A 99,845-nucleotide genomic window follows, 5' to 3' on the forward strand; every position below is an offset into this window, starting at 1 on the left:
TTTCATGACAAGGTGCGCTCAGCCAGGTCAGCGGCAGGCGGATGCCTTCGTGCATCAGGCCCATTTCAACCAAAGCCCACTTCACCGGAATCGGGTTGGCTTCGATGAACAGGTCTTTGTGCAGCGGCATCAGTTTTTCGTTAATAGCCCGTGCGGTATCAGCGTCGCCATTGAGCGCGGCCTCGCACAGATCAGCCATTTCGCGCGGAGCGACGTTGGCAGTCACAGAGATGTTACCTTTGCCGCCCAGCAGGATCAGCTCGACCGCGGTCGGATCATCGCCGGACAGCACGATGAAGTCCTTGCTCACGCCGTCGATAATCGCTTTGGCACGCTTCAGGTCGCCAGTGGCTTCCTTGATGCCGATGATGTTCGGCACGGTGGACAGCCGAATCACGGTCTCGGCCTGCATGTCGCAAGAGGTGCGGCCAGGAACGTTATAGAGAATCTGTGGGATATCGACCGCTTCGGCGATGTGTTTGAAGTGCTGGTACAGACCTTCCTGAGTCGGCTTGTTGTAGTACGGAACCACCAGCAGGCAGGCATCGGCACCGGCTTCTTTGGCATTGCGGGTCAGTTCGACGGCTTCGCGGGTCGAGTTGGCGCCAGTGCCGGCGATGACCGGAATGCGCCCGGCAACCTGTTTGACAACGGCTTTGATGACGGCGATGTGTTCTTCTACATCAAGGGTTGCCGACTCGCCGGTGGTGCCGACCGCGACAATGGCATGGGTGCCGTTCTGGAGATGGAAGTCCTCGAGTTTGCTGAGGCTGTCCCAGTCAAGACGCCCTTGTGCATCCATGGGAGTGACCAGTGCCACCATACTGCCCGCAATCATGAAACCGCTCCTGCCGGAAAAAGAGAGCGGTAATGGTACTGGCGCCAAGATGCTTGCACAAGCAAAGTACTGCGTAGCCGCCATTCCCCTTGGCGTCGCTTTTCGCTACCCTTCAGACTTTGATCGGTACTGATCAGCTTGTATGCCGGGTTCCAGCCTCCCTTTTCGGCCTCCCAGACCCCGTTCCTGCGTCGCATCGACGCGCTCCCGCTTTTGTGGAGCGAGCCACGAGCGCTTGTCGGGGTTCTTTGAACGGACAGCCTGAATGGGCAGAGGCCCTCCCTCGGCGTCAAACGCCCATCAACCTACCGACCGCTCATCGCTTTAGGAATGCTGCATGTCCACCCCCACAGTTCGCGAACAATTCCTTGTCATCAGTGCCCTCGGCGCCAACCCCATGGAGCTGACTAACGTCCTGTGCCGCGCCAGCCATGAAAATCGCTGCGCCGTGGTCACTTCTCGCCTGACCCGCCACGGCGAGTGCAGTGCGCTGATCCTCGAGATCTCTGGCAGCTGGGACGCCCTCGCGCGTCTGGAAGGCAGCCTGTCAGGCCTCGCCAAGAAACACGCATTCACCGTCAACGTGGTGCGTAGCGCAGCGCTGGAGAATCGTCCGCAGGCGTTGCCGTACGTGGCGTATGTCAGTTCGGCGTATCGCCCGGACATCATCAATGAACTCTGCCAGTTCTTCATGGATCACAACGTCGAGCTGGAAAACCTGACCTGCGATACTTATCAGGCACCACAGACCGGCGGCACCATGCTTAACGCCACGTTTACCGTGACGTTGCCGGCCGGCACCCAGATCAGTTGGCTGCGCGACCAGTTCCTGGATTTCGCGGACGCGATGAATCTGGACGCACTGATCGAGCCTTGGCGCCCACAAAACCCAATGTAAGGAAGCTTTCATGGCCGTTATCATCGACCAACCGGTTGCGGATTTCGAAGCACCTGCCACCAGCGGGCAAACCGTCAGCCTGTCAGCCCTGAAGGGCAAGCAAGTGGTGATTTACTTCTATCCGAAGGACAGCACCCCCGGCTGCACCACCGAAGGCCAGGGCTTTCGTGATCAGTACGCGGCGTTCAAGGCTGCCAACACTGAAATCTTCGGCATCTCGCGCGACAGCCTGAAGTCCCACGAGAACTTCAAGTGCAAGCAGGAGTTTCCGTTCGAGCTGATCAGCGACAAGGACGAAGCGGTCTGCCAACTGTTCGACGTGATCAAGCTGAAGAAGCTGTACGGCAAGGAATACCTGGGTGTTGATCGCAGCACTTTCCTGATCGACAAGGACGGTGTGCTGCGTCAGGAATGGCGTGGTGTGAAGGTGCCGGGGCATGTGGATGCAGTTTTGGCCGCTGCCGAAGCGCTAAACAAAGCCTAAGATCAAAAGATCGCAGCCTTCGGCAACTCCTGCGTTTGGAATACGTTTCCTGTAGGAGCTGCCGAAGGCTGCGATCTTTTTGCGTTAAAGAAGTGGCGCTACCGCCGGTTCCTTGCGCGGCCATGCGTCCAGCACAGCCTTGAACAGCGTCGCCAGGGGAATCGCAAAGAACACTCCCCAGAACCCCCACAACCCGCCAAACAACAGCACAGCGCAGATGATTGCCACCGGGTGCAGGTTGACCGCCTCGGAAAACAGCAGCGGCACCAGCACGTTGCCATCCAGCGTCTGGATAATCCCGTAGACCGCCATCAGATAGATGAACTGATCGCTCCAGCCCCATTGAAATAGCGCAATCAGCAGCACCGGCACGGTCACCACCACCGCGCCGACATAGGGCACAACCACCGAAACACCGACCAGCAACGCCAGCAGCGCTGCATAGTTGAGGCCAAGTGCGACGAAGGCGATGTAGGTCACGCCGCCGCAAATCACGATCTCGATGACTTTGCCGCGAATGTAGTTGGCGATCTGCCGGTTCATTTCCTGCGCCACCCGCGTGATCAGCGCCCGTTCACGCGGCAGATAGCCACGCACCCACTCGCCGATCATCGCCCGATCCTTGAGGAAGAAGAACACCAGGATCGGCACCAGCACCAGATAGATCATGATGTTCACCAGCAGTGGCAGACTCGACAGCGAAAAGGTCAGCGCCCATTGACCGAACTTGCCGATCTCGCCGCGCGCGGCCTCAATCGCCTGCAACACTTGCTCGTCGGAGACCAGATGCGGATAGCGTTCGGGCAACAGCAAGAGCAGCGACTGCCATTTTGCGAGCATGCCCGGCAGTTCATTGAACAGCGTGATCAATTGATGCCAGAGCAGCGGCACCACCACGACGATGAACACCAGTAATACGCCCATGAACAACGCAAACACCAGCCCCACCGCCGCACCGCCCGGCATGCGCAGACGCTCCAGCGTGACCACCAGCCCCTGCATCAGATACGCCAGCACCATCCCGGCCAACACTGGCGCAAGCATGCCACCGAGGGTCAACACCGCAGTAAAGGCCAGCACCAGCAGAACGGCCAGCACCACGGCTTCTTCGTCGGAGAAGTAGCGCTGAATCCAGTCGCGTAACACTTTGAACATCAATAATCCTTAGGTCTTGTACGCTGTCGGTTTCAGGCTTTTTTCAACCAGTAACGGTAGACGCCCGCTTCGTCTTCTTCGCGCAGCAGCGTATGACCGGCCAACTTGGCAAAGGTGCGGAAGTCGCGCTGCGAGCCGGCATCCGTGGCGATCACCTTGAGCACGTCGCCGCTTTGAAGCTTGTTGAGCTCCATTTTTGCCTTGAGTAACGGCAACGGACAGTTAAGACCACTGGCGTCCAGTTCTACCTCATGGGCTACAGCGTCAGTCATTGCGTCACTCCGGTTCAAGTCGTCGAGCTGCCTAGAATATCTGGTCGCAGGCTTGGTGTCCGGCTACAGTAAGGTCTTTGTCTTCTAAGGCTTTGTGCATGACTTTTCTGCGCCCTTCCCTGCTGACGCTCGCTTGCCTGCTCGCCTCACCAGGCTTTGCCGACGATCTGCCGTCACTCGGCGACGCCAGTTCTGCCATTGTCTCGCCGCAACAGGAATACCAGCTCGGCCGGGCGTGGCTGGCCATGTTGCGCAGCCAGGTTTCACAGCTCAACGATCCGCAACTCAAGGACTACGTCGAATCCAGCGTTTACAAGCTGGTGGAAACCAGCCAGGTCACAGACCGACGCCTCGAATTCATTCTGATCAACAGCCCGCAGCTCAACGCCTTCGCGGCACCGGGCGGCGTGGTCGGGGTCAACGGTGGTCTTTTTCTCAATGCGCAGACCGAGGGCGAATACGCGTCGGTACTGGCACACGAACTAGCGCACTTGTCGCAACGCCACTTTGCTCGCGGCGTCGAAGCTTCGCAGCGCATGCAAGTCCCGATGATGGCTGCCCTGCTGGCAGGGATCGTGATTGCTGCAGCCGGTGGCGGTGACGCCGGCATCGCGACCATCGCTGGCACTCAGGCCGCAGCGATTCAGGCGCAGCGGACTTTCTCCCGCCAGAATGAACAGGAAGCCGACCGCATCGGCATCCTCAATCTTGAAAAAGCCGGGTACGACCCGCGCTCTATGCCAACCATGTTCGAACGCTTGATGCGCCAGTATCGCTTCGACGCCAAGCCACCGGAATTCCTCCTGACTCACCCGGTCACGGAATCGCGGATCGCCGACACCCGCAACCGCGCCGAACAGGCCAAAGCGGGCGGCATCGAAGACACCAAGCGCTATCAACTGATTCGCGCACGCGTACAACTGATCTACGAAGAAACCCCGGGACTTGGCGCCAAGCGCTTTCGTGCACAGTTGGACGAGAATCCGAAAAACGATGTCGCGCGCTATGGTCTGGCCATCGCGCAGATCAAGGGCGGTCAGTTGAATGAAGCGCGAGAGAACCTCAAACAACTGTTGGTCACCGCGCCGAACGAGATCATCTACAACCTCGCCCAGGTTGATCTGGACATCACCAACAATCGCCTGCCCGATGCGCAGTCGCGGGTTGACCGGATGCTCACCCAGTATCCCGGCAACTATCCGCTGAATCAGGTTCGTGTCGATCTTCTGCTCAAGCAGAACCGCGCCGCCGACGCCGAGAAGGCACTGGAAAGCCTGCTCAAATCACGCCCGGATGATCCGGACGTCTGGTATCAGGTTGCCGAAACCCGTGGTTTGTCTGGCAACATCATTGGCTTGCACCAGGCTCGCGCGGAATACTTCGCCCTGGTTGGCGATTATCGTCAGGCGATCCAGCAGCTCGACTTTGCCAAGCGCAAGGCCGGCAGCAACTTCCCGCTGTCCTCGCGGATCGACGCCCGCCAGCGCGAGTTGATGGAGCAGGAGCGCATGGTCAAGGACATGATGGGCTGAGCCTTCTTTACGAAAAAAGCTTCAGGCATAAAAAACCGCCTCATTCGAGGCGGTTTCTTTTTATTTACTAGCGGTTATTCAGCCAGTTTGAAGGTGATGAAGCTCGCACGACCTTGACGCAGAACCCGCATCGACACCGAACGGTTCTTCGGCAGTGCCTTGGCGATCTCGGCGAACTCCTTGGAGGAACCGATGGCCTGGTTGTTCAGGTGCGTGATGACATCACCCGGCTGCAGACCGATCAGGGCCGCAGGACCGTCCTGCACTTCCTTGATGACCACGCCACCTTTGAGGTCGTAGGTTTTCTTCTGCTCGGCGGTCAACTCGCCCACCGAAACACCGAGACGGTTGCTGTTGGTTTCAGCACCGGACTTCGGCAATGCACCCAGCTCTTTGTCTTCGTCCGGAATCGCGCCAACCGTTAACTCGACGTTTTTGCGTTTGCCTTCACGAATCACTTCCAGATTGGCTTTCGCACCGGCCTTCAGTGCGCCGACCAGATGTGGCAGATCAGCAGACATAATGATCGGCTGGCCGTTCATGCTCAGGATCACGTCGCCGACTTGCAGGCCGCCCTTGGCCGCCGGACCGTCGTCCTGGATCTGCGCAACCAGCGCACCGGCCGGCTTCTCAAGACCGAACGACTCGGCCAGATCCTTGTTCACTTCCTGAATAACCACGCCCAGCCAGCCACGGCTGACTTTGCCGCCACTCTTCAGTTGGTTGGAAACATCCATCGCCACATCGATAGGAATAGCGAACGACACGCCCATGAAGCCGCCGGAACGGGTGTAGATCTGCGAGTTGATCCCGACCACCTCCCCATTCAGGTTGAACAGCGGGCCACCGGAGTTGCCCGGGTTGATCGGCACGTCGGTCTGGATGAACGGCACATAGTTTTCGTTGGGCAGGCTACGGCCAACGGCGCTGACGATGCCTTGGGTCACGGTGTGGTCAAAGCCGAAAGGCGAACCGATTGCCACGACCCATTGGCCGGCCTTCAGATCCTGGGATTTGCCGAGCTTGAGCACCGGCAAGTCCTTGCCCTCGATTTTCAGCAGGGCCACGTCGGAACGCGGGTCGGTGCCTACCAGCTTGGCTTTCATTTCGCTGCGATCAGCCAGGCGAACGAGGATTTCGTCAGCATCGGCAATCACGTGGTTGTTGGTCAGAATGTAGCCATCGGGAGAGATGATGAAGCCCGAACCCAGCGATTGCGCTTCACGCTGGCGACCACCGCCCGGCGAACGCTGTTGAGGCGGCATGCCGCGCTCGAAAAACTCCCGCAGCATTGGCGGCAGGCCTTCGAGATCAGGCATCTGCTGGTTCACTTTGCGATCAGGCAGTTTCTGCGTGGTACTGATGTTCACCACGGCAGGCGAAGCTTGTTCGACCAGTTGGGTGAAGTCAGGCAGGTCGGCCGCTTGCGCAGCAGGAACCGCCTGACCGAGCAGCAGCACAGTAGCAAAGATGGAGAGATAAGATTTCAAGCTAGGTATCGACATACAGCTCCCGTTACGACGAGCAGGTTTAAGCGATATGGAACAAGGACCACCGGACACTACAGGCCGGGACTTTTATTCCAGGAACAACAAACAAGGCCAGAGCCGTTAGGCTCTGACCTATAAAAAATTTTCAGGTGATTTGCAAATGAAAATGCTCAGCAAACATTTCTACGTCTCGACGACGAAGTGGGTATGACTGAAATCAGCTCACTGCTTGCTGGTCGCAGCGCCATCGGTATTGCGCATCGATAGAGCAATTCGTTCGGCGGTACCAATCGGGATCTCACCGACCACCGTGACCATCATTTCACCTTGCGCTGTGGTCAGGCGACGGGAGACGGCAACGGTTGGGCCGAGCTGAGTGCGCGTATCGGTGACAGTGGCACCGTTAAGCGGCTCGAGAAACACCGAGAACCGCGCCAGACCGTCGTCATAAAGCAGGCTGCTGACCTGAATTTTGGTTTCCGGATCTTTGTGCGAGGTGCTGCTGGTCAGCTCGAAACCTGGCGGTAGCCAGTCAGAGTGCCAAGCCTGAGCTGTCTTCACCGCAGAAGCCTTGTCACTATCGATAGTAATCGGCTTGCAGTCGGCGTCAGCCAATAAGTCTTTGTCCGTCGGAACATCATCAGTATCAAGACTGGTGAACTGGAATCGCTCGAGCAACTGCCCTTTGTCGTTCAACAGCAGCGACTTCAGAGGCAGACCGGTCTTCTTGTCCAGATGCAACTCAAAACCGTAACGATGCTGGTCCCGAGGCGTCAGCGATACGATCACTGCGTCTCTTCCAGCTACGCGCGACTTGCCGATGACAGCAAGGTCATACCAGTTTTTCAGCTTTTGCGGATCGAGAGGACGAGCGGCAGAGTTGGGAGAATCTCCCAACCCGGCAATCAGGGTGCCGCTTACGCATTGAGTATGTCCATCAATGCGCACGACTTCCTGTGCCGAACCGTCGAGCTGGAGTAAACGCTCGCGGACCTGGCCATTCTGGACGCGATGCCAGATGTTGTGGGTAGAAAAACTACCATTACGCTCGTAAACGAAAGTACCGTGGAAGCTTTGCTGCTGCTCGGCCTGGCCCAGACGGGTCAACCAGTCCTGGGCCTCGTCAGCGTGGGCTGGAACAATGAACCAGCCACTCAGCAGAAGCGAAAGTAGAGGTATGGCGCGCATGATCCTCCTTAACGGTTTTCCAGGCTTGCTGCACGTGCATACGGCAGCGCGCTTTCAGTACCTTTCAGCGCAGCCTGTTGAGCGTGCTGACGCAGATAGCTTGGCAGGCGCTGATCATGCCAGCCTGGTTGACCTTGCAGTACGCCGTTGGCCATAGGGCCAGTGGCTTCCGAACTTTCACTATAGCCTGCCAGAACAGCCGGACCTTTGACCTGTGGAGTGGCCAGGGTTGGCTGATTGGATTGCTGTGCCAGTTCGACGCCAGCGATCTCGTCCTGGTTGTACAGGCGCACACCGGCCAGAACGGCAACCGTAACCGAGGCTGCAACAGCCAGACGGCCAAGGTTTCGCCATGGGCTACGGGATACTTTGGCCGGAGCCGTTTCGTCTTCCAGCGCAGCAGACACTGCCGCAGCGATATCCAGACGTGGCAGCAGCAAATCCTTGTGCATGGCTGCCCGAGCGATCTGGTAACGAGCCCAGGTCTCACGGGTTTCTACGTCGTCCAGTGCATTGATCACTCGACGCAATTCCAGTTCGTCCGCTTCGTTATCCATCACTGCGGACAGCGATTCCTGCAGGGCTTCACGACTCATGGCGTTCCTCTCTTGGCTGTCGCCGCTGTCTCAGTTTTCCTGCAACAACGGTTGCAGGGCTTTATCGATGGCCTCCCGAGCGCGGAAAATCCGGGAGCGCACGGTACCCACCGGACATTGCATGACGCTCGCAATGTCCTCGTAACTCAGACCATCGAATTCACGTAAAGTTAAAGCCGTACGCAAATCCTCTGGCAGTTGCTGAATGGTTCGATGGACGGTGCCTTCGATCTCATCCCGCAGCAATGCCCGTTCTGGTGACTCGAGGTCCTTGAGGCCGTGATCGCCATCGTAGAACTCTGCATCTTCGGAACTTACATCGCTATCCGGCGGCCGACGGCCGCGTGAAACCAGATAATTCTTTGCCGTGTTAATGGCAATACGGTAAAGCCACGTATAAAACGCACTGTCACCGCGAAAATTTCCAAGTGCTCGATACGCCTTGATAAAGGCTTCCTGAGCTACGTCCTGGGCTTCATGGGTGTCGTGCACAAAACGCACGATCAACCCGAGAATTTTGTGCTGATATTTCAGCACCAGCAGATCGAAAGCTCGCTTGTCGCCACGCTGAACGCGCTCGACCAGCTGCTGATCCTCTTCCTGGGTTAGCATGAACACTCCTCGATAAGCCCGGAGGAGACTTGCACAACTAAACGACCAGACTTGCAAACATAGACTCGGGCTTTTCGCAAAAGTTCTCCCCCTCCAAGCAAGTTTCCTGCGGGCTCTGATTTGGCACGCACGAAAAACGCAGCGCGGGATAAACCGGCTGCGCGAATAATCTTGTCATCGGTTTCGCCGGCAGGAACCCAATCGCAGGTTCCGCACTGAAGCCGACACTGTCCCTTGTTTCTGGCACCGACTATTGATCTTGGGCCTCTGGCAAAAGTTCCAATTATTTATAGCCGGCCCCACCCGACATTGGGCAACACTGGGAGGAAAAAACCTGTTTCAGCGCCGATACAGTCGCCTTTTCCCAAAACCTGCGGAAAATTCTTCCGACGAAGCGCCCGGTTTCCCCATCCCGGTAGTTTCACAATGCCATATAGGCCCGGCTATTGTGCCGCCCCACCCCTCTATATACTAGTGGGCTGTGTGGCTGTCTTGACTCGCCGATCCAGCTGTCTTGCGCCAACCCCGACCCGGGTCGCTTTGAGCGGAATCCTGAAATGAGCCAACAGTTCCAACACGATGTTCTGGTCATTGGCAGCGGTGCTGCCGGTTTGAGTCTCGCGCTGACCCTGCCAGGTCACTTGCGCATTGCCGTTTTGAGTAAGGGCGATCTCGCCAATGGTTCGACGTTCTGGGCTCAGGGCGGCGTCGCTGCCGTGCTGGATGATACCGACACTGTCGAATCCCACGTCGATGACACCCTGAACGCCGGCGGCGGTCTGTGCCATGAAGATGCCGTTCGCTTCACCGTCGAGCACAGCCGTGAAGCCATCCAGTGGTTGATCGACCAAGGCGTTCCGTTCACCCGTGATGAGCAATCCGGTACTGAAGACGGCGGTTTCGAATTTCACCTGACCCGCGAAGGCGGCCACAGTCATCGCCGAATCATCCATGCCGCCGATGCTACCGGCGCCGCGATCTTCAAAACCCTGCTGGCCCAAGCGAAAGAGCGTTCAAACATCGAATTGTTGGAACAGCGAGTAGCCGTCGATCTGATTACCGAGCGACGTCTGGGCCTGGACGGCGAGCGCTGCCTCGGCGCCTACGTGCTGAACCGCGCCACCGGTGAAGTCGACACCTACGGCGCACGCTTCGTGATTCTGGCCTCGGGTGGCGCGGCCAAGGTCTACCTCTATACCAGTAACCCCGACGGCGCCTGTGGTGATGGCATCGCCATGGCCTGGCGCTCTGGCTGCCGGGTGGCGAATCTGGAGTTCAACCAGTTCCATCCCACCTGCCTCTATCACCCACAGGCCAAAAGCTTCCTCATCACCGAAGCCCTGCGTGGCGAAGGCGCGCATTTGAAGCTGCCGAATGGCGAACGCTTCATGTATCGCTTCGACAAGCGCGCCGAACTGGCACCACGCGACATCGTTGCCCGAGCCATCGACCATGAAATGAAGCGTTTGGGCGTCGATTGCGTCTATCTCGACATCAGCCACAAACCCGAAGCCTTCATTAAAAGTCACTTCCCGACTGTTTATGAGCGCTGCCTCGGCTTCGGCATCGATATCACCAAACAACCGATTCCGGTTGTACCGGCGGCGCATTACACCTGTGGTGGCGTGATGGTCGACCAAAACGGCCGCACCGATGTGCCAGGCTTGTACGCCATCGGCGAAACCAGCTTCACCGGTCTGCACGGCGCCAACCGCATGGCCAGCAACTCGTTGCTGGAATGTTTCGTCTACGCCCGCTCGGCGGCGGCGGACATTCTGGCGCAACTTGATGATGTGACAGCGCCGAACGCCCTGCCCGTCTGGGACGCCAGCCAGGTGACCGACTCCGACGAAGACGTGATCATTGCGCACAACTGGGATGAACTGCGCCGGTTCATGTGGGACTACGTCGGCATCGTGCGCACCAACAAGCGCCTGCAACGGGCCCAGCACCGCGTGCGCCTGTTGCTGGACGAGATCGACGAGTTCTACAGCAACTATAAAGTCAGTCGCGACCTGATCGAGCTGCGCAATCTCGCCCAGGTCGCCGAGCTAATGATTTGCTCAGCCATGGAGCGCAAGGAAAGTCGCGGCCTGCATTACACCCTCGACTATCCGGACCTGCTGCCCGAGGCACTCGACACTATTCTGGTGCCGCCCACCTACGCCGGCTGAACTTGAGCCGCACACGCAGGCGTCGGTGCAAATCCGCCGCCTGCGCGTCGCGTGGCACGCAGATCGATCTGACCCGCCATTCCCCGCGCAAACGAAAGCGCAGCACCACGATCAATGGCAGCGCCAGGCTGTCCGGTCGTAGTTGCACCGCCTGCCAGCCATCCGCCCGACTCCACAACTGCCAACCATCGGCATCTCGACGCAAGCCACAAAATGCTTTGGGATGACTCAATAGAATTTGCAGTGGGATCACGTAAAAACCGTGAAGCAGGCAAGCTAAAGCCGCTGCCAGACTGGCCCAGAGTGGAATTGAAAGCAGAAACAGAGAGCCCAGCGCGAACGCCTGGGCCAACAGATACGCCGCCAGCAATTGCCGTGAGGCATGCCAGCGGCATTCGAACGTATTACTTGGGCTGGACACGATCCAGGATCATGCGAACCATGCGCTGCAGCTCCGGATCTTCGGACTCGCTGCGCTCCATGAACCAGCCGAACATGTCCTGATCCTCACACGTCAGCAGGCGCACGTACAAATCGCGATCTTTGTTGTTGAGAGTTGCGTAAACGTCTCTCGAAAACGGCACCAGCAGCACGTCAAGTTCAAGCATGCCGCGACGGCTGTGCCAAAAGAGGCGATTGAGTTCAACTTGTTCGACCATGGAGCCCTCCTCAAATTTGGCGGCAAGTATACAGCCCCGAGACGGGTCGCACAGTCGGCTTTGGTCGGGCACCACCGATCCTTTATCAACTACCCATTTCAACAGCGCACCCTTATGATGTGCCCCAGTCTATTTACCCTGCGATGACCCATGGCCGATTCTGCTTTTTTCTGCACCCTGTCTCATGAAGGCGTTCTCGCGATTCGCGGCGCGGATGCCGGAAAATTCCTGCAAGGCCAGTTGACCTGCAATATCAATTACCTGAGCGACACCGCTGCCAGCCTTGGCGCGCGCTGCACGCAGAAAGGCCGGATGCAGTCGAGTTTCCGCATTCTGCTGGAAGGTGACGGTGTGCTGCTGGCGATGGCCAGCGAACTGCTCGAGCCACAACTTGCGGATCTGAAAAAGTACGCAGTGTTCTCCAAATCCAAACTCACCGACGAAAGCGCCGCCTGGGTGCGCTTTGGTCTGAGGTCGGGCGATGCAGCACTGAGCAGCCTCGGCCTGGATCTGCCGGCCGAAACCGACAGTGTTGTACGCAACGAAGGTCTGATCGCGATTCGCGTCTCGCCGGATCGCGCCGAACTCTGGGTGCCGGCCGAACAAGCCGAAACCATCAAAGCCAAGCTGTCCGCCGCCCTGCCTGAAGGTGATCTGAATCAATGGCTGCTGGGCCAGATCCGCGCCGGTATCGGCCAGGTCATGCCAAGCACCCGCGAGCTGTTCATCCCGCAGATGCTCAATCTGCAGGCCGTTGGCGGCGTGAGCTTCAAGAAAGGCTGCTACACCGGCCAGGAAATCGTCGCGCGCATGCAGTACTTGGGCAAACTCAAGCGCCGTCTGTATCGTTTGAGCCTGGATGCCACGCAATTACCAGAGCCGGGCACCCCGTTGTTCGCGCCGAGCCACAACAGTTCCATCGGCGAAGTCGTACTGGCCGCCAACGCCGGACAAAATATTGAACTGCTGGCGGTGTTGCAGGCCGAAGCTGCTGAAGCGGGCGATCTGCATCTGGGTACCCTTGAAGGGCCTGCACTGCATTTGCTCGATTTGCCCTACGAACTGGATCGCGACCGCGAAATCCAGCGCTGATCGCAGCCTTTGTTGCAACACCCTAGAGAGTCTAAATGAGCGAACTGGCGGATAAGGTCCAACAGGATTTGGTTGAGGCCATCGATAACGATGACCTGGTTCTGCCGACGTTGCCGGAAGTGGCCCTGCAAATTCGCAAGGCCGCTGAAGATCCGGAAATCAGCGTCAGCGACCTGAGCAAAGTGATCGGCCGCGACACGGCGCTTTCGGCGCGCCTTATCAAAGTGGTCAACAGCCCCCTGCTGCGTGCAGCCCAGGAAGTCACTGACCTGCACACCGCCATCACCCGCCTGGGCATCAATTACAGCAGCAATCTGGCGATCGGCCTGGTGATGGAACAGATTTTCCACGCGCGTTCCGAAGTGGTGGAACAGAAAATGCGCGAAGTCTGGCGCAAGAGCCTGGAAATCGCCGGGGTCAGTTATGCGTTGTGCCGCCGCTACACACAGCTCAAACCTGACCAGGCGGCATTGGGCGGGCTGGTGCATCAGATCGGCGTGCTGCCGATTCTGACCTACGCCGAAGACCACTACGAATTGCTGTCGGACCCGGTCAGCCTCAACCATGTGATCGACCATATTCATCCGCTGCTGGGCGACAAACTGTTGCGGGTCTGGGAGTTTCCGGAGCGGTTGGTGGAGTTGCCGGGGCGCTATCAGGACTTCAAACGCGACTCGAAAGAGATCGATTACGTCGATCTGGTGCAGGTAGCGAGTCTGTATTGCCACAAGGGCACCGATCATCCATTTGGGCGCATTGATCCGCTCAGTGTGCCCGCGTTCAGAAAGCTTGGGATCGATCCGGAAAACAAGGCGCTCTGCGAAGATCTGGAAGAATCGCGGTCGATGTTTTACTGATCCGAGACCGAGGCGCGCCCTTCGCGAGCAGGCTCGCTCCCACATTGGAATGCATTCCCCCTGTGGGAGCGAGCCTGCTCGCGAAGAGGCCGGCAAGAACACCGCAGAATCACCCGGCGATAAAACTCACACGCACCTTCAAACCCGCCTGCTCACCATCATGCAAGCTGATCTGCGCCAGATGCGCCCGGCAAATCTCGCCAACAATCGCCAAACCCAACCCCGAACCCGCCACCTGCTGATTACGCCGGTAGAACCGCTCAAACACCCGCTCACGCTCCTCCAGCGGAATCCCCGGCCCGTCGTCCTCAACTTCAAGCACCGCTGGCGCCGTCACACGCAAAATCACATTGCCGCCTGGCGGCGTATGCGCCAGCGCGTTATCCACCAGATTGCTCAGTAACTCATTGAGCAGCGTCGGCTCACCCCGCAGCCACACCGGCTCGTCCGCCTCAAGCGCCAGCGCCACGCCGCGTTTGCGCGCCAGCGGCGCCATGGCCATGCCCAGTTCCCGCGCCAATTGGCTCAGATCGAGCAGCTGTGCGCCGCCCTCCGCAATAGCCCGGGCGCCGTTTTCAACCCGCGCCAGCGACAGCAGCTGATTGGCCAAATGGGTCAGGCGATCCGTGCTTTGCGCTGACGATTCCAGGGTCGTGCGCCAGGTTTCGGGTTCATTCGAGCGCAGGCCCAATTCCAGCCGCGCCTTCAACGCTGCCAATGGCGTACGCAACTCATGCGCCGCATCGGCGATGAACTGCGCCTGTCGCTCGAACTGCCCACGCAGGCGCTCGGTGAAATGGTTAAGCCCACGCACCAGCGGCCAAAGTTCATGCTGCACTTCCACCAACGGCAAGGGCCGCAAGTCGTCGGGCTGACGTTCCTCCACCGCCGTGCGCAAACGCTCCAGCGGTCGCAACGCCGCACTGACGGCGAACCAGACCAACAGCAACGCGCCAATCGCCAGCATGCCCAAACGCAATAAGGTGTCGGCGGCCAGACTGCGGGCCATGCTGACCCGGGCTTCGTCAGTTTCGGCGACACGGATTTCCGCCATGCCGTTCATGTTCGGCTCGGTTACCGCTTTAAGCAGACTGACCACCCGAACATTCTGGCCCTTGTAGGTGGCGTTGTAGAAACGCGCCAGCGCCGGATAGTCGTCAGTTCTTGGCGTGCCTGACGGCGGACCGGGGAGGTTTTCGTAGCCGGAAATCAGCTTCTGATGGATGTCGTTGACCTGATAATAAATCCGCCCGGCACTGTCGTAGGCGAACGTATCGAGGGCCACGTAAGGCACGTCGGCACTGAGGGTGCCGTCTCGTTGCGACAGGCCGGCAGCGATGGTTCGCGCCGAGGCCAGCAACGTGCGGTCATAAGCGGTATCGGCCGCTTCGCGACCATTCCAGTAAGCACTCAAGCCACTGGCGAGCATCAGCACTACCAACAGCAGCGCAAGGTTCCACAGCAACCGCCAGCGCAGGCTGCTGGGCTTATGCATCGCGGCTTTCCAGGAGATAGCCAAGGCCACGGAAGGTCACGATCGCCACCGGGTGACCGTCGAGTTTCTTGCGCAAGCGGTGCACGTAGATTTCGATGGCATCGGGGCTGGCTTCTTCGTCGAGGCCGAACACTTGCGATGCCAATTGCTCCTTGCTCATCACCCGCCCCGGCCGGGCGATCAGCGCTTCGAGCACCGCTTGCTCACGAGAGGTCAAGGTCAGCAATTCCTCACCGAGGGTGAAGCGCCGGGTGTCGAGGTCATAGGCCAGCACGCCGCAGCGCTGTTGGCGTTCGCCGCCGAGCACACTGCGGCGCAACAGGGCTTTGACCCGCGCTTCCAGTTCAGTCAGCTCGAAAGGCTTGGCCAGATAATCGTCAGCGCCAAGATTGAGGCCGTGCACCCGATCTTTCACGTCACTGCGCGCGGTCAGCATCAGCACCGGCAAATTTTTTCCGCGCGCACGCAACCGCGCCAGCACTTCAAAACCATCCATGCGCGGCAGGCCGACATCAAGGATCGCTACCGCGTATTCCTCGCTGCCGAGCGCCAGGTCGGCGGCCACGCCATCGTGCAACACATCCACGGTCAGACCGGTGCTCTTGAGCGCCTGGGCGACACTTTCGGCCAGTTGCAGATGGTCTTCGACGAGCAGGACACGCATGGATTTTTACCTCGTTCAGGGATGGCCGACGCCACTCTTTGTCGCGGAGTTTACAGCCGCAACCGCCGCTGTGAAGCCCGAAAACCGTGAAAGCCAGTTGAAAGGTTAGCGAAAGGTTAGCTGGTTAGAGTCGAGCCACGGACAGTTCCGACTGCCGTCGCTGCTGCCACACAGCGTTACGAAAAACGCCACGAAGCGTTTTCGACCAATAAGAACAATAAACGGAGCACCCCGCGCATGCCGTCCTTGCAGACCAAGGCTCTAACGCCTCTTCGCCCCTCCCGCTTCAGCCACGCCACCTTCGCCAGTGCCGCCGCCCTCGCCGGTTTTTCGCCGCAGCGTTTTGCCAGGCAAAGCGTGGGAGCGCGACACCGAGATCAAATATGTCGTACAAAGCGGCGCGTTGAAGGATGTCGCCGTGCGCCTGCGTAATGCCACTTACCGTTCCAGCTACTCCGCTCGCGATGCAGACGAAGTGCGTTTGCTGATGAGCTATAGCGTTGTCCTTTGGTAAATGTCCGTTGCTGAAAAACACGTCGAATAACAACAATGCCCGTGGAGACTTGAATGAACCTATCACTGCGTAAAGTGGCACTCGCCGCCAGTTGTGTCCTGTTCGCCGGCCAACTCATGGCCGAACCGAAACGTCCCGAATGCATCGCCCCGGCCTCGCCGGGCGGCGGTTTCGACCTGACCTGCAAACTGGCGCAGAGCGCGCTGGTCAACGAAAAACTGCTGAGCAAACCGATGCGCGTCACCTACATGCCCGGCGGCGTGGGCGCGGTGGCGTACAACGCAGTGGTCGCACAACGCCCGGCGGATGCCGGCACGTTGGTGGCATGGTCCAGCGGTTCGTTACTGAACCTGGCCCAGGGCAAGTTCGGGCGTTTCGATGAAACCAATGTGCGCTGGCTCGCAGCGGTCGGCACCAGCTACGGCGCCATCGCGGTGAAAAGCGATTCGCCCTACAAGACCCTCGACGATCTCGTTCAGGCACTGAAGAAAGATCCAGGCTCCGTGGTGATCGGTTCCGGCGGCACCGTCGGCAGCCAGGACTGGATGCAAACCGCGCTGATCGCCAAGGCTGCCGGGATCAACCCGCGTGACCTGCGTTACGTCGCCCTCGAAGGTGGCGGCGAGATCGCCACCGCCCTGCTCGGCGGTCACATCCAGGTCGGCAGCACCGACATCTCCGACTCCATGCCGCACATTCAGAGCGGTGATATGCGCTTGTTGGCGGTGTTCTCCGAGAAGCGTCTCGACGAGCCGGAAATGAAAGGCATTCCGACCGCCAAGGAGCAAGGCTACGACATCGTCTGGCCGGTGGTGCGCGGCTTCTACCTCGGGCCAAAAGTCAGCGATGAAGACTACGCCTGGTGGAAAGACGCGTTCGACAAACTGTTGGCCTCCGAGGAGTTCGCCAAGCTGCGCGATCAGCGTGAACTCTTCCCGTTCGCCATGACCGGGCCGGAATTGGACACCTACGTGAAGAAGCAGGTCGCGGACTACAAAGTGCTGGCCAAAGAGTTCGGCCTGATCCAGTGATCGTCTCTGTCTAGCGGCTGCGCTCCCGATGACGGGGACGCAGCACAGGAGCTCCCATGCTTATTCAACGCATTTTCGCCTCGGTGCTGTTGCTGGCCTGTGCCGGCCTGGCCCTGATGGCGTGGCCGTATCAAGCGGCTTTTTCCTACGAACCCGTCGGCCCGCGCGCCTTTCCCCTGCTGATGCTCGGCCTTATGGGCGCGGCGCTGCTGTACATGGTGTTCCGCCCGGCCCCTATCAAACACAGTGAAGACGAGCCGCCACTGGATCGCGAAACCCTGACCAAGATCGCTATTTGCGTCGTCCTGCTGCTGGTGTTCGCTGGCACGTTCGAACCGCTGGGCTTCATCCTCAGCAGCATCCTGATCGGCATTCCGATGGCGCGACTGTATGGCGGTCGCTGGGTGCCAAGCATCGTGGTCACCACGCTGATGGCGATCGGTCTGTACCTGCTGTTCGACCGTCTGATGGACGTTCCGCTGCCCCTCGGCCTGCTCGACGTTCTGGAGAACTGATATGGATACTCTTGGCTATTTGGGTCAGGGTTTCGGCGTCGCGCTGAGTCCCTACAACCTCGTGACCGCGCTGTGCGGCACCCTGATCGGCACCGTCGTCGGCCTGTTGCCGGGCCTCGGCCCGATCAACGGCGTGGCGTTGCTGATTCCGATCGCATTCGCCCTCGGCCTGCCGCCGGAGTCGGCGTTGATCCTGTTGGCAGCGGTGTATCTGGGCTGCGAATACGGCGGTCGGATCAGTTCGATCCTGCTGAACATTCCGGGCGAAGCGTCCACCGTGATGACCACCCTCGACGGCTACCCGATGGCCCGCAAAGGCCTGGCCGGCGTAGCGTTGTCGCTGTCGGCGTGGAGTTCGTTCATTGGTGCGTTTATCGCCACTTGCGGCATGGTGCTGTTCGCCCCGCTACTGGCGAAATGGGCGATTGCCTTTGGTCCGGCGGAATACTTCGTGTTGATGGTGTTCGCGATTGTCTGTCTCGGCGGCATGGCCGGTGATCGCCCGCTGAAAACCTTTATCGCCGCGCTGATCGGTCTGTTCCTGTCGACCGTCGGCATTGACGCCAACAGTGGCGTGTACCGCTTCACCGGCGACAACATCCATCTGACCGACGGCATCCAATTCGTCGTGCTGGTACTCGGCCTGTTTTCCATCAGCGAGATCCTTCTGCTGCTGGAGAAAACCCACCACGGCCAGGAAGCCGTGAAGGCCACCGGCCGCATGATGTTCAACTTCAAGGAAGCGGCCTCGGTATTCACGGTGAACCTGCGGTGCGGTGTGCTGGGCTTCATCATGGGCGTGCTACCGGGTGCTGGCGCAACTCTCGCCAGCGCCGTGGCGTACATGACCGAGAAGCGCATTGCCGGTAACAGCGGCACATTCGGTCAGGGCGACAAGCGTGGTCTTGCGGCTCCAGAAACCGCCATTGGCGGTGCGGCGTGCGGTGCTCTGGTACCGATGCTGACGCTCGGTGTTCCAGGTTCAGGCACCACCGCAGTGATGATCGGCGCACTGTCGCTGTACAACATCACCCCGGGCCCGCTGCTGTTCCAGCAACAACCGGACATCGTCTGGGGCCTGATCGCGTCGCTGTTTATCGCCAACGTGATGCTGGTGATCCTCAACATCCCGATGATCCGCATCTTCACCCGCATCCTCGCCGTGCCGAACTGGGCACTGGTGCCGGTGATTGCGATCATTACAGGGATCGGCGTCTACGCGGTGCACGCAACCACGTTTGACCTGTTCCTGATGATCGGTATCGGTATCTTCGGCTACATCCTGCGCAAGCTGGACTTCCCGTTGTCGCCGCTGCTGCTGGGCTTCATCCTCGGTGGTCTGATGGAGCAAAACTTGCGTCGTGCGCTGTCGATCTCTAACGGCGCGCTGGAAATTCTCTGGTCAAGTCCGATCACAGTCGGTTGCTGGGTATTGACGGTGATCATGCTGATGATGCCGATCATCCGTATCTGGCGTAAACGCTCCGCTGCCCGGCACGCCATTGCCGATGTCTGATTGGTCATCCGTCAAAACCTGGTGGGGAACCCCGCTGGTCGGTCTGCTTGGCGGCTTTGTCGCTAGCCAGATCGGCTGGCCGTTGCCGTGGATGGTCGGCTCGTTGCTGGCGATCATCCTCGTGCGCTGCCTGACCCCGTGGCAACTCACGGAAATCCCTGGCGGGCGCAAGTGCGGCCAGTGGATTGTCGGGATCGGCATCGGCCTGCACTTCACCCCGGTGGTGATGGAGCAGGTGCTGAGTCACTTCGGTCTGATCTTCTTCGGCGCGCTGGTCACCAGCCTGTCGGCGGTGGTCGGCGTGTGGTTGATGCGCCGCACCGGTGAAGATCGCGCCACGGCGTTTTTCTCCAGCATGCCCGGTGGCTCCGGGGAGATGGTCAACCTCGGCGCGCGCAATGGCGCGCTGCTCAGCCATGTAGCGGCTGGGCAAAGTTTGCGGGTGTTGGTGGTGGTGCTATGTGTGCCGGCGGCGTTCAAGTATCTGCTCGGCGACGGCACACCAATTTCTCATGCCGGTAGCGTCGATTGGCGTTGGCTGGCGATTTTGTTTCCGGCGGGCGCCCTGGCCGCCTGGACCTGGGAGCGACTGCGCCAGCCCAATCCGTGGCTGTTCGGGCCGTTGCTGGTGAGTGCGGCGGTGAGCATCGGCTGGGATCTGCACATCGGTTTGCCCAATGGCGGCAGTCAGATTGGCCAGTGGCTGATCGGCAGCGGTCTGGGCTGTCACTTCAATCGACAGTTTTTCCGGCGTGCGCCGTCGTTCATGGGCCGCACACTGATCGGCACGGCATTGACCATGTTGATCGCGACACTGGCGGCATTGGGGTTGAGTACGTTGACCCATCTGGATCTGCGTTCACTGACGTTAGGCATGATGCCCGGCGGGATTGCCGAGATGAGCCTGACGGCGGAAACCCTGCAACTGTCGGTGCCGCTGGTGACGGCGATGCAGGTGATGCGGCTGCTGTTTGTGCTGTTTCTGGCGGAGCCTTTGTTCAAGTATTGGAATCGCAATCCCGAGTAACACTGACAGACCGAGTTGCCTTCTTCGCGAGCAGGCTCGCTCCCACATCGGCTCTGTGGTTGCCACACATTATGTGAACACCACAAATCCTCTGTGGGAGCGAGCTTGCTCGCGAAAGGGCCAACCCGGTCAACCCATCAAACCGGCGGTAGACGCCACTCGATCGGCGACTCGCCATTCTGCTCAAGAAACTTGTTGGTCCGGCTGAAATGCCCGCATCCCAAGAACCCGCGATAAGCCGACAACGGCGACGGATGCACCGAGGTCAGCACCAGGTGTTTGGTCGCATCGATCAGCTTCTGTTTACTCTGCGCATGAGCGCCCCACAGCATGAACACCAGATGCGGCTGCTGTTCGCTGACCAGTTCAATGATCCGGTCAGTGAAGAACTGCCAGCCCTTGTCCTTGTGCGCATTAGCGTTGGCGCGCTCGACGGTCATGGTGGTGTTGAGCATCAACACGCCCTGATCGGCCCAGCTCTGCAAATAACCGTGGCTGGGAATATCGATGTTCAGGTCGCGTTTCAACTCTTTATAGATGTTGACCAGCGACGGCGGCGCCGGCACGCCCGGTTGCACCGAGAAGCACAAGCCATGGGCCTGGCCCGGGCCGTGATACGGGTCCTGGCCGAGGATCACCACTTTGACTTTATCCAGCGGCGTCGAATTCAGCGCATTGAAAATCAGCGGCCCCGGCGGATAGATCTCCTTGCCGGCCGCCCGCTCCTGCTGCAGAAAATTGCGCAACTCTGCCATGTAAGGCTGGTCGAATTCAGCACGCAGTGCCTCCTTCCAGCTCGGTTCGAGTTTGATACGGTCGTCAGCAGTCATGGTCATACCCGGCAAAAACAATGGGGCGAACCCTAGGAAAGCCGAACACGCTTGTCAATTGATCTGACGCAGATCCGGCACTTTCCCACACAACGATCATACTGATCGTTCAAATTCCCGATCGAGGTCACGATGAATCTGCACTTCGAAGAACTCACCGGCACCGACGGCGCCCGCCTCGGTATCGCCAGCCTGGACGCTGAAAAATCGCTCAACGCGTTGTCCTTGCCGATGATCAATGCGCTGAGCGACAAACTGAATGCCTGGGCAAAAGACCCACAAATCGTCTGCGTCTTACTGCGCGGCAACGGCGCCAAGGCATTTTGCGCTGGCGGCGAAGTGCGCAGCCTGGTGGAAGCCTGTCGCGCCCACCCCGGCGAAGTACCGCCACTGGCCGCGCAGTTTTTCGCCGCGGAATATCGCCTGGACTACAGCCTGCACACCTACCCGAAACCGTTGATCTGCTGGGGCCACGGTTATGTGCTGGGCGGCGGCATGGGTCTGTTGCAAGGCGCGAGCACACGCATCGTTACGCCGAGCAGCCGTTTGGCCATGCCGGAAATCACCATTGGCCTGTATCCGGATGTGGGCGCCAGTTGGTTCCTGTCACGACTGCCCGGCAAGCTCGGTTTGTTTCTGGGCCTGACCGGCGCGCACATGAACGGGCGTGATGCGATCGATCTGGGACTGGCCGACCGCTTCCTGCTCGACGAACAACAACCGGATCTGATCGAAGGCCTGCTGCAACTGAACTGGCAGGAACAGACCGCGATGCAACTCAACAGCCTGCTCAAGGCCTTGCAGCAGGAAGCCGTGGCGCAGTTGCCCGAGGCGCAGTGGTTGCCGCGTCGTCAGCAAATCGACGAACTGCTCGACGTCAGCGATGTAGCGTGCGCCTGGAAAGCCATCAGTCTGCAACGCGACAGCAGCGACCCGTTGCTCGCCCGCGCCGCCAAGACCCTGAGCGAAGGCTCACCGGTGACCGCTCATCTGGTCTGGGAACAGATCATCCGCGCGCGCTATATGTCACTGGCTGAAGTCTTTCAGATGGAATACACCCTGAGCCTCAATTGCTGCCGGCATCCGGAGTTCAGCGAAGGGGTGCGCGCGCGATTGATCGACAAGGACCAGAAGCCGCACTGGCACTGGCCGGACGTCAGCAGTGTGCCGGATGCGGTGGTCGAGGCGCATTTTCATAAGGTTTGGGAGGGGCGGCATCCTTTGGCGGATCTGACGCAGTACTAGCCTTCTTGTGCAGAAATCGCGGGCACAAAAAAAGCGGCGCTTCATGCGCCGCTTTTTTGTGGGTGGTTACCAGCGGTTGCCACGTCCATTGTGGTCGCCGCGTCCGCTGTGGCGGTCGTAGTTGCCGCGACCGCGGTGATCGTTGTCCCAACCGCCGCGACGGTGGCCATCCCAGCGTCCGCGGTCATTGCCGTGCCAGCGACGGCTCTCGTAATAACGCGGGGCCGGCTGATAGTAGCGTGGCGCTGCCTGGTAATAGCGCGGCTGCTGATAGTAACGCGGTGCGGGTTGGTAGTAGCGCGGCTGCGTGTAGTACGTGCCGCCGCTGTAGTACGCCGGCGCGGGTGATGAGTAGACCTCTGACCTGTAATAGCTGTCTCCGTATGAATAAGGGACACATCCGCCAATGGAAAAAAACATCACGGCAAGCAGTAGGATTCGGCGATACATGGCGGCCTCCTGGACCGCGGGTAGCCACACCAGCGACGCTGGCAGGCGTCAGTCGTTTATTCGGTGACTGACGAATTATCTGACAGCGTTTTCGGAATCTGGTGCGTTCCTGCAACAAGTTGAAACAAGTGATTTATGAAACCTTGTTCATCCGCCAACGCGGTCATTCAGCGGCTGATTAATGGGGCCCGCCGGGATATACGCGGCCGTGATCACCCTACTCACCGGGCCAACAATGCTCCCGTGGCCCGTACGCTGCATCACGGTGCAGCCGCGCACCAACACAAAGCGCCGCCTCGCTCGCAAACACAACCGGATTGAACCGGCAGGCCCGTGCCAGAGGGCTCGACGCGACTTGGCACGCCTCTCGCTTTAGCAAACCCGTGCAGGAGTCATCACAGGTTCGCGGCACCACAATTTGCAATGGCTGACTAGGGTTCCGGCTCGCAATCGCGAGTGGCTGGTCCGAGAGTTGGCGACCTCCTGTTGAGGTTACACGGCGGGACAAAAGCCCGGGAGACAAGCCACCGTTCGCGGTGCCGCGTTGCCTTCCTGTCCGCCCTTGATCAACTGGAGAACCCACCATGTCCCGACTACGTTTGCCCGCCCTGCTCGCCGCCGCCTTCGCCGCACTGGTCAGCACCCAATCCCCCGCCGCGCAGAAAGACCACTTCAGTGTCTGCTGGACGATTTACGCCGGCTGGATGCCATGGGAATACGCCGGCAGCCAAGGCATCGTCGACAAATGGGCGAAGAAGTACGGCATCAAGATCGACGTCGTACAGCTCAATGACTACGTCGAATCGATCAACCAGTACACCGCCGGCCAGTTCGACGGCTGCACCATGACCAACATGGATGCGCTGACCATCCCTGCCGCCGGCGGCGTCGACAGCACCGCGCTGATCGTCAGCGACTTCTCCAATGGCAACGACGGCGTCGTCCTCAAGGGTGAAGGCAAGAAAGTCGCCGATCTCAAGGGCATGGACGTCAATCTGGTCGAACTGTCGGTGTCCCACTACCTGCTGGCCCGCGCGCTGGATTCGGTCGACCTGACCGAGAAAGACCTCAAAGTGGTCAACACCTCCGACGCCGATATCTCCGCCGCCTTCAACACCGACCAGGTCAACGCCGTGACCACCTGGAACCCGATGCTTTCGGACATCAAGGCCAAGCCCGGCGTGACTGAGGTGTTCAACTCCAGCCAGATCCCCGGCGAGATCATGGACATGATGGTGGTCAACAGCGCCACCCTCAAAGACAACCCGGCGCTGGGCAAAGCGCTGACCGGCGCCTGGTTCGAAGTGGTCGAACTGATGAATGCAAAAAACGCCGCGAGCAAAGCCGCGCTGGAACACATGGCCAAAGCCTCGGGCACTGATCTGGCCGGATTCCAGGCGCAACTGGACACCACCAAACTGTTCGCCACGCCGAAGGAAGCCCTGACCTTTGCCACCAGCAAACAACTGCCGGAAACCATGCGCAAAGTCGCCGAGTTCTCGTTCCAGCACGGCTTGCTCGGTGAAGGCGCCAAAGACACCAGTGCGGTCGGCATGGCTTTCGCCAACGGCGTGACCAGCGGCGACTCCAGCAACCTCAAGCTGCGTTTCGATCCGACCTACGTGCAGATGGCCGCCGACGCCAAGCTGTAAGCCACGGAGGATTTGGCCATGCGCCTGATCAATCGCCACCCGGATCGCCCGAGTCGCCTGCTGTTGGTGATCCTGCCGTTCGCTCTGCTGCTGTTCGCCTATTTCATGGGCTCGGCCGAACGCCTGGCGGACAACCCCAACGACAAACTGCTGCCCAGCGCCGTGCAGATGACCGACGCGGTAAAACGCCTGGCCTTCCATGCCGACAGTCGCACCGGCGAATACCTGCTGTGGCAAGACACCGCGGCGAGTCTGGGGCGTCTGGCCATCGGCCTTGGCATCGCCGCGCTGGCCGGGCTGTGTCTGGGCATCGCCGCCGGCACCCTGCCGTTGTTCGGCGCACCGTTGTCGCCGCTGCTGACGGTGCTGTCGATGGTGCCGCCGCTGGCGATTCTGCCGATTCTGTTCATCGTCTTCGGCCTCGGTGAATTGTCGAAAGTGATGCTGATCGTGATCGGCATCACCCCGGCACTGGCCCGGGATCTGGAACAGCGTGCGCGGGACATTCCCGTCGAACTGCTGATCAAGGCGCAGACCCTCGGTGCCTCGACCTGGACCCTGATGTTGCGCGTGGTGTTGCCACAACTGTTGCCGCGCCTGCTGATTTCGCTGCGCCTGATGCTCGGCTCGGCGTGGTTGTTCCTGATTGCCGCCGAAGCCATCGCCGCCACCGACGGCCTCGGCTACCGGATTTTTCTGGTACGTCGCTATCTGGCGATGGACGTGATCCTGCCCTACGTGGCGTGGATCACCCTCCTCGCCTGGCTGATGGATTGGGGGTTGAAATCCCTCACCCGCCGGGCATTCCCCTGGTATGAGGGGGCCGCCAAATGAGCTTCATCACAGTAAAAAACGTCTGGCAGCAATACGCCGATCAAGTGGTGCTCGAAGGCTTGAATCTGCAGGTCAACGAGGGCGAGTTCTGCACGCTGGTCGGCGCGTCCGGTTGCGGCAAATCGACCTTTCTGCGCCTGTTGCTCGGCCAGGAAACCGCCAGCCGTGGCGAGATCCTGCTCGATGGTCAGCCACTGGCCTGCGAGCCGGACGCCAGCCGTGGCGTGGTGTTCCAGCGCTACTCGGTGTTCCCGCACTTGAGCGTTCTGGACAACGTCGCGATCGGGCTCGAATTGCCACGCGCACCGTTGCTCGGGCGGTTGTTCGGCACGGCCAAAAAAGACGCCCGTGAGCAGGCTTCGGCGCTGCTGCACAAAGTCGGCCTCGGCCATGCACTGGACAAGTACCCGGCGCAGCTCTCCGGTGGCATGCAACAGCGACTGGCGATTGCCCAGGCGCTGATCATGAAACCGCGCGTGTTGCTGCTCGACGAGCCGTTCGGCGCACTTGATCCCGGCATCCGCAAAGACATGCATGCCCTGCTGCTGGAGCTGTGGCGCGAGACGCAACTGACGGTGTTCATGGTCACTCATGACCTGTCCGAAGGCTTCAGCCTCGGCACGCGATTGCTGGTGTTCGACAAGGTTCGTCTCGACCCTCACGCCCCCGGCGCCTATGGCGCGCGCATCACCTACGACATCCCTTTGAACACCGACCGCCGCGCCCAGCGCGCCGCCGTCGAAGCCTTGCCGGTGAACCTGGCGGGCTCACTTCGAACCGCTTGAGAGGATTGCTGCAATGACTGATTCAACCCAATTGTTTCCGCCCTTCGCCGAAGAAATGCTGCCCGGCGGCGGCCACCGTTCCTTCGTTCTCAAGCGCGGCCAATTGCTGCGCCTGACCGATCTGCGCGGCGGTGCCAACGTCAGCCTGACCCTGCTCAACGCCAATGAAAAAACCGAACGGCTGAACCTGCCTGACAGCCTCAAATGCCAACACACCGCCAAGCTCACCACCGGCCATTGCCTGTACTCGGACATGGGCCGCGTGCTGGCCGCCATCACTGCCGACACCTGCGGCTGGAGCGACAGCCTCGGCGGCGTGCTCTGCGCCGAGGAAGTCGCGCAGAAGTACGGCCAGGGCCGCTATCAGGAACTGCGCAACGGTTTTTTCCGCAACGGCACCGACAACCTGCTGGTGGAACTGGGCAAGTGGGGCCTGGGCCTGTCCGACCTGTTGATGACCCTCAATCTGTTCAGCCGGGTCAACGTCGATGAAGCCGGACATTTTCATTTCGTCGAAGGTAATTCCAAGGCTGGCGACTACATCGAGTTGTACGCGCCGATGGACACCCTCGTCGTCCTCACCGCCCTGCAACACCCGATGGACCCGTCCACCGAATACGCCCCCAAACCCCTGAAGCTGAGCTGGATGAACGCCGACCCAAGTGTCGCCGAACACTGCCGCACCTCGCGCCCGGAAAACGAGCGCGGCTTCATCAACACCGACCGTCTGTTCGCCTGAGGATCGCTGCCATGTCACTCGCCATCGCTACCGCTGCTAACCCCGACAGACTGCCCGAGCATGCGGTCTACCGCGCGACCATCCCCGCCGGCGAACCCTGGCTGATGGAGGTCAAGGCCGGCCAGACCCTGCGCATTCTCGATCTGGAAGGCAATCAAGCCGTCGATACCCTGTTCTACAGCGTTGCCAACCCCAAGGAACGCTACGACGTGCAGCGCACGTTGCGCCGACAGAACAGCGTCTACCTGAGCACCGGCAGCGTGCTCTATTCCAACCTCGGCAAACCGATGCTGACCATCGTTGCCGACACCTGCGGCCGCCACGACACCCTCGGCGGCGCGTGTGCGCAAGAGAGCAACACCGTGCGTTATGCCCTGGAAAAACGCTACATGCACAGCTGCCGCGACAACTACCTGCGCGCCTGCGTCCACGACGGACGACTGGGCAAAAGCGACATCGGCCCGAACATCAATTTCTTCATGAACGTGCCAGTCACCGCTGACGGTGGGTTGACGTTCGAAGACGGAATTTCCGCACCGGGCAAGTACGTCGACCTGCGTGCCGAGATGGACGTGATCGTGTTGATCTCCAACTGCCCGCAACTGAACAACCCGTGCAACGCCTACAACCCGACCCCTGCGGAGCTGCTGGTATGGAACTGAAATTCAGCCGTTTGCGCCGCTGGTTGTTTGCCTTGTGCCAGGCCCGGTCCGGGCAGTGCCTGAAATCACGGGAACACCACTAATCCAACTGTGGTGTTCTGAACTGTGTTTTTTTCATCCGGGACGGCCCGGATGCCTTTCGAAAAACTGCGGGACGGCCCGCATCCCCTTCAGGGGTTATGCCATGTTCGAAAAAATCCTCATCGCCAACCGTGGCGCCATTGCCTGTCGGATTCTGCGCACGCTGCGCGAGTTGCAGGTCAAAGGCGTGGCCGTGTACTCCGAAGCCGACGTCGCCAGCCTGCACTTGATGCAGGCCGATGAAGCCCACAGCCTCGGCGAGGGTGCCGCCGCCGGCACTTATCTGGCGGTGGAAAAAATCCTCTCGATTGCCAAAGCCAGTGGCGCTACGGCGATTCATCCCGGCTACGGCTTCCTCTCGGAAAACGCCGCGTTCGCCGAAGCCTGCGAAGCTCAGGGCATCGCCTTCATCGGCCCGACACCCGAGCAACTGCGGGTATTCGGTCTCAAACACACCGCCCGCGCGCTGGCCAAACAACACGGCGTGTCGATGCTTGAAGGCACCGAACTGCTCGACAGCCTCGACGCCGCACTGATCGCCGGCGAACAGGTCGGGTACCCGGTGATGCTCAAGAGCACCGCCGGCGGGGGCGGCATCGGCATGCGCGTGTGCCGCAGCGCCAGCGAACTGAGCGAATCGTTCGAAGCGGTGAAACGCCTCGGCCAGAACAACTTCAGTGACGCCGGAGTGTTCATCGAGAAGTACATTCAGCGCGCCCGGCATCTGGAAGTGCAGGTGTTCGGCGACGGCCAGGGTGAAGTCATCGCCCTCGGCGTGCGCGACTGCTCGGTGCAGCGGCGCAACCAGAAAGTCCTCGAAGAAACCCCGGCGCCGAACCTGCCGGACGGCATGGCCGACGCGTTGTGCGCGGCGGCGATCAAACTGGCCAAAGCGGTGAATTACCGCAGCGCCGGCACCGTTGAGTTCGTATTCGACAGCGATGCGCAGCGCTTCTACTTTCTCGAAGTGAATACCCGTTTGCAGGTCGAACACGGCGTCACCGAACAGGTGTGGGGCGTGGATCTGGTGCGCTGGATGGTTGAACTGGCGGCGGGTGATTTGCCTGCGCTGAGCGTGTTGTATCAGGAGCTGAAACCAGAAGGCCATGCGATCCAGGCGCGCCTGTATGCGGAAGATCCGGGGCGTGATTTTCAGCCGAGCCCGGGCCTGCTGACCGCCGTGGAATTTCCACCGGCCAACAGCATTCAGTTGCGCATCGACACCTGGGTCGAGGCGGGCTGCGAGATCCCGCCGTACTTCGATCCGATGATCGCCAAAGTCATCACATGGGCCCCCAACCGTGAGCAGGCCCGTGCCGAATTGCATCAGGCACTCGGTGACAGCGTGTTGTACGGCGTCGAAACCAACCGCGATTATCTGCGCCAGATTCTGCTCGACGCACCGTTCGCCAGCGGTCAGCCGTGGACCCGTTGCCTGGAAGCGCTGGTGTACCGCGCCAACACGTTCGAAGTGCTCAGCGCCGGCACGCAAACCAGCGTGCAGGACTATCCCGGCCGACTCGGTTACTGGGCCGTCGGCGTGCCACCCTCGGGGCCGATGGACAGCCGCGCGCTGCGTCTGGGCAATCGCTTGCTCGGCAATGCCGACGGTGCAGCGGCACTGGAGATCACCATGAGTGGCCCGCTGCTGCGTTTCAATTGCGCGGCGGTAGTGGCGGTGACGGGCGCGCCAATTGCCCTGACCCTCGACGGTGAAGCCGTTTCGATGAACACCGCGCTGCTGATCCCGGCCGGTGCGACGCTAAACCTTGGCAGCATCAGCAGCGCCGGAGCGCGCAGTTATCTGTGTCTGCGCGGCGGCTTGCAGGTGCCAGATTATCTGGGCAGCAAAAGCACCTTCACCCTCGGCCAGTTTGGCGGGCATGGCGGTCGCGCGTTGCGCGCTGGTGACGTGTTGCATGTGCCTGCGTTGATCGATCACAGCGCCGGGCAACAATTGGCCGAACAACATGTCACTGCGTTGCCAGCATTGCGGCAGATTCGTGTGATCTACGGCCCGCACGGGGCGCCTGAATACTTCACCGAAAACTACATCGGCACCTTCTTCGCCACTCAGTGGGAGGTGCATTTCAACTCCAGCCGAACCGGCGTGCGCCTGATCGGGCCCAAACCCGAGTGGGTTCGTGCCGACGGCGGCGAGGCCGGCCTGCACCCTTCGAATATCCACGACAATCCCTACGCCATCGGCGCGGTGGATTTCACCGGCGACATGCCCGTGATCCTCGGCCCGGATGGCCCCAGCCTGGGTGGTTTCGTCTGCCCGGTCACAGTGATCGAAGCGGATCTGTGGCAGCTCGGCCAGCTCAAGGCCGGGGACAAGATCCAGTTCATCCCGGTCGACCTCACAACCGCCCGCGATCTCGCCAGCTATTGGGATCAATGTAGGAGTGAGCCTGCTCGCGATGAGGCCAGATCAGACACCGCATCAACTTCATCGCGAGCAGGCTCACTCCTACAGGGGCTTTTGTCGCCTGTGGTTCTGGAGTTGGGTCAGGGTGATATGCGCCTCGTTGGGCGCGTATCCGGCGATACCCATCTGCTGCTGGAAATCGGCGCCCCCGAGCTCGATCTGGTTCTGCGCTTCCGCGCCCACGCCCTTATGCAGGCTCTGGAAAGCAAAGCCCTGCACGGCGTGATCGACCTCACCCCGGGCATCCGCTCGCTGCAAGTGCACTACCAGCCCGAACAACTGCCGCTGGCGGATCTGCTCGGCATTGTCGCCGGAGAATGGGATGCGGTGTGCGCCGCCAAAGACTTGCAGGTGCCGTCACGGATCGTCCATTTGCCGCTGTCCTGGGATGATCCGGCCTGCCAGTTGGCCATCGAAAAATACATGACCACCGTGCGCAAGGACGCGCCTTGGTGCCCGAGCAATCTGGAGTTCATCCGCCGTATCAACGACCTGCCCAACCTCGACGAAGTCCAGCGCACGGTGTTCGACGCCAGCTATCTGGTGATGGGCCTTGGCGACGTTTATCTCGGCGCGCCAGTGGCCACGCCGCTTGATCCGCGGCACCGATTGGTCACCACCAAATACAACCCGGCGCGCACCTGGACCGCCGAGAACTCCGTGGGCATCGGCGGCGCTTATATGTGCGTGTACGGCATGGAAGGCCCCGGCGGCTACCAGTTCGTCGGGCGCACGTTGCAGATGTGGAATCGCTACCGCGACGTCGCGGCATTCGACGGCAAACCATGGCTGCTGCGCTTTTTCGATCAGATCCGTTTTTACCCGGTCAGCGCCGAAGAACTGCTGCGCATCCGCCGGGATTTCCCCCTCGGCCGATTCGATCTGAACATCGAACACAGCCAGCTCAACCTCGCCGATTACCAGGCCTTTCTCAATCGTGAAGCCGAAGGCATCAGCGCGTTTCGTAGCCAACAACAGAGCGCATTCAGCGCCGAGCGCGAACGCTGGATCGCCAGCGGCCAGGCACATTTCGACAGTGAAGAAGCCGTGCCCGAATCAACCGAAGACGCACCTTTGGCCGACGGTCAGCAGAGCGTCGACAGCCACATCGCCGGCAACCTCTGGCAGGTGCAGGTCGAGGCCGGCAGCCGTGTCGCGGCCGGCGATGTGCTGGTGATTCTGGAGTCGATGAAGATGGAAATTCCGCTGCTCGCACCGATGGCCGGCGTGGTGCGCGAGATTCGCGTGCAGCCGGGTTCGGCGGTACGCGCCGGACAACGGGTCGTGGTGCTGGGACTCGACTGAACCCATTTGGAAAAGGATCAACTGATGAATCTGCAACTCGATACGCTGCGCCAGGCCTACCGCAACGGCGACACCACACCGCGACAACTGCTGGCGATGCTGCGCGACAAAGCCGCCGCGCTGAACCCTGACTATCACCTGTTCATCCACCTGCTCAGCGTAGAAGAACTGGAACCCTACCTCGCCGCCCTCGACGGTCGCGAACCGGACAGCCTGCCGCTGTACGGCGTGCCGTTTGCGATCAAGGACAACATCGATCTGGCCGGCATTAACACCACCGCCGCATGCCCGGCGTTCGCCTATGTAGCGGAGCGCTCGGCGACCATCGTCGAGCAGTTGTTGGCGCTGGGGGCGATTCCGCTGGGCAAGACCAACCTCGACCAGTTCGCCACCGGCCTCAACGGCAGTCGCTCGCCGTATGGCGCTTGCCCCAACAGCGTGTTGCCGGAGTATCCGTCCGGCGGCTCCAGCGCCGGTTCATCACTGGCAGTGGCGTTGGGCGTCGCGAGTTTCGCCTTGGGCACCGACACCGCCGGTTCCGGCCGGGTGCCGGCGGCGCTGAATAATCTGGTCGGATTGAAGGCCAGCAAAGGCCTGATTTCCAAGGCGGGTGTGCTGCCGGCGTGCCGCACGCTGGATTGCGTCACTACGTTTACCGCGACTGCGCGCGAGGCCAGTCAGTTGCTGGCGTTGACGGCGACACTCGATCCGCGCGACGAATACAGCCGCCGCAATCCGGCATGGAACGACGGCTCGGCGTTCGGCGCGCCAAGGCCTTTTCGCTTTGGCGTACCGCGCGCGCAGGACATTGAATTTTTCGGCTGCGTCGAAGGCCCGCTGCTGTTCGGCGATGCCATCGAACGGCTGAAAGCGTTGGGGGGTGAAGCGGTCGAACTGGACTTGTCACCGTTCCTTGAAGCCGCGCGTTTGCTGTATGACGGGCCGTGGGTCGCCGAGCGTTACAGCGTGGCAGGGGAACTAATGGAGGAAAATCCCGAAGCGGTGTTGCCGGTGATCCGTGCGGTACTGGCCAAGGCCCCGGCGGTGAGCGGCGTGCAGACATTCCGTGCGCAGTATCGACTGCAAGCCCTCAAAGCCCAGTGCGATGAGGCACTCGAAGGCCTCGATTGCGTGCTGACCCCAACCATCGGCCGCCCCGTGACACGGGCCGAACTGGACGCCGAACCGGTGCTGCGCAATTCCGAACTGGGTTACTACACCAACTTCATGAACCTGCTCGATTACGCCGCCGTCGCCGTGCCGAGCGCGTTCATGGCCAACGGCTTGCCGTGGGGCGTGACGTTGTTTGGCCGAGCCTTCACCGATCAGTATCTGTTGAGCGTCGCGGACGCATTGCAGCGCCAGCAAGACGCCAGCCTGCCGACGCCTGCAACCGTGGCGCGCCACGACCGGGCACGACTGGTGGTGTGCGGCGCGCATCTGCAAGGGCTGGCGTTGAACTGGCAACTGACGCAGCGCGGCGGACAGCTGATCGAAGCAACCCACAGCTCACCGGATTACCAGTTGCATGCCCTGGCGGGCGGTCCGCCGTTGCGTCCGGGCATGGTTCGCGTCAAGGACGGCGGCGTGGCGATTGCCGTGGAGGTCTGGGAGTTGCCGAGCAGCGAGTTGGGATCGTTCCTCACCGGTATTCCGGCCCCGCTCGGGCTGGGCAAGGTGCAACTGGCGGATGGCCGTTGGGAGAGCGGGTTTATCTGCGAGCCCTATGGTTTGGAAGGCGCCGTGGATATCAGTCATCTGGGCGGGTGGCGGGCGTATCTGAAAACCCTGAACTGATCCTGTAGGAGTGAGCCTGCAAGGATGCCATTTAGCCGGTGATCCGGCGATGACACCTTGCACAGCCTGCTGTCGCGGGCCGATCATGCAATGTACCGGGCCAAACAAACCGGCCGTAACCGCACCTGCGTGGAAATGCCTCACTCGACTTATGCCTGAATCCGACGTTAAACCCGACCTCTGCCCGGCCTGCGGCGCCCGCAACGACTGCACACTGGCCGACCCGCGCACTGCCGACCGCGCCTGCTGGTGCTACGGCGTGAGCATCGACCCGGCGGTGCTCGAGGCCTTGCCGCCAGCACTGCGCGACAAATCCTGCCTGTGCCCGCGTTGCGCGCAGGTTGAGGCGCAACTGCAAGCGGCCAAACCGGCGATCCCGTAAGATGCGCGCCCCTTCATTCCTCGAATTCTGAACATGCGTGTCGACCGTTTCCTCAGCAACCTGCCCCGCTACAACCGTCAGCAGGTTCGCCTGTTGCTGGTGGAAAAGCGCGTGCGCGTTGACGGAAAAGTCGTCAGCGACCCGCACAGCGAAGTGCTGGAATTCAGCCGCGTCGAAGTCGATGACGACGTGCTGCAACTCGGCAAACCAGCGCGCTACTTCATGCTGCACAAACCGCCGGGCTGCGTCAGCGCCACTCGTGACCCGCAACACCCAACCGTGCTTGACCTGATGGATGAGCCGGACAAGGACGACTTGCACATCGCCGGACGCCTGGATTTCAACACCACCGGATTGATGCTGATCACCAACGACGGCACCTGGTCGCGGCGTCTGACCCAGCCACAAACCAAACTGCCGAAGGTCTATTACGTCGAAACCGAGCAGGACATCAGCGCGGAATATGCGCTCAAGTTTGCCGAGGGGATCTACTTCGCTTTCGAGGATCTGACCACGCAACCTGCGCAACTGGAGCTGCTCGGCCCGAGGTCGGCGCGCCTGAGCATCGTCGAGGGTCGTTACCATCAGGTGAAGCGCATGTTTGGTTACTTCAACAACAAAGTCCTGCGTCTGCACCGCGAATCCATGGGCCCGTTGCTGCTCGATAACGCGCTAAAACCGGGCGAGTACCGTGCTTTGCGCACCGAAGAGATTCATTTGTTCTAAGCAGGCGACCGCTCAGCAGAAGTTGTCGAACAATCTACCGACGGCACTTGCGCGATCCCCCCGCCCCTGCTTGAATCAGGACGTCGGCCAGATTGTGACCGATGAGTCACAACATACATCCAAGAAACTTTTTGCCGGTAGAGAACCCTCAGGTTCCGCCTTCCCCCGGCAAACTGCCCGCCAATAACAATACCCGTCGACCGTTGTCATGGATCGACATGGGCCAGCAAATTCCAGGCGTATGCCTACCTGTCACAAAGCTCGTGCAATCTCTATTTGCGCGCATACCCGCTTGCTTGCCAGGAGTCTTATGACATGAGGCCAGAAATCGCTGTGCTGGATATACAGGGTCAGTATCGGGTTTACACGGAGTTCTATCGCGCAGACGCCGCAGAAAAGACCATCATCCTGGTCAACGGCTCGATGGCCACGACTGCGTCGTTTGCACAAACCGTGAAAAATCTGCACCCGCAATTCAACGTAGTCTGCTACGACCAGCCCTACGCGGGCCGGTCAAAAGCCCACAACCGCCACGAGAAACATCTGACGAAGGACGTCGAAGGCCAGATTCTGCTGGAGCTGATCGACCACTTCGCCGCCGAGCACGTCCTGTCGTTCTCATGGGGCGGCGCTGCAACCCTGGTTGCCCTCTCGCACCAGCCACGGCGCATCGAAAAAGCCGTGATCAGCTCGTTCTCACCAGTGATCAACGCGCACATGCTCGATTACCTGGAGCGCGGCGTCGATTACCTCGGCCAACGCGACGGCGACCGGGTCGGCGAACTGGTCAACAGCACCATCGGCAAACACCTGCCGTCGCTGTTCAAACGCTTCAACTACCGCCACGTCAGCAGCCTGGCCGAGCACGAATACGGGCAGATGCACTTCCACATCAGCGACGTACTGCACAGCGATCGTCAGTGCTACCTGAACGCGGCGCAAAAGATCAACGTACCTGTGCTGTTTCTCAACGGCGAATGGGACGAATACACCGCCGCCGAAGACGCGCGCCTGTTCGGCAACCACGTGGCGCAAAGTACCTTCACCACCCTGCAAGCCACCGGGCACTTTCTCGACATGGAGCACAAGGCTGCGTGCCGCGATAGCCAGAACGCCCTGCTCGGCTTTCTGAAACCGGCGCAGCAGGCCAGCCGAACGCGTTACTCGTTTGTTCAGGATCACCATGCACTGGCCATTTGAAAAAGCGTCGTCGCGAGCAAGTCTGCCGGTATGAGATGTGTGCATCTGTGCACGCGTCGGGCTTGCCCGCGATTGACCGTTTTCAACGTTGCAACGCCATGCGAGCAAAAGAAAACTTCAAATCCGTGGCCGAGTCTGGTACAAAGTCAGCCGCTCTGAGCGGGTGTCGTATAATGGCATTACTCCAGCTTCCCAAGCTGATAACGAGGGTTCGATTCCCTTCACCCGCTCCAATCGAATTTTTGTCTCACGTTGTTTTTTGACGGGGGATGCAGGAATAGAAAAAAACCGGCCTTGATGGCCGGTTTTTTTGTGTCTGAAAATTGGCTTCATTCCAGACTGTCGAAACAACGAAAAAGCCTGCAACACACCCTCCATTCCTTCGCTGCTTCCCTACCTAGACTGCTTCAAACCACTGAGCCGAGTAATGGACGATGACCGCTCGGTGGTTATAGTGTTGATCAGAGAAAATCGGTAGGTATAGTAGCCACCAAGCACACCACAAGGAGGTGCTGTGAACAGCCGTTTTTTAATCGGCCAGCTCGTCGCAGACGGTTGGTATTTAGTGAGAGTCAGAGGCAGTCACCATCACCTCAAGCATCCCACCAAGCCCTGGCTGGTCACGGTGCCGCATCCAAAGAAGGATCTGCTGAAGAAAACGGCCATCAGTATTTTGCAACAGGCGCTGCTTTGACTTGCTCAGTCAGTAGCACCATGGAGGTCAACGAATATGCTCTACCCGATTGCGATTTCAATAGGTGATGAGGAACACGCCTGGGGCGTGGAAGTACCGGACATTCCCGGTTGTTTTTCAGCGGGCGATGATCTGGATGATGCCGTTGCCATGGCTCGGGAGGCCATTGAGGGGCATTTCGAGATTTTGGCTGAGGACGGTGCGCCGATCCCGGCTGCCAGCAAACTTGGCGTGAACGTGGCCAATCCCAAGTACGCGGGATGCGCGTGGGCAGTGGTGGATATTGATGTCGTGAAGTATTTGGGCAAAGCCCAGAAGCTCAACATCACCCTACCGGGGCATTTGCTTAATCGCATTGATGAATACGTGTTGCACCACCCGGAAGAGAAGAGTCGTTCTGGGTTTCTGGCTTCGGCGGCTTTGAAGGTTTTGCAGCAGGGTTGAGTTTTGTCGCTTCAATCTGCGCTGACCCTACCCTATCCAAGCATGCCTAATTCCATTTTTACGTGAGTTAAATAAGATTTTGTCGTTTAAGCCACAGTATATTGTGCACTGACAACCAAGCCTGAATGTCAGTCAACTCAGAACTCCTGGTGTCATAGCACTTACGCCTACGGTACATACGACATGTTGGATTTAAGCCTCAGCACCGCAAGCGAGATCGTGAAACGGATTTGCCAACGCTTGCGCACAGAACGATTGGCTCTGGAGATGACACAGGCGGACGTAGCCGCACGAGCCGGTATCGGGACGAACACGGTGTCAAACCTTGAAGCCGGGCGTAATGTGGGTTTCGACAATCTGGTGCGAGTCGCCATGGTTCTTGGACGCGGCAAGGAACTCGAAGATCTGTTTTTGCCTAAACTTGAAACCCTGGACGACCTCATTCGCTACGAAAACACTGCCAAGCGTCATCGCATCAAAAGGAAAGCCGACAATGCTTGAGCAAGTTGACGTTTATTACGAGGGCTGGGGTGAACGTTGGCGGTGGGGCACTCTTGCTTCCACGAAAGCCCTGACCGGTCGCCCGCTGATTGTGTTTGAGTTCAGCAACGAGGCGAAAAAAAGAGGGCTGGAACTCTCCTCTTTGAGGCTTCCTTTACAGGGGCCCAAATTGAGCAGGGATTTCCCGTCACATCAGATGGGACTGCCCGGACCCGTTTATGACTCCCTGCCCGACGGCTGGGGCCTGTTACTGATGGACCGATTGTTTAAACGTCGCGGCCTCAACCCCGCGCGCGTTGGTCCTTTGGAGCGCTTGGCCTACATTGGCAACAATGCCATGGGCGCCATGTCGTTCGAACCTGTTGCACCCGAGGCACTGGAACCGCAAATGCATGTTCCCATCGAACTGCTCGCGGCCGAAGTGCAGGAAGTGCTCAAAGGTGAAGGTGGAGAGCTTCTTCAGAAGCTGCTACTGGTGGGAGGCTCTCCCCAAGGGGCACGACCAAAAGCGCTGGTCTATCGCGATCCAGAAAACGATACCTTTACCACGGCAGCCACGCCTGATTTCGAAGCCTGGCTGGTGAAGTTTCCAGCGCAGCAAGAACATCCCGAGGTATGTGCCATCGAAATGGTCTATGCCGAATGCTTACGCTTGTGCGGTATCCAGACTCCTGACACTCGTTATTTCAGCCTGTCTGAGGGAATGGCCGCTTTCGCCACTAAACGCTTTGATCGAAAAAACAATCTGCGGGTGCCGATGCAAAGTCTCGCAGCCTTTACCGGTGCAGATTTCAGATCCCCAGGCTCTTTGGATTACGTCAACTTCTTGCGCGCGACTCAAAAGTGCACCAACGACGTCCGAGAGAAAGCGAGCGCGTTTGAGCGAATCGTCTTCAATGTCGCGTTCAACAACCGAGACGACCATCCGAAGAACTTTGCTTACATCATGTCGCCTGGCGGAGATTGGAAATTAGCGCCCGCCTACGACGTGACCTTCTGCGAGGGGCCCGGTGGTTATCATCAGATGGACGTGATGGGTGAAGCTTTAGAAATTGGACGAGAAAACCTGCTCAACCTTGCAGTGGAAGCTGAGGTGGCAGCGGCAACTGCCGCAGACATCATTGACCGATTCTGCGAGGTGGCAAGCCGATTTTCAGCCATCGCCGAAAGCTCGTATCCGGGGGTGATCACCCGAGAAACCCTTCGCACCATTCAACATCGAATCGATCAAAACATCGCGCTACTTGTGTGAAGTTGCTGCCAGTCAGCAGCCTCGAGAAACCGGCTCTAATTGGCCGGTTTCTTTGGCTTTCAACGTTGTGGTTAAGCCGCCGGCACCACGTTATCCAGCGCCTTATTCACCGCCAACTCACTCAACATCACAATCTGCGCAATGCCAAGCGCGGTCTTGCGGTGTGAGGTGTCGAGCATCGCGGCAAAGTTGTTGAGCAGGGTGGTGGCCGAGCCGAGGGTTTCGCTGGCGTTGGCCAGCAGGGACTCGGTGTCGTACTTCGGGTTGGCGAGGAACATCGGTTCGGGTTCGTTGGTTGAGCCCATGATTTGGGCGGCGGGGCTGAGGTAGTGGTCGAGGGCGCGTTCAGCGGCTTCGTGGAATTTCTTCGAACCGGGCGATTCGTAGGGGGATGCCGGATCGGTGTCTGGCGGGTTTGGCGTAATTTTGAACATGGAATCTTCCTCTATCGGTAACCGCAACCATCCCGCTGCTATACGAAAGGGTGGCAGCTGTACGCAAGTTAGCAGACCGGTAGGAAGACCAAAAACCCGGCGCATCCGAAGATGCCATGCGCACAGCCACCATCAAGCGCAGGCGAATACCTGACTGGAAGATGCACGTGCAACCGTTGGTCAAACCTAGCCGGGCTGCTAAACCCGTTCACTGGAAATCAGTGACGCGAACCAAGTTACCGACCGCCTCCAAGGCGCACAAGCCGGCGGATTCTGGCGTAGCGGTAGGCAACGGCGCAAGGATTTGTAGGCTTCAGGACGTAACATCGAACGCCTTTAAACGCAGCCAGCAGAAAGCGTTTACACATCCAGAAAACCCGGGGAATCGTCCGACATTACAGATCAACAACACTCCCCCGGTTCTCACTTTCCAACCGACCCGATAGCATCTCCCCATCAACCACCACCCTCCCCCTGCGCGGCCATCGACGAATACGCGTCATCACTTTCGAGGGAATCCCAATCGCGGCCGCTGTGCCGCTGACGAACGAACTCAAAAGAGCACTTCCCCATGACTCAAAACATCTACGACGATCCCGAATTTTTCCAGGGCTACAGCCAGATGAACCGCTCCATCGGCGGCCTCGATGCCGCGCCGGAATGGCCGGCGCTCAAGGCGCTATTGCCATCAATGCACGGCCTGAACGTGGTGGACCTGGGTTGCGGATATGGCTGGTTCAGCCGCTGGGCCAGTGAACACGGCGCCGCGAGCGTCCTGGCCCTGGACGTTTCGGAGAAGATGCTGGAACGGGCACGCGAAACCACTACGGCGGCGAACATCCGTTATGAACGGGCCGACCTGGAACAACTCGACTTGCCCGCCTGCAGTTTCGACCTGGCTTACAGCTCGCTGGCGCTGCACTACATCAAGGATCTGCCGGGGCTGTTTACTCACCTCTATGCGGCGCTGAAACCGGGGTCACACTTTGTGTTTTCCATCGAGCATCCGATCTTCATGGCGCCGCGTAATCCCGGTTGGCTGGTCGACAGCGAAGGCCGCAAACGCTGGCCGCTGGACAGTTATCAGAGGGAGGGCGAGAGGGTGACCAATTGGCTGGCGGACGGTGTGATCAAGCAGCACCGTACTGTCGGCACGTTACTGAATTCACTGATTGGCGCTGGATTTACCATTCGCCACGTCAACGAGTGGGGGCCGAGCGATGCGGAAGTGGCGGCGCAACCGGCGCTGGCTGAAGAGCGGGAGCGGCCGATGATGATGTTGGTGGCGGTGCAGCGCTAGGAACGATCAATCACAACTGTGGCGAGGGGATTTATCCCCGATGGGGTGCGCAGCGCCCCCCAAAAAAAGGCCTGCTGCGCAGTCCATCGGGGATAAATCCCCTCGCCACAGATTCAGTACGCCTGAGGATTACCCTCAGCGCGTCGCGACGATAAACAACCGCGGAAACGGCAACAGCACCGAACCATCGGCCAACGCCGGATAAGCCTTCTCAACTTCCGCCAGATACAGCTCCAGATATTGCCCCCGCTCGCTTTCAGTCAGCGGACTCAAAAACGGAATCAACCCACTGCCCTTGAACCACTCCACCACCCCCGCCGCCCCGCCGGGCAACTGGTGGTGATAGGTGGTGCGCCACACATCGACCCGGGCGCAGCACGGTCGCAGCATCGAGAAGTATTCGCTGGCACTGGCCACCTCGGTACGCTGCCCCGCCGCACCGGCGAGTTTGCCGGCCCACGGGCCGTTCGCGGCGACTTCGCGCATCAGCCGGTGGGATGGCTCGTTGAGATTGTCCGGCATCTGGATCGCCAGACTGCCCCCCGCCGACAACTTGCCCGCCAGCGCCGGCAGCAAAGACGCGTGATCGGGCACCCACTGCAACACCGCATTGGCAAAGATCACATCGAACGGCCCTTCATCAGCCCATTGATCAATCTCGGCCACATCAAACTGCAACTGCGGCAGGCGCTTGCGCGCGGCGTCGATCATGTCGGGCGAACTGTCCAACCCACTGACTTTTGCCCCTGCAAAACGCTGCACCAGCAACTCCGTCGAGTTACCGGGGCCGCAACCGATATCGACCACCGACCGCGCGTCAGCCGTGGGAATCGCCGCGAGCAGATCGCGGGCCGGGCGGGTGCGTTCATCTTCGAAAGCGACGTATTGTTTGGCGGACCAACTCATTGCGTTCTCCTGTCGGGGGCGAAAAGCGAGTGCCGCCACGATACAGCTAACGGACAAACCTGGCCTCCCTACCAACGTCGAGCAACGTTCGCGGAGTTGTAATTAGAATTTTCACACCTCAGCAGAGGTCTGTATTTCAAGCGCTTACCAATAAGGAATACAGCCATGAAATTCGCCAAGATCTCGCAGAAACTCGCTCTCTGGGCCGGTAGCCCCTCGACCTTCATGGGCGCGTTGATCCTGATTGCGATATGGGGGATGAGCGGGCCAGTTTTTCAGTTCAACGACACCTGGCAACTGGTCATCAATACCTCGACGACGATCATCACGTTCCTGATGGTGTTCCTGATCCAGAACACGCAGAACCGTGACACCGACATCCTGCATCTGAAGATTGATGAGTTGCTACGGGTGACCAAAGAGGCGCAGAACGCGATGCTGGGGCTGGAGGCACTGGATCTGAAGCAGCTGGAAGCGTTGCGCAAGCACTACCGGACGATGGGTGAGGGAGAGGTTTTCAATCTTGAGGGGTTGGGTGAGAAGAGCAAGCCGAAGCAGGATTTGAATGAGTGTTGAACAACAAAAACGGCGCCTTGGCGCCGTTTTTATTTGAAGTTTGAGATTAACGGCTGGCTTGCAGCGCCCGGGCCATTTGCAGATGGTTTTGCAGCTTGGGCAAGATCTCATCGGCGAAGGCTTTGATCTCCGGCACGTCGGTGGTCTGCGCTTGCTGCTGAATCTGCTGAATGGCTTCTTCCGTGGCTTTGACCTGACTGGCGGCATAGGCCTGATCGAAGGTCGCGCCGTCTTTGACTTCTGAAATCATTTCCTTGGCCTTGTCGGCCATTTCGTCACGCGGCGCGACGGGCAGGTCGAGCTTCTTGGCGATTTTCGCCAGGTGCTGATTGGCCGTGGTGCGGTCGTTGATGACGACGATGGTGTAGTCCTTGACCTCTTTGGATTCGGACTTCTGGTGCGCCAAACGGCTGGCTTCGATGTCGGCCATGCCTTTGGCTGAAGCATCATTGATGAATTCGGCAGGCGACTGGGCAAAGGCGCTGCTGGCGAATAACCCTAAAACGGTGACAAAACTTAAACGACGTACGTGGGTGGCCATCCGGCTCATGGTCGCGCCCTCCTTCTTGCTGAATTCAAGCGGGAGCTTGCGCCCCCGCCTCTCAATCAAAACTACCTTCACCGACTACTTCGATTTCTGAGCAGGCTTGCGGCCCGTTTCTGTTTTCGCAGGCTCTTTATCGACCGTCGTTGTCGTGGTTTTCCCACCTTTGCGACCGGCTTCAGACGCCTTCGTTCGATCGTTGGCGAAGTTTCCCGAGTTCGAGTTTCTTGAATTAGGCATGATTCTCTACCTCTTGGTATTGATCGCGGCGAGCAGGTGCCCGCCTAGATTGAGAATTTTCTGCCAGGCAAAGGTTTAGAAAAATTGCCGCCTGCGCGACGAACGGTGAAACCCGAGTCGCGAAAATCAAGCCTTGTTCGGCAGCAATCCTGGCAGCGCATGCATCAGCGCATTGATGGCGAACCCGATGAACATCACGCCACACAACCGCGTGATGAGCAGTTCGTGCCGCTGATAGATCGTGCGTACCCGCTGCGCGCCGACCACGCCGATGAGAATCGCGTAGGCAATTAATCCGCCGAGGAAACTCAGGGCGATCAGCGCCGGCAGCATCGACCAGTTGAGCAGTTCGGCGCGGCTCGACAACAGCGCGGTAAAGGTCGCCACCGCGACCGGGTAGGCCTTCGGATTGGTCAGCCCGAACAGGATGCCGTGCCAGAACGGATTGCGCGCTGCGCCCTGCGGTTCATCGTCGCTGCGACGTTGCGCACGCACCGCACGCCAGCCGAGCCAGAACAGGTACAAGCCGCTGAGCACGCCGAGTACATCAAACGCGGTGCTGCCGATTTCCCGTGCGCCAACAATCGCGATCAACGCGGTGCTGCACCAGACCACATCGCCAAGCAGATGCCCGCAAAGAAACCCCGCACCGGCCCGTCGCCCATGCGCTGCGCCAATGCCGAACACCACCAGCACGCCCGGCCCGGGAGTGATGCCGTAAATGAAACCCGAGGCCAGCACGGCCATTAGCAACGATGGAGTCATGGAAAACCTGCAAGCGCCAGAATACGTGGCGGCCAGTCTATATCAGCCGATTGAGCGAGTTCACGGCTCGTCGTAAAAACGCATGCCGGCATACGGTTTCAGCCGACACGCCGCCAGCCGCGAGGCGAGATCGCCGACGTGGGCTTCGAGCTTGTGGCCGTCGGGGTCGAGAAAGTAGAACGACGCACCTTCGCTGCGGTTGTCCCGCCATTCCCGCACGCTGGCCGCTTTTAGCTGTTCTACGAACAGCGGGAAATCCGCCTCACCGAGGCTGAAGGCGTAATGGGTGTAGTCGGCGCACGGCTCGGCCGTGAGCTGCGAATCGAACGACAGGCACAACCACAGCCCCGGCAACGACAGATAGGCGCCAGCGTCCCACGTGGCTTCGACGCGCAGACCCAACACATCGCGATAGAACCCGAGGCTGCGGTTGAGATCGCTGACGGCGAGGGTCAGGTGGTTGAGGCCGGTGAGCATCGGATCAGTAGCCTCGCAGGTCTTCGGGGACGGTGTATTGCTGGCCGTCGTAGGTCAGGGTGATTTGGGTCTTTTTCAGCACGGTATCTTTCGAAACGCACTGTTTTCCCGACTGAGTGTTTTTCATCTTGCTGCCGCTGGTGGTGATGATCAAATCGGCGAGACCGTTGTGACTCGTGGTGCCGATGTCGACTGTCCGGCGAATTTTCTTCATGTAGCCTTCGCAGTCATTCATGAACTCACCGTTGTTCTTGTAGATCACCAACCCTTCCAGCACCGGGCGCAGCTTATCGCCTTCGCGAACATACAGCGCCAGATCGGTTTTCTCGTAGGGAATGGCGTGGGAACTGTGGGTGAACTTCGAACGCAGGCCAAAAGCCCGCACGTCCGACGCCAGTCGGTAGCGGCCCGTGTCGACGCGAAGATCGTCAAACCGCACGGCATCGGAGTTGTAGGCGCCCGGTTTACGGTAACTGGCGATGGGGTTGGCGTTGCTGGCATTGACGAGCGCCAGATCCAGATCGAACACCCCGGCCTCGTCGTCGCCGGGGTCGGCCAGGTACGTGGATTTGACCGCAATCGCCTGCGCCGGGAAGGCTGGCCAGACGATGCAGCGTGACAGTGATTGGCCGTCGAAGGTCTTGGTGGTGCAGGCGGCCTGGGCCTGGGCAGCGATGGCCAGAAAACCGAGGGCGATAAGGAGTCTGGTTGGGCTGAGCATGGTTCTTCCTTGATATAAGTCGTGTTTGGCAGATCAGTCAGAGACCTTTGAAACCGGGTGGCAAAACGTAAGTTTTTCCGTCGTAGTGCAAGGTTGTCAAAACCGGTTGGTAGACGTTGGATTTATCATCACAAGCGTCCGCATCCCCCACACTTGTCGTGTCTGTTTGCTGGGTTTTAACGATCAAGTCTGCGTAACCGTGGGAGCTTGTTTTAGCAATTTCGACGGTTCTTGAAATCTCGAAACGCTCGCCAGCGCAGTTGTCATCCCACTCGCCGCCATACTCATAAACCAACAACTGACGCAGGACCGGACGCAACTTTTCGCCCTCCATCACGTAGAGCGTCAGTTGGCTTTCATCTCTGGGATTGAGGCGCGAACCATTAGTGAGTCGTGCGCGTACTCCAAAGGCTCGAAGGTCGGGGGTGAGTTTGTAGCGCGCAGTGTCGAGTGTCATTTCTTGCAAGTGGACGCCATCCATTACGAAGGCAGCGGCCTGCTGATAAGCGGCAACCGGATTCGGTTGACCATCCTTCAGAACAGACAAGTCCAGATCATGAGCACCGAGCGCGTCAGCGGTGCCACGCACAAACCGCGTCTTGGCGCTGAGGGTCAGCCCTGGGTAAGCCGGCCAGTCCTTGCAGACAGACACATCCTCCGCAGTTACCGTCGCCGGCGTGCACTCGGCAAACACCTGCCCCGCCATCAACCCTGCGCACAGCGCCACACACCCGATCAATCCAGACTTCACTGTCACGTCCCGCTCCTTGATGACTTTTCAGCCGCGCACTATCCCCTTCTCAACAAACTGTTTCAACCGAGCAAATGCTAAATGGCCATCACTCTCAGCGGTTCAGATAGACAAATGGAGCTAGCCGTTGCTACGCACGACACTGTAGTGTTGTGTAATACAAACCACTACATCGAGTTCGCCATGTCCGTCATGTCTCTACGTATCCCCGATGAAATTGCAGACACCCTCGCCAACCTCGCCAAAGCCACTGGCCGTAGCAAGTCTTACCTGGCAGTGGATGCATTGCGCGAATACCTGACGCGCGAGGCTTGGCAGATAGAAGAAATTCAACAAGCGCTGAAGGAAGCCGACGCCGGTGATTTCGCTTCTGCTGATGAAGTCAGGGCCATCGCCGAAAAATGGGATGCCAATGCGCGTTGAGTGGCTGAAAACTGCATTAAAGAATCTCGATGACGAAGCTTCCTACATTGCGATTGAAAATCCGAAGGCTGCCTCAGAGTTTGTTCAGGCCATTCTTGCCAGCGTTGATCACCTCGCCCGGTTTCCTGCCTCTGGACGAAAGGGGCGCTTAGCCGGAACACGAGAATGGGCTCTTCCTGATCGCCCCTATTTGATTCCGTACAGGGTGCGTCAGGGCTGTTTACAGGTTTTGCGTGTCTTCCATACCCGTCGACTCCCACCCAGCAAGTGGTAGAACGCGTTCATGCGCCGCTGATCAATGTCCCGCAGGCCCTGCCGACGACACCGTCAGAATCAGGTCCGTGCCGCTGGTGAAGGTGGTGTTGATTGAGTGGGGTGTTTGGGAGAAATGTGGCGGTTGTCGGGTGATGTGAGAACTCGGGGGATTTGTAGTGCCTGGAAGCCAGTTTTCGCGGGCAAGCCCGCTCCCACAGGGAGCGGCATTAGACACAGCATTTGTATGTCACCGCGGACACTGTGGGAGCGGGCTTGCCCGCGAAAGGGCCGGCCCGGTCATCGAAATCTTTCCCGCAAACGCTGCTCTCAAAACGCGTTGCGGAAAATCTCTTCGATCTGCCGCTGATCCGCCACACGCGGGTTGGTCAGACCGCAGGCGTCTTTGAGGGCATTGGCGGCGAGCATCGGGATATCGGTGAGTTTGGCGCCGAGCTCACGCAAACCGCCGGGAATCTCGACATCTTTGGCCAGGCTACGGATCGCATTGATCGCCGCTTGGGCGCCCTCTTCCGGACTGAAACCATGAACATCTGCGCCCATCGCGTGGGCCACATCGGTCAGGCGATCGGCACACACCAACGCATTGAACGTCTGCACATGTGGCAGCAATACGGCGTTGCACACGCCGTGGGGCAAGTCGTAGAACCCGCCCAACTGATGCGCCATCGCGTGCACGTAGCCAAGGGACGCATTGTTGAACGCCATGCCGGCAAGGAACTGCGCGTAGGCCATGTTCTCCCGCGCCGCGAGGTCGCTGCCGTCGCGCACAGCCAGGCGAAGGTTGTTGCTGATCAGGATCATCGCCTTCAGCGCACAGGCGTCGGTGATCGGGTTGGCGGCAGTCGATACATAGGCTTCGATGGCGTGGGTCAGTGCGTCCATGCCGGTGGCGGCGGTCAGGCTTTTCGGCATGGCGACCATCAGTGCCGGGTCGTTGACCGACAACAGCGGCGTAACGTTACGGTCGACGATGGCCATTTTTACGTGGCGCGATTCATCGGTGATGATGCAGAACCGGGTCATCTCGCTGGCGGTGCCGGCGGTGGTGTTGATCGCGATCAGCGGCAGTTGCGGCTTGGTTGATTGATCGACGCCTTCGTAATCCCGAATCTGCCCGCCGTTGGTCGCGCACAGCGCAATACCCTTGGCGCAGTCATGGGGCGAACCGCCGCCCAGCGACACCACGAAATCACAGCGACTTTCCTTGAGCAGCCCCAGGCCGGACTCGACGTTGGCGATGCTCGGGTTCGGTTTGGCGCCATCGAAGATCACCGAGTCGATGTCCTGCATGGCCAGTTTCTCGGCGACCATGGTCGCCACGCCGGCCTTGGCCAGCCCCGCATCGGTGACGATCAGTGCCTTGCGAAAGCCGTAGTTGCGGATCGCGACCATGGCTTCGTCGAGGCAGCCGCTGCCCATGATGTTGACCGCCGGAATGAAAAAGGTGCTGCTCATTGTGTCTCTCCTGACTGGGGCCAAATCGACAGCTGCGATCCGACGGGTACACACAGCATCGACCGATCGGTCACGGCGTATGTTGATCTGGCTCAATGCCCGCTCGTGATAAAGTCGCCGCCCATCAGCCCCTATGTTTTGAGATGTGCCAAGCAATGAGCGATTTTCTGGATGTCGACGCCACCCTCGAAGACTGGAGCAGCCTGCGCGCCGCGACCGATTTCAAGGGCTTGCTGGTGGGGAACGGCGCCAGCCGCGCGGTGTGGGACGACTTCGGTTATGACTCGCTGTTCGAAAACGCCCGTACCGTGGAAGACAAACCCCTGAGCCCATCGGAACTGGCGGTGTTCGACGCGATGCAGACGCGCAGCTTCGAACAAGTGCTCGGCGCACTGAAAACCACCAGCCGGGTCAACAAGGCACTGGCCGTCAGCTCGGCAGCGCCGCGCAATCGCTACTACGCAATCAAGGAAGCGCTGATCAACAGCGTGCACGCCATCCATATTCCGTGGCGACTGGTGCAGGCATCGACGCTGGCGACGCTCAATGAAGAACTGGCGCGCTATCGCACGGTGTTCACCACCAATTACGACTTGCTCAACTACTGGGCGCTCCAGCACCGCAGCGAAGCCATCGACGATCTGTTCAACGGCCCGAATGCGAGTTTCGACCTGAGCGAAAGCGCCACGAAAAAACCGCGTTTACTGTACCTGCACGGCGGTCTGCATCTGGTGCGCAACCAGGATGGCACCGCGCGCAAACTGACCTCGACCGAAGGCACGCTGCTCGGCAGCTTCGCGATCAACAACACGCTGAAGACGCTGGACGACGTGCCGCTGTTCATCAACGAAGGGCCGAGTGCCGAGAAACTCAGAACCATTCGCAGCTCGGATTATCTGTCGTTCTGTTACGAGCAGTTATTGGGTCATGGCGACAGTCTGTGCATCTTCGGCCATGCCTTGGCCGAGCAGGACAGCCACATCGTGCGGGCCTTGCGCCTGGCGAAACCGAAGGTGGTGGCGATCTCGATTTATCCGCGCAGTGCAGCGTTCATTCAGCATCAGAAGCGGCATTACGCGAAGGTGTTTGAAGGGACTGGGGTGGCGTTGCGGTTTTTTGATGCGAAGACGCATGCGTTGGGAAATCCGAAGTTGTCGGTGCCGGTCGAGGTTTAGCGGCGAGGCTTCTGACGTCATCGCCAGCCGGCTAGCCCACACAGGGGAATGTATTCCGATGTGGGAGCTAGCCGGCTCGCACAGTTTGGTTTTCAGTGTTTTCTAGAGAACCGGCAGGGTCTTGTCCTTGATGGTTTTGGTCGAACCGTTGGCCTTCACGCTGGCAATGCCTTTGTCGCACGCTGCATCCGAGGAATACGCTTCGCTGCTGCCGATGATCTGGTGATTGGCGGCTTTGAGATTGAAATAGGGATGACCGTCCTTGGTGGTTTTCTTCTCGTAACGCTCATCCAGCGGGCTGTTGGTCTGCACCGAGGCGATGCCGCCGTCGGCTGCCGCGCGAGTGGTGTAGAGCTCACTGGTGAGAATGGTTTCGGCGTTGGCTGCCTTGAGTACAAACCTGAACTGGCCGTTGCTGCTTTTACTGACTTCGTACCATCCGGACATGCTCGTTTCTCCTTGGCGATTAAGAAGTTTCGCGCCTCAGAGTAAAGACCAGTCCAGAACATCTGTCGCCTGAACCGCCCCCTTCGCGAGCAAGCTCGCTCCCACATTGGAATGCATTTCCCTGTGGGAGCCAGCCTGCTGGCGATGGCGTCTGTCCGGTCTCGGCTATTTCACCACCGCCCGCACCACCGACAACTCAGGCGCAGCACTACGCCGCTGCGAAAGATACCGCGTACAACTTACCCGCAGGAACGACGCAAAGTTCACCACTTCCCCGCGATAATCCATCACCTCTTCATACAGCTTGGCGATCAGTTGATTGGTGGTCATGCCATCGACTTCGGCGATTTCGCTGAGGATGTCCCAAAACTGGTTTTCCAGGCGCAACGTCGTCACCACCCCGCAGATGCGCAGCGAACGCGAGCGCGATTCGTAGAGAATCGGGTCAGCCTTGACGTAGAGCTCGCACATGGGCGAATCCTCGTTACAGGGTGATTTTAGTGCCGAGCAAACCGAGGAAACCGGCCAGCCAGTTCGGATGCGCCGGCCATGCCGGGGCGGTGACCAGATTGCCTTGAACGTGGCCGTCGGTCACGGGAATGTCGATGTACGTGCCGCCCGCCAGTCGGACTTCCGGCGCGCAGGCCGGGTAGGCGCTGCATTCGCGCCCTTCGAGAACCCCCGCCGCCGCCAGCAACTGCGCGCCGTGACACACCGCTGCGATCGGCTTGCCAGCCTTGTCGAAGGCGCGTACCAGTTCGAGGACTTTTTCATTCAGTCGCAGGTATTCCGGCGCACGACCACCCGGAATTACCAGTGCGTCGTAATCCGCCTCGCGGACCTTGGCGAAATCAAAATTGAGGGCAAACAGGTGACCCGGTTTTTCGCTGTAGGTCTGGTCGCCTTCAAAGTCGTGGATGGCGGTGCGCACGGTTTTGCCGGCGGCCTTGTCCGGGCATACCGCGTGGACGGTGTGGCCGACCATTTGCAGGCCCTGGAACGGCACCATCACTTCGTAGTCTTCGACGTAATCGCCGACCAGCATCAGGATCTTTTTCGCGGCCATGGGGCGGACTCCTCTGGAAATTGCCTGGGAGTGTTCAAGGTAGACCCATTCCGGGCCGTCAGGTAATAACCGGGTACTACCGAGTTATCGTTCATCGCGAGCAGGCTCACTCCTACAGGGGAACGCATTTCAACTGTAGGAGTGAGCCTGCTCGCGATGGCGCCCGCAAACTGTACGCCTAACTCTGCGCCTGGCTGTACCAGCCCGAATGGCCCGGTTTATGGCTTGATGAAGGCAATCCCCTGCCACCTTCGATTCTGGTTCTCATCATGTCTTCGCGCGAAAACACCGGCATGGCCCTCGGCCTGCTCGGGGTTGTGATTTTCAGCCTTACCCTGCCCTTCACCCGCATCGTCGTGCAGGAACTGCATCCCTTGCTCAATGGCTTAGGCCGCGCCTTGTTCGCGGCGATTCCGGCAGCGTTACTGTTGTTATGGCGACGGGAGAAGTGGCCGACGTGGGCACAGGTCAAAGGCCTTAGCATGGTGATCGCCGGGGTGATTCTCGGTTTCCCGGTGTTGTCGGCCTGGGCCATGCAGACGTTGCCGGCGTCCCACGGTGCGCTGGTCAACGGATTGCAGCCGTTGTGCGTGGCGCTTTATGCCGCTTGGTTGTCCCACGAACGGCCGTCAAAAGCCTTCTGGGCCTGCGCCGCGCTGGGCAGTGCGCTGGTGCTTGGTTATGCGTTGTTTACCGGGGCCGGCAGCATTCAGGCCGGGGATTTATTGATGCTCGGCGCGATTGCCGTGGGAGGTCTGGGCTACGCCGAGGGCGGCCGGTTGGCCAAGGAGATGGGCGGCTGGCAGGTGATCTGTTGGGCGCTGGTGCTGTCGACGCCGCTGTTGATCGGCCCGGTGCTGTATTTGGCGCTGCAACATCAGGGCGCGGTGTCAGCCAAGGCATGGTGGGCGTTTGGGTATGTGGCGCTGTTTTCGCAGTTTCTCGGCTTCTTCGCCTGGTACGCCGGGCTGGCCATGGGTGGCATTGCCCGGGTCAGTCAGATCCAGTTGCTGCAGATCTTCTTCACCATCGCGTTTTCGGCGCTGTTCTTTGGTGAACATGTGGAGCCGATCACCTGGGTGTTTGCTTGCGGGGTGATTGCGACCGTCATGCTCGGTCGCAAGACCGCTGTGCAGCCAGCAAAGGCTGCCACTGCGTGAGATTCAGCTCAGATAACCATCCGCGCGCAGCAAGGTTTCCAGACAGTGCTCGCTGATGTTGTAGAACGCCTTCAATTCCTCAATCTTCACCAACAGCTGAGCCGGGTCTACCGGCTCGGCGCGTTTCACCGCCAGAATCATCTTGTTCTTGTTGGTGTGGTCCAGTGAAATGAACTCGAACACCTTGGTCTCGTAACCACAGGCCTCAAGGAACAGCGCACGCAAGCTGTCGGTGACCATTTCCGCCTGCTGGCCGAGGTGCAGACCGTATTGCAGCATCGGCTTGAGCAGCGCCGGGCTCTGGATTTGCAGGCGGATCTGTTTGTGGCAGCACGGCGAGCACATGATGATCGACGCGCCCGAACGAATGCCGGTGTGGATCGCGTAATCGGTGGCGATGTCGCAGGCATGCAGGGCGATCATCACGTCCAGCTCGCTCGGCGCCACGCTGCGCACGTCACCGCACTTGAACACCAGCCCCGGATGATCCAGCTTCGCCGCCGCAGCGTTGCACAGGTTGACCATCTCTTCGCGCAATTCGACGCCGGTGACTTCACCCTCGGCCTTCAAGGTGTTGCGCAGGTAATCGTGAATCGCGAAGGTCAGATAACCCTTGCCCGAACCGAAATCTGCGACCCGCACCGGCTTGTCCAGCGCCAGCGGGGACGAGGTCAGGGCATGGCTGAAGACTTCGATGAACTTGTTGATCTGCTTCCACTTGCGCGACATCGCCGGGATCAGCTCTTGTTGCGCATTGGTCACGCCCAGATCCTTGAGGAACGGTCGGCTCAACTCCAGAAAGCGGTTTTTTTCGCGGTTGTGTTCGGCGGACGGCGCTTCGCGCAGTTGCTGGGGTTTGCTCTTGAACAGCGAACTCTTGCCTTTTTTGCTGTATTCGAGCTGTGCTTCATCAGTCACGGCCAGCAAATGCGCATTTTTGAACGAGGCCGGCAACACCTCGGCAATCATCGCCACGCCTTCGGCCAGTGGCAGATTCTTGGTGATGTCGCGGGTCTTGTAGCGATAGACGAAGGACAGGTTTGGCTGCGCCTTGACCGTCACCGGTTTGATGATGACCCGCTGCAGATCCGTTTCTTCACCGACGTATTTGGCCAGCACCAGTTTGATGAAACCGTTCTGCTCGAGGCTGGTTTGCAGCAGCTCGATGAACTGGGCGTGGTGATCTGGCGCCGATTTGGCGGATGGGGCGGTAACGGACATGAACAAGCGGCCTCGGGGGGCGAATCGGGAATGGCGGGTATTTTAGGGGGCATAGGGGTTGGGGACACGCTCTTATTTACCGAACGGTTTTAAATGAGGCCCTCACCCTAGCCCTCTCCCAGAGGTAGAGGGGACCGATTGGGGGATATTTGAGAAATTTACCGACTTGAAAGACTGGCGCTGAATCCATGATCGACCCGATTCTTGCTTGGCAGTGAATCCATCATAGACCCGGTTTTTCCTCGGATCTGAATCCATAATCGACGCGATCTTTCAGGTCGATGGATAGCGACGGACACCTCGGTCAGCCCCCTCTCCCTCTGGGAGAGGGCTGGGGTGAGGGTTTTCCTCATGCCAACACCACCAACCGGTTCGGCAACTCATTGCGCACCTGCGTCACCGGTACATGCACCTTCAACAGCTCCCCACACGCCTCGACGCACTGCACAAACCCCTCAAGTGTGTGCCCCTGCCGCACTTGTTCGGTAAACGCCGCGACAATCGCATCCCAGTTTTTATTGTCCAGCCGACTGGAGATCCCCTCGTCCACCAGAATCTCCACGTAGCGTTCGGCCTCGCAGACAAAAATCAGCATGCCGGTGCTGCCCACCGTGTGATGCAGGTTTTGCTCAAGAAACTGCCGCCGCGCCAGATTCGAGGCGCGCCAGTGCCGCACGCGGCGCGGCACCAGGTGGGTGGTGATTTTCGGCAGACGAAACAGCAGGCACAGCACAATGAACAAGCCCCATTGCACCAACAGCAAACTGCGCAAGGTCAGCCAGCCGGTCAGGTAATGCACGACGCCCGGCACCACCAGCGCCAGCAAACTGGCCCAAAGCAACGGGATGTACGCGTAATCGTCGGCGCGGGCGGCCAGCACTGTCACCAGTTCGGCGTCGGTGTCGCGCTCGACCCGGGCGATTGCCTCGGCGACTTTGCGTTGTTCGTGTTCAGTCAGTAATGCCATGTCAAAGAGTGCCTGCTCATTATTGTTGTGTGCTCACCAGCCGCCGGACGAACCACCGCCGCCGAAACTGCCCCCGCCACCGCTGAAGCCCCCGCCTCCACCGCCGCCGCCAAATCCACCACCACCGCCGAAGCCGCCGCCCGATCCACCGGAGCCGCCACGGCCGGCGGGAAGGATACCGAGCATCTGGCAGACAAACACCGTCAGGATGAACAACATCACCAGAAACACGAACAAGGCCGGGTGCCGGGAAACGAAATCGCTCTGCGGATCACCGCTCGATTCATACACCGTCGACGGCTCGTCCAGCGGATTGCCGCCCAACACCACCAGCATCGCCGCCACGCCGTCGCTGATGCCCTTACTGAAGTTGCCCGCCTTGAACGAGGGGGTGATGACTTGATGAATGATCACCGAAGTTTGCGCATCGGTCAGCCGATCCTCCAGGCCATAACCGACTTCGATGCGCAGTTTGCGCTCGTCCCGGGCGACGATCAGCAGCGCGCCATTGTTTTTGTCCTTTTGACCGATGCCCCAGTGTCGGCCCAGTTGTACGCCAAAATCCTCGATGGTGGTGCCCTGCAGATCCGGCAGTGTGACCACGACCAATTGCTCGCCCGTGGCCTGCTCGTGGGCCTGCAACTGTTGGCTCAGTTGCGCACGCACCGAGGGCTCGAGCATCTGCGCCTCGTCCACCACCCGCCCGCTCAGCGCCGGGAATGTCAACTCGGCCCGGGCGCTGACGGCGAACAGCCACAGCATCAGCACCAGGCCCATCTTCAACACACGCATGGATAACCTCGGATCAGAACTTCACTTCCGGGGCCTTTTCCGCGCCGGGCGTAGTGGCTTCGAAGGTCTCGCGGATCGACAAGTCGCTGTACATCACGCTGTGCCAGAGGCGACCGGGGAAGGTGCGGATCTCGGTGTTGTATTTCTGCACCGCCAGAATGAAATCGCGCCGCGCCACGGCGATACGGTTTTCCGTACCTTCAAGCTGCGATTGCAGGGCGAGAAAGTTCTGGTTGGCCTTCAGGTCCGGATAACGCTCGGACACCACCATCAAGCGACTCAACGCGCCGCTCAACTGATCCTGCGCCTGCTGGTACTGCTTGAGCTTCTCGGGATTGTCGAGGGTGCTGGCATCGACCTGGATCGACGTGGCCTTGGCCCGGGCCTCAATCACCGCGGTCAGGGTTTCCTTTTCGTGGGCGGCATAGCCCTTCACCGTTTCCACCAGATTGGGAATCAGGTCGGCGCGGCGCTGGTACTGGTTCTGCACCTGGCCCCACGCAGCCTTGGCCTGCTCGTCGAGGGTCGGGATGTTGTTGATGCCGCACGCGGTCAGCAACATCGCCAGCACCAGTAACGAGGCGACCTGCAAGCGTGAGCGAGTGGTAGGACTTACATTCATGGCAGTGATGCTCCCTGGCACATTTCATTTTAAAAACCGCCCGCGAAACACTCGGGGCCGGCTCTTGGGGCATAATCGGCCGCGCTACTGGATTGCTACGGGCCGATGGGCTAAAAAGAGGCCCTGCGCAGACGCGGCCAACTGTCCGCTGTCGTTTTTTGGCTCTGCGTTTTTGCGCCTGCACCCGAACAACAATAGTCGCTCCCTAAATTTTGGCTGGCCGGCATTGCATTGCCGTTTGCGCCCTTGAGAAAAACATTCATGAAGAAGCTGTGTTTGCTGGGCCTGTTCGTCAGCCTGGCCAGTCATCAAGTATTGGCCGCTGAGACCCCGGTACCCCTGGAAAACAAGGACGCCTTCATCAGCAACCTGATGAAGCAAATGACCCTCGACGAGAAGATCGGCCAGTTGCGCCTGATCAGCATCGGCCCGGAAATGCCGCGCGAGTTGATCCGCAAGGAAATCGCCGCCGGCAACATCGGTGGCACGTTCAACTCGATCACCCGCCCGGAAAACCGTCCGATGCAGGACGCCGCCATGCGCAGCCGCCTGAAGATTCCGATGTTTTTCGCGTACGACGTGATCCACGGTCACCGTACGATATTCCCGATTCCACTGGCCCTCGCTTCGAGCTGGGACATGGACGCCATCGGCCAGTCCGGCCGCGTTGCTGCCAAAGAAGCCGCCGCCGACAGCCTCGACATCACCTTCGCGCCGATGGTCGACATCTCCCGCGACCCGCGCTGGGGCCGCAGCTCTGAAGGCTTCGGTGAAGACACCTACCTGACTTCGCGCATCGCCAGAGTCATGGTCAAGGCCTATCAGGGCGAAACCCCGAGCGCGGCCGACAGCATCATGGCCAGCGTCAAGCACTTCGCCCTGTACGGCGCGGTCGAGGGCGGTCGCGACTACAACACCGTGGACATGAGCCCGGTGAAGATGTACCAGGACTACCTGCCACCCTACCGCGCGGCGATCGACGCCGGCGCGGGCGGTGTGATGGTGGCGTTGAACTCGATCAACGGTATCCCGGCCACCGCCGACACTTGGCTGATGAACGATTTGCTGCGCAGGGACTGGGGCTTCAAGGGCCTTGCGGTCAGCGACCACGGCGCGATCTTCGAGCTGATCAAGCACGGCGTTGCCCGCGACGGTCGGGAAGCGGCGAAGCTGGCGATCAAGGCCGGCATCGACATGAGCATGAACGACACCCTGTACGGCAAAGAGCTGCCGGGGCTGCTCAAGTCCGGCGAGATCGAACAGAAACACATCGACAACGCCGTGCGCGAAGTCCTCGCGGCCAAGTACGACATGGGCCTGTTCAAGGACCCGTACCTGCGCATCGGCAAGGCTGAAGACGATCCGGCCGACACCTACGCCGAAAACCGTCTGCACCGCGCCGATGCCCGTGAAGTGGCACGCCGCAGCATGGTGCTGCTGAAGAACCAGAACGAAACCCTGCCGCTGAAGAAAACCGCGAAAGTCGCACTGGTCGGTCCGTTGGCCAAAGCGCCAATCGACATGATGGGCAGTTGGGCCGCCGCCGGCCGTCCGGCGCAATCGGTGACGCTGTTCGATGGCATGAGCGCAGTGATCGGCGACAAGGCGAACCTGATCTACGCCCGTGGCGCCAACATCACCGGCGACAAGAAGGTGCTCGACTACCTGAACTTCCTCAACTTCGATGCGCCAGAAGTGGTGGATGATCCGCGTCCGGCCAACGTGCTGATCGACGAAGCGGTGAAAGCCGCCAAGGACGCTGACGTGATCGTTGCAGCGGTGGGCGAGTCCCGTGGCATGTCCCACGAGTCCTCCAGCCGTACCGACCTGAACATCCCGGAAACACAGCGCGAGTTGATCCGCGCCCTGAAGGCGACCGGCAAACCGTTGGTGCTGGTGTTGATGAACGGCCGTCCGCTGACCATTCTCGAAGAGAACCAGTCGGCCGACGCGATTCTGGAAACTTGGTTCAGCGGCACCGAAGGCGGCAACGCCATCGCTGACGTGCTGTTCGGCGACTACAACCCGTCGGGCAAACTGCCGGTGACCTTCCCGCGCTCCGTGGGCCAGATTCCGACCTACTACAACCACCTGAGCATTGGCCGGCCATTCACGCCGGGCAAACCGGGCAACTACACCTCGCAGTATTTCGATGACACTACAGGTCCCCTGTTCCCGTTCGGCTATGGCCTGAGCTACACCGATTTCAGCCTGAACGACATGGCGCTGTCGTCGACCACCCTGAACACCACCGGCAAGCTCGACGCCAGTGTCATGGTGAAGAACACCGGCAAACGTGACGGCGAAACCGTGGTGCAGTTGTACATTCAGGACGTCACCGGCTCGATGATCCGCCCGGTGAAGGAACTGAAGAACTTCCAGAAAATCATGCTCAAGGCCGGCGAACAGAAAGTCGTGCACTTCACCATCACCGAGGATGACCTGAAGTTCTACAACGCCCAGCTCAAATACGCGGCAGAGCCTGGCAAGTTCAACGTGCAGATCGGTCTGGACTCGCAGGATGTGAAGCAGCAGAGTTTCGAACTGCTGTAATCATCAGAACACCGCAATAACTTGTGGGAGCGAGCCTGCTCGCGAAAGCGGTCATTCAGATAAAACAATGCTGACTGACATACCGACTTCGCGAGCAGGCTCGCTCCCACAGTGGTTTTTGGGCATGGCTGCTAGCCGCGTCTATCGAGGATGTTGACCACCAACCGATCCACCCACCCCCAAACCCGCTGCTTGACCCGCCGCCACAACGGCCGCTTTCGCCACTCCTCCAGACTCACCCGCTGGCTCAAACCGAAGTCTTTCTCGAAACTCGCCACCACCGCTGCCGTCAACGACGGGTCCAGCGCTTCAAGGTTCGCCTCCAGATTGAAACGCAGATTCCAGTGATCGAAGTTGCACGAACCGATGCTCACCCAGTCATCCACCAGCACCATTTTCAGGTGCAGGAAACACGGCTGGTATTCGAAGATCTGCACCCCGGCCTTGAGCAGGCGCGGGTAGTAGCGGTGCCCGGCGTAGCGCACAGACGGGTGATCGGTGCGCGGCCCGGTCAACAGCAGCCGCACGTCGACACCGCGAGCGGCGGCTTTGCGCAGGGAGCGGCGGATATTCCAGGTGGGCAGGAAGTACGGCGTGGCCATCCAGATGCGTTTCTGCCCACTGTTCAAGGCACGAAACAGTGATTGCAGAATGTCGCGGTGCTGGCGGGCATCGGCGTAAGCCACGCGCCCCATGCCCTCGCCCATGTCCGGCACTTTGGGCAAGCGTGGCAGGCCGACATGCGCCGACGGTTTCCACGCTCGGCGATGGCGGTTGGCGATCCATTGGCGGTCGAACAGCACCTGCCAGTCGAGCACCAGCGGGCCGGTGATTTCCACCATCACTTCGTGCCATTCGCTGGTCTCTTTTTCAGGCGTCCAGAACTCATCGGTGACACCGGTGCCGCCGACCACAGCAAGACGCTGATCGACCAGCAGCAATTTGCGGTGATCACGATAGAAGTTGCCGAGCCAGCGCCGCCAGTGCAGGCGATTGTAGAAACGCAATTCAACCCCGGCGTGAGTCAGACGCTGACGCAGGTTGAGGGTGAACGCGAGGCTGCCGTAATCATCAAACAGGCAACGCACCCGCACGCCACGTTCGGCGGCTTGCACCAGCGCTTGCACCACGGCTTCGGCACAGGCGCCCGCCTCGACCAGGTACAACTCCAGTTCGACTTGCTCTTCGGCGCGGGCAATCTCCACCAGCATGCGCGGGAAAAATTGCGGGCCGTCGATCAACAGCTCAAAGCGATTGCCGTCACGCCAGGGGAAGATCGCGCCGCGCATGTCAGCGCGCCGTGAAGATCAGCACCGCACCCACCGGCACCGACAGACTGATGGCCGACAGGTCAGCCAGTTTGCGCAGGCTTTCCAGCCCCGGGACGAGATCGAAATCCTCGGCGTTGATCACCAGCGGCTCCAGGGTCACCACTTGAAAGCGCCGGTCATCGAGACGCGTCGCCAGCAGTTCGGCCGGGTATTCGTGCTGCTTGCCGTGCAGGTTGACGGTCAGCGGCAGGCGCAATTCAAGCTGCGCGCCAGGGGCCAGGTCGTTGATCGGGCGCAGGTCGATCTGAGTGGTGATGGTCGCGTCGGAAAACTGCTCGATCTGGAACAGTTCCTTGCGCATCCGCTCATCGCGCAGCGGGATGCCGCTGTTGATCGAGTCCAGTTCGACTTCGACCTCGGCGCGACCGTTAGGGTCAACTTTGCCGTGCAGCACCAGAAAGCGCTGCACTTCGGAAACATGGGCGTTTTTCGTGCTGACGAACGACAGCCGCGATGACTCGCCGTCCAGATACCAATTGGCCTGTGCCGGCAGCGCGGCGGCGGCCAGCAGCAGGCTGGCGAAGGCGTTACAGAGGGAGCGGTTGAACATTGAAGACTCGTGGGGTCGATAAACCTGAGCCGAACATTAACCGCCCGTGGATGTATTGCAAACCGTGGAGCGTAAAAGACTGTCAGGCCAATGCTTGCTGCACATCACCAATGGTCGCCGCCAGACTATTGAGGTGCAGGCTCAACACCCGCTCCACCGGCGCCTGATCCATCGGCCAGTGCAATGCCATGCTGCCGACCAGTCGCCCTTGCGCACGGATCGGCAACGCCACCGCACGAATCAGAAACGGCAAGCGCACCGGGTATTCCCAGTAACCTTCGGTGCGCTGGCCAAAGCCCTGCTGCAACGCCGACTCGGTGGCCTGTAACAGACCTTCATCGCTCAACTGCTCGCGTTCGGCGAGGCGTTCGACCTCATGGCTGTCGAGTTCACCCAGACACGCTCGGCCCATCGCCGAATGAAACAGGCTGGCGTGATGCCCGACGATCTGGCAGTTGTTCGGATAGCGTTTGCGCAGTACCTGCGGGATCGCACTTTCCATGACTTCAACCCGCTCACCGTCGAAGCACGACAAGTCCGCGACCAGCCCGGTGCGTTCGCTCAACTCAAGCAACATCGGCGCCGCACTCTCCACCAGATGCCGTTTGAAACGCTGCTGACGATCACCGAACAGGCGCTTGGCGCACAAGCGATATCGCCGGTCGCTGAGGCCGCGGTAGATCCAGCCCTGCTCCTGCAAGGTCGCGAGCATCCGCGACACCGTGGCCTTGGGCAGCGTCGTCAGGTAGTGCAACTCCTCCAGTCCCAACGCTTGGTGCTCGCCGAGCAACTCGACGATCGCCAGCGCCCGTTCGACCGAGCGCACGCTGCCGGTGTCTGCCTTGCTGCCCATAGGATCGACTTCCATGGTTACGAATGGATGATCACTTTTTGCAGCAAGATACGAGCCGCTCAGGCCGGTTGCAGGCATGGCGGCGGGCACCGTTCGACCCAGCGGGTCAGTTGTTCGTGGGCGTAGGCCAGTTGCAAAACCGCACGATCCGCCTGGGCCGGGCCAATGATTTGCAGGCCCATCGGCAACCCCGCCGGGTTGAAACCGACCGGCACACTCATGCTCGGCAGTCCCGCCAATGTCGGGCCGATGACCACCTCCATCCAGCGGTGATAGGTGTCCATGGCGCGCCCACCAACGACGCGCGGCCACGGCTGTTGTGCATCAAAAGGGAACACTTGGGCGGTGGGCAGCAGCAGGAAATCGTAACGTTCGAACAGTTTGCATAACGCGCAATACCACTCGCTGCGCGCGACCGATGCCTGATAAACGTCGGCGGCGCTCAGACGCAATCCACCCTCCACTTCCCAGTGCGCTTCAGGCTTGAGCAGTTCGCGTTTGCGCGGGTCGGCATACGCCGCGCCGAGGCTGCCTTGCACCAGAAAGTGCCGATGGGTCAGCCAGGTCTGCCACAAGCGCTGCATGGAAAAATCCGGCTGGCAGGCTTCGACCTGACAACCCAGCGCAGTGAAATCCGCCAGCGCCGATTCGCTCAGACTCAGCACGCCGTCGTCCATCGGCAGATAGCCGTTGTAGTCGCCGAGCCAGCCGATACGCACGCCAGTGAAATCCCTTTGCAGCCCTTCGGCAAACTCCTGCGGCTGATCCTTCAGCGACAGCGGTACGCGCGGATCGTATCCAGCCTGCGTCGACAGCAGCCGCGCGACGTCGGTGACGCTGCGGCCCATCGGGCCTTCGGTGGCCAGTTGCTGGACGAACACTTCAGGCCCCGGCCCGTGGGGCACGCGGCCCTGTGACGGGCGAAAGCCGAAGACGTTATTGAACGCCGCCGGGTTGCGCAGCGAGCCCATCATGTCGCTGCCATCGGCCACCGGCAGCAAACGCAGGGCCAGCGCCACCGCGGCCCCGCCACTGCTGCCGCCGGCAATCAAGCTCGGGTCGTAGGCGTTGGTGGTGGTGCCGAACACACTGTTGTAGGTCTGCGAACCGAGGCCGAATTCCGGCACGTTGGTCTTGCCGATGATGATCGCGCCGCACGCGCGTACACGGGCCACGCTGATCGCGTCATGCTGAGGCACTTGCTCGGCGAACAGCGGCGAGCCCATGGTGGTGCGCAAACCGGCGGTGGCGGCCAGATCCTTGATCGCCTGTGGCATGCCGTGCATCCAGCCGCGAGACTGGCCGCGATCCAGTTGGCGGTCGCATTCATCAGCCTCGCGAAGCAGGTCTTCATCAGCACGCAGCGACACCAGCGCATTGACCGACGGATTGAAGCGCTCGATGTGCGCCAGATACGCCTGCATCACTTCGCGACACGACACCTGGCGCGCATGAATTGCCCGGGACAGCGCATCGGCATCGAGGGCGACAATCGGGTGGATGGCTAACGGGCTCACGGTTTCACTCCCACATTGAGCGCGACGGGTTTCTTCGCGCGCGGCGCTTCCTGCAAGCAGTAAGTACCGAGCAGGGTCAGCAGGCAAGCGAACAACACGTAGAAGGCTGGCGCTACCGGCGTATTCAAGACTTTGCTCAGCCAGGTGACGATCAACGGTGCGAATCCACCGAACAGCATCACCGCTACGTTGTAGGCCACCGAGACGCCGGTTGAGCGCACTTCGATGGGAAACTGCTCGGCCAGCGCGGTCGGGGCCGGGCCGAAGAAGCCGCCAATGGCACTGCACAGCAACAGTTGCATCACCAGCAGACGCTCGATCGACGGCGCAGCCGCCACCCACACATACAGCGGATAGACCATCACGAAAAACGCCAGGGTGAAAGCCATCAACACGGGCCGCCGCCCCACGCGATCCGACAGCGCGCCGGACAACGGAATCACCACGGTCATCAGCGCCACGGCGAGCATCTGCACCAGCAACACCTGATCCAGTGGCAGACCGAGATTGGTGTGGGCGAAGGTCGGCATGTTCACCAGCACCACGTAGAACGACACCGTGGCCCCGCACGCCAGCCCCATCGACACCAGCAGACTGCGGCGATGTTCGCGGATCACCTGCCACAAGCCCGGTGCCGCACCTTTGGCTTGCTTGCGCGCTTCGAGGAATTCTTCCGGCTCCTCCATGTGCTTGCGAATCCACAAGCCGACCGGGCCGATCAACAGACCGAGCACGAACGGAATCCGCCAGCCCCAGGTGTCCAACGCCTCAGGCGTAAACAGGTGGGTGACCAACGCCACCATCGCCGCGCCAGCAAACACTGCCAGACATTGCCCGACCAGTTGCCACGAACCATAAAGCCCCTTGCGATGGGCCGGCGCGCTCTCCACCAGAAACGCCGTGGCGCTGGCGTATTCACCGCCGGTAGCAAAGCCTTGAAGCATCCGCGCAACGACGATCAGCAACGGCGCGCCCATGCCGATGGCAGCGTAGTTCGGCGCAAAAGCGATCAGCGCAATGGACACGGTCATCAGCCGGATGATCATCTGCATCGCCGCTTTGCGGCCCTTGCGGTCGGCATACATGCCGAGCAGGATGCCGCCCACCGGGCGCATGAAGAAGCCGACGCCGAAGGTCGCCAGCGCCATCAACAGCGAGGCGTAGCCATCTTCGGAGGGAAAAAATTGCCGGGCGATGATGCTCGCCAGAAAGCCGTAAACGATGAAGTCATACCATTCCAGCGCATTGCCGATAACGGCGGCGACCACTTGCCGGGTACGCGAAACGCCTGTGCTCGAAGCCTGCATGGGGAATTCTCCAAAAACTGTTGGGTGATGACCCGCGCACCAGGGAGCCCGGGGTTCAGCGGCAGCAGAAAGTGAAGAAATCAGGCCGGCTTGAGCCAGCTCTCGGTCAGCGCGCCCCAATACGCCGCGCCGGTCAGCAGGATGTCGTCATTAAAGTCATACGCGGGGTTGTGCACCATCGGCCGCGACACGCCGTTGCCGATAAACAGATACGCGCCGGGGCAACGCTGGAGCATCCAGGCGAAGTCTTCGCTGCCCATCAATTTTGGTGTGTTGCCATCGACGGCGTCGGCGCCGACCAACTCGACGCCAACCTGCCGGGCGAACTCGGTTTCGGCGGCGTGGTTGACCAGCACCGGGTAGGCCGGGCGGTGTTCGATGTGCGAGGTGCAGCCGAAACTTTCGGCCTGGGTTTCAATGATCGAGCGCACGCGGTCGAGGGTCTGTACCCGCACTTCAGCGTTGAGCGCACGCAGGCTCAGGCGCAGGATTGCCTGTTGCGGAATGACGTTGGCCGCCTCCCCTGCTTGCAGCGCACCGACCGTTACCACTGCCGCCTGTTGCGCATCGATGTTGCGCGAAACAACGGTTTGCAGCGCCATGACAGCGCTCGCCGCCGCAACCAGCGGATCAACTGCCAAATGCGGCATCGAACCGTGGCCGCCGACGCCTTCGATGGTCACGGTGAGCAGATCCTGCGACGCCATCATCGGCCCTTCGCGAAAGCCCAGGTGCCCGGCAGGCAGGCCCGGCATGTTGTGCATGCCGAACAGCGCATCGCACGGGAAACGTTCGAGCAGGCCATCGGCGAGCATCGCTTCGGCGCCGCCCTGGCCCTCTTCGGCGGGTTGAAAAACCAGTGTGAGGGTGCCGTCGAACTGGCGGGTTGCGGCCAGATAACGCGCGGCGCCGAGGAGCATCGCGGTGTGGCCGTCGTGACCGCAGGCGTGCATGCAGCCCTGATGCTGGCTGCTGTAGGCGACGCCGGTGTTCTCGATGATCGGCAAGGCGTCCATGTCGGCGCGCAGACCGAGTTTTCGCGAGCTGCTGCCGTTGCGCAGCACGCCGACCACGCCGGTCTTGCCGATGCCGGTATGGACTTCGTAACCCCAGCTTTCGAGCGATTGGGCGACCAGCGCCGAAGTGCGATTTTCCTCGAAGCCGAGTTCGGGGTGAGCGTGAATGTCCTGGCGGGTGGCGTGCAGGTCGCTGGCCACATCATTGAGCCAGGCCAGAATGTGCTGATGTCGGGGCATGACAGTTCTCCTCGCGCGGGTGTTCCCGGTCTTTTTGTTCGGTCAGATTTCACGACACGTACAAGGCAGGTCGTGCTCACCGCCAGATAACCGCGAGATGCGCGCGAGGACAATCGAATGTGGTTCCACAGGGTGGAACCTGACTTCATCGAACCCTACAGGGGGATTGGGTTTTTTCAAGGACTGAGACGGCAGCCCTGGCGCTCGCTCAGCCATTGGGCTTTGTTTGTGCGGCCCATGCCGCTGACGGTGATGGTTTTGCTCGAAGGCTCATCGGCAAAGCGGCTGGTCGGCAGCCACTGTTTCACATAGCCACGGCAATACTCGGCGTCGTTATTCATCACGTAGCGGCACGAACAATATTCCTTGGCGGTGTAGGCGCTGATGATGTCGGGGAAGGCCCACAAATTTTCGCGCTCGTACCCGATCCAGCCGAGCAGCAATACAAGCAGCACCAGCAAGAAGCGCTTCATGGCTGCACCGCCTTCAGTACACGCTTGAGCAATTCGTTGTGCCGGTAGCTGCCGTCACGATCATCGGCGTAGCGCACGATCACCAGTTTTTCGCTGGGAATCACGTACAGCGCCTGCCCCCAATGGCCGAGGGCGGCGAAGGTGCCGGGCGGTGCGTCGGGCCAGGGCGATGGCGCGCCATCCGCCGGGCGATTGAGCCACCACTGACCGCCGGGTACGGCTTCGTCCTGCTGGGCCTTATAACCGGCGAACGGCTTGAGGTTGAAGGCGACCCAGTCCTTGGGCAGCAATTGCCGATCATTCCAGCGTCCGTCGCGGGCCATCAACAGACCGACTCGCGCCAGATCCCGCGCGGTGAGATAGGCGTAAGACGAAGCGACAAAAGTGCCGCTCGCATCCGTCTCCCACACCGCGCTGCGAATACCCAAAGGCTCGAACAGGGCTGTCCACGGATAGTCGGAATAACGCTGCGGGCCGACGATGGATTTCAACGCGGCCGCCAGCAGATTGCTGTCGCCGCTGGAATAACGGAAGGCCTGCCCCGGTTCCGCATAGGCATCGTGATCGGCAGTGAACGCGGCCATGTCGCGATGGCCACGGGTGTAAAGCATCGCCACCACCGAGGATTTCAGCGGGGCGTATTCGTAGTCTTCCTGCCAGTCGATTCCCGAGGCCCAGTGCAGCAGATCCGCGAGGGCGATGGCCGGGTGTTTTTCCAGCGCCGGGTAGAACTTCACGGCGGCGTCTTCAAGTTTGAACAGACCTTCGCCGTAAGCCACACCGAGCACGGTGGCCATCAGGCTTTTGCTGATCGACCAGGTCAAGTGCGGGGTGTCGGCGGTGGTCGGGCCGGCGTAGCGTTCGTAGATGACCTGGCCGTCGCGGATGATCAGCAAGGCGTCGGTGCGGATGCCTTGGCGGGTGGTGTCGTCGCGGGGTGGGAAGGCGTAGGTCTCAAGGTCTTTAATCGCTGTAATCTGCGGGCCGACCGGCCATTGCTCGTCTGGCCATTGTTCGGCCTGAACGGTGGCGCTGATCAGCAAAAGAAGCAGGGACAGGCCTTTGAACATGGTGAGGGCTCTTGGGGAGAACCTGCTGAGGGTAGTCGGGGTTTATGACAGATGTGTAGTGATGTTGAGGCCGCCTTCGCGAGCAGGCTCGCTCCCACAGTTTGATCGCACTCCAACTGAAGAAACTCGATTAACTGTGGGAGCGAGCCTGCTCGCGAAGAAGCCGGTCAGGCCTGCGCCAAAGCCTTGGCCAGCCGCTTGGCCCTGGCGCCCGAAGCCAATTGCATCACCGACTGATCGCGCTGCCACATCGCCGCCCACTCCGGATTGCCTCCAGCCAACGCCTGATCGATCTCCGGTTTCAACGAATCAAACTGCGCAAACAATCCACCCAACAACACATGCCCGGCCGGATTGTTAGGAGGCTGCCGACTGGCTTCCGCGCACCCTGCCAACAACGCCAGCAAACGCAATTGCAGTAACTGTGGCCAGTCGCTGTCCTGACCGACGCCATACAGCCAAGCGGTCATCGCACTCAGCACATAGACATCTTCCAGCGTGCGAAACGGTTTGACGTAAGCATCCCAACCGTCCCCCGCGAGCAACTCGCACAGCGCGCTATCAAGCTGCAGCCGGCCATGGCTGATGTCCGGCATCAGCGGCAGTGCCGGCAGTTTTTCCACCGTCACGCCGGGCTCGCCGGGATACACCACCGCCAGACTCAGGCGCGGCGTTCGACCGGGTTCTTCGCTGCGCGCGGCAATCAACAGCCAGTCCGCCGCATCGCCGGCGGTGACGAAATCCTTGCGCCCGCTCAGGCGCAAGTCGGTCAGCCGGGTCTGCATGTCGGCCGGGCGCAAGCTGCGTTGTTCAGTCGCACACAGCGCGCCGAGGCTCAGCGGTGCACTCGGCCACAGCATGCGCAACGCCGCCTGATAACCGACCAGAAACGCCAGCCCCGGCGTCGCCATCCGCCGCCCGCCCGCCATCGCCAATTCGAATGGCGTGACGTTGCCCAGTTCATGCAACAACGTCGCAAAACCCTCCGCCAGGTCAGCCACGGCGGGCAATCGTTCGCGGCTTTCGAGCAGATCTGACCAGGGCATAAGAGGCTCCTTGTGGGCTGTCATATAAGCATCACCAAACTTTCATGGCGATGACACCGGGGCTACATAGCCTGACTTTGCACAACACGGCTGCATAAAGAAAGTCGATCGGCTGCAACCCACGACGGGTTAAAGGCCCGTACGGAGATTCACATGACTCAGATCGCCCGCATCAGCGACACCGGCAATGAACGCCGTCTGCAAGCCGAACGCCTGATCGGCGCCGAGGCCTTGCAGCAAGCCCAAGCCTTGCGATTCAGCGTATTCAGCGGCGAATTCAACGCCAAGCTGAAAGGCGCAGAACTGGGTCTGGACATGGATGATTATGATGTTCACTGCAGCCACATCGGCGTGCGAGACCTGAACACCGGGCGCCTGGTGGCGACCACGCGGTTACTTGATCACACCGCCGCCAGCACCCTGGGCAAGTTCTACAGCGAAGAAGAGTTCAGCCTGCATGGCCTCGCCCATTTGAAAGGCCCGATCCTCGAAATCGGCCGCACCTGCGTCGACCCGGCCTACCGCAACGGCGGCACCATCGCCGTGCTGTGGGGCGAACTCGCCGAAGTGTTGAATCAGGGCGGTTACAGCTACCTGATGGGTTGCGCGAGCATTCCGATGCAGGACGGCGGCGTGCAGGCCCACGCGATCATGCAGCGTCTGCGTGAACGTTATCTGTGCACCGAACACTTGCGCGCCGAGCCGAAAAAGCCGTTGCCGACTCTGGATATTCCATCAAACGTGATCGCCGAAATGCCGCCGCTGCTCAAAGCCTATATGCGTCTGGGCGCGAAGATCTGCGGCGAGCCGTGCTGGGATGAAGATTTCCAGGTCGCCGACGTGTTCATCCTGCTCAAGCGCGACGAGCTCTGCCCACGCTACGCCAAACACTTCAAGGCGGCCGTGTAATGAGTCGCCTGCGGGTGTACGCGCGGATCGCGCGAGTGCTATTGGTGGTCTCGCTGGGCTTGAGCATGGCCACTGTCTTCGGCGTGTTCGAACGCATTGGCCTGGCGCATTCGATGGAACGCCGCCAACGCTGGTCGCGCTTCTTCATGGCGCGCCTGAGCAATGCCCTGCCCTTTCGTGTGAGCGTTCACGGTGAGCTGCCAAAACAGCCGATGCTGTGGGTCAGCAACCACGTTTCCTGGACGGACATTCCGCTGCTCGGCATGCTCACGCCGCTGTCGTTTCTATCCAAGGCCGAAGTGCGCACCTGGCCGGTGGCCGGTTGGCTGGCGGCCAAGGCTGGCAGCCTGTTCATCCGTCGCGGTTCGGGCGACAGCCAGTTGATCCGCAAGCAGATGACCCGTCACCTGCAAACCGATCACTCGCTGCTGATGTTCCCGGAAGGTACTACCACCGACGGCCGTTCGCTGCGTACTTTTCACGGTCGCTTGCTGTCGGCGGCGATTGATTCGCAAGTGATGCTGCAACCGGTGGCAATCCGTTATCTGCGTGACGGCGAAATCGATGCGCTGGCGCCGTTCATTGGTGACGATGATTTGCTGTCGCACCTGATGCGCTTGTTCAGCAATGATTGCGGCGATGTCGAGGTGCATCTGCTCAAGCCGATTGCCTGTCAGGGCCGGGAGCGCGCGGCGCTGGCGTTCGAAGCGCAGCAGGCGGTGCAGAAGGTGTTGTTTGGGGCGATCCCGGAAAAACAACAAGCCCCGATGCGTCCGGCTATCGCGGCCTGAATACCCGACCGCATACGCATGATCATTGTGGCGAGGGGATTTATCCCCGATCGGCTGCGCAGCAGTCGCAAATTTATGCACGCGATTTACCTGGCGAACCGCGATTGCAGAATTTGGGGCCGCTGCGCAACCCGTCGGGGATAAATCCCCTCTCCACAGGCTCATTCCTACATCAGATTTTCTGTAATCCGCAGTTCTGGGCAAAATCCTGAAGCTGCGGGTAGAACAACGCAAAGTCTTCACTGAGCGGCTCATACAACCGCCGCAACTCCTGCATCGCCCCCGCCAACTCTTCCGGCCGGGTCAGGCGCCGGGAGATCCCGCGCAACACCTGTTCCAGCACTTCAAACTCCTGATACGACCCCAACCAGTCATTGGCGACCATGTGCGGCGCAATCTTCGCCAGTCGCTCGGGCAGTTGCTGCTCGCGAGACAACACGCGATAAACATCAGCGGTGAACTGCTCCAACGGCTGATCGGCGTACAACCTCCAGTCCCGCGCCAGGCAATGGTCGAAAAACACATCAAGGACGATCCCGGCGTAACGTCGCCGGGTCTCGGAAAATCGCCCCAGCGCGATGTCCACCAAAGGATGGCGATCGGTAAAAACGTCAATCCGTCGGTGCAGTTGAATGGCCGCCTCGAGCTCCGGAGCAAACTGCCCTTGCAGCCGACCTTTGACGAAATCGCCATACAGGCTGCCGAGTAATTGCTCGGGGCGCTGGCCACCGAGGTGCAAATGTGCGAGATAGTTCATGGGCGCAGCTTAGCACTGCGCCTTCGTTTCAATACACTCAACGTATCGTTATAACCCGATATACCGATTTACGCGGTCGTAAGATCAAATTCATATTGGTATATCGCGAAGTACCGATTTAAAGTTCGCCTCATCGCGATATAGCGCTACAGACATCACGAGCCCAAGCCATGAACATCGACCTCGACGAAATAATAAAAGCCCTGGCACACCCAGTACGGCGAGACATCCTCATCTGGCTGAAAGACCCCAAAGCCCAGTTTCCGGAACAGATTCACAACCACGAGTACGGCATCTGCGCCGGGCAGATCGATCAACGCTGCGGCCTGTCGCAGTCGACCGTTTCCGCCCACCTCGCCACCCTGCAACGCGCCGGGCTGATCAGCAGCCAGAAGGCCGGGCAGTGGCACTTCTTCAAACGCAACGAGGACGTGATTCAGGCGTTCCTCGACGCCCTCGTCAAAGAGCTCAGCGCTCCCACAAGGAATTGATTTAAATGCCCCTCTCGCTACTCATCCTGGCCTTGAGCGCCTTCGCCATCGGCACCACCGAGTTCGTCATCATGGGCTTGCTGCCCGATGTGGCGGCCGACCTCGGTGTGTCGATCCCCGGCGCCGGCTGGCTGGTGACCGGTTACGCCCTGGGCGTGGCCATTGGTGCACCGTTCATGGCACTGGCCACCGCCAAACTGCCGCGCAAGGCTGCTCTGGTGGCGTTGATGGGCATTTTCATCGTCGGCAACCTGCTTTGCGCCATCGCCAGTGACTACAACGTGCTGATGTTTGCCCGTGTCGTCACCGCGTTGTGCCACGGTGCGTTCTTCGGTATCGGTTCGGTAGTGGCCGCAGGTCTGGTGGCACCGAACAAACGCGCTTCGGCAGTCGCTTTGATGTTCACCGGTTTGACCCTGGCGAACGTCCTTGGCGTGCCATTGGGCACCGCGTTGGGTCAGGAAGCCGGCTGGCGCTCGACCTTCTGGGCAGTGACGGTGATTGGTGTGATCGCTCTGATCGGCCTGATCCGCTTCCTGCCGGCCAAGCGTGACGAAGAAAAACTCGACATGCGCGCCGAACTCGCCGCCCTCAAAGGCGCCGGCATCTGGCTGTCGCTGAGCATGACCGCGTTGTTCGCAGCCTCCATGTTCACCCTTTTCACCTACGTTGCCCCGCTGCTCGGCGATGTCACCGGTGTCTCGCCAAAAGGCGTGACCTGGACCCTGCTGTTGATCGGCCTCGGTCTGACTGTTGGCAACATCATCGGCGGCAAACTGGCGGACAAACGCCTGGGCGCCACGCTGATCGGCGTGTTCGTGGCGATGGCCGTGGTTTCCACCGTGCTGAGCTGGACCAGCGTCTCGCTGATCCCGACTGAAATCACCCTGTTCCTCTGGGCCACCGCTTCTTTTGCTGCCGTACCAGCGCTGCAAATCAACGTAGTGACCTTCGGCAAGGCGGCGCCGAACCTGGTGTCGACCCTGAACATCGGCGCGTTCAACGTCGGCAACGCCCTCGGTGCCTGGGTCGGTGGCAGCGTCATCGCCCACGGTTTCGGCCTGACCAGCGTGCCTCTGGCCGCAGCAGCTTTAGCGGTACTCGCCCTGCTGGTGACCCTGATTACTTTCCGTCAGAACGGCAATGCCGATCTGGCCCCCGCTACCCACTGATTAACCACTTCACTGACGAGGGTTGTAGACATGGCAACTATTTTCGATCCGATCAAACTGGGCGACGTCGAGCTGTCCAACCGCATCATCATGGCGCCGCTGACCCGCTGCCGCGCCGACGAAGGCCGCGTGCCGAACGCGCTGATGGCCGAGTACTACGTGCAACGCGCCTCGGCTGGCCTGATCCTCAGCGAAGCCACTTCGGTGACGCCGATGGGCGTCGGCTACCCGGACACCCCGGGCATCTGGTCCAACGATCAGGTGCGCGGCTGGTCCAACGTGACCAAAGCCATTCACGGCGCTGGCGGCAAGATCTTCCTGCAACTGTGGCACGTCGGCCGGGTCTCCCACCCGTCGTACCTGAACGGCGAAGCGCCGGTCGCCCCAAGCGCCATCCAGCCTAAGGGCCACGTCAGCCTGGTGCGCCCAATGGCCGACTACCCAACCCCGCGTGCTCTGGAAACCGCTGAGATCGCCGACATTGTCGACGCCTACCGCACCGGTGCCGAAAACGCCAAAGCCGCCGGTTTCGACGGTGTGGAAATCCACGGCGCCAACGGCTACCTGCTCGACCAGTTCCTGCAAAGCAGCACCAACCAGCGCACCGACAACTACGGCGGCTCCCTGGAAAACCGTGCCCGCCTGTTACTGGAAGTGACTGACGCCGCCATCGAAGTCTGGGGCGCCGGCCGTGTCGGTGTGCACCTGGCACCGCGTGCCGACTCCCATGACATGGGCGACGACAATCTGGCTGAAACCTTCACTTACGTGGCTCGCGAGCTGGGCAAACGTGGCATCGCCTTCATCTGCTCCCGTGAGAAAGAAGGCGCCGACAGCCTCGGCCCGCAACTGAAAGAAGCGTTCGGCGGCCCGTACATCGCCAACGAGCGCTTCACCAAGGACAGCGCCAACGCGTGGCTGGCCAGCGGCAAGGCTGACGCCGTGGCGTTCGGTGTGCCGTTCATTGCCAACCCGGATCTGCCGGCGCGTTTGAAGGCCGATGCGCCGCTCAATGAAGCTCGCCCAGAGCTGTTCTACGCGAAAGGCCCGGTCGGCTACATCGACTACCCGACGCTGTAAGCCTTATTCAGTAAGAGGCAGGCAGAAACACAAAAGCCCCGACTCGCAAGAGCCGGGGCTTTTTCTTGGGCGCCCGATAGGGAGGCAGCTAACAACCGTTCACACACACGACACAAAATCCCTACAAAATACGTAGCTCGCTACATATAAACTGCGCGCCGCGAACGTATATAAAAGCAGGCCAATTGACACAAGCTGTGCCAATTACGCATTTTGTTTCATTTGCGCAGGCTGGGGCTCAGGCGCAGCATGTCCAACCCTGTATCGACCCAGCGCTCGGCTTCGGCGTGCAGTTCAAAGCTGTCTGGCGCCAACAGCCATCCATAGAGGAGGCCATCAATATAGGCATGAATGCTGATGGCTGCGCGGGCAGTGTCGAGATCGTCCGGCAACTGGCCGCGATTCACCGCATTACGCAGGGTCAGCCCGATACGCAGATTGCAATCGAGACTGGCCGCCCGGCGCTGCTGGCGCAAATCGCACATTTCATCGGTGAACTCGCACTTATGAAACAGAATTTCGTTGATGCGCCGGGTCTTCGGATCCAGCGCAACTTGATGAAACAAATGAATCAGCAGCTTGCGCATGCAGCCCAGCGGGTCGAGTTCGTCCTCGCTTTCACTGGCTTTGGCCAGTTCATCCAGCGGCTCATGCAAGCTGTCGAGCATGGCCTGGACCAGATCGGCCTTGTTGCTGAAATGCCAATAGATGGCGCCGCGAGTGACACCGGCCATTGTCGCGATATCCGCCAGGGTCGTGCGGGCCACGCCTCTTTCATAGAAGGCTTTCTCCGCCGCTTCCAGAATCTGGCTGCGGGTTTCTTGAGCTTCCTCTTTGGTACGACGGACCATGGCAGTAAAACCTCAAACAGGATGTCTCAGGGATGTCTGAATATCCGCTGAATAAAGAGGGGGCGATCTCTCGCGAATCGGCTCCCCGGCCTACAATTTCAAACCTTGCAACGACTTTTGTAACAGGGTGGGTACGCAGCCAAGGTATTTACAAACAACCATGAACGTAAGTATATTCCTTAGCAAGCTACTTATCCACCCAGCAAAATTTTTTTACCCTTACACACTTCTTGTGCGCTTCTCGCGCGCCTGACCCGAGGATCTTCATGCAATTCAAGCCAGCTGTTACCGCTCTGGTCACTGCCGTCGCCCTGGCATCGCTGCTCAGCGGATGTAAAAAGGAAGAAGCGGCCCCAGCCGCTCCGCCTCCTCAGGTCGGCGTCGTCACCCTTCAACCCCAAGCGTTCACCCTCACGTCTGAACTGCCGGGCCGCACCAGTGCGTTCCGCATCGCTGAAGTTCGACCGCAGGTCAATGGCATCATTCTCAAGCGTCTGTTCAAGGAAGGCGGCGACGTCAAAGCCGGCCAGCAGCTGTATCAGATCGATCCGTCGGTCTATGAAGCGACCCTGAAAAGCGCCGAAGCCAGCCTGCGTTCGACCAAGTCGATCTCCGACCGCTACAAGCAACTGGTCGATGAACAGGCCGTGAGCCGTCAGGAATACGACACCGCCGTGTCCAACCGCATGGAATCGGAAGCGTCGTTGCAGAGCGCGCAGATCAACGTGCGTTACACCAAGGTCTACGCGCCGATTTCCGGCCGTATCGGTCGCTCTTCGGTCACCGAAGGTGCGCTGGTCAGCAACGGCCAGACCGATGCGATGGCGACGATCCAGCAACTCGACCCGATCTACGTCGACGTCACCCAGTCCTCGGTGGAATTGCTGGAACTGCGCCGCGAGCTGGAAAGCGGTCGTCTGCAGAAGGCCGGCGACAACTCGGCGGCGGTCAAACTGACTTTGGAAGACGGCAGCCAGTACAAGCTCGACGGTAAGCTGGAATTCTCCGAAGTCACGGTCGACCCGACTACCGGCTCCGTGACCCTGCGTGCGGTATTCCCGAACCCGGATCACACCCTGCTGCCGGGCATGTTCGTCCGCGCCCAGTTGCAGGCCGGCGTCAACGCCGCCGCCATTCTGGCGCCGCAACAAGGCGTGACGCGTGACCTCAAAGGTACCCCGACCGCACTGGTCGTCGGCGCCGACAACAAAGTGGAGCTGCGTCAGCTCAAGGCCAGCCGCACCGTCGGCAGCCAGTGGCTGATCGAAGACGGCCTCAAGGCCGGCGATCGTCTGATCACCGAAGGGCTGCAATACGTCCGTCCGGGTGTGCAGGTGAACCCGAGCGAAGCGACTAACGTAGGCACAAAGAACCCGGCCCCCGCTCAAGCAGCTGACAAAGCCGCTGGCGGCAAAGGGGAGTAACTCATGTCGAAATTTTTTATCGACCGTCCGATTTTCGCCTGGGTAATAGCCTTGGTGATCATGCTGGTCGGGGCTCTATCGATCCTCAAGTTGCCGATCAACCAATACCCGAGCATTGCGCCACCGGCCATTGCGATCTCCGTGACCTACCCGGGCGCTTCGGCGCAAACCGTGCAGGACACCGTGGTTCAGGTGATCGAGCAGCAACTCAACGGTATCGACAACCTGCGTTATGTGTCGTCGGAAAGTAACTCCGACGGCAGCATGACCATCACCGCGACCTTCGAGCAAGGCACCAACTCCGACACCGCGCAGGTTCAGGTTCAGAACAAGCTGAACCTGGCCACCCCGCTGTTGCCGCAGGAAGTGCAGCAACAAGGTATCCGCGTGACCAAGGCAGTGAAAAACTTCCTGCTGGTGATCGGCGTGGTCTCGCGTGACGGCAGCATGAACAAGGACGACCTGTCCAACTACATCGTGTCGAACATGCAGGATCCGATCTCGCGCACTGCCGGTGTCGGTGACTTCCAGGTCTTCGGTGCCCAGTACGCGATGCGCATCTGGCTCGACCCGGCCAAGTTGAACAAGTACAACCTGACCCCGTCTGACGTGAGCACCGCGATCTCGGCGCAGAACGTTCAGGTTTCCTCCGGTCAACTCGGCGGTTTGCCAGCGCTGCCTGGCCAGCAACTGAACGCCACAATCATCGGCAAGACCCGTCTGCAAACTGCCGAGCAGTTCAAGGCGATCCTGCTGAAGGTCAACCAGGACGGTTCGCAAGTACGTGTCGGCGATGTCGCTGACGTGGGCCTGGGTGGTGAAAACTCCAGCATTTCCGCTCAGTTCAACGGCAGCCCGGCTTCCGGTCTGGCAGTGAAACTGGCCAACGGTGCCAACGCCCTCGACACCGCCAAAGCGCTGCGCAAGACGATTGACGATCTCAAGCCGTTCTTCCCGCAAGGCATGGAAGTGGTGTTCCCGTATGACACCACTCCAGTGGTGACCGAATCGATCAAGGGTGTGATTGAAACCCTGGTCGAAGCGATCGTGCTGGTGTTCCTGGTGATGTTCCTGTTCCTGCAGAACTTCCGCGCCACTGTCATCACCACGATGACCGTGCCGGTGGTATTGCTGGGTACGTTCGGCATCCTTGCCGCCGCAGGCTTCAGCATCAACACCCTGACCATGTTCGGTATGGTGCTGGCCATCGGCTTGCTGGTGGACGACGCCATCGTCGTGGTGGAAAACGTCGAGCGGGTGATGGCCGAAGAAGGCCTGTCACCGAAGGAAGCGACCAAGAAGTCCATGGGCCAGATCCAGGGCGCACTGGTCGGTATCGCCCTGGTTCTGTCGGCAGTACTGTTGCCGATGGCGTTCTTCAGCGGTTCCACCGGTGTGATCTACAAGCAGTTCTCGATCACCATCGTCTCGGCCATGGCCCTGTCGGTACTGGTTGCACTGATTTTCACCCCGGCGCTGTGCGCCACCATGCTCAAGCCCATTGCGAAAGGTGAGCACGGTACGCCGAAAAAAGGCTTCTTCGGCTGGTTCAACCGCAATTTCGACCGTGGCGTCAGAAGTTATGAGCGCGGTGTCGGCAATATGCTGCAGCGCAAGGCCCCGTACCTGCTGGCGTACTTGCTGATCGTCGTCGGCATGATCTGGCTGTTCACCCGCATCCCAACCGCGTTCCTGCCGGAAGAAGACCAGGGCGTACTGTTCGCTCAGGTACAAACCCCGGCCGGCTCCAGTGCCGAACGTACTCAAGTCGTGATAGACGAGATGCGTACCTACCTGCTGGATAAAGAAGCGGGTGCGGTGTCCTCGGTGTTTACCGTGAACGGCTTCAACTTTGCCGGTCGTGGTCAGAGTTCCGGTCTGGCGTTCATCATGCTCAAGCCTTGGGGCGAGCGTGACGCAAACAACAGTGTGTTCGCACTCGCACAGCGTGCCCAGCAACACTTCTTCAGCTTCCGCGACGCGATGGTGTTTGCTTTCGCCCCGCCTGCGGTACTGGAGTTGGGTAACGCCACCGGTTTCGACGTGTTCCTGCAAGACCGTGCCGGTATCGGTCACGAAAAACTGATGGAAGCACGTAACCAGTTCCTCGGCCTCGCGGCACAGAGCAAGGTGCTCTACCAGGTGCGTCCGAACGGCCTGAACGACGAACCGCAATACCATCTGGAAATCGACGACGAGAAAGCCCAGGCCCTTGGCTTGAGCCTCTCCGACATCAACAGCACCCTGTCGATCTCCTTCGGTAGTAGCTACGTCAACGACTTCATCGACCGTGGTCGGGTGAAGAAGGTTTACGTGCAAGGTCAGGCCGGTGCTCGCATGAGCCCTGAAGACCTGAAGAAATGGTACGTGCGCAACAGCGCCGGGACCATGGTGCCGTTCTCCGCTTTCGCCAAGGGCGAGTGGATCTACGGTTCGCCGAAACTGGCCCGATATAACGGCGTGGAAGCGATGGAGGTGCTCGGTTCTCCGGCACCGGGTTATTCCACCGGTGATGCGATGGCCGAAGTCGAAGCGATTGCCAAGAAGTTGCCGGCCGGTGTCGGTATCTCCTGGACGGGTCTGTCCTATGAGGAACGTCTGTCCGGCTCGCAAGCGCCTGCGCTGTACGCCCTGTCGCTGCTGATGGTGTTCCTGTGTCTGGCGGCGCTGTATGAAAGCTGGTCGATTCCGATTGCGGTCATGCTCGTGGTGCCGTTGGGGATCATCGGTGCGTTGATGGCCACCAGCCTGCGCGGTCTGTCCAACGACGTGTACTTCCAGGTGGGCCTGTTGACGACCATCGGTCTTGCGGCTAAAAACGCCATTCTGATCGTCGAATTCGCCAAAGAGCTGCACGAGCAAGGGCGCAGTCTGCGCGATGCGGCGATTGAAGCGTGCCGCATGCGTCTGCGACCGATCATCATGACGTCGCTGGCCTTCGTACTCGGTGTTGTACCGTTGGCGATCTCCACGGGCGCCGGCTCAGGCAGTCAACATGCGATCGGTACTGGCGTAATTGGCGGTATGCTCACGGCCACAATCCTGGCGATCTTCTGGGTCCCACTGTTCTTCGTCACTGTGTCGTCCATAGGCCAGCGCAAAAACGCCGACCAGGATGACACCAAAGAAACTCCTAAAGAGGCTGGCCAATGAGCAAGTCGCTACTCTCCATCGCAGTCGCCGCCTTCGTGCTGAGCGGTTGCTCGCTGATACCTGATTATCAGCAGCCTGAGGCCCCGGTCGCAGGCCAGTACCCGCAAGGGCCGGCGTACTCGCCGGCCCAGGCACCGGCGCAGGCCGCTGCCGAGCAGGGCTGGAAGCAGTTTTTCCATGACCCAGCCCTGCAACAGCTGATCCAGGTTTCGCTGGAAAACAACCGCGACCTGCGCGTCGCGGCACTGAACATCGACGCCTACGCGGCTCAATACCGCATCCAGCGCGCCGACCTGTTCCCGGCGGTTTCGGCCAATGCCAGCGGCAGCCGTCAGCGAGTGCCGGCGCGTGCCTCGCAGACCGGTGAAGCGGGCATCACCAGCTCCTACTCCGCCACTGTCGGCATCAGTGCCTACGAACTCGATCTGTTCGGTCGGGTTCGCAGCCTGAGCGAACAAGCGCTGCAACAATACTTCGCCACTGAAGAAGCACGCCGCAGCACCCAGATCAGTCTGGTTGCCAGCGTCGCCAATGCTTATCTGACCTGGCAAGCGGACAAAGAACTGCTCAAGCTGACTCAGGACACCCTCGGTGCCTTCGAAGAAAGCTACAAGCTGACCAGCCGCAGCAATGAAGTCGGTGTCGCGTCGGCACTGGACCTGGCGCAGTCGCGTACCTCGGTTGAAAACGCTCGTGCTCAACTGGCGCGTTATACCCGTCAGGTGGCTCAGGATGAAAACAGCCTGACCTTGCTGCTCGGCACCGGTATCCCGGCCAATCTGCAAGCGGCCAAACCGCTGTCTGACGACCTGCTCAGCGACGTGCCGGCCGGTCTGCCATCGGATCTGCTGCAACGTCGTCCGGACATCCTGCAAGCCGAGTACAACCTGAAGGCCGCCAACGCCAACATCGGCGCAGCCCGTGCAGCGTTCTTCCCGAGCATCAGCCTGACCGCCAACGCGGGCAGCCTGAGCCCGGACCTCTCCGGTCTGTTCAAGGGTGGTTCGGGGACGTGGCTGTTCCAGCCGCAGATCAACCTGCCGATCTTCAACGCCGGCAGCCTGCGCGCCAGCCTCGACTACGCCAAGATCCAGAAGGACATCGGCGTGGCGAACTACGAGAAGGCGATTCAAACCGGCTTTCAGGAAGTCGCCGACGGCCTGGCCGCGCGCCAGACCTATACCGAGCAGTTGCAGGCACAGCGTGACTTTGTGCAGGCCAACCAGGATTACTACCGCCTGGCCGAACGTCGCTATCGTATCGGCGTCGACAGCAACCTGACCTTCCTCGATGCCCAGCGTCAGCTGTTCAGCGCCCAACAAGCGCTGATCACCGACCGCCTCGCGCAGCTGACCAGTGCGGTCAACCTGTACAAGGCCCTGGGGGGTGGCTGGAATGCGCAAACCGCGCAGAACGAACCGCTGAAAGAAGAAGCACCGAAGATGAAGTTGTTCTGATTATCGGGTGAACACAAGGAGCCCACCGTTTGGTGGGCTTTTTGTTGTCTACCAGAAAGGGATGTTGCCTGGGCTGCCCCCTTCGCGTCACCACAAAACCCGGCTCAATCTTGCGTTCGATAATCGCCCAAAACCCGCTTTCCCCGATTGAAACCCCGCCTCCGCGCCCCGCACCATTCACTTCACAAAACCAATAACAACAGGTTCGACACCATGCCCCCGCGCCCTGCCCTGTCCGGCTGATCGCCGCCGCTTTATCCCCGAATCTGCAACTTCATGTTTGCCCCCGAAAGCGGCGGCAACGGATCCCGTTCGACTCAAAAAAACAAAAAGAGAATCTGCAATGACACATCCCACTGCGCCGTACGCATTACCCAGCCTGATCGCGCTTGCACTGGCCGGCGTCGCCCTGCCCGCCGCGGCTGAAGAAGCCGGGTTTGTCGAGGGCGCCAAGGTCAATCTGAACCTGCGCAACTTCTACATCAACCGCAACTTCACCAACCCGACCAAGGCCCAGGGCAAGGCTGAAGAGTGGACGCAGAGCTTCATCCTCGACGCAAAATCCGGCTTCACCCAAGGCACCGTTGGGTTCGGCATGGACGTACTCGGTTTGTATTCGGTGAAACTCGATGGCGGCAAAGGCACCGGCGGCACCCAGTTGCTGCCGCTGGATCACGATGGCCGCCCGGCAGACAATTTCGGCCGTACCAACGTTGCGTTCAAGGCCAAGCTGTCGCAGACCGAAGTGAAGGTCGGCGAGTGGATGCCGGTACTGCCGATCCTGCGTTCGGACGACGGTCGATCGCTGCCGCAAACCTTTCGTGGCGGCCAGATCACCTCGAAGGAAATCGACGGCCTGACCCTCTACGGCGGCCAGTTCCGCGCCAACAGCCCGCGCGACGACAGCAGCATGAGCGACATGTCGATGACCGGCAAAGCCGCGTTTACCTCCGATCGCTTCAACTTTCAGGGCGGCGAATATGTGTTCAACGAAAAACGCACGCAGATCGGTCTGTGGAACGCCGAACTCAAGGACATTTACAGCCAGCAGTACGTCAACCTGATCCACAGCCAGCCACTGGGCGACTGGACGCTAGGTGCCAACCTCGGCTTTTTCTACGGCAAGGATGACGGCAGCGCCCGCGCCGGTGATCTGGACAACAAGACCTGGTCGGGCATGTTCTCGGCCCGATACGGCGGCAACACCTTCTACGTCGGCCTGCAGAAACTCACCGGCGACAGCGCGTGGATGCGCGTCAACGGCACCAGCGGCGGCACGCTGGCCAACGACAGCTACAACGCCAGTTACGACAATGCGCAGGAACGCTCATGGCAGGTGCGTCACGACTACAATTTTGTCGCCCTCGGCATTCCCGGCCTGACCCTGATGAACCGCTACATCAGCGGCGACAACGTGCACACCGGGACCATCACCGATGGCAAGGAATGGGGCCGCGAATCGGAACTGGGCTACACCGTGCAAAGCGGCGCGCTCAAGGACTTGAACGTCAAATGGCGCAACTCGACCATGCGCCGCGATTTCAGCAACAACGAGTTCGATGAGAACCGCTTGATCGTCAGCTATCCGATCAGCTTGCTGTAACGCAGCTAGTGCATAAAAAGACATATCAGCGAGCCATCCGTCATTTAGGCTGGCACTTCGCGGGCGGTCGATTAGAGTAGAAAACACCTGAAGGACTCAGGTGTTTCACTCTTCCCGCTTCCGTTATCTGTTGATGTTGGTCCCCAAGACTTGAGCCAGGCTGTCATCGGAAGACACTGTTGATCACCGGAGGACCGCCTCATGATCACTCGAGGCAACGCAGCACCAGACTGGGATGCCAAGGCGTACCAGCAATTTTCTCGTCTAAGGCAACGCCCGGTAAACGAACTGCTTGACCGTGTCGAGCTGAATAATCCCAAACGTATTTATGACCTCGGCTGCGGCACCGGCATTGCCACGCAGCTATTGGCCCAGCGCTGGCCGAGCGCGCAATTGCACGGTGTCGACAGTTCCGCGCAAATGCTCAACGAGGCTCGCCGGCTGCCGATCAACGCCACATGGAAACATTGCGACTTGCTCGATTGGCAGCCCGAGCAACCAGCCGACCTGCTTCTCGCCGCCGCTGTTCTGCACTTCATTGATGGCCACGACACCGTGCTGCCGCGCCTGCTCGGCCAACTCAATCCGGGCGGTTGTCTGGCGGCGCATATGCCCGACTGGCGCGATGCGTTGTGGTATCGGCTGATGCTCGACACCCTCTATGACGCTGGCCCCGGCCGTACGCCGCTCGGCACCGCGCAACTGCGTGAGCGCATGGCGGCGCGGCCGTTACTGTCGTTGCAGGATTATTACCGCTTGCTCGCGCCAATGACCCAATCGCTGGATATCTGGGAGACCGAGCAATTGCAGGTGGTCGACGGCAAATCGCCGGTGTATGACTGGGTGAAGGTCTCGGCGCTGCGGCCGGTGATGCAAGCGCTGAACTCAGAGGAGCAGTCGCGGTTCATCTACCGCTACCTGATGCGGGTGCATGCGCATTATCCGCAGGAGGGTGATGGGCATACGTTGTTTCCGTTCAAGCGGATATTTATTGTCGCCCGTGTCTGATTTGTCGCATCCGCTACCGCTATCGCGAGCAGGCTCACTCCTACAGGGGAACGCATTCCAAATGTGGGAGTGAGCCTGCTCGCGGTGGCGTCGGACCGGCCAACGACTAATCCCGGGATTCGACTCCTAGCTCATCCCACACCGATTCCGCCAGGTGGAACGTCGCATTCGCCGCCGGAATCCCGCAATAGATCGCGCTCTGCATGATCACTTCCTTGATCTCGCCACGGCTCACGCCGTTGTTGGCCGCTGCGCGCAAATGCAGTTTGAGTTCACCTTCGCGGTTCATGCCGATCAGCATGGCGATGGTGATCAGGCTGCGGGTATGCCGAGGCAAGCCCGGACGTGTCCAGATATCGCCCCAGGCGTGACGGGTGATCATCTCCTGGAATTCCGAGTTGAACTCGGTCAGCGTGGTCAGGCTGCGATCGACATGGGCATCGCCCAACACCGCTCGGCGTACCTGCATGCCATCGTCGTAACGTTGTTTCTCGTCCACAAAAACTTCCTCACTTAGCCTGCAAAAACGCCAACACGCGATCACTGAAATCAGCGCCGGCTTGCACGTTGGACAAATGCGCCGCATAGAACTCGGCATACTCGGCGCCGCGCACATGCTCCTGAATGAAATGCCCGCCGGACGGCGGTGTCACCGCATCTTCAGTACCGGCGATCACCAGCAACGGCACATTGATCGAAGACAACTGCTCGCGGAAATCCGCATCACGTACCGCCGCGCAATTGGCCGCGTAGCCTTCAGGATGAGTGGCCGCGAGCATGTCGGTAATCTGCTTGGCCGCGGCCGGATGAGCCTGCGAAAAATCCGGCGTAAACCAACGCGCAATCGACGCGTCACGCAGGGCAACCATGGCTGCCGCGCCGTCGCGCAGTACGGTTTCAATACGCGGGTTCCACACCGATGGATCGCCGATTTTCGCTGCGGTGTTGCACACAATCAGCTTGTTCAGACGCTCGCTGGCATTGATCCCCAGCCACTGACCGATCAAGCCGCCCATCGACAGTCCGCAAAAATGCGCGCGCTCGATGTGCAGCGCATCCAGCAAGCCAAGCACGTCATGGCCCAATTGCTCGATGCTGTAAGGCCCCGGCGTCACCAGCGATTGGCCGTGGCCACGGGTGTCGAAACGCAGCACGCGAAAGTGTTCGGTAAACGCCGGCATTTGCGCGTCCCACATGTGCAGATCGGTGCCCAGCGAGTTGGACAGCACCAGCACCGGCGCATCGACCGGGCCTTCCAATTGATAGTGCAGTTCGCCATCGGCGAGTTGAACGAAAGCCACAGCCCTCTCCTTCAGACAGTCAACGCGTTGTGTTCGGCCACCGCTCGCTCGACCCAGACTTGCGCCTGGCCGAGGTAATGGGCGGGGTTCAACAGATGATCCAGTTCAGCGGCGCTCAGTTCGGCGGTGACTTTCGGCTCGTCACCGAGTACGGCACGCAAGTGGCGCTGTTCGGCCACCGCACGTTTGCAGCATTGTTCGAGCAGGTGATGCGCGGTGTCGCGGCCGACCCGTTGCGCGAGGACGATGCTCACCGCTTCGGCCAGCACCAGCCCTTGGGTCAATTCGAGATTGCGCGCCATGCGTGCGGCGTCGACTTCCAAACCGTCGGCCAATAATCGCGCCTGTTGCAGCGATCCCGAAACGAGGCAGCAGATTTCCGGCAGGGTTTCCCATTCGGCATGCCACAGGCCGAGGCTGCGTTCGTGCTCTTGTGGCATCGCACTGAACAATGTCGACACCAGCCCCGGCACGCGCGTCGCCGCGCCGATCAACACCGCCGCGCCCACCGGATTACGTTTGTGCGGCATGGTCGAGGAACCGCCCTTGCCCGGCGCCGACGGTTCGAAGACTTCCGCCGCTTCGGTCTGCATCAACAAACTGATGTCGCGACCGAGCTTACCGAGGCTCCCGGCGATCAAACCAAGCGCCGCGCCAAACTCGACGATGCGATCACGCTGGGTGTGCCATGGCTGTTCCGGCAGGGTCAGTTGCAGTTCCTCAGCCAAGGCCTGAGCGATCGGCAATGCCTGCTCGCCCAGCGCCGCGAGGGTGCCCGACGCGCCGCCGAATTGCAGCACCAGCAGACGCGGCTTGAGTTCGCGCAGACGCTGACGGCTGCGAGTCACAGCCCCCAGCCATCCGGCGATTTTCATGCCTAGGGTCACCGGTGTCGCGTGTTGCAACCAGGTGCGCCCGGCCAGCGGCGTAGCCGCATGACGCTGCGCTTGAGTGGCGAGTGAATCGGCGAGTTGCGCCAATTCCCCTTCGATCAAACCCAGCGCCTGACGCAATTGCAGAACCAGCCCGGAATCCATCACATCCTGACTGGTTGCGCCCAAATGCACATAACGCTCGGCCTCGGCATCGGTGGCAGCAATCTGCTTGCCCAGCGCCTTGACCAGCGGAATGGCCGAATTACCGGCTGTGGCAATTGCCTCGCCCAGCGCCGCGAAGTCGTACAGCTCAGCGCTGCACGCGTTGGTTATCGGCGCAACAGCGGACGCTGGAATCAGTCCGACCCGAGCCTCGGCCCGGGCCAGCGCTGCTTCGAAGTCGAGCATTGCCTGGACGCGGCCCTGATCGCAGAACACCTCGCGCATATCGCGGGCAGTGAAGTAGGCATCAAACAATTGATTGCCCGGTCGCTGGGTCATAAACAGTCCTTGCCGGCGCGGGCCATGGCGGCCCGCGCGCATCGGTTTAGAGATCGTGGTGCAAATATTTCGCCTGTTTCGGCAGACGCAGACTGAACAGGAATGCCACCGCCATCATCAGCGTGACGTACCAGTAAAAGGCGTTTTCCATGCCGCCGGCCTTCAGACTCAGAGCAACGAATTCCGCCGACCCACCGAAGATCGCGTTGGCCACCGCATACGCCAGACCTACGCCAAGGGCGCGGACTTCCGGCGGAAACATTTCGGCTTTCACCAGGCCGCTGATCGAGGTGTAGAAACTGACAATGGCCAGCGCAATGGTGATCAGTACAAAAGCCAGAAACGGACTGCTGACGCCCTTCAGGCTGAGCAGGATCGGCACGGTGAACAGCGTACCCAGCGCGCCGAACCAGAGCATCGAGTTACGTCGGCCAATTTTGTCGGCAAGCATGCCGAACAGCGGTTGCATGCACATATACAAGAACAGCGCGCCGGTCATGATGTAGCTGGCGGTCTTGGCGTGCATGCCGGCAGTGTTCACCAGATATTTCTGCATGTACGTGGTGAAGGTGTAGAAAATCAGCGAGCCACCGGCGGTATAACCCAGCACAGTGATAAACGCGGCTTTGTGATCGCGAAACAGCGCCCGGATGCTGCCTGCGTCCTTGTTCTCGCGCATTTCCTTGCTGGTGGTTTCTTTCAGCGAACGACGCAGGAACAGCGAAATCAACGCCGCCACCGCACCGACCACGAACGGAATCCGCCAGCCGTAGGCGCGCAGGTCATCTTCGGTGAGGAACTGCTGAAGCACCACCACCAAGGATACCGCCAGCAATTGCCCGCCAATCAACGTCACGTACTGAAACGAGGCAAAGAATCCGCGCTGGCCCTTGAGCGCAACTTCACTCATGTAAGTCGCGGTGGTGCCGTATTCGCCACCCACCGACAAACCTTGCAGCAGACGTGCGAACAGCAACAGCACCGGCGCCCAGACGCCGATGTCCTTGTAGGTCGGCAGACAGGCGATCAGCAATGAGCCGAAGCACATCATCAGAATCGAGATCAGCATCGAGTTCTTGCGCCCGTGCTTATCCGCCACGCGCCCGAAGATCCAGCCACCAATCGGTCGCATCAGAAAACCGGCAGCGAACACACCGGCGGTGTTGACCAGTTGTACCGTCGGGTTGTCGGAAGGGAAAAACGCCGGGGCAAAATAGATCGCGCAGAAGGCGTAGACGTAGAAGTCGAACCATTCGACGAGGTTGCCGGACGAAGCGCCGACAATGGCGAAGATGCGCTTACTGCGCTCTTCACCGGTGTAATGGGCTGTGGTGGTTGTCATTGTTTTTCACTCGATAGGGACAGTGAGAGTCTAGACACACTTTGCAACAGTCCCGTTCCACATTGGCTCGGTAACACAGGCCACGCCTATGAAAGCGGGCTTTGTGGCGAGGGGATTTATCCCCGATGGGCTGCGAAGCAGCCCCAAGACCGGCGATCACGGTGCAATAGATTTACCGCGCTCTGGGGTTTTGCGAGTGCTGCGCACTCGGTCGGGGATAAATCCCCTCACCACAAAACTCACTCCACTGGAATAGCGGTGTTCTTTCAATAATCGAAGAACACCGTCTCGGCGTCAGTGCCCTGCAAAATCACGTTCCACTGATAAACCCCCGACGCATCGGGCTTTGCCAGCAACGTCGTGCGGCGCTCGGCCGGCACACATTCCAGCAGCGGGTCATTCACGTTCGCCGGCTCGCCGTCAAAATAGATCCGCGTCAACAAGTGCTTCACCAACCCGCGAGCAAACACCAACACCACCAGATGCGGCGCCTGGGTCGAGCCCTTCAAACCCTCGACCGTGCCTGGCTTGATCGTGGTGAAACGGAAACGCCCTTCGGCATCCACCGGCACCCGACCAAAACCTTCGAAGTGCGGGTCCAACGGTTTGTCCTGCTCGTCTTCCGGATGGTCGTATTTGCCGGCGGCGTTGGCTTGCCAGACTTCAAGCATGGCGTCATTAACCACATCGCCGTTGCCATCGACGACTTGTCCGGTGATCGCCACACGCTCGCCGAGGGTCAGTTCATTGGCGAGGTTTTCACGGTTCAGCCAGGTCAGACCGATGTGGTAGTAAGGCCCGACGGTGTGGGACGTGGTCGCATTCAGGGTCATCTTATTTCTCCATCGGCGTGGCATCACGGCCGCGCAACACGATGTCCCAACGGTAACCGAGGGCGTAGGACGGAATGGTTTTTTCCAGATCGAAAGCAGCGATCAGGCGTTCCTTGGCGGACGTATCCGGTACGCAGTTGTAGATCGGGTCGTAGGCCAGCAACGGGTCGCCGGGGAAATACATCTGCGTCACCAAGCGGGTCAGTATGCTCGGCCCGAACAACGAGAAATGGATGTGCGCCGGGCGCCAGGCGTTGTGGTGGTTACCCCACGGATAGGCGCCGGGCTTGATGGTCTGGAACTGATACCAGCCATCGGCGTCGGTCACGGTGCGACCGGTGCCGGTGAAGTTCGGGTCCAGCGGCGCATCGTGCAGGTCGCGTGGGTGGTTGTAGCGGCCGGCGGCGTTGGCCTGCCAGATTTCTACGAGAATCCCCGGCACCGGCAAGCCGTTTTCGTCGAGCACACGGCCGTGGATGATGATCCGCTCGCCCTGTGGTTCGCCGTCATGCTGGGCGGTCAGGTCGTTGTCCTTTTCGGCCACACGCTCGGCGCCGATGGTCGGGCCAGTGATTTCCGACAGCGAGTGGGGCAGAAACACCAACGGCTTGGAGGGCGAGCGCAAATTGGTGGATTGATACGTCGGGTGCAGGTACTCAGGCTGGGTGCCTTCCTGCGGACGACGGTAGCCAGGCTTGTCAGTCATTTCGCTTTCCTCTGTTCTTATTCGTCACGGCTTGCGTCAGACGCGTTCGATGGCCAAGGCAAGTCCTTGGCCGACACCGACGCACATAGTCGCCAGACCTTTCTTGCCACCGGTCTTTTCCAGCTGATGCAGCGCCGTCAGCACCAGGCGCGCGCCGCTCATGCCCAACGGGTGACCCAAGGCAATCGCGCCGCCATTCGGGTTGACCTGCGCGGCGTCGTCCGCCAAGCCGAGTTCACGCAGCACCGCCAAACCCTGGCTGGCAAACGCTTCGTTGAGTTCGATCACATCGAAATCGCTGACCGCCACACCTAGACGCTCGATCAGTTTACGCACCGCTGGCACCGGGCCGATGCCCATTACCCGTGGCGCGACACCGGCACTGGCCATGCCCAGCACTTTGGCGCGGGCGGTCAAACCGTGTTTTTTCACCGCTTCGGCCGAGGCCAGAATCAGCGCGGCGGCGCCGTCGTTCACGCCCGAGGCATTGCCGGCGGTGACAGTCTTGTCCGGGCCGTTGACCGGTTTCAGTTTGGTCAGCGCTTCGATCGTTGTGTCTGCGCGCGGGTGTTCATCTTGGCTGACCACCGTTTCGCCCTTCTTGTGGGCGATCCGTACTTCGACGATTTCTTCAGCGAAGTAGCCGGCGGCCTGCGCGGCGGCTGTCCGTTGCTGACTGCGCAGGGCGAAAGCGTCCTGATCCTCACGGGAAACTTCGTAATCGTCAGCGACGTTGTCCGCGGTCTGCGGCATCGCGTCGACGCCGTACTGCGCTTTCATCAAAGGGTTGATGAAGCGCCAGCCGATGGTGGTGTCTTCCAGTTTCATATTGCGTGAGAACGCTGCATCAGCCTTGCCCATCACGAACGGTGCGCGGGACATCGACTCGACGCCGCCGGCAATCGCCAGCTCCATCTCGCCGCTGGCGATGGCGCGAAACGCCGTGCCGATCGCATCCATGCCCGAAGCGCAGAGGCGATTGAGGGTCACGCCGGGCACGGTTTCCGGCAGGCCTGCCAGCAGCAGCGCCATGCGTGCGACGTTGCGGTTGTCTTCGCCAGCCTGGTTGGCGCAGCCGAGGAACACCTCGTCGATTGCACTCCAGTCCACCGACGGGTTGCGTTCCATCAGCGCCTTGATCGGCACAGCGGCCAGATCGTCGGCGCGAACGGCGGACAAACCACCGCCGAAACGGCCGATGGGGGTACGAATCGCATCGCAGATATAAACGTCACGCATCATGCTTCTCCCGGTGCCTGACCGTGCGCCGCAGCGGTGCGCGCTTCGAGATCACGCAACGCAGTCAGCTCGACCTGGGTCGGCTCGGCGGTTTGTTCAACATTGTCGGCAAAGCGGATCGCCCAACCGGTAGCGGCAACCACTTGCTCGCGGGTCACGCCCGGGTGCAGTGCGGTGACCACGAATTCGTGAGTGCCCTCCTCCGGTTCCATGATGCACAGGTCGGTGATGATGCCGACCGGACCGGCGCCCGGCAGGCCCAGTCGCTTGCGCGAATCGCCGCCCTCACCATGGCCGACCGAGGTGATGAAATCGAGCTTGTCGACAAACGAGCGCGCCGACTGTTTAAGGATGATCAGTACACTCTTCGCCGAGCCGGCAATCTCCGGCGCGCCGCCGGCTCCCGGCAGACGCACTTTCGGCGAATGGTAATCGCCGACCACAGTGGTGTTGATGTTGCCGAAACGGTCGACCTGCGCCGCGCCGAGAAAACCGACGTCGATGCGTCCGCCCTGCAACCAATAGCGAAAAATCTCACCGGTCGGCACGACGGTGTCAGCGGTTTCCGCCAACTCGCCGTCACCGATGGACAGCGGCAGTACGCTTGGTTTGGCGCCAATCGGGCCGGATTCGTAAATCAGCACCACGTCCGGCGATGAAGTCAGGCGCGCGAGGTTGGCGGCTTTCGACGGCAAGCCGATGCCAACGAAGCACACCGAGCCGTTCTTCAGGCGACGGGCTGCGGCGACGGTCATCATTTCATTAGTGGTGTAAGTCATTACTTGGCCTCCGAAGCAGCGGCCAACTTGGCCTGGAACTCGCTGAAATCAGCGCAGCCATGGATGTATTCGTTGATCCACGCGGTAAACGTCTCACGGTCGCGGGCAATCGGGTCCCACGCCTGATAGAAACGATTGTCACGCTCGGTGTAACCGTGGGCGTAGGAAGGATGCGCGCCACCCGGGACGTGACAGACCGCGCTCAAGGCCCAGGTCGGCAGCACGCAGGCGTTCATCGGTGCGTTGAGGTTGTCGACGATTTCCTCGACGGTAACGATGCAGCGTTTGGCGGCCAGTGCGGCTTCTTTCTGCACGCCGAGAATGCCCCACAGCAACACGTTGCCTTGGCGGTCGGCTTTCTGCGCGTGGATCACAGTGACGTCCGGGCGCACCGATGGCACCGCCGCCAGCACTTCACCGGTGAATGGGCAGGTGACGGATTTGATCAGCGGGTTGACCTTCGGCAGGTCGGAGCCGGCGTAGGCGCGCAGCACAGCGAACGGCAGGCCGGAAGCGCCGGCGACGTAGGCATTGGCCAGGTCGGCGTGGCTGTGTTCTTCGATTTCCAGCGGGTGCGGCCATTGTTTCTCGACAGCATCGCGCAGACGATGCAGCGAACCCACACCCGGATTGCCACCCCAAGAGAAGATCAGCTTGCGCGCACAGCCGGCGCCGATCAGTTGGTCGTAGATCAGGTCAGGCGTCATCCGCACCAGGGTCAGATCTTTCTTGCCCTGACGAATGATCTCATGACCCGCCGCCGTAGGGATCAGGTGAGTGAAGCCTTCGAGCGCAACGGTGTCGCCGTCGTTGACGAATTGCTTCACCGCGTCGTGCAGCGAAAGGATCTCAGCCATGGAGCGGGCTCCCGTTTTTGTAGTGGATCGCCAGTGATAAAAAAGGCGCGAGGTTCAGCGCCGGAGTCACTGCAGATTAAGCCTGGGAAATTTGCCAAACAATCCGATAATCGACTCAGTGTTCGTTTATCGAACAGATTGTTGTCAGCCTAACTTTGTGTGTTGTCTGCAAAAGATCGCAGCCTGCGGCAGCTCTCTACAGGGGTATGTATTCCAATTCAGGAGCCGCCGCAGGCTGCGATCTTTTCAATCTACAGCGCGATATCAAGTCGCATCCGCATGACTCACCATGCCTTTGATCACCACCGCCGTGGTCGCCAACGCTGCCGGAATCACCAGCGCCGTCAACACCTGCTCGAAATTCCAGCCCAACCCCAGCAGCGTCGCGCCCATCCACGCGCCGAGAATCGCGCCGAAACGGCCAATCCCCAGCATCCATGAGACGCCGGTTGCCCGGCCCTGCGTCGGATAGAACCGCGCCGCCAACGAAGGCATCGCCGATTGCGCACCGTTCACGCACATCCCCGCCACCAACACCAAGGTCGCCAGCAATGTGATGTTGCCCAGACTCTGCCCCACCGCGTAGGCAAAAAACCCGGCCAGCAGATAGAAAATGCCGATGACCTTGTGCGGATTGAAGCGATCCATCGCCCATCCCACACCGACCGCACTCAATACTCCGCCGAACTGGAACAATGCGCCGATAAACGCGGCCTGCTCCATGCTCGCGCCGCTGTCACGCATCAGCGTCGGCAGCCAACTGGTCAGCAGGTACACAATCACCAGGCCCATGAAGTACGTCAGCCACAGCAGCAGCGTGCCGGCGCTGTAGGTGCCGGAAAAGATCACTGCGAACACGTTACGCGCCTTGACGGTTTTCTGTTCCGGGACGCTGAAACTCGAAGCCTGCGCGACCACCACCGGATCAATCGGCGCCAGCGTCTTGCGGACTTTGTCAGTGCCACGGTTACGGACTACAAGGTAGCGCGCCGATTCCGGCAGCCAGAACAGCAGCACCACGGCGAGGATCAAGGGCAAAATGCCGCCGATCAGCAACAGGCTGTGCCAGCCGAACGCCGGGATCAACTTGGCGGAAATGAACCCGCCACCGGCCATGCCAAGGTTGAAACCACAGAACATGCTAGTCACCAGAAGCGACTTCTTGCGCTCCGGAGTGTATTCCGACAGCAGCGTCGTCGCGTTCGGCATCCCCGCGCCCAGACCGAGGCCGGTCAAAAAGCGCAGCACCAGCAATTGTTCGACGTTGGTGCTGTACGCCGATGCCAGGCTGAAAGCGCCGAACAGCACAACCGCGCCCACCAGTACGACTTTGCGCCCGAAGCGGTCAGCCAGAGGCCCGGAACCGAGTGCGCCGAAGACCATGCCGATCAGCGCGGCACTCATCACCGGGCCAAGGCTGGCGCGGTCGATGCCCCAATCCTGCGACAGCGCCGGGGCAATGAAGCCCATCGCTGCGGTGTCGAGGCCATCAAGAAACACAATCAGGAAACACAGGATCACCACCCGCCACTGATAGCGCGAGATCGGTTGGGCGTTGATAAAGGACTGCACGTCGAGGCAGTTACCTACAGCGGACTGAGGCTGGTTCATTGTTTTTATTCCACGCAAAAAACGCAGTCGAACGGCGACCGGCCAAGGAGCGGCACGGTGACAAGAATAGAAGGTTGCAATCAGGCGTTGCGGGGAACCCGGCAACAGGAACTGGGGCGGCGACAGTCGGGGAACGTGCGCATGGGGAGTTGCCTCTTGTCATTATTATGGGAGTCGGCAGTCCGGCTGACGCTTTCGCTCAGCGCCGGATGACGCTGCCGCGACATTAATGATCCGAGGGTTTTAGCGTCAATTCGATAAACGCAACACTGTGCGTTTATCGAACAGCTTCATCAGGCAAACAACTGCGCGCTGAGGTCGCGGCTGGCACTGAGCAGGCCCGGCAGAAAGCGCTGCTCCAGCTCGGTGCGGCTGACTCGGCCGGCGTGGGTGCTGACGTTGAGCGCGGCCACCACTTGCCCCGAGGCGTCGTAAACCGGCACGGCAATCGAGCGCAGGCCTTGCTCCAGTTCCTGATCGACAATGCACCAACCCTGCTGCCGCACTTCTTGCAGGCATTCGAGCAGTGCGTCGGGGGTGTGAATCGTGCGGCTGGTCTTGGCGACCAGTTCGGCGTGATCGAGGTATTCGCGTAGCGTCGTGTCGTCCAGCGCGGCCAGCAGAATCCGCCCCATCGACGTGCAATAGGCAGGCAAACGTCCGCCCACCGAGAGATCCACGGAGATCAGTCGCTGAGTCGTCGCCGATCGGGCGATATAGAGAATGTCGTCGCCCTCAAGCGTGGCCATGTTGCAAGCTTCGTGCAGTTGCTCACTCATGCGGTCGAGGTAGGGCTGCGCGGAAACGGCCAACGGCGTCGAGGATAAATAGGCATGGCCAAGGGTCAGCACTTTCGGCAGCAGCGAATACGTGCGGCCATCGGTGGTGGCGTAGCCGAGTTTGATCAAGGTGTGCAGGCACCGGCGCACCGCAGCGCGGGGAATTTCCGTACGGTGGCTGATCTGGGCGATGGTCAAATGCCTTTTGCGCTCCTGAAATGCCTGCACCACCGCCAGGCCACGGGCCAGCGAGGTCATGAAATCCGGATCGCCTGTCAGCGCCTGGATCCGTTTGGCCGGCGAAGCGACGATCGGCGGCGCCACGGAAGTGAAGGAGTTGCGCATTTGGTCGTTCATTTCAGGTCCTTTATCCGGCTCGGATCACGGGCTATACAATCGGCTCACAGGGAGATGCACAAGGGCTAGGCCAACAACATTGGGCGATTATCGAACCGTCGACCGATAATCGCAATCGAGCACACAGCGCACGTTCGGCCGCGTGAGCGGTTTGCGCAACTTTGAACGCACACTGAATCAGCGTTTTTAGTTGTTCGACTTAATGGCGCCAAAAACAGATCGCTTGGCAAATAACGGTTTGCCCGTGAGGCAACTACCGATAAAAGTTGTCAGTAACATAACGATCACACATCCAGAACCTTTTTTAACTTGGCAAAGATAGTCATTCCCGAATCGACCGCTATAATGCACCTCAGTGGGACCACCGTTCTTTACTTGCCGTGGTCGCCACCCGCTGACGCGATGTCCATCGCCGACAGCCCGGCCAGCGCCTGACGCGAATGACTCATGCAACGCCAGCGCTCGCTGAAACAGGAAGCTGATGCTACGTCAGTTTTAATCTGGTGCCGTAGCCCGCCTGCAACATGGAAGTCTTGATCGCCCTGCCGATTACATCAATGCCTGTTCAGGTATTGGCACTCGACGGACCCGCTCAATCGATTTGTTGCCGTGCGTTTCACCAGACATTTAACTCAACTCAAACAGGTAGCACTGTGACGAAAGACGAACTGCGCGCGGAACTTGAGCGCCAGGAACAACGTTACAAGGAAGTTTACGGCGGGGAAGTCACCACCTACGCCGCTCAGCCAGAACCGGAACGCAAGGCATGGCGTAAACGCCCCACCGTTCAGGATCAGGTCTTCAAGCAAGAAATTGAAAAGATCGAAAAGGAACTCAAAGCCGAAGAGCCATGAGCCACGGGTTTTGATCATTTCCAAGGCAGCCGTGCGCACCGTTACAAACGCGGTGTATCGACGATGCCATGCGCGCCCGCTACCCGCGGGCAGCGGCTATCTCCCCGTCATGAACGCTAATGGGGAGCTACATAAAGGTTTCAAAGATATTTCAGACAAGCGTTTGAGCCCGCGATCTCCACGGAAAAAGGTGCGCTTCCGAATACTTTTCCATTGAAAATCAACAGGTTGAAAAACCCTGCGTGACACTGGGTTTTAACGCGCTGCAACAAATTAAATCGAAGAAGAATGTTACCGATGAGCAGGGAGGGCATCGATTTCGAGACTTTTCTGGCATAATCGCGCCCCCTTACGACCGGGTCAGAAAACCTTCATGATCGATTTATTCAGCGGACTGGATGCTTGGGTGCTTGTGAGCCTCTTGCTCGCCCTGACGTTTGTCCTCGCCTTCGAGTTCATCAATGGATTTCATGACACCGCTAACGCGGTAGCCACTGTTATCTACACCAAAGCCATGCCGCCTCACCTGGCGGTGTTCTTCTCCGGTGTGTTCAATTTCCTCGGCGTGCTGCTGGGTGGCGTTGGCGTGGCGTATGCCATTGTCCACTTGCTGCCGGTTGAGCTGCTGATCAATGTGAACACCGGCCATGGCCTGGCGATGGTGTTCTCGTTGCTCGCCGCGGCAATCGCCTGGAACCTTGGCACCTGGTACTTCGGTATCCCGGCGTCCAGTTCCCATACCCTGATCGGCTCGATCCTCGGTGTTGGCCTGGCCAACGCCCTGATCAACGACATACCGTTGGCCGACGGCGTGAACTGGCAGAAAGCGATCGACATCGGCGCCTCGCTGGTGTTCTCGCCGATGGCTGGTTTCCTGATCGCCGCACTGATACTGATCGGCCTGAAATGGTGGCGGCCGCTGTCGAAGATGCACAAGACGCCGGAACAGCGCCGCAAGATCGACGACAAGAAGCACCCGCCGTTCTGGAACCGCCTCGTCTTGGTGATCTCGGCCATGGCCGTCAGCTTCGTGCACGGCTCCAACGATGGTCAGAAAGGTATCGGCCTGATCATGCTGGTGCTGATCGGTATCGTCCCTGCGCAGTTCGTACTCGACCTGAACAGCACGACCTACCAGATCGAACGTACCCGCGATGCGACCCTGCATCTGAGCCAGTTCTACCAGCGCAACGCCGACTCCCTCGGTGAGTTCCTGGCCCTGGGCAAGAGCGTAGAAGGCGATCTGCCGGAGAAATTCCGCTGCAACCCGCAACAGACTGAACCGACCATCTCCGCCCTGCTCCACACCCTCAAAGGTGTAGCGGACTACCATTCGCTGTCGTCGGAAAGCCGCATTGAAGTGCGTCGCTACCTGCTGTGCCTAGACGACACCGCGAAGAAAGTCGGCAAGTTGCCTGGCCTGGAACCCCGTGAAAAGGCTGACCTGGACAAGCTGCGCAAAGACCTGACCACCACCACCGAATACGCGCCGTTCTGGGTGATTCTGGCGGTTGCACTGGCCTTGGGCCTGGGCACCATGGTTGGCTGGAAACGCGTGGTACTGACCATCGGCGAGAAGATCGGCAAGCAAGGCATGACCTACTCCCAGGGCATGTCGGCGCAGATCACCACCGCCACCCTGATCGGCATGGCCAACATCTTCAGCCTGCCGGTGTCCACCACCCACGTCCTCTCCTCGGGCGTGGCCGGCACCATGGTCGCCAACAAAAGCGGCCTGCAAGGCGGCACGGTGAAAACCATCCTGCTGGCCTGGGTACTGACCCTGCCGGCGACCGTGGCACTGTCGGCCGGGTTGTTCTGGCTGGCGTCGAAGGCGCTGGGTAGCTGATAGATAGCGGTAAATGATAAAGGCGCGATTCGAGAGGATCGCGCCTTTTTTTTTTTGGATTTTGGGTTTGGGTTTGGGATTGGGATTGGGATTGGGGGCATATCCGTTGCTGCGGGTGTTGCTGCTGGCGGTTTCGCTCTTACAGCGACTCACTTTTCCAAACGCCGAAAAGTAAGCAAAAGGCTTTGCCCCCGGCGTACGGCACTTCGCTAAGGCTCAGTGTTCCCTCGCTACGGTGTCCATCCGGGGGCATCGCTTCCGGTTTGCTTCGCTGCACCTCCTTTCGATGGATGCGGCTTCGCCGCACGGCGCTGCGCGCCTCCCCCCTGATGAACACCTTCGCTCGGCCTGCCGATGGGGGCAAAAGAGCAAAAGCAACATCAAGAGCCAAAGCCAAAGCCAAAGCCAAAACAGATCAAAAAATCGCAGCTTCGGAAGCTCACAAGGAATGAGTACACCCACCAGAGCTTGGTCGGCTGTCAGGCTGGCTCCTACAGTTTTAACTGCGTACAACCCAAGCGGCAAAGCCGCACCACTCAACACAATGAGCGTTAGCTCGAGTACCGCTTTTGATCTCAGAGCCCGTCGGTAGGCTGAGTGGAGGGATTGATCCGGGGGTGGGAGCGCAGCGACCGTTTGGCGAAGCCAAACACATCGAAAGGAGGTGCAGCGAAGCAAACCGGAAGCGATGCCCCCGGATCAATTCCGGAGCGAAGGAACCCCGAGCCTCAGCGAGGGGCCGAACGTCAGGGTAAAGCCTTTTTGGTTACTTTTTTCTGGGCCGGCACTCCGGGCGTCTGGAAAAAGTGACCCGCCGTAAGGGCGGAACCACAAGACGCCATCACCCAAAAAACGGATATACACACAAACCGAAAGGCAAAAAAAAGGGCAACCGAAGTCGCCCAAAATGCCTTGCGTGCCCATCAATCCAGAAGAACTACTTCTTGCGCTTATTCGCATCCTTCCAGATAAAAAATCCAAACCCTGCAAAAAACAGAACCATGAGCCCAACCGTCAGAACCCCGGCAAACACCACGTTATCGAAAAACATGACTGTGGCCTCCTGGCCCCTGCTCTGCTGCGATGGAGCTAAGTTAACCAATCACGCAGGCGCAGAAATTGACCAGGATCAAGTCCGGTCAACACAGCAAGCAAAGGCGGGAAAATAACTGACCTGCATCAAAGGATGCAGGAGGAGATCAACGCTTTTTCGGTTTGTTTTTCGACTTTTTCTTGGCTTTTCCCAACGGCATGGCCTGTTCGAAGGCATTGCGCACTTCGTTCAGACGCTTCTCGTTGAGGTCATGCACACGCTTGGCGCGTTCGGTACTGAGGTCGATCAGTTTGTCGTCTTGGCTCATGGCGTTCGGTGCATCACTTGAGGAAATCACAACTGCCACAACATGGGCAGGACTGCGCCAATAATGCAGCCTGGCGCCTGCGCTGACCAGTCGGCACACCTCAAATCTCGATATCGACCCACAAGCCCTGACGCGGCTGATCTTCCATCAGCGGCACCACCGGCACCGTGTTGTCTGCATTGAGTGCCGTACCCGGCACGGCGAGGTGTTCCTCAGGGTCTTCATCGGCTTCGCGGCGCCGACGATCACGCTCCTGCTGGCGACGCTGTTCTTCGCGCAGCAGCAGCCCGTCCTCTTCAGGATCGCGTTTTTGCAGATCGATCGTGCTTTCGTTGGAGCTTTCCTGCACCGGTACCACCGGAGGAATGTCCGGCCGCTGGCGGATCGGATCCTGCTGGGAAGTGATCGGCACGGCGCTCAGGGGGAGCATCGGTGGCAGCATATAAAGGGTCTCCTGTGAGCAGGCTATCGGCTTGGACGTGGACGGCTTGAGCCGCCGGTCGCAAACTTGTGACCGGGTTAGCACTCACTGGTGCCCTGCTCCCGCGCAAATCCGACGCATGACCTAATCTTCCCTTTGCAGTTAAAAGCCGGCCACGGCTCCTAATCCTTTGGCCTCGGGGCCTCATTCCGTTAAGATAGCCCGCTTTTTCAAGGTGGGAGTCAGGCAGCATGGCGCAGCAGTATCAACCGGGGCAACGCTGGATCAGTGACAGCGAAGCAGAGCTTGGTTTAGGCACCGTTCTGGCACAGGACGGCCGCTTGTTGACCGTGCTTTACCCGGCCACTGGCGAAACCCGCCAGTACGCGCTACGGAATGCGCCCCTGACCCGCGTGCGGTTCTCGCCGGGTGACAGCATTACCCACTTCGAAGGCTGGAAGATGACCGTGCAGCAAGTCGACGATGTCGACGGGCTGATGGTCTATCACGGTCTCAACGGGCAGAACGAAGCCGTCACCCTGCCGGAAACCCAGCTGTCGAACTTCATTCAGTTCCGTCTGGCCAGCGACCGTCTGTTCGCCGGTCAGATCGACCCGCTGGCGTGGTTCTCCCTGCGCTACAACACCCTCGAACACACCAGCCGCCAGTTGCAATCTTCGCTCTGGGGCCTGGGTGGCGTTCGCGCACAGCCGATTGCGCACCAGTTGCACATTGCCCGTGAAGTCGCTGACCGTATCGCGCCGCGGGTTTTGCTGGCGGACGAAGTGGGTCTGGGTAAAACCATCGAAGCCGGTCTGGTCATCCATCGCCAACTACTCTCGGGCCGCGCCAATCGCGTGCTGATCCTGGTGCCGGAAAACCTCCAGCACCAGTGGCTGGTGGAAATGCGCCGCCGCTTCAATCTGCAGGTCGCGCTGTTCGACGAAGAACGCTTCATCGAAAGCGATGCCGCCAACCCGTTCGAAGACACTCAACTCGCGCTGGTTGCGCTGGAATGGCTGGTCGACGACGAAAAGGCCCAAGACGCATTGTTCGCCGCTGGCTGGGACTTGATGGTGGTCGACGAAGCGCACCACTTGGTCTGGCACGAAGAAAAGGCCAGCCCCGAGTATTCGCTGGTCGAACAACTGGCCGAAGTGATTCCGGGCGTGCTGCTGCTCACCGCCACCCCGGAACAACTTGGTCAGGACAGCCACTTCGCCCGTCTGCGCCTGCTCGATCCAAACCGTTTCCATGACCTGGCCGCGTTCCGCGCCGAGAGCGAAAACTATCGCCCGGTGGCCGAAGCCGTTCAGGAGCTGCTGGACAAAGGGCGCCTGTCGCCTGAAGCACACAAGACCATTCACGGTTTCCTCGGCAACGAAGGCGAAGCCCTGTTGACCGCGGTCAACGATGGCGACACCGAAGCCAGCGCCCGTCTCGTGCGTGAACTGCTCGACCGCCACGGTACCGGCCGCGTGCTGTTCCGTAACACCCGCGCCGCTGTGCAGGGTTTCCCGGAACGCAAACTGCATCCGTACCCGCTGCCATGCCCGGACGAATATCTGGAACTGCCGCTGGGCGACCATGCCGAGCTGTACCCGGAAGTCAGCTTCCAGGCCCAGCCGGACGCCAGCGAAGAAGAGCGCTGGTGGAAATTCGATCCGCGCGTCGAGTGGCTGATCGATCAGCTGAAAATGCTCAAACGCACCAAAGTGCTGGTGATCTGCGCCCCCGCGGAAGCCGCGCTGGCCCTGGAAGACGCCCTGCGCGTGCGCTCCGGCATCCCGGCCACGGTGTTCCACGAAGGCATGAACATCCTTGAGCGTGACCGCGCCGCCGCCTACTTCGCCGACGAAGAGTTTGGCGCGCAAGTACTGATCTGCTCGGAAATCGGCAGTGAAGGTCGCAACTTCCAGTTCGCGCATCACTTGGTACTGTTCGATCTGCCGTCGCACCCGGACCTGCTTGAGCAGCGTATCGGTCGTCTCGACCGGATCGGCCAGAAACACATCATCGAACTGCACGTGCCATACCTGGAAACCAGCCCGCAAGAGCGTCTGTTCCAGTGGTACCACGAAGCGCTTAACGCCTTCCTCAACACTTGCCCGACCGGCAACGCCTTGCAGCATCAGTTCGGCCCGCGCCTGCTGCCGCTGCTTGAAGAAGCCGACGACAGCGAGTGGCAAGCGCTGATCGACGAAGCGCGCACCGAGCGCGAGCGTCTGGAAGAAGAGCTGCACACCGGTCGCGACCGTCTGCTGGAACTCAACTCCGGCGGCTCGGGTGAAGGCGATCAACTGGTCGAGGACATCCTTGAGCAAGACGATCAGTTCGCCCTGCCGATCTACATGGAAACCCTGTTCGACGCGTTTGGCATCGACAGCGAAGACCATTCGGAAAACGCCCTGATCCTCAAGCCGAGCGAAAAAATGCTCGACGCCAGCTTCCCGCTGGGCGATGACGAAGGCGTGACCATCACTTACGACCGCAACCAGGCGCTGTCGCGCGAAGGCATGCCGTTCATCACCTGGGAACACCCGATGGTGCAGGGGGGCAGGGAGGTGGTGCTGTCCGGTGCGATGGGCTCC

99 protein-coding genes, 1 tRNA gene, 1 pseudogene and 1 riboswitch are annotated in these 99,845 nt (G+C 60.1%); of the genes and pseudogenes, 47 read left to right on the forward strand and 54 right to left on the reverse strand.

Annotation, left to right across the window (positions count from 1 at the left end):
* Positions 1 to 838 (reverse strand): 4-hydroxy-tetrahydrodipicolinate synthase (dapA, locus tag ACIOVB_RS06675; protein ID WP_401266020.1); only part of this gene is annotated, 838 nt, incomplete at its 3' end.
* Positions 839 to 1,175: 337 nt separating this feature from the next.
* Between dapA and ACIOVB_RS06680 the strand changes: the two genes are divergently transcribed.
* Together ACIOVB_RS06680 and ACIOVB_RS06685 are read left to right on the forward strand one after the other, a co-directional pair.
* Positions 1,176 to 1,736, forward strand: a complete 561-nt coding sequence (locus ACIOVB_RS06680; protein WP_016984694.1) for a glycine cleavage system protein R — start codon at positions 1,176 to 1,178, stop codon at positions 1,734 to 1,736.
* A gap of 10 nt (positions 1,737 to 1,746) precedes the next feature.
* Positions 1,747 to 2,220: a peroxiredoxin gene (locus ACIOVB_RS06685; RefSeq protein ID WP_401266022.1), complete on the forward strand. Its 474-nt coding sequence runs from the start codon at positions 1,747 to 1,749 to the stop codon at positions 2,218 to 2,220.
* A gap of 84 nt (positions 2,221 to 2,304) precedes the next feature.
* Here the strand turns inward: ACIOVB_RS06685 and ACIOVB_RS06690 are convergent, their stop codons facing one another.
* Both ACIOVB_RS06690 and ACIOVB_RS06695 read right to left on the reverse strand, forming a co-directional pair.
* Positions 2,305 to 3,375 carry an AI-2E family transporter gene (locus tag ACIOVB_RS06690; protein ID WP_187680166.1) on the reverse strand — a complete coding sequence of 357 codons (1,071 nt, stop codon included), beginning with the start codon at positions 3,373 to 3,375 and terminating at the stop codon, positions 2,305 to 2,307.
* A 32-nt stretch (positions 3,376 to 3,407) separates the two neighbouring features.
* On the reverse strand, positions 3,408 to 3,647 hold the full coding sequence (locus ACIOVB_RS06695) for a sulfurtransferase TusA family protein (protein ID WP_401266025.1): 240 nt from the start codon (positions 3,645 to 3,647) through the stop codon (positions 3,408 to 3,410).
* A 98-nt stretch (positions 3,648 to 3,745) separates the two neighbouring features.
* Here ACIOVB_RS06695 and ACIOVB_RS06700 point away from each other — a divergent pair, with 98 nt between their 5' ends.
* Positions 3,746 to 5,179 carry a M48 family metalloprotease gene (locus ACIOVB_RS06700; RefSeq protein ID WP_401266028.1) on the forward strand — a complete coding sequence of 478 codons (1,434 nt, stop codon included), beginning with the start codon at positions 3,746 to 3,748 and terminating at the stop codon, positions 5,177 to 5,179.
* 74 nt (positions 5,180 to 5,253) lie between these two features.
* Here ACIOVB_RS06700 and ACIOVB_RS06705 read toward each other — a convergent pair whose 3' ends face one another.
* From ACIOVB_RS06705 to rpoE, 4 genes are all read right to left on the reverse strand, one after another.
* Positions 5,254 to 6,684, reverse strand: a complete 1,431-nt coding sequence (locus ACIOVB_RS06705) for a DegQ family serine endoprotease (protein WP_401266030.1) — start codon at positions 6,682 to 6,684, stop codon at positions 5,254 to 5,256.
* Between the two features lie 207 nt (positions 6,685 to 6,891).
* Positions 6,892 to 7,857: a MucB/RseB C-terminal domain-containing protein gene (locus ACIOVB_RS06710; RefSeq protein WP_401266033.1), complete on the reverse strand. Its 966-nt coding sequence runs from the start codon at positions 7,855 to 7,857 to the stop codon at positions 6,892 to 6,894.
* Positions 7,858 to 7,865: 8 nt separating this feature from the next.
* Complete coding sequence (locus tag ACIOVB_RS06715) at positions 7,866 to 8,453, reverse strand: sigma-E factor negative regulatory protein (protein WP_401266035.1); 588 nt, start codon at positions 8,451 to 8,453, stop codon at positions 7,866 to 7,868.
* 30 nt (positions 8,454 to 8,483) lie between these two features.
* Entirely contained in the window at positions 8,484 to 9,065 is a 582-nt protein-coding gene (gene rpoE, locus ACIOVB_RS06720) for an RNA polymerase sigma factor RpoE (RefSeq protein ID WP_003172477.1), read from the reverse strand.
* 557 nt (positions 9,066 to 9,622) lie between these two features.
* Here rpoE and nadB point away from each other — a divergent pair.
* The gene (nadB, locus tag ACIOVB_RS06725) at positions 9,623 to 11,239 is read left to right on the forward strand and encodes an L-aspartate oxidase (protein WP_401266038.1); all 1,617 of its coding nucleotides are present in this window, start codon (positions 9,623 to 9,625) and stop codon (positions 11,237 to 11,239) included.
* Here the strand turns inward: nadB and ACIOVB_RS06730 are convergent.
* Positions 11,208 to 11,660 carry a protein YgfX gene (locus tag ACIOVB_RS06730; RefSeq protein ID WP_401266040.1) on the reverse strand — a complete coding sequence of 151 codons (453 nt, stop codon included), beginning with the start codon at positions 11,658 to 11,660 and terminating at the stop codon, positions 11,208 to 11,210. The genes nadB and ACIOVB_RS06730 overlap by 32 nt on opposite strands.
* Complete coding sequence (locus ACIOVB_RS06735; protein WP_401266041.1) at positions 11,644 to 11,898, reverse strand: succinate dehydrogenase assembly factor 2; 255 nt, start codon at positions 11,896 to 11,898, stop codon at positions 11,644 to 11,646. The genes ACIOVB_RS06730 and ACIOVB_RS06735 overlap by 17 nt, the downstream gene beginning before the upstream one ends.
* A gap of 150 nt (positions 11,899 to 12,048) precedes the next feature.
* Here ACIOVB_RS06735 and ACIOVB_RS06740 point away from each other — a divergent pair, with 150 nt between their 5' ends.
* Positions 12,049 to 12,990: a YgfZ/GcvT domain-containing protein gene (locus ACIOVB_RS06740; RefSeq protein ID WP_401266044.1), complete on the forward strand. Its 942-nt coding sequence runs from the start codon at positions 12,049 to 12,051 to the stop codon at positions 12,988 to 12,990.
* Positions 12,991 to 13,025: 35 nt separating this feature from the next.
* A complete protein-coding gene (locus tag ACIOVB_RS06745; protein ID WP_187680157.1) occupies positions 13,026 to 13,847 on the forward strand; it encodes an HDOD domain-containing protein in 822 nt (273 codons plus the stop codon).
* A 109-nt stretch (positions 13,848 to 13,956) separates the two neighbouring features.
* Here the strand turns inward: ACIOVB_RS06745 and ACIOVB_RS06750 are convergent, their stop codons facing one another.
* Positions 13,957 to 15,342, reverse strand: a complete 1,386-nt coding sequence (locus ACIOVB_RS06750) for a sensor histidine kinase (RefSeq protein WP_401266047.1) — start codon at positions 15,340 to 15,342, stop codon at positions 13,957 to 13,959.
* A complete protein-coding gene (locus tag ACIOVB_RS06755; RefSeq protein ID WP_187680155.1) occupies positions 15,335 to 16,006 on the reverse strand; it encodes a response regulator in 672 nt (223 codons plus the stop codon). The genes ACIOVB_RS06750 and ACIOVB_RS06755 overlap by 8 nt, the downstream gene beginning before the upstream one ends.
* 349 nt (positions 16,007 to 16,355) lie before the next feature.
* Between ACIOVB_RS06755 and ACIOVB_RS06760 the strand changes: the two are divergent.
* From ACIOVB_RS06760 to ACIOVB_RS06780, 5 genes and pseudogenes are all read left to right on the forward strand, one after another.
* Positions 16,356 to 16,520 (forward strand): annotated as a pseudogene (locus ACIOVB_RS06760) (OprD family outer membrane porin); the annotation flags it as partial.
* A gap of 53 nt (positions 16,521 to 16,573) precedes the next feature.
* Positions 16,574 to 17,551, forward strand: coding sequence for a tripartite tricarboxylate transporter substrate binding protein (locus tag ACIOVB_RS06765; RefSeq protein ID WP_187680154.1), 978 nt, complete (start codon positions 16,574 to 16,576; stop codon positions 17,549 to 17,551).
* A gap of 56 nt (positions 17,552 to 17,607) precedes the next feature.
* Positions 17,608 to 18,066, forward strand: coding sequence for a tripartite tricarboxylate transporter TctB family protein (locus ACIOVB_RS06770; protein WP_401266049.1), 459 nt, complete (start codon positions 17,608 to 17,610; stop codon positions 18,064 to 18,066).
* 1 nt (position 18,067) lies between these two features.
* On the forward strand, positions 18,068 to 19,582 hold the full coding sequence (locus tag ACIOVB_RS06775; protein ID WP_401266052.1) for a tripartite tricarboxylate transporter permease: 1,515 nt from the start codon (positions 18,068 to 18,070) through the stop codon (positions 19,580 to 19,582).
* Entirely contained in the window at positions 19,575 to 20,609 is a 1,035-nt protein-coding gene (locus ACIOVB_RS06780) for an AbrB family transcriptional regulator (RefSeq protein ID WP_401266054.1), read from the forward strand. The genes ACIOVB_RS06775 and ACIOVB_RS06780 overlap by 8 nt, the downstream gene beginning before the upstream one ends.
* 137 nt (positions 20,610 to 20,746) lie before the next feature.
* Here the strand turns inward: ACIOVB_RS06780 and ung are convergent, their stop codons facing one another.
* The gene (gene ung / locus ACIOVB_RS06785; RefSeq protein WP_401266056.1) at positions 20,747 to 21,439 is read right to left on the reverse strand and encodes a uracil-DNA glycosylase; all 693 of its coding nucleotides are present in this window, start codon (positions 21,437 to 21,439) and stop codon (positions 20,747 to 20,749) included.
* A gap of 132 nt (positions 21,440 to 21,571) precedes the next feature.
* Here ung and ACIOVB_RS06790 point away from each other — a divergent pair, with 132 nt between their 5' ends.
* Positions 21,572 to 22,684, forward strand: a complete 1,113-nt coding sequence (locus ACIOVB_RS06790) for an enoyl-CoA hydratase/isomerase family protein (RefSeq protein ID WP_401266059.1) — start codon at positions 21,572 to 21,574, stop codon at positions 22,682 to 22,684.
* A gap of 66 nt (positions 22,685 to 22,750) precedes the next feature.
* Here the strand turns inward: ACIOVB_RS06790 and ACIOVB_RS06795 are convergent, their stop codons facing one another.
* On the reverse strand, positions 22,751 to 23,134 hold the full coding sequence (locus tag ACIOVB_RS06795; RefSeq protein WP_095187689.1) for a hypothetical protein: 384 nt from the start codon (positions 23,132 to 23,134) through the stop codon (positions 22,751 to 22,753).
* Positions 23,135 to 23,554: 420 nt separating this feature from the next.
* Positions 23,555 to 23,655, forward strand: a riboswitch (guanidine-I (ykkC/yxkD leader).
* A 63-nt stretch (positions 23,656 to 23,718) separates the two neighbouring features.
* On the opposite strand from ACIOVB_RS06795, the gene ACIOVB_RS06800 reads away from it, so the two are divergent.
* From ACIOVB_RS06800 to ACIOVB_RS06870, 15 genes are all read left to right on the forward strand, one after another.
* A complete protein-coding gene (locus tag ACIOVB_RS06800) occupies positions 23,719 to 24,786 on the forward strand; it encodes a putative urea ABC transporter substrate-binding protein (protein ID WP_187680147.1) in 1,068 nt (355 codons plus the stop codon).
* 18 nt (positions 24,787 to 24,804) lie between these two features.
* Entirely contained in the window at positions 24,805 to 25,620 is an 816-nt protein-coding gene (locus ACIOVB_RS06805; RefSeq protein ID WP_401266063.1) for an ABC transporter permease, read from the forward strand.
* Positions 25,617 to 26,405: an ABC transporter ATP-binding protein gene (locus tag ACIOVB_RS06810; RefSeq protein WP_401266064.1), complete on the forward strand. Its 789-nt coding sequence runs from the start codon at positions 25,617 to 25,619 to the stop codon at positions 26,403 to 26,405. The genes ACIOVB_RS06805 and ACIOVB_RS06810 overlap by 4 nt, the downstream gene beginning before the upstream one ends.
* Positions 26,406 to 26,418: 13 nt before the next feature.
* Complete coding sequence (locus ACIOVB_RS06815; protein ID WP_401266067.1) at positions 26,419 to 27,144, forward strand: urea amidolyase associated protein UAAP1; 726 nt, start codon at positions 26,419 to 26,421, stop codon at positions 27,142 to 27,144.
* A gap of 11 nt (positions 27,145 to 27,155) precedes the next feature.
* Positions 27,156 to 27,806, forward strand: a complete 651-nt coding sequence (locus ACIOVB_RS06820; RefSeq protein WP_401266069.1) for an urea amidolyase associated protein UAAP2 — start codon at positions 27,156 to 27,158, stop codon at positions 27,804 to 27,806.
* 184 nt (positions 27,807 to 27,990) lie between these two features.
* Entirely contained in the window at positions 27,991 to 31,623 is a 3,633-nt protein-coding gene (gene uca, locus ACIOVB_RS06825) for an urea carboxylase (RefSeq protein ID WP_401266070.1), read from the forward strand.
* Between the two features lie 24 nt (positions 31,624 to 31,647).
* Entirely contained in the window at positions 31,648 to 33,420 is a 1,773-nt protein-coding gene (atzF, locus tag ACIOVB_RS06830; protein WP_401266072.1) for an allophanate hydrolase, read from the forward strand.
* Positions 33,421 to 33,571: 151 nt separating this feature from the next.
* Entirely contained in the window at positions 33,572 to 33,802 is a 231-nt protein-coding gene (locus ACIOVB_RS06835; protein ID WP_187680140.1) for a cysteine-rich CWC family protein, read from the forward strand.
* A 33-nt stretch (positions 33,803 to 33,835) separates the two neighbouring features.
* Entirely contained in the window at positions 33,836 to 34,528 is a 693-nt protein-coding gene (locus ACIOVB_RS06840) for a pseudouridine synthase (protein ID WP_401266075.1), read from the forward strand.
* 315 nt (positions 34,529 to 34,843) lie between these two features.
* On the forward strand, positions 34,844 to 35,728 hold the full coding sequence (locus tag ACIOVB_RS06845; protein ID WP_401266077.1) for an alpha/beta fold hydrolase: 885 nt from the start codon (positions 34,844 to 34,846) through the stop codon (positions 35,726 to 35,728).
* A gap of 159 nt (positions 35,729 to 35,887) precedes the next feature.
* A tRNA-Gly gene (locus ACIOVB_RS06850) sits at positions 35,888 to 35,961 on the forward strand.
* A gap of 281 nt (positions 35,962 to 36,242) precedes the next feature.
* Complete coding sequence (locus ACIOVB_RS06855) at positions 36,243 to 36,422, forward strand: type II toxin-antitoxin system HicA family toxin (RefSeq protein WP_401266080.1); 180 nt, start codon at positions 36,243 to 36,245, stop codon at positions 36,420 to 36,422.
* Positions 36,423 to 36,458: 36 nt separating this feature from the next.
* Positions 36,459 to 36,866 (forward strand): type II toxin-antitoxin system HicB family antitoxin, encoded by a 408-nt coding sequence (locus ACIOVB_RS06860; RefSeq protein WP_137218087.1) that lies wholly within the window; start codon positions 36,459 to 36,461, stop codon positions 36,864 to 36,866.
* Between the two features lie 183 nt (positions 36,867 to 37,049).
* Positions 37,050 to 37,367: a helix-turn-helix transcriptional regulator gene (locus tag ACIOVB_RS06865; protein WP_401266083.1), complete on the forward strand. Its 318-nt coding sequence runs from the start codon at positions 37,050 to 37,052 to the stop codon at positions 37,365 to 37,367.
* Positions 37,360 to 38,619, forward strand: coding sequence for a type II toxin-antitoxin system HipA family toxin (locus ACIOVB_RS06870; RefSeq protein WP_401266086.1), 1,260 nt, complete (start codon positions 37,360 to 37,362; stop codon positions 38,617 to 38,619). Before ACIOVB_RS06865 ends, ACIOVB_RS06870 begins: the two co-directional genes overlap by 8 nt.
* Before the next feature lie 71 nt (positions 38,620 to 38,690).
* Here ACIOVB_RS06870 and ACIOVB_RS06875 read toward each other — a convergent pair whose 3' ends face one another.
* Positions 38,691 to 39,053 (reverse strand): DUF6124 family protein, encoded by a 363-nt coding sequence (locus ACIOVB_RS06875; protein WP_401266088.1) that lies wholly within the window; start codon positions 39,051 to 39,053, stop codon positions 38,691 to 38,693.
* A gap of 571 nt (positions 39,054 to 39,624) precedes the next feature.
* On the opposite strand from ACIOVB_RS06875, the gene ACIOVB_RS06880 reads away from it, so the two are divergent.
* Complete coding sequence (locus ACIOVB_RS06880) at positions 39,625 to 40,353, forward strand: class I SAM-dependent methyltransferase (RefSeq protein ID WP_401266090.1); 729 nt, start codon at positions 39,625 to 39,627, stop codon at positions 40,351 to 40,353.
* A 135-nt stretch (positions 40,354 to 40,488) separates the two neighbouring features.
* On the opposite strand, the gene tam is transcribed toward ACIOVB_RS06880, so the two are convergent.
* Positions 40,489 to 41,259, reverse strand: coding sequence for a trans-aconitate 2-methyltransferase (gene tam / locus ACIOVB_RS06885; RefSeq protein ID WP_401266092.1), 771 nt, complete (start codon positions 41,257 to 41,259; stop codon positions 40,489 to 40,491).
* A 165-nt stretch (positions 41,260 to 41,424) separates the two neighbouring features.
* Here tam and ACIOVB_RS06890 point away from each other — a divergent pair, with 165 nt between their 5' ends.
* On the forward strand, positions 41,425 to 41,835 hold the full coding sequence (locus tag ACIOVB_RS06890) for a low affinity iron permease family protein (RefSeq protein ID WP_187680130.1): 411 nt from the start codon (positions 41,425 to 41,427) through the stop codon (positions 41,833 to 41,835).
* A gap of 46 nt (positions 41,836 to 41,881) precedes the next feature.
* Here ACIOVB_RS06890 and ACIOVB_RS06895 read toward each other — a convergent pair whose 3' ends face one another.
* The 6 genes from ACIOVB_RS06895 to ACIOVB_RS06920 all read right to left on the reverse strand — a co-directional run bounded on the left by ACIOVB_RS06895 (position 41,882) and on the right by ACIOVB_RS06920 (position 45,339).
* The gene (locus tag ACIOVB_RS06895) at positions 41,882 to 42,385 is read right to left on the reverse strand and encodes a DUF4142 domain-containing protein (RefSeq protein WP_401266095.1); all 504 of its coding nucleotides are present in this window, start codon (positions 42,383 to 42,385) and stop codon (positions 41,882 to 41,884) included.
* Between the two features lie 75 nt (positions 42,386 to 42,460).
* Complete coding sequence (locus ACIOVB_RS06900; RefSeq protein ID WP_080762009.1) at positions 42,461 to 42,619, reverse strand: KGG domain-containing protein; 159 nt, start codon at positions 42,617 to 42,619, stop codon at positions 42,461 to 42,463.
* Positions 42,620 to 42,745: 126 nt separating this feature from the next.
* The gene (locus ACIOVB_RS06905; protein ID WP_401266098.1) at positions 42,746 to 43,384 is read right to left on the reverse strand and encodes a LysE family translocator; all 639 of its coding nucleotides are present in this window, start codon (positions 43,382 to 43,384) and stop codon (positions 42,746 to 42,748) included.
* A 60-nt stretch (positions 43,385 to 43,444) separates the two neighbouring features.
* Positions 43,445 to 43,861, reverse strand: a complete 417-nt coding sequence (fos, locus tag ACIOVB_RS06910) for a fosfomycin resistance glutathione transferase (protein WP_401266100.1) — start codon at positions 43,859 to 43,861, stop codon at positions 43,445 to 43,447.
* A gap of 4 nt (positions 43,862 to 43,865) precedes the next feature.
* Positions 43,866 to 44,582, reverse strand: a complete 717-nt coding sequence (locus ACIOVB_RS06915; RefSeq protein WP_401266103.1) for a hypothetical protein — start codon at positions 44,580 to 44,582, stop codon at positions 43,866 to 43,868.
* A gap of 37 nt (positions 44,583 to 44,619) precedes the next feature.
* On the reverse strand, positions 44,620 to 45,339 hold the full coding sequence (locus tag ACIOVB_RS06920; protein ID WP_401266105.1) for a hypothetical protein: 720 nt from the start codon (positions 45,337 to 45,339) through the stop codon (positions 44,620 to 44,622).
* Positions 45,340 to 45,516: 177 nt separating this feature from the next.
* On the opposite strand from ACIOVB_RS06920, the gene ACIOVB_RS06925 reads away from it, so the two are divergent.
* Together ACIOVB_RS06925 and ACIOVB_RS06930 are read left to right on the forward strand one after the other, a co-directional pair.
* The gene (locus ACIOVB_RS06925) at positions 45,517 to 45,756 is read left to right on the forward strand and encodes a CopG family ribbon-helix-helix protein (protein WP_401266189.1); all 240 of its coding nucleotides are present in this window, start codon (positions 45,517 to 45,519) and stop codon (positions 45,754 to 45,756) included.
* Complete coding sequence (locus tag ACIOVB_RS06930) at positions 45,746 to 46,030, forward strand: type II toxin-antitoxin system RelE/ParE family toxin (RefSeq protein ID WP_401266107.1); 285 nt, start codon at positions 45,746 to 45,748, stop codon at positions 46,028 to 46,030. Before ACIOVB_RS06925 ends, ACIOVB_RS06930 begins: the two co-directional genes overlap by 11 nt.
* A gap of 308 nt (positions 46,031 to 46,338) precedes the next feature.
* Here the strand turns inward: ACIOVB_RS06930 and yiaY are convergent, their stop codons facing one another.
* Positions 46,339 to 47,487 (reverse strand): L-threonine dehydrogenase, encoded by a 1,149-nt coding sequence (yiaY, locus tag ACIOVB_RS06935; protein ID WP_401266110.1) that lies wholly within the window; start codon positions 47,485 to 47,487, stop codon positions 46,339 to 46,341.
* Between the two features lie 155 nt (positions 47,488 to 47,642).
* On the opposite strand from yiaY, the gene ACIOVB_RS06940 reads away from it, so the two are divergent.
* Positions 47,643 to 48,662 (forward strand): DUF4917 family protein, encoded by a 1,020-nt coding sequence (locus tag ACIOVB_RS06940; RefSeq protein ID WP_401266112.1) that lies wholly within the window; start codon positions 47,643 to 47,645, stop codon positions 48,660 to 48,662.
* 102 nt (positions 48,663 to 48,764) lie between these two features.
* On the opposite strand, the gene ACIOVB_RS06945 is transcribed toward ACIOVB_RS06940, so the two are convergent.
* The 3 genes from ACIOVB_RS06945 to ACIOVB_RS06955 form a co-directional block, all read right to left on the reverse strand.
* Complete coding sequence (locus ACIOVB_RS06945; protein WP_401266114.1) at positions 48,765 to 49,109, reverse strand: YegP family protein; 345 nt, start codon at positions 49,107 to 49,109, stop codon at positions 48,765 to 48,767.
* A gap of 165 nt (positions 49,110 to 49,274) precedes the next feature.
* Positions 49,275 to 49,580, reverse strand: a complete 306-nt coding sequence (locus tag ACIOVB_RS06950) for a ribbon-helix-helix domain-containing protein (protein ID WP_187680118.1) — start codon at positions 49,578 to 49,580, stop codon at positions 49,275 to 49,277.
* 13 nt (positions 49,581 to 49,593) lie between these two features.
* Positions 49,594 to 50,175: a DJ-1/PfpI family protein gene (locus ACIOVB_RS06955; RefSeq protein ID WP_401266117.1), complete on the reverse strand. Its 582-nt coding sequence runs from the start codon at positions 50,173 to 50,175 to the stop codon at positions 49,594 to 49,596.
* Between the two features lie 269 nt (positions 50,176 to 50,444).
* Here ACIOVB_RS06955 and ACIOVB_RS06960 point away from each other — a divergent pair, with 269 nt between their 5' ends.
* Complete coding sequence (locus tag ACIOVB_RS06960) at positions 50,445 to 51,335, forward strand: DMT family transporter (RefSeq protein WP_401266119.1); 891 nt, start codon at positions 50,445 to 50,447, stop codon at positions 51,333 to 51,335.
* 3 nt (positions 51,336 to 51,338) lie between these two features.
* Here the strand turns inward: ACIOVB_RS06960 and ACIOVB_RS06965 are convergent, their stop codons facing one another.
* The 4 genes from ACIOVB_RS06965 to ACIOVB_RS06980 all read right to left on the reverse strand — a co-directional run bounded on the left by ACIOVB_RS06965 (position 51,339) and on the right by ACIOVB_RS06980 (position 54,937).
* A complete protein-coding gene (locus ACIOVB_RS06965) occupies positions 51,339 to 52,556 on the reverse strand; it encodes an SAM-dependent methyltransferase (RefSeq protein WP_187680115.1) in 1,218 nt (405 codons plus the stop codon).
* Between the two features lie 349 nt (positions 52,557 to 52,905).
* The gene (locus ACIOVB_RS06970) at positions 52,906 to 53,523 is read right to left on the reverse strand and encodes a TPM domain-containing protein (RefSeq protein WP_187681377.1); all 618 of its coding nucleotides are present in this window, start codon (positions 53,521 to 53,523) and stop codon (positions 52,906 to 52,908) included.
* Positions 53,524 to 53,556: 33 nt separating this feature from the next.
* Positions 53,557 to 54,315: a TPM domain-containing protein gene (locus tag ACIOVB_RS06975; RefSeq protein WP_401266122.1), complete on the reverse strand. Its 759-nt coding sequence runs from the start codon at positions 54,313 to 54,315 to the stop codon at positions 53,557 to 53,559.
* 13 nt (positions 54,316 to 54,328) lie between these two features.
* Complete coding sequence (locus tag ACIOVB_RS06980) at positions 54,329 to 54,937, reverse strand: LemA family protein (RefSeq protein WP_187681176.1); 609 nt, start codon at positions 54,935 to 54,937, stop codon at positions 54,329 to 54,331.
* Positions 54,938 to 55,198: 261 nt separating this feature from the next.
* Here ACIOVB_RS06980 and bglX point away from each other — a divergent pair, with 261 nt between their 5' ends.
* Positions 55,199 to 57,490 (forward strand): beta-glucosidase BglX, encoded by a 2,292-nt coding sequence (gene bglX, locus ACIOVB_RS06985; RefSeq protein ID WP_401266124.1) that lies wholly within the window; start codon positions 55,199 to 55,201, stop codon positions 57,488 to 57,490.
* A gap of 131 nt (positions 57,491 to 57,621) precedes the next feature.
* Here bglX and ACIOVB_RS06990 read toward each other — a convergent pair whose 3' ends face one another.
* The 9 genes from ACIOVB_RS06990 to ACIOVB_RS07030 all read right to left on the reverse strand — a co-directional run bounded on the left by ACIOVB_RS06990 (position 57,622) and on the right by ACIOVB_RS07030 (position 66,893).
* Positions 57,622 to 58,779 (reverse strand): phosphatidylserine/phosphatidylglycerophosphate/cardiolipin synthase family protein, encoded by a 1,158-nt coding sequence (locus ACIOVB_RS06990; RefSeq protein ID WP_401266127.1) that lies wholly within the window; start codon positions 58,777 to 58,779, stop codon positions 57,622 to 57,624.
* A gap of 1 nt (position 58,780) precedes the next feature.
* Entirely contained in the window at positions 58,781 to 59,371 is a 591-nt protein-coding gene (locus ACIOVB_RS06995) for a YceI family protein (protein ID WP_401266129.1), read from the reverse strand.
* A gap of 82 nt (positions 59,372 to 59,453) precedes the next feature.
* On the reverse strand, positions 59,454 to 60,224 hold the full coding sequence (locus ACIOVB_RS07000) for an IclR family transcriptional regulator (RefSeq protein WP_401266191.1): 771 nt from the start codon (positions 60,222 to 60,224) through the stop codon (positions 59,454 to 59,456).
* Between the two features lie 59 nt (positions 60,225 to 60,283).
* A complete protein-coding gene (locus ACIOVB_RS07005) occupies positions 60,284 to 61,741 on the reverse strand; it encodes an amidase (protein ID WP_401266130.1) in 1,458 nt (485 codons plus the stop codon).
* Positions 61,738 to 63,048, reverse strand: a complete 1,311-nt coding sequence (locus tag ACIOVB_RS07010) for a citrate-proton symporter (RefSeq protein WP_401266132.1) — start codon at positions 63,046 to 63,048, stop codon at positions 61,738 to 61,740. The genes ACIOVB_RS07005 and ACIOVB_RS07010 overlap by 4 nt, the downstream gene beginning before the upstream one ends.
* Positions 63,049 to 63,128: 80 nt before the next feature.
* Entirely contained in the window at positions 63,129 to 64,304 is a 1,176-nt protein-coding gene (locus tag ACIOVB_RS07015; RefSeq protein WP_401266135.1) for a M20 aminoacylase family protein, read from the reverse strand.
* A gap of 176 nt (positions 64,305 to 64,480) precedes the next feature.
* Positions 64,481 to 64,777 (reverse strand): amidase, encoded by a 297-nt coding sequence (locus tag ACIOVB_RS07020; protein ID WP_401266137.1) that lies wholly within the window; start codon positions 64,775 to 64,777, stop codon positions 64,481 to 64,483.
* Positions 64,774 to 65,847, reverse strand: coding sequence for a serine hydrolase domain-containing protein (locus ACIOVB_RS07025; RefSeq protein WP_401266139.1), 1,074 nt, complete (start codon positions 65,845 to 65,847; stop codon positions 64,774 to 64,776). Before ACIOVB_RS07025 ends, ACIOVB_RS07020 begins: the two co-directional genes overlap by 4 nt.
* Positions 65,848 to 66,014: 167 nt before the next feature.
* Positions 66,015 to 66,893, reverse strand: a complete 879-nt coding sequence (locus ACIOVB_RS07030; protein WP_401266141.1) for an acyl-CoA dehydrogenase — start codon at positions 66,891 to 66,893, stop codon at positions 66,015 to 66,017.
* Positions 66,894 to 67,046: 153 nt separating this feature from the next.
* On the opposite strand from ACIOVB_RS07030, the gene olsB reads away from it, so the two are divergent.
* Together olsB and ACIOVB_RS07040 are read left to right on the forward strand one after the other, a co-directional pair.
* Positions 67,047 to 67,802, forward strand: coding sequence for an L-ornithine N(alpha)-acyltransferase (olsB, locus tag ACIOVB_RS07035; RefSeq protein ID WP_187681165.1), 756 nt, complete (start codon positions 67,047 to 67,049; stop codon positions 67,800 to 67,802).
* The gene (locus ACIOVB_RS07040; RefSeq protein ID WP_187681164.1) at positions 67,802 to 68,593 is read left to right on the forward strand and encodes a 1-acyl-sn-glycerol-3-phosphate acyltransferase; all 792 of its coding nucleotides are present in this window, start codon (positions 67,802 to 67,804) and stop codon (positions 68,591 to 68,593) included. The genes olsB and ACIOVB_RS07040 overlap by 1 nt, the downstream gene beginning before the upstream one ends.
* 172 nt (positions 68,594 to 68,765) lie before the next feature.
* Here ACIOVB_RS07040 and ACIOVB_RS07045 read toward each other — a convergent pair whose 3' ends face one another.
* A complete protein-coding gene (locus tag ACIOVB_RS07045) occupies positions 68,766 to 69,350 on the reverse strand; it encodes an ACP phosphodiesterase (RefSeq protein ID WP_401266144.1) in 585 nt (194 codons plus the stop codon).
* A gap of 170 nt (positions 69,351 to 69,520) precedes the next feature.
* Between ACIOVB_RS07045 and ACIOVB_RS07050 the strand changes: the two genes are divergently transcribed.
* The 3 genes from ACIOVB_RS07050 to ACIOVB_RS07060 are packed head-to-tail and all read left to right on the forward strand — an operon-like array spanning position 69,521 to position 72,093.
* The gene (locus ACIOVB_RS07050) at positions 69,521 to 69,841 is read left to right on the forward strand and encodes an ArsR/SmtB family transcription factor (RefSeq protein ID WP_401266147.1); all 321 of its coding nucleotides are present in this window, start codon (positions 69,521 to 69,523) and stop codon (positions 69,839 to 69,841) included.
* A 5-nt stretch (positions 69,842 to 69,846) separates the two neighbouring features.
* The gene (locus ACIOVB_RS07055; protein WP_401266150.1) at positions 69,847 to 71,013 is read left to right on the forward strand and encodes an MFS transporter; all 1,167 of its coding nucleotides are present in this window, start codon (positions 69,847 to 69,849) and stop codon (positions 71,011 to 71,013) included.
* Between the two features lie 30 nt (positions 71,014 to 71,043).
* On the forward strand, positions 71,044 to 72,093 hold the full coding sequence (locus tag ACIOVB_RS07060) for an alkene reductase (protein WP_187681161.1): 1,050 nt from the start codon (positions 71,044 to 71,046) through the stop codon (positions 72,091 to 72,093).
* A gap of 218 nt (positions 72,094 to 72,311) precedes the next feature.
* Here the strand turns inward: ACIOVB_RS07060 and emhR are convergent, their stop codons facing one another.
* Positions 72,312 to 72,944, reverse strand: a complete 633-nt coding sequence (gene emhR / locus ACIOVB_RS07065) for an efflux system transcriptional repressor EmhR (RefSeq protein WP_187681160.1) — start codon at positions 72,942 to 72,944, stop codon at positions 72,312 to 72,314.
* A gap of 266 nt (positions 72,945 to 73,210) precedes the next feature.
* Here emhR and emhA point away from each other — a divergent pair, with 266 nt between their 5' ends.
* The 5 genes from emhA to ACIOVB_RS07090 all read left to right on the forward strand — a co-directional run bounded on the left by emhA (position 73,211) and on the right by ACIOVB_RS07090 (position 81,589).
* Positions 73,211 to 74,368 (forward strand): efflux RND transporter periplasmic adaptor subunit EmhA, encoded by a 1,158-nt coding sequence (gene emhA / locus ACIOVB_RS07070; RefSeq protein WP_401266152.1) that lies wholly within the window; start codon positions 73,211 to 73,213, stop codon positions 74,366 to 74,368.
* Positions 74,369 to 74,371: 3 nt separating this feature from the next.
* Positions 74,372 to 77,521, forward strand: coding sequence for an efflux RND transporter permease subunit EmhB (gene emhB / locus ACIOVB_RS07075; RefSeq protein ID WP_401266154.1), 3,150 nt, complete (start codon positions 74,372 to 74,374; stop codon positions 77,519 to 77,521).
* The gene (emhC, locus tag ACIOVB_RS07080; protein ID WP_401266156.1) at positions 77,518 to 78,978 is read left to right on the forward strand and encodes an efflux RND transporter outer membrane subunit EmhC; all 1,461 of its coding nucleotides are present in this window, start codon (positions 77,518 to 77,520) and stop codon (positions 78,976 to 78,978) included. The genes emhB and emhC overlap by 4 nt, the downstream gene beginning before the upstream one ends.
* A 343-nt stretch (positions 78,979 to 79,321) precedes the next feature.
* A complete protein-coding gene (locus ACIOVB_RS07085; protein WP_401266159.1) occupies positions 79,322 to 80,581 on the forward strand; it encodes an OprD family porin in 1,260 nt (419 codons plus the stop codon).
* 201 nt (positions 80,582 to 80,782) lie between these two features.
* On the forward strand, positions 80,783 to 81,589 hold the full coding sequence (locus ACIOVB_RS07090) for a methyltransferase domain-containing protein (RefSeq protein WP_401266161.1): 807 nt from the start codon (positions 80,783 to 80,785) through the stop codon (positions 81,587 to 81,589).
* Between the two features lie 106 nt (positions 81,590 to 81,695).
* On the opposite strand, the gene pcaC is transcribed toward ACIOVB_RS07090, so the two are convergent.
* The 11 genes from pcaC to pcaR form a co-directional block, all read right to left on the reverse strand.
* Positions 81,696 to 82,088: a 4-carboxymuconolactone decarboxylase gene (gene pcaC / locus ACIOVB_RS07095; protein WP_007957838.1), complete on the reverse strand. Its 393-nt coding sequence runs from the start codon at positions 82,086 to 82,088 to the stop codon at positions 81,696 to 81,698.
* Between the two features lie 10 nt (positions 82,089 to 82,098).
* A complete protein-coding gene (gene pcaD / locus ACIOVB_RS07100; protein WP_401266163.1) occupies positions 82,099 to 82,890 on the reverse strand; it encodes a 3-oxoadipate enol-lactonase in 792 nt (263 codons plus the stop codon).
* A gap of 11 nt (positions 82,891 to 82,901) precedes the next feature.
* On the reverse strand, positions 82,902 to 84,266 hold the full coding sequence (locus tag ACIOVB_RS07105; RefSeq protein WP_401266166.1) for a 3-carboxy-cis,cis-muconate cycloisomerase: 1,365 nt from the start codon (positions 84,264 to 84,266) through the stop codon (positions 82,902 to 82,904).
* 46 nt (positions 84,267 to 84,312) lie between these two features.
* A complete protein-coding gene (locus tag ACIOVB_RS07110) occupies positions 84,313 to 85,608 on the reverse strand; it encodes an MFS family transporter (RefSeq protein ID WP_401266169.1) in 1,296 nt (431 codons plus the stop codon).
* Between the two features lie 266 nt (positions 85,609 to 85,874).
* Positions 85,875 to 86,441, reverse strand: coding sequence for a protocatechuate 3,4-dioxygenase subunit alpha (gene pcaG, locus ACIOVB_RS07115; RefSeq protein WP_401266172.1), 567 nt, complete (start codon positions 86,439 to 86,441; stop codon positions 85,875 to 85,877).
* Between the two features lies 1 nt (position 86,442).
* Positions 86,443 to 87,147: a protocatechuate 3,4-dioxygenase subunit beta gene (pcaH, locus tag ACIOVB_RS07120; protein ID WP_187679430.1), complete on the reverse strand. Its 705-nt coding sequence runs from the start codon at positions 87,145 to 87,147 to the stop codon at positions 86,443 to 86,445.
* Between the two features lie 36 nt (positions 87,148 to 87,183).
* Positions 87,184 to 88,389: a 3-oxoadipyl-CoA thiolase gene (pcaF, locus tag ACIOVB_RS07125; protein ID WP_187679431.1), complete on the reverse strand. Its 1,206-nt coding sequence runs from the start codon at positions 88,387 to 88,389 to the stop codon at positions 87,184 to 87,186.
* Positions 88,386 to 89,165: a CoA-transferase subunit beta gene (locus tag ACIOVB_RS07130; RefSeq protein ID WP_401266174.1), complete on the reverse strand. Its 780-nt coding sequence runs from the start codon at positions 89,163 to 89,165 to the stop codon at positions 88,386 to 88,388. Before ACIOVB_RS07130 ends, pcaF begins: the two co-directional genes overlap by 4 nt.
* Complete coding sequence (locus ACIOVB_RS07135) at positions 89,165 to 90,022, reverse strand: CoA transferase subunit A (protein ID WP_103307044.1); 858 nt, start codon at positions 90,020 to 90,022, stop codon at positions 89,165 to 89,167. Before ACIOVB_RS07135 ends, ACIOVB_RS07130 begins: the two co-directional genes overlap by 1 nt.
* Before the next feature lie 264 nt (positions 90,023 to 90,286).
* Positions 90,287 to 91,633, reverse strand: a complete 1,347-nt coding sequence (locus ACIOVB_RS07140; RefSeq protein ID WP_401266176.1) for an MFS transporter — start codon at positions 91,631 to 91,633, stop codon at positions 90,287 to 90,289.
* A gap of 293 nt (positions 91,634 to 91,926) precedes the next feature.
* A complete protein-coding gene (gene pcaR, locus ACIOVB_RS07145; RefSeq protein WP_187679434.1) occupies positions 91,927 to 92,769 on the reverse strand; it encodes a pca regulon transcriptional regulator PcaR in 843 nt (280 codons plus the stop codon).
* Between the two features lie 653 nt (positions 92,770 to 93,422).
* On the opposite strand from pcaR, the gene ACIOVB_RS07150 reads away from it, so the two are divergent.
* On the forward strand, positions 93,423 to 93,623 hold the full coding sequence (locus ACIOVB_RS07150; RefSeq protein WP_008080067.1) for a hypothetical protein: 201 nt from the start codon (positions 93,423 to 93,425) through the stop codon (positions 93,621 to 93,623).
* 373 nt (positions 93,624 to 93,996) lie between these two features.
* Positions 93,997 to 95,472, forward strand: coding sequence for an inorganic phosphate transporter (locus ACIOVB_RS07155; RefSeq protein WP_187679435.1), 1,476 nt, complete (start codon positions 93,997 to 93,999; stop codon positions 95,470 to 95,472).
* Positions 95,473 to 96,409: 937 nt separating this feature from the next.
* Here the strand turns inward: ACIOVB_RS07155 and ccoM are convergent.
* From ccoM to ACIOVB_RS07170, 3 genes are all read right to left on the reverse strand, one after another.
* Complete coding sequence (gene ccoM, locus ACIOVB_RS07160; protein WP_003222396.1) at positions 96,410 to 96,523, reverse strand: cytochrome c oxidase subunit CcoM; 114 nt, start codon at positions 96,521 to 96,523, stop codon at positions 96,410 to 96,412.
* A gap of 148 nt (positions 96,524 to 96,671) precedes the next feature.
* Entirely contained in the window at positions 96,672 to 96,833 is a 162-nt protein-coding gene (locus tag ACIOVB_RS07165) for a hypothetical protein (protein WP_187679436.1), read from the reverse strand.
* 100 nt (positions 96,834 to 96,933) lie between these two features.
* Positions 96,934 to 97,275, reverse strand: a complete 342-nt coding sequence (locus tag ACIOVB_RS07170; protein WP_187679437.1) for an aspartate-semialdehyde dehydrogenase — start codon at positions 97,273 to 97,275, stop codon at positions 96,934 to 96,936.
* A gap of 230 nt (positions 97,276 to 97,505) precedes the next feature.
* On the opposite strand from ACIOVB_RS07170, the gene rapA reads away from it, so the two are divergent.
* Positions 97,506 to 99,845 (forward strand): RNA polymerase-associated protein RapA (rapA, locus tag ACIOVB_RS07175; RefSeq protein WP_401266179.1); only part of this gene is annotated, 2,340 nt, incomplete at its 3' end.

It is taken from the genome of Pseudomonas sp. NPDC087639 (assembly GCF_044743385.1).
In the GTDB taxonomy this organism is placed as follows: Bacteria; Pseudomonadota; Gammaproteobacteria; order Pseudomonadales; family Pseudomonadaceae; genus Aquipseudomonas.

What these genes read in the sequence shown, in the direction of transcription:
- ACIOVB_RS06680 (WP_016984694.1), top strand. Translation starts at nt 1,176, where the DNA reads ATGTCCACCCCCACAGTTCGCGAACAATTCCTTGTCATCAGTGCCCTC.
- ACIOVB_RS06685 (WP_401266022.1), top strand. Translation starts at nt 1,747, where the DNA reads ATGGCCGTTATCATCGACCAACCGGTTGCGGATTTCGAAGCACCTGCC.
- ACIOVB_RS06690 (WP_187680166.1), bottom strand. Translation starts at nt 3,375, where the DNA reads ATGTTCAAAGTGTTACGCGACTGGATTCAGCGCTACTTCTCCGACGAA.
- ACIOVB_RS06695 (WP_401266025.1), bottom strand. Translation starts at nt 3,647, where the DNA reads ATGACTGACGCTGTAGCCCATGAGGTAGAACTGGACGCCAGTGGTCTT.
- ACIOVB_RS06700 (WP_401266028.1), top strand. Translation starts at nt 3,746, where the DNA reads ATGACTTTTCTGCGCCCTTCCCTGCTGACGCTCGCTTGCCTGCTCGCC.
- ACIOVB_RS06705 (WP_401266030.1), bottom strand. Translation starts at nt 6,684, where the DNA reads ATGTCGATACCTAGCTTGAAATCTTATCTCTCCATCTTTGCTACTGTG.
- ACIOVB_RS06710 (WP_401266033.1), bottom strand. Translation starts at nt 7,857, where the DNA reads ATGCGCGCCATACCTCTACTTTCGCTTCTGCTGAGTGGCTGGTTCATT.
- ACIOVB_RS06715 (WP_401266035.1), bottom strand. Translation starts at nt 8,453, where the DNA reads ATGAGTCGTGAAGCCCTGCAGGAATCGCTGTCCGCAGTGATGGATAAC.
- rpoE (WP_003172477.1), bottom strand. Translation starts at nt 9,065, where the DNA reads ATGCTAACCCAGGAAGAGGATCAGCAGCTGGTCGAGCGCGTTCAGCGT.
- nadB (WP_401266038.1), top strand. Translation starts at nt 9,623, where the DNA reads ATGAGCCAACAGTTCCAACACGATGTTCTGGTCATTGGCAGCGGTGCT.
- ACIOVB_RS06735 (WP_401266041.1), bottom strand. Translation starts at nt 11,898, where the DNA reads ATGGTCGAACAAGTTGAACTCAATCGCCTCTTTTGGCACAGCCGTCGC.
- ACIOVB_RS06740 (WP_401266044.1), top strand. Translation starts at nt 12,049, where the DNA reads ATGGCCGATTCTGCTTTTTTCTGCACCCTGTCTCATGAAGGCGTTCTC.
- ACIOVB_RS06745 (WP_187680157.1), top strand. Translation starts at nt 13,026, where the DNA reads ATGAGCGAACTGGCGGATAAGGTCCAACAGGATTTGGTTGAGGCCATC.
- ACIOVB_RS06750 (WP_401266047.1), bottom strand. Translation starts at nt 15,342, where the DNA reads ATGCATAAGCCCAGCAGCCTGCGCTGGCGGTTGCTGTGGAACCTTGCG.
- ACIOVB_RS06755 (WP_187680155.1), bottom strand. Translation starts at nt 16,006, where the DNA reads ATGCGTGTCCTGCTCGTCGAAGACCATCTGCAACTGGCCGAAAGTGTC.
- ACIOVB_RS06765 (WP_187680154.1), top strand. Translation starts at nt 16,574, where the DNA reads ATGAACCTATCACTGCGTAAAGTGGCACTCGCCGCCAGTTGTGTCCTG.
- ACIOVB_RS06770 (WP_401266049.1), top strand. Translation starts at nt 17,608, where the DNA reads ATGCTTATTCAACGCATTTTCGCCTCGGTGCTGTTGCTGGCCTGTGCC.
- ACIOVB_RS06775 (WP_401266052.1), top strand. Translation starts at nt 18,068, where the DNA reads ATGGATACTCTTGGCTATTTGGGTCAGGGTTTCGGCGTCGCGCTGAGT.
- ACIOVB_RS06780 (WP_401266054.1), top strand. Translation starts at nt 19,575, where the DNA reads ATGTCTGATTGGTCATCCGTCAAAACCTGGTGGGGAACCCCGCTGGTC.
- ung (WP_401266056.1), bottom strand. Translation starts at nt 21,439, where the DNA reads ATGACTGCTGACGACCGTATCAAACTCGAACCGAGCTGGAAGGAGGCA.
- ACIOVB_RS06790 (WP_401266059.1), top strand. Translation starts at nt 21,572, where the DNA reads ATGAATCTGCACTTCGAAGAACTCACCGGCACCGACGGCGCCCGCCTC.
- ACIOVB_RS06795 (WP_095187689.1), bottom strand. Translation starts at nt 23,134, where the DNA reads ATGTATCGCCGAATCCTACTGCTTGCCGTGATGTTTTTTTCCATTGGC.
- ACIOVB_RS06800 (WP_187680147.1), top strand. Translation starts at nt 23,719, where the DNA reads ATGTCCCGACTACGTTTGCCCGCCCTGCTCGCCGCCGCCTTCGCCGCA.
- ACIOVB_RS06805 (WP_401266063.1), top strand. Translation starts at nt 24,805, where the DNA reads ATGCGCCTGATCAATCGCCACCCGGATCGCCCGAGTCGCCTGCTGTTG.
- ACIOVB_RS06810 (WP_401266064.1), top strand. Translation starts at nt 25,617, where the DNA reads ATGAGCTTCATCACAGTAAAAAACGTCTGGCAGCAATACGCCGATCAA.
- ACIOVB_RS06815 (WP_401266067.1), top strand. Translation starts at nt 26,419, where the DNA reads ATGACTGATTCAACCCAATTGTTTCCGCCCTTCGCCGAAGAAATGCTG.
- ACIOVB_RS06820 (WP_401266069.1), top strand. Translation starts at nt 27,156, where the DNA reads ATGTCACTCGCCATCGCTACCGCTGCTAACCCCGACAGACTGCCCGAG.
- uca (WP_401266070.1), top strand. Translation starts at nt 27,991, where the DNA reads ATGTTCGAAAAAATCCTCATCGCCAACCGTGGCGCCATTGCCTGTCGG.
- atzF (WP_401266072.1), top strand. Translation starts at nt 31,648, where the DNA reads ATGAATCTGCAACTCGATACGCTGCGCCAGGCCTACCGCAACGGCGAC.
- ACIOVB_RS06835 (WP_187680140.1), top strand. Translation starts at nt 33,572, where the DNA reads ATGCCTGAATCCGACGTTAAACCCGACCTCTGCCCGGCCTGCGGCGCC.
- ACIOVB_RS06840 (WP_401266075.1), top strand. Translation starts at nt 33,836, where the DNA reads ATGCGTGTCGACCGTTTCCTCAGCAACCTGCCCCGCTACAACCGTCAG.
- ACIOVB_RS06845 (WP_401266077.1), top strand. Translation starts at nt 34,844, where the DNA reads ATGAGGCCAGAAATCGCTGTGCTGGATATACAGGGTCAGTATCGGGTT.
- ACIOVB_RS06860 (WP_137218087.1), top strand. Translation starts at nt 36,459, where the DNA reads ATGCTCTACCCGATTGCGATTTCAATAGGTGATGAGGAACACGCCTGG.
- ACIOVB_RS06865 (WP_401266083.1), top strand. Translation starts at nt 37,050, where the DNA reads ATGTTGGATTTAAGCCTCAGCACCGCAAGCGAGATCGTGAAACGGATT.
- ACIOVB_RS06870 (WP_401266086.1), top strand. Translation starts at nt 37,360, where the DNA reads ATGCTTGAGCAAGTTGACGTTTATTACGAGGGCTGGGGTGAACGTTGG.
- ACIOVB_RS06875 (WP_401266088.1), bottom strand. Translation starts at nt 39,053, where the DNA reads ATGTTCAAAATTACGCCAAACCCGCCAGACACCGATCCGGCATCCCCC.
- ACIOVB_RS06880 (WP_401266090.1), top strand. Translation starts at nt 39,625, where the DNA reads ATGACTCAAAACATCTACGACGATCCCGAATTTTTCCAGGGCTACAGC.
- tam (WP_401266092.1), bottom strand. Translation starts at nt 41,259, where the DNA reads ATGAGTTGGTCCGCCAAACAATACGTCGCTTTCGAAGATGAACGCACC.
- ACIOVB_RS06890 (WP_187680130.1), top strand. Translation starts at nt 41,425, where the DNA reads ATGAAATTCGCCAAGATCTCGCAGAAACTCGCTCTCTGGGCCGGTAGC.
- ACIOVB_RS06895 (WP_401266095.1), bottom strand. Translation starts at nt 42,385, where the DNA reads ATGAGCCGGATGGCCACCCACGTACGTCGTTTAAGTTTTGTCACCGTT.
- ACIOVB_RS06900 (WP_080762009.1), bottom strand. Translation starts at nt 42,619, where the DNA reads ATGCCTAATTCAAGAAACTCGAACTCGGGAAACTTCGCCAACGATCGA.
- ACIOVB_RS06905 (WP_401266098.1), bottom strand. Translation starts at nt 43,384, where the DNA reads ATGACTCCATCGTTGCTAATGGCCGTGCTGGCCTCGGGTTTCATTTAC.
- fos (WP_401266100.1), bottom strand. Translation starts at nt 43,861, where the DNA reads ATGCTCACCGGCCTCAACCACCTGACCCTCGCCGTCAGCGATCTCAAC.
- ACIOVB_RS06915 (WP_401266103.1), bottom strand. Translation starts at nt 44,582, where the DNA reads ATGCTCAGCCCAACCAGACTCCTTATCGCCCTCGGTTTTCTGGCCATC.
- ACIOVB_RS06925 (WP_401266189.1), top strand. Translation starts at nt 45,517, where the DNA reads ATGTCCGTCATGTCTCTACGTATCCCCGATGAAATTGCAGACACCCTC.
- ACIOVB_RS06930 (WP_401266107.1), top strand. Translation starts at nt 45,746, where the DNA reads ATGCGCGTTGAGTGGCTGAAAACTGCATTAAAGAATCTCGATGACGAA.
- yiaY (WP_401266110.1), bottom strand. Translation starts at nt 47,487, where the DNA reads ATGAGCAGCACCTTTTTCATTCCGGCGGTCAACATCATGGGCAGCGGC.
- ACIOVB_RS06940 (WP_401266112.1), top strand. Translation starts at nt 47,643, where the DNA reads ATGAGCGATTTTCTGGATGTCGACGCCACCCTCGAAGACTGGAGCAGC.
- ACIOVB_RS06945 (WP_401266114.1), bottom strand. Translation starts at nt 49,109, where the DNA reads ATGTCCGGATGGTACGAAGTCAGTAAAAGCAGCAACGGCCAGTTCAGG.
- ACIOVB_RS06950 (WP_187680118.1), bottom strand. Translation starts at nt 49,580, where the DNA reads ATGTGCGAGCTCTACGTCAAGGCTGACCCGATTCTCTACGAATCGCGC.
- ACIOVB_RS06955 (WP_401266117.1), bottom strand. Translation starts at nt 50,175, where the DNA reads ATGGCCGCGAAAAAGATCCTGATGCTGGTCGGCGATTACGTCGAAGAC.
- ACIOVB_RS06960 (WP_401266119.1), top strand. Translation starts at nt 50,445, where the DNA reads ATGTCTTCGCGCGAAAACACCGGCATGGCCCTCGGCCTGCTCGGGGTT.
- ACIOVB_RS06965 (WP_187680115.1), bottom strand. Translation starts at nt 52,556, where the DNA reads ATGTCCGTTACCGCCCCATCCGCCAAATCGGCGCCAGATCACCACGCC.
- ACIOVB_RS06970 (WP_187681377.1), bottom strand. Translation starts at nt 53,523, where the DNA reads ATGGCATTACTGACTGAACACGAACAACGCAAAGTCGCCGAGGCAATC.
- ACIOVB_RS06975 (WP_401266122.1), bottom strand. Translation starts at nt 54,315, where the DNA reads ATGCGTGTGTTGAAGATGGGCCTGGTGCTGATGCTGTGGCTGTTCGCC.
- ACIOVB_RS06980 (WP_187681176.1), bottom strand. Translation starts at nt 54,937, where the DNA reads ATGAATGTAAGTCCTACCACTCGCTCACGCTTGCAGGTCGCCTCGTTA.
- bglX (WP_401266124.1), top strand. Translation starts at nt 55,199, where the DNA reads ATGAAGAAGCTGTGTTTGCTGGGCCTGTTCGTCAGCCTGGCCAGTCAT.
- ACIOVB_RS06990 (WP_401266127.1), bottom strand. Translation starts at nt 58,779, where the DNA reads ATGCGCGGCGCGATCTTCCCCTGGCGTGACGGCAATCGCTTTGAGCTG.
- ACIOVB_RS06995 (WP_401266129.1), bottom strand. Translation starts at nt 59,371, where the DNA reads ATGTTCAACCGCTCCCTCTGTAACGCCTTCGCCAGCCTGCTGCTGGCC.
- ACIOVB_RS07000 (WP_401266191.1), bottom strand. Translation starts at nt 60,224, where the DNA reads ATGGGCAGCAAGGCAGACACCGGCAGCGTGCGCTCGGTCGAACGGGCG.
- ACIOVB_RS07010 (WP_401266132.1), bottom strand. Translation starts at nt 63,048, where the DNA reads ATGCAGGCTTCGAGCACAGGCGTTTCGCGTACCCGGCAAGTGGTCGCC.
- ACIOVB_RS07015 (WP_401266135.1), bottom strand. Translation starts at nt 64,304, where the DNA reads ATGCCCCGACATCAGCACATTCTGGCCTGGCTCAATGATGTGGCCAGC.
- ACIOVB_RS07020 (WP_401266137.1), bottom strand. Translation starts at nt 64,777, where the DNA reads ATGAAGCGCTTCTTGCTGGTGCTGCTTGTATTGCTGCTCGGCTGGATC.
- ACIOVB_RS07025 (WP_401266139.1), bottom strand. Translation starts at nt 65,847, where the DNA reads ATGTTCAAAGGCCTGTCCCTGCTTCTTTTGCTGATCAGCGCCACCGTT.
- ACIOVB_RS07030 (WP_401266141.1), bottom strand. Translation starts at nt 66,893, where the DNA reads ATGCCCTGGTCAGATCTGCTCGAAAGCCGCGAACGATTGCCCGCCGTG.
- olsB (WP_187681165.1), top strand. Translation starts at nt 67,047, where the DNA reads ATGACTCAGATCGCCCGCATCAGCGACACCGGCAATGAACGCCGTCTG.
- ACIOVB_RS07040 (WP_187681164.1), top strand. Translation starts at nt 67,802, where the DNA reads ATGAGTCGCCTGCGGGTGTACGCGCGGATCGCGCGAGTGCTATTGGTG.
- ACIOVB_RS07045 (WP_401266144.1), bottom strand. Translation starts at nt 69,350, where the DNA reads ATGAACTATCTCGCACATTTGCACCTCGGTGGCCAGCGCCCCGAGCAA.
- ACIOVB_RS07050 (WP_401266147.1), top strand. Translation starts at nt 69,521, where the DNA reads ATGAACATCGACCTCGACGAAATAATAAAAGCCCTGGCACACCCAGTA.
- ACIOVB_RS07055 (WP_401266150.1), top strand. Translation starts at nt 69,847, where the DNA reads ATGCCCCTCTCGCTACTCATCCTGGCCTTGAGCGCCTTCGCCATCGGC.
- ACIOVB_RS07060 (WP_187681161.1), top strand. Translation starts at nt 71,044, where the DNA reads ATGGCAACTATTTTCGATCCGATCAAACTGGGCGACGTCGAGCTGTCC.
- emhR (WP_187681160.1), bottom strand. Translation starts at nt 72,944, where the DNA reads ATGGTCCGTCGTACCAAAGAGGAAGCTCAAGAAACCCGCAGCCAGATT.
- emhA (WP_401266152.1), top strand. Translation starts at nt 73,211, where the DNA reads ATGCAATTCAAGCCAGCTGTTACCGCTCTGGTCACTGCCGTCGCCCTG.
- emhB (WP_401266154.1), top strand. Translation starts at nt 74,372, where the DNA reads ATGTCGAAATTTTTTATCGACCGTCCGATTTTCGCCTGGGTAATAGCC.
- emhC (WP_401266156.1), top strand. Translation starts at nt 77,518, where the DNA reads ATGAGCAAGTCGCTACTCTCCATCGCAGTCGCCGCCTTCGTGCTGAGC.
- ACIOVB_RS07085 (WP_401266159.1), top strand. Translation starts at nt 79,322, where the DNA reads ATGACACATCCCACTGCGCCGTACGCATTACCCAGCCTGATCGCGCTT.
- ACIOVB_RS07090 (WP_401266161.1), top strand. Translation starts at nt 80,783, where the DNA reads ATGATCACTCGAGGCAACGCAGCACCAGACTGGGATGCCAAGGCGTAC.
- ACIOVB_RS07105 (WP_401266166.1), bottom strand. Translation starts at nt 84,266, where the DNA reads ATGACCCAGCGACCGGGCAATCAATTGTTTGATGCCTACTTCACTGCC.
- ACIOVB_RS07110 (WP_401266169.1), bottom strand. Translation starts at nt 85,608, where the DNA reads ATGACAACCACCACAGCCCATTACACCGGTGAAGAGCGCAGTAAGCGC.
- pcaG (WP_401266172.1), bottom strand. Translation starts at nt 86,441, where the DNA reads ATGACCCTGAATGCGACCACGTCCCACACCGTCGGGCCTTACTACCAC.
- pcaH (WP_187679430.1), bottom strand. Translation starts at nt 87,147, where the DNA reads ATGACTGACAAGCCTGGCTACCGTCGTCCGCAGGAAGGCACCCAGCCT.
- pcaF (WP_187679431.1), bottom strand. Translation starts at nt 88,389, where the DNA reads ATGATGCGTGACGTTTATATCTGCGATGCGATTCGTACCCCCATCGGC.
- ACIOVB_RS07130 (WP_401266174.1), bottom strand. Translation starts at nt 89,165, where the DNA reads ATGACTTACACCACTAATGAAATGATGACCGTCGCCGCAGCCCGTCGC.
- ACIOVB_RS07135 (WP_103307044.1), bottom strand. Translation starts at nt 90,022, where the DNA reads ATGGCTGAGATCCTTTCGCTGCACGACGCGGTGAAGCAATTCGTCAAC.
- ACIOVB_RS07140 (WP_401266176.1), bottom strand. Translation starts at nt 91,633, where the DNA reads ATGAACCAGCCTCAGTCCGCTGTAGGTAACTGCCTCGACGTGCAGTCC.
- pcaR (WP_187679434.1), bottom strand. Translation starts at nt 92,769, where the DNA reads ATGAACGACCAAATGCGCAACTCCTTCACTTCCGTGGCGCCGCCGATC.
- ACIOVB_RS07155 (WP_187679435.1), top strand. Translation starts at nt 93,997, where the DNA reads ATGATCGATTTATTCAGCGGACTGGATGCTTGGGTGCTTGTGAGCCTC.
- ccoM (WP_003222396.1), bottom strand. Translation starts at nt 96,523, where the DNA reads ATGTTTTTCGATAACGTGGTGTTTGCCGGGGTTCTGACGGTTGGGCTC.
- ACIOVB_RS07165 (WP_187679436.1), bottom strand. Translation starts at nt 96,833, where the DNA reads ATGAGCCAAGACGACAAACTGATCGACCTCAGTACCGAACGCGCCAAG.
- ACIOVB_RS07170 (WP_187679437.1), bottom strand. Translation starts at nt 97,275, where the DNA reads ATGCTGCCACCGATGCTCCCCCTGAGCGCCGTGCCGATCACTTCCCAG.